Source organism: Bacillus sp. LSHTCR4, assembly GCF_057197025.1.
Genome location: NZ_JBXUNO010000001.1, coordinates 1,280,208 through 1,395,550, shown reverse-complemented (window position 1 = coordinate 1,395,550; position 115,343 = coordinate 1,280,208). Strand labels below are relative to the sequence as shown.

Sequence of the window (115,343 nt, the reverse complement as noted above, 5' to 3'; positions counted from 1 at the left end):
TGCAACTCGAGAATTTATTGAGCAACTAAAAAGCACCGTACGTTCTTTCCAAAACTAAACAAAAGAGATTATCCTATGAAACCGTTTCACAACGATCTAGTAGAAAAATCTCTTTTCAAAACAAAGTAAACATTATATTTAAACTCTTTTAAATTTTAATGTATCTTTTTAGATATCGGAATATATTTAGTAAAATATGCACCAACTAGCAATAATACAATTGAAAATAACCAAGGAAAAGCACCGCCAAAATGAAACCAATATGCAAACATATTTAAGATTGCGAGTGAAAAGAAGCAAATAGAAGTTAACGCACTTTTCAATCCTTTTATACCGGATTTTTTTCTCTTTTGATAAGCCATATACATCGCAATGACAAGAAAAAAGATAAGAACAAATGGTAACATAACTTTTAGCATTGGTAATCCCTCCAGTATAAATGCACTCTTCATATTACCATCTTATCCCATTTATTCTTTAGGAATCAATTTTTTCTTATCTTCCCGCCAAAAGTCAGTATAAGTTTTATTTTTAAAGTTCACGTTCACCTCAGAAAACGGCATACTTCCTCCAACTTTCAATGAGTACCAGTCGTTTAAAAGGGGTGATCCGAAACAAATCTTCATTGTACGATCATGTAAATCGAATAATACAGAATGTAAAGTTCCAAACCATTCTTCATAGTTATGTACAGTTAGTCCAGCAGGATATTCTTCTTCTACTAACTTTTTTAAAGACTCTATGCTCACTTGTTCATATCTATTTAAATGCTCATGTAAAACGTGATATCTCTTTGTAGATTGTTCTAATCTCCTATTATTTAATTTCTGAATAGATGAACTAACTGCATGGTTTGTTGATACAATAAAAGCTTGATTTTCACCATCAATCGTTGTTGTGAATTTATGACCGTCAAATATTTCAATATGTGCTGCGTCTAATGGATCTGCTACTATTAGATTAATATTACTAGCAATTGGTATGTCTTCTATTAGTGACTTAGCCTCTTGCACATTTTTGCATTTCTCTAATAACAATCGAATTACCGCAAAACATTGTAAACCACTTACCGCTGGCTTTCTTAAACCCGCAATATTTCCTACCGGTTGTCCACATGCTGAAAATGTAACAGATAATCCATGCTCGTTAATCCCTTCCGTTCGGCCAAAATATTGAGTAGAAAAGCCACTATGTGCATATGCACCTTCAACATGAGTCGAACAAAAACGCATATCATCTATTACTGGTGACAAATCATAGTTTCTTAATACATAAGTATGCTTTAAATCTGTCTTTTTAGGTAAAACGGCACAATGGCTACAACCTGCTTTTAATAGGGTTTGATAATAATACATCATATTTTCAAATGGAATTTTTAATACTTCACAAAACCCTTCAATCTCTTCATTAATTCCTGGACAATATTGATTTAATATATTTCTAGATTCTGTCCAATGGATATGCGATATTAAGTTTTCTTGCTCTATAAATTGCGGAATAAGATAAGGATGTTGTTTCACAAATTCACCTTGTTGCTTACCGATGTCATAATGACTTCCTTTTAGCCATGAAAAATACCCCTTTACTTGATACATCTAATTCCCCCTTATTGAATTTATCCATATCGTACCAAATAAACTGTATTCATTCTTGATGTTTTTTACTGTCTTTCAAATCAAATGTGGCTGGGATAAAATAAAAACTAGGAAACTGTAATCATGAACAGTTCCCTAGTTTTCTTAATACTAAATGATTCCCTCTTCCACCATCGTTTCTGCAATTTGAACCGAGTTCCAAGCCGCACCTTTTAATAAATTATCGGAAACAATCCAAAGATGGAATCCGTTTGGTGTATCAGGGTCTTTTCTAATTCTTCCGACAAATGTATCTATTTTCCCCTCTGCATATACTGGCATTGGATACAACTGTTCACTAGGGTTATCTTGCAAAATAACACCTGGTGCATCAAGCAGTACTTCTTTAATTTCTGCAACAGTTGCTTCTTTTTCAAGCTCTATATAAACCGATTCTGAATGGCCTGATACAACCGGAACGCGCACACAAGTAGCTGCCATTTTCAAGTTTGGGTCTTCTAAAATTTTCTTCGTTTCTTGAATCATCTTTACTTCTTCAAAGGTAAAATCATTATCCGTGAATATATCGACTTGAGGCAATACATTGAATGCAATTGGATAATGTTTTTTATCTTTTTTCGCTGGTAATATAGTACTCTCCACTTCTTCACCTGCAAGCATTGACTTAGCCTGTTTTTTTAATTCATGAATCGCGTGAATACCTGATCCTGAAACAGCTTGATAAGTGGAAACGATAATTCGTTCTAAACCAAATGCTTTTCGTATTGGCTGAAGAGCTGTTACCATCTGTAATGCTGAACAATTCGGAACTGCTATTATACCTTTATGTTCCTTTAAAGTGTGCGTATTTACTTCCGGAACCACAAGCGGTACATCACGTGCCATTCGATATTCACTTGTATTGTCAATTACGATGGCACCACTAGAGACTGCGTGATTCACAAATTGCCTAGAAACTTCTCCTCCAGCACTAAAAAAGGCAATATCTACACCTTCAAAGCTAGTTGTTTTTGCCTCTTGTATTATTATCTCTCGCCCTTTAAATGGTACTACCTTACCAGCGGATCGCTTTGACGAAAGCAATGTAACTTCAACTATATTAAACTTTTTTTCATTCTCTAACAGTTCAATAATTTTTTGCCCTACCGCACCTGTAGCCCCAACAACAGCTACATGATAGCCCTTTTTGATCATCTTTTCTCCTCCAATTTCACTTAAATGAATCTTTCTACAAGTTTATTTTATAAAGAATTTAATCATTTGGAAAATTGAAATACGTGATATAATCATTCACAAATCATGATAATAAAAGAGGGATTACTTATGGAAATGAGACATGTTAAAACATTTTGTGCGATTGTTAAGTATGGTGGTTTTTCTAAAGCTGCTCATGCATTAGGTTATGCGCAATCTACAGTTACTGCGCATATGAAAGCATTAGAGAACGATTTACATATTCCTCTTTTCGATCGGTTAGGAAAAAAAGTACTTCTTACAAAAGCAGGTCATCAATTTCATCCTTATGCTTTAGAATTACTTGCAATTTATGAAAAAGCGCAAGAAATCCCTCAAAATACCGATCAATTAGAAGGTACATTGAGTATTACATCAAACGAATCATTAGCAGTGTATCGTCTTCCGCAATTATTACGTACTTACAAACAGAAAAATCCGAAAGTAAATATCGTACTGGAAACAACTACAAACGAACAAGCAATTAATAAGCTACGTGAAGGAGAAACAGATGTTATTTTCATAATTGGAGAAAGTATGGAACATAATGATTTTATTACACGTACTTTTAGTAATGAAACATTTGGATGGATTTTACCTCCCCATTACTCTACAGACTCTAACCCATTTTGTTTATTAAAGGATACTCAGTTTATTTTTACTGAACAAAGCTGTGGTTATAGACCAATGGTAGATCGTTTTTTACGTCAAAGCGGGAATATTCCAGAGAAAACATTTGAAACCTCCAATGTTGAAGTAATTAAGCAAGCTGTTATGTGCGAGTTGGGAATTTCAATTCTTCCTTACATCGTTGTGCAAGAAAATTGTCAAAAGGAACAAATACAATTCCAACCCATTGAAACTCCAGCTGTTATTCAAAGTCATGTAATCTATCATAGATCTAGATGGATTTCCCCTGTAGTACAGTCGTTTCTTTCACTATTAAAGGTTATGAAAGTATAAAATAATATGAAAGAAAACATGAGTTGAAATCCTTTAAAGAATATCAACCCACGTTTTCTTTACTACTACTTATATAGTCATCTTCTTTTTATTAGGTGATGTTTTTTCTTTAACTAGAACAAATATGATTGGAAGGACAAGTAAACTAGCAATTGCACACATTAATCCTAAGGCAGAAAACGGAAAGTCATTACTTACGGCAAGTGAAGCTACGCCAGAAGCAATAGTCATCCCAATATACATGGCAGAGCTATTTAATGCCATCACAGTACCTCGTACAGCTGGTTTTAATTCTGAAATTAGTGCCGTTAATGAGGCTTGGCCAAATCCAATAAATAGACTCCAAATTATATGTACAGTGATTGCAATTACTAGATTTTCTAGGGAAAGCGAGAATAATATTACACTAATTGAGGCTAAAATACTGGCAATCGATATAACATTCTTCTTTCCTATTTTATCAGCTAACTTTCCACCTAGAATATTACCGGCTACACTACCAACTCCCGCCAGAAAGATTACCATACCTATTTCACCAACGGAAAGTCCAAAATTATCCCCATAATAAACACCTATGTATGAAAACATACCATGTAATCCAATTGTCCATAGAAACGTCGCTAATAATGCAAATAAAACTGATACATTTACTAAAACCATTTTTAATGGTGCTCCTAACGTTTTCGCTATAGAAACATGCACCTCATCTCTCTGTTTTTCATTTTCTAATATGTGATTAACTAGTAATGTAAGAAATAAAGTTAATAGTCCTATACTATAAAATGTCCATTGCCAATTTCCTACTTCAGATAAAAATGCGCCTATAGGTACTCCAATAACTGTCGAACCTACCATTGCTCCCATAATCGTTCCCATCGCTTTCCCTCTTGACTCATATGTAACTTTATCTCCTACTAATGCAAAGATACTTGGCATAATCATCGCACCAGATAAACCTGTTAGACCACGAAATAATAAAAGAATTTCAAAATTCTTCGCTAATCCCGTACAAAATGTAGAAATAGAGAAAATAACAAACCCTATTATAATCATACGTTTCCTTCCAACTCTATCAGACATCGTTCCGAATAAGGGTGCAGTTATTCCATAACAAAGTGCATAAATTGTAATTAATAAACCTCCACTCCTATCAGGGATACTGATTGTTTCTGTAATAACTGGTAATAAAGGTGCCACTAATAATGAATCTAATCCAACAAAAAAAGCTACAATTGCCAAAATACGTATCATTGACTTTAACTCCATATATAACTCCTCTTTATTTCATATATGAAATATTTTTCATTGTTATCCCTTCTTCAATTTTTACTGCACCAGATTTTATTTCACATATGAAGTATTTATATAAATAAAAATGTAACAGAGTGTTACATTTTTACTATATTTAATTCAAGTGCTTCTTCCACTTTAACAATAAAGCATCTAAATGCTCTTCTTCTTCTTTCGTAAAACAACCACAGTTCTTTTTTAAAAAATCACTATATTGCACATCTACTTGCTTTTTCGTTTCTTCACCTTTTTTAGTTAAATAAACGAGCGTTTCACGTTGATCATTTGGATTCTTCTCTGTCATAACGTAACCATCACGCTTCATCCTTTGAATCATTGTCGTCATATTACTTGGAACACATCCCATGTTTTCAATTAACTTTGACATGGATACTTTCCCAGATTTTGCGAGTACTTGAATTACTCCAAATTGTACGTAACTTATATCATACTGTTCAATTGCCTTATCTAGATTTTTTTGGAGTAAATGATAAACATCACGAATATTACCGTAAAGCTCTCTGTTATTCATATGTAAGCTCCTCTAATTTATTTCATATATGAATCATATTCCCATTTATTTCTTGTGTCAACAAAAAAACACCTTTGTAATTATGACAACAAAGGTGTTTCAAAATCAACCTATCTCTTATTTATTAGCCTGTCCCCCACCTGCAATTAATTTACTGCCTGAATATGTACTTTTTTGTATAAACACTTGATTAATTAACTCTTTTTGCTCCGCCTCTGACATTACTCCTTTTCCTTCTCCTAAATTCCCGCTTTGTAATTTCCAAATCTGATTGTGATCCTCATCCATCTTTTCATATTTTCCTTGTTTCCATCTCTCTAAAATATCTGCATATGTTTTTCCTTGTACTAGATCATTACTCTTTACAATATCAAGTAAGCTTTCAATTCGTTCTTGTGTGATAAAAATGTAACCCCACTTTTGATCAGCCTTCGTTTTTTGATGTGCCATTTCATGTAAAGCTGTCTGTATGTTCTCATCTGTCCATTTAAAATTTTTATTAAAACCGCTATTTGGTAATGAATGATTGCCATTTTCTAAAACCTTTGCATCTTCAGCTTTTACATTACTATCAGCCAGCACTTCTGCTGCCGGAGCAGCTGGTGTTGCCTTTTTCGCAGCTGGTTTACTATTATTCAAATAATACAGCATACCATACGTTATACCTACGCCGATTACCGCCATACCAGCTAAAATACCTATTATTTTAAATAATGTTTTCATCTTGCTTGTTTCCTCCCACATATCCCATTCATAATATCTATTTATAAAAAAACAGATGTAGCATCTCTTTTTGGGCAGCTTACTGCAATTTATTTTTTCATACTAATTAGCATAAACATAACTTTTACTCTCCAGAAATATAGCAACTCCATCCTCATCGTTACTTTTAGCAATATATTTAGCGACTGACTTTAATTCCTCAACAGCATTGCTCATTGCTACACCAATTCCACACTTCTCTATCATTTCCATATCATTGTAGTCATCTCCAAAGGCAATTACTTCACATACATCTCGATTTAAGTGCTGTAGAACATATTCAATACTATTCCATTTTGAAACTTCTGCATGCATAATTTGACACAAAGTTCCGTCATCTGTAATGACTGCCTTGCATTCATCAGGCAATTCTTTAATGAATTCTTCGTTTATTGAGTCCTTAGTACAAATAATTACTTTTGAAGCTTCTTCAAAGTCTAAATCTCTTACATCCATAATTTCACATGGTACATTGCCAAAATAATCAGTAACATCAAAATTTGAATACAACTTATCACCTATTTCAAGACAAATTTGATGAAGATTATACTTTTTTGCTATTTCTATGATTTCTAAAATGTCATTTTTAGAAATCTTCATTTCATATAAAATATCATTACCTTTAAGAACTAGAGCCCCGTTATAACAAATGACTATCTCACTCTTTAACACGTCGGGAATATACTGTTTTATAGCTCTTGGCGGCCTTGCCGTAGCAAAGATCAATTCGTCTCCATTATTTTTACATTCTCTTAAAATATTAATAGATTTCTCTGAAATTGTTTTATCACTTCTTAATAAAGTCCCATCAAGATCCGAAATAATAATCTTTTTCATACTTACCTTTATTCTCCTTTCACAAATAATAACTTGAAATATTGATTATTTGTTGAATCAACTTAGCATCTGCGGTTAGTTCATCTCAACCTACTTTTAGTCTCAAATTCATTTCAAGTTTCATTTATTACATTCCTATTTCCTGAACCGCATATATATATTTCCTTATATTGTATTTCTTTTCTTTAAAAATTGAAAGATTATTCTGTCAAAAATATCCGTTTTTTCAAATGCAAATCCACTTCTAAGCAGTTCAGTTTAAATTTATAAAAATATATGCTAGCCTACATATAAAGGAGATGAATAAATATGAGTTTATTGTATAACGGTTTAACTTTTTTAAACTTTGACGATACGTATTTATTACAAAATAAACTTCATTCTTATTCACATGAAGATATTGATTTTAGTCATTTAGAGCACTCAAATCTGTATTGCGAGATTCCTTCTTTAATGCGTATAAAACGGGAGTTATATCGTAGAAAGCAAAAAGGAGTCACTTTTATTGGTTCTGGAAATTATCATTATGTATCTTATTTACTTCTAAAAGAAATTAATGAACCATTTAGCCTTATTTTATTTTATTTGATCATCACACTGACATGAACTTAAAGGAAGAAAATGAGCATACTCTTATTTCTTGCGGGTCATGGGTATCATTCGCTCTTCAAAACAACCCAAAATTAAAGAAAGTAATTATTATTGGACCTTCTTCTTTAACAATTCATTCTAATGACTATTCATGCGTAGAAGTATTCCCAATAGATACATCTAATGAGGTATCTGCATATACAATACTTTCGCATATTCATACAGATACTATATATAAGCATTGATAAAGATGTTTTAGATTCAAAAGTAACTATTACAAATTGGGATCAAGGACATATGAAACTCTCTACACTATTAAAATATATTCATTCTCTCATTAGGAATAAAGATGTCTATGGTATCGATATTTGTGGTGAACTACCTGTTTATCCTTCTCAGCTCTTTCTCGCCAAATATACAAACGCTATTAAGAAAAATAAAAAAGCAAACTTACAAATTTTAAAATCAATATATAATACATAAAAAAACAACGAGTGCCTTATAAGGCACTCGTTGTTTTTATGCGCGATTTTCTTTTAACCACTTCGTAATCGCATTTAACCTCGAAACATCAAAACGCCTCTCTTCACACACTTTTATACTGTTTAAACTCTTCACAATTTCTAATTCATTCGACTTTATACTTTTTGCCTCAATTAATTTACAGTACCCGTCTGTAACAGTATTTAAATTTTCATAATAACGTTGAAACGATTTTGATATATGTAAATGTTTTTCAAAGTTTCTTCTTCTTTTTGTCTCGTCAGATTCTTTCCGTTTTCTAAGTTCTTCATCATTCGTATATAAATAAAAATATTGATCAGGAAAACCAATTTCCCTATTAATCAGCTTTTCTTTATAAAAGTTTTCTATTAAAGATAATGGCTGATCGAATATTTCAAAATGGAAACACCAATTATAACTTAGTGGCTGATAAATATCGCCATCAAGTATTACTAATTCATATTGCTCTGACTTCTGCACTGCTATTTTCCAGCGCTCTACTTGTTTTTCAAAATACCATGTTCTATGTTCATTTTTTGGTCTTTCAAATAAAAAATTCACTTCAGGTATAATATAAGCACCATAATTCTTTTCTAACTCACGACACGTTGTGCTCTTACCAACCGCACTCGCTCCCTCAAACGCTATAACCCCCATAGTTTCTCCCTCTTTCATTAACTAAAATTTCGTTGTTTCGCTTTTCTCCCCCATAACTGTTTCCATAAAACAATTGAAGCGATAGAGAGCATTATTGTTGTAATGATACTCCCTTCAATTCCGAACGAGCCTCCATGAAGGAATTCCGATCCGCTTGTTACAGGTTTAAAAAGTGGTGTAGAATACATTGCCATTCCACTAACTGCAAAACCGAATACGTTATATTGTGCCCAATTCCAAATGGAATGCCACGCACATATCCCCCAAAGGCTACTGTCTTTCAAAACGTAAAAAGCTGCAAATACACCAACTAATATTATATTCGATATTGAAAGAATTGTAATACCTGGATTTAGTAAATGAAGAAAACCAAATAAAAAAGAAGTTACAACAACCCCGATCCATATACGGCTTCTAACAGAAAGAACTGGAAATAACCAACCTCGAACAACAATTTCTTCTGTTGCACCTTGTATTAAAAAAGCAACTAAAGATCCCACAATTCCAAGTATAGCGGTTGGTGTAATATGTTGCATTTGTAGTTGTACATTTCCGGTTAATAAAAGTAGCATGACTGGTATTGAAATAAAAACAAAACCTATTAATGCACCTCTTAAATATTTTCTTATCCATTGATTTCTCCAAAAACCAATAGATGAAAATGATCTTTTCTCTACAAATCTAATCCATAGAAAAACAAAAAACACAGCCCCACCAAACGTTAATATCATCTCAATGTTACTATAAATCGCTTTCATAATAATCGTTTCTGCTTTCGGTAAAAACAGCATAAATATCATGAACAATTCACCTAAAGTCAAAAATACAATTGCAAGTATAACAGCAAATACTGGATGAACTTTTCTTCTTCCTTCTTTGGCTGCTTCAATTATTTTAAATTGATTAGACTGCAATATTCTCGCCTCCTTAACAAATACATCAACACTATTCTTATACTATATATCGATTCAATAATACAAACTTTCAATAAAAATGTTCTTAGTTTAGCATAAACCAAATTTAGGAATAATATATAAATAAAAGAGATGTTTTTGTGTCTTTTACCATCCTATTTCACACTGGTATTACCAGCACTTGCTATTTCCCACCATTTGTTGTAAGATAGTAATTAAGGTCAATTTAACAGTATATTTTCTTTGCATATTATCAAGTATCAATTAGGAACATTTTATATTCCTTATGGGTTTTTGATAATATGTGAAATTTTATTTTTCATTCAAATAAGGCCGAACATATTGTAATCTTTTTAATTTTTAGGAGGCATTACCATGACATTAACAGGTAAAGTAAAATGGTTTAACAGCGAAAAAGGTTTCGGTTTCATCGAAGTTGAAGGTGGCAACGACGTATTCGTTCACTTCTCAGCTATCACTGGCGACGGCTTCAAATCTCTTGACGAAGGTCAAGAAGTTAGCTTCGAAGTTGAAGACGGTAACCGTGGACCTCAAGCTAAAAACGTTGTAAAGCTATAATTCAAACAATAAAAAGGTTGTTACCAGCACGGTTAACAACCTTTTTAATATATAACTAAAATTTTTTACATAAAAGGAGTGGTTACATGTATCGCAATCGAAAGAACGATGTAGCAGAAGTACCACCAGAACAAACCCCTGTCTGGGAATGTGAAGCAGAGGATTGTTTAGGATGGATGAGAAAGAACTTTTCATTTGAAGAAGAGCCTAAATGCCCTTTATGTAAAAGTAGCATGAAAAGCGGAGAACGTTTATTACCTAAGTTAGGTTAATTTTTTACTTAACCCCTCTTATTTAAGAGGGGTTTTTTATTATAAATTTATATCTTCAACATCCGTTCGAACTATAGAATACAATAGTGCATCATGTTGCTTATTTCCTTGATGAATATATCCACGTAATAATCCTTCTTTATGAAAGCCTATTTTAGATAACATTTTACAAGAAGTAACATTTTCAGGGTATGTAATAGCACCAATTCTAAATAAGCCTAAATCTTGAAATCCATAATGAATAATTTCCCTGGCTGCTTCTGACGCATAACCATTCCCCCAATAACGAGGATGTAAGTCATATCCAATTTCAGATCGTTTACTCCATAATTGTAAATTATTTAATCCAATTGTACCCATTAAAGTATTTGTTTCTTTTAATACAATCCCCCATCGTATTGCCTTTTTTTCAAAGTAATTTTTTGAAAAGGATTCAATCATACGTGAAGCTTGTCCAAACTCCGTAAAAGAATTCATACCGTAATAACAAGTTACCTCATCCAATGAAAAGATTTCATATATTTTTTGACAATAAGATTGTTCTATTTCAACTAAACGCAAACGTTCTGTTTCTAATATAGGAAATGCCATAGGATCACTCCTTTCTTTCTACTTATTCATTATAGCAGAAAACATATTTATAATTAGGAAAGTCCTCAATGTCCCATTAATCAAATATTTCAAGAGTAGCCTCCCCTCTTAATTCAATACGAACTAAGAGTAACCCTTCTTGCATTCACATGATGAGAAAAATAAAGAGATGATCATAGTAAACTGATCATCTCTTTATTCCCTATTTATTTGCAACTAATGCCCAATGACATGGAGCTGTTTGTCTCCAATTTATACTTGAAAAACCAGTTTCTCTAAGAAGTGTATCTAACTCATTAACAAATGGATACAACCACATTCCCCCCTATTCCCCTGTGCTTACCTTCATTTTTTAAAAATTAATTGTATTATTTTCATTTCCATCACTCCGCTCGTAATAATATATTTTATACTTTCGATTCCATACTCACTTTTCCCTTCTAAAATAACACCCTATCCCATACATTTATGGTAAAATATAGTTAATAAATATATTTTTTATTGCGGAGGTGTAAAAATTCTATGTATATATTCATCGGCTTATCCCTCTTACTCATATTACTCATATTTTTATTTGCAAAAAAGTTCGCCCCAAACTCATTCATGATGACTAGTTTTAAAGGTAATAGCTTTAAGACATTTTCAATCAGCATGTTAATCGCCGCTACTCTTTCTCTTTCATATGGAATCTATCACGCAGCAACATATCAACCTAAACATTTAGATATCACATTACAAAATCAAAACTTTACTGTTTTCGGTAACGTTGGAGAGCTTGGATATTTCTCGGAAAAATTACTAAAAAAAGATACAGAAGTTCAGCTACATCTTGCCTCTTGGAAACCAATGCAATTAAATAATCCAGAAATACTAGTAAACTATCCTTCCGGTAAACAGGAAACATGGAAACCGAACATTACATTAATTCCTGCCAATAAATTAAAAGAGCAACATAATATAAAAGAACTCTATCAACTCTCATCATATTCATTTAAAGAATCCGGGAACATAACCTTAACAATTACTGAGAATCATACAACTAATAAAAAAATCTCAATTCAAGTGAAATAAATAAAATGTCCCTCCAGCATAACGGAGGGACATTTTATTTATATATGTATGCTATATTAATTTGACGGTTCATGTAATGTTGCAATGATTTCATTTGCAGTGTTCTTTCCATTCCCAATACATGCGCCAATTCCGACACCGTAATATGAGGCACCAGCTAAGTATACATTAGGATAAAGATCCGTCATTTTTTCTTGTAATGTTTGAACCGCTTGATTATGTTCTAAATGATATTTCGGCATTAAATCTTTCCAATTTGTCACTTCAACTACTTCTGGTTCACCTTTAATTCCGAGACTCTTTTCAATATCGTATAAAGCGACTCGTACTAATTCTTCTTCACTATAATTTTTAATCGTTTCATATACAGGATTGGTACTCTTATAAAACATTCTTACTAATAGCTTTTGTTTTCCAGATGTATGTTTCCACTTCCGGCTTGTCCATGTACAAGCATCACAATGTAAATCACTGTTTTCCGTTACGATAAATCCTGTGCCGTCCGCTGGTAATTGTTCATCTAGTATGTCAAATCCTAAGTAAATACTTATAAGAGATGAATTTTTAAATGTATGAAACTGCTCGTTCAACTCATTAGACTGTAATAAAGTTTGTGCGATATCATGCGGAGCTGCTAAAACAACATAATCAGCTTGGATTGATTCGTGATTTGCAAAGGAGACTTCATAGCGATTACCTTGTTTGCTTACAGCGGTCGTTACAGCACCCTTCTTAATAACCGTCTCAGTCAGTACTTCTTCTAAACGATTAATAATCGTAGATAATCCACCTTTAAATGATACGAATTTTTTGTTTCCTGCTGATTGAAACTGTTTTTTATTCTCTTCAAAACCTTTAATAATACTTCCATATTTATTTTTATAGTCCAGTAAATACGGTAATGTCGATGCCATAGTAAGTTCATTCAATTTACCGGAATATACACCTGAAAGCACTGGGGCAATTTGTCTATCCACTAACTCTTTCCCTAAAAAGCTTTCTAAAAATACCGCAAGAGAAGTATCTTTTGTAAACTCTTTATTTTTCGTTATGAAATCTTTTAAAGCAACAATTTTCCCTTTCGTTGATACTAGCGTACTGCTAAACAACGACTGGACACTCATCGGTATCCCAAATATAGTGTCAGAAGGAATTGGATGTAAAATATTATCAAAATATATGTAAGAAATACCCGTTTCGTTATATACCATTTCTTCTTCTAAATTTAAATCTTTTATAAGCGGCATGACATGTTCATTACGAGCAACGATAGAATCTGCTCCGGATTCCATAATAAAATCCTTTTCTTCTACACTATGGATTTTACCACCTAAGTACTCTTCTTTTTCTACAAGGATTAAATTCAAATCTATATTATAATCCTTTTTTAATTTTTCTAAATAAAACATAGTAGAAAGTCCTGTTATACCTCCACCGATAACAACAACTGTTTTCATATGTGCTGCGCTCCTAACCGATACAATTAATAATTCCTTTATTATTATACCCAAAAGTCCTTATATTCGACTAGCAACTTGCCCGTTCTGTAAGAAATTAGACAATATATTCGAATAAATTTTCGGTTGATCACTATGCACTAAATGACCAGCAAACGGAATAACGGCAATATGAATATTTTCGTTTAATTGTTTGAACGTTGTAGCAGCTGTAACTTCATCTTCTGAATCTCCCCCAGCAATACAAAGAGTAGGCACTTCAAGATTAGCTACATCACCCGTCTCATCAAATGGGTACCAATCTTTAACTTGCCACGATTCAAGCAATGCTTTCCAATCACTTTTTTCATGAATTTGATTCATATAAGTTACAACTTCTTCATTTTCCATCAATTGTTGATGACACTTTGCTTCATACTCCTGAGACTCCTCCCAATTTTCTCTCTTAACCGGAAAGATACCTGAAAAACTTAATGTTCTCACTCTATGTGGATAGTTTTTTGCAAATAATAAAGCGACTAATCCTCCTAGTGAAACACCAGCTATATGACATCTATCAATTTGTAGATGCTCTAACGTATCATATAAATCCTTTGCAGAACGTATGAAATAATCCTCCAATGCTCCTCCTGATCTTCCATGCCCTCTTAAATCAGGGCGAATGACTTGATAATTTTGTTCTCGAAAAAATGCTACCTGCTCTTCATATTCTACTAAACCTGTCATACCACCAGAATGTAAAAGTACGATTTGTTCCCCTTCGCCTGAAATGTGCGTAAATAATATCATAGTTCCCCCACCTTTAAAACAGAATATTCTATCAACTATTAGTATATAGTATACATTTGAATTTCCAAATAAAAAAGAACTATAACATTTTCACATCATGTCATAGTTCTTCCTATTTTAAAAACATAAAGTAATTAATTAATTTGTCTATTTCTTGACTTAATGCCAATACTTTTTCATGTTGAATTCCGTAATCTGATACTAAATATAAAAGTTCTTCTTTCTTTATTTCAATTACTTTTTCCAATTTCACTAATTCCATGTCGTTTTACTTCTCTCTCCAATACTAAAATGTATGTATTTTAGTATAGCCTATTTACATAATTAGTAAAAGTAAAATACTCATGTAAAATCTTACATATTTTAAAATAATATACTAACAACAAATAAATTTATATTTTTGTACCTTAATACAGACCATTAGGCTTCATTACGTATTCATAACAAATCGGAATTTCTCTAAAGTTATATCTTTATATTTTGGAGCCCTCTTAATATGATCAAAGTAACTATATGAGAATTTAAAGACATGTCCAAAATCCCAATCAAATGTACTGTAGTCTTTTAGCCAAAACTGATTTTCTGTTGGTAAAATATGAGCACGTTTCGTTTCGATTAAAGGTAAACAATCTATCGGTGATTGTAAAGTTATTTCACTATTTGACGTTAGATTTTGACTAGCACGTAACACGTATACTAGTTTTAATAGTGGACGTATCGCTCGGTGGAATATATCTATATGCCCTAAGTCATACATAATATTAATTGCATGAGAAAATGTAAGTAAATGACCAATTAAATCATGATGCGATTCCGCTCTATAAATAATATTAAATTGCGATAGCTCCTTTAAAATAAACTTTGATAGTTGTTTCGGATTTCTCAATTCACTTTCTATCTCATCTTTTATACTTAATTCTTTTACTTCCTTCGTCGTAAAACCAATCCACGATCTACCTGGAATTGTTTTTCGAAACGATAATATAAGGTTCGTAATCCCTTCAATTGCTTGAATATCACCCCATTTTTGTAACTCTTTCATAGCTAATAAACTTAATGCAGCATAAATGACATTATGTCCGACCCAATGAAGTTCATCAATTGTATGTTCTAATGATTTTATAATCATTTTTTCAGCACTTTGAAAATCAATTTCTTCTTTATGATCGATGATTTTACCTAATTTTTGCTTGCTTAGCATCATTTTTGTTTGAGAAAACATACTTCGAGTTACCTCTTCTTCTATATCGTTATCTTTCATGAAAAAGTAACTAGCAATTGCAGCTGCTCCGAAATGTGCATGCCAAATATCATTTGTTTCTTTTTTACATTGAGAAATAATTGACAAGCCACCTTTTAACACAGTTTTATTTCCCATCTTTCTATCCCCCGTAATAAAAATCAATTTATACTCATCCTAAAGATGGCGTCAATACAAATAAAATATGATTGGATTCATCACTTTTATTCAAAAAACGATGTTTCACATTTGGCGGGATACGTACAACATCCCCTTCTTCTAAGAAATACTCTTTGCCTTCTAATTCCACATAAACTTCTCCTTTCATAACAACAGCAATTTCTTCCTTCTCTTCATGTGAATAGTGACTTTCCGTTGTATTTGCTTGTTTATTTAAGTCCATCATTAACATTTCAATACGCGCTTTCATAAAATCAGGTGTTAATACATCATATACTATGTGATCGCTATTTTCTCGATACACTTTCTTTCTATCTTTCTTCTTAGAAATGAGTGAATCTGTATCAATCTCATTAATAAACAGTGTAAATAGCGGTACATTTAATGCTTTCGCTATTAATTCCAATACACTTAACGAGGGATTCGCATGTCCTCTTTCAATTTGACTAATTAGTGACGTACTAATCCCTGCATACTCAGCGAATTCACGAATTGTCATATTATTTTTCTTACGATAACTTAAAACAGTTTGTCCGAGTCTATCATGTATCATAATAAAAACTTCCTTTCGTCCATCATATTGCATCTTTCGTTGTCTTTGTGCTGACATACTAAACAAAGGCAAATAATCCTTTTCTATCGTCTCCGAGACTTATATACTTACCTTTGTACATTTTATCGTATTTAGTTCATTATAATAGACAATCTATCGGAGGGACAAACTTTGAAATCACCTATTCTTTCATATTGCATCTTATTTTTCGGCGTATTCGCCTTATCAACTTCAGCGATTTTTGTAAAATTGGCCGATGCTCCTGCGACAATCATTGCTTTTTACCGATTATTCTTTGCCACACTGATTCTGTTACCGTTATTACTATTTAATAAAAATAGTCGAAATGAGCTAAAAACTTTAACGAAAAAACAATGGACATTCGGATTCATATCTGGGCTATTTTTAGCTGCACATTATGTACTATGGTTTGAATCATTACAATATACTTCTGTAGCAAGCTCTACAGTTATCGTAACATTACAACCTTTGTTCTCAATGATTGTTGGTTATTTTCTATTTAAAGAGAGATTTACGAAAGGAGCAGTTTTTGGTTGCCTCATCGCCATTTCGGGAAGTATCATCATTGGATGGCAAGATTTCCAAATTAGCGGAGAAGCTTTATACGGGGATATTTTAGCGTTTATTGCGGCAGGAATTATTACAGCTTATTTCTTCATTAGCCAACATGTTCGCAAAGATTTATCACTTATACCATATTCGCTCATTAGTTATGGAAGTAGCGCCTGTTTTCTTGGTGTATTTGCTTACATGCAAAACGAATCTTTCATCCACTACTCTACGCAAACTTGGATCTATTTTTTTGGCTTAGCGTTTATTGCAACGATTTTAGGCCAAACAATATTCAATTGGTTATTAAAATGGATGAGCGCTACTGTTATCTCTATGAGCATTTTAGGAGAAACGATTGGAACTTGTATACTAGCGTACTTTATATTAAATGAAACGATTTCTTTACAACAAGGACTAGGCATTACAGTTATTTTTATTGGTTTAGCATTATTTTTAATGCAACCCAAACTACCTAACAACATCTAACAAATAAAAAGCATGACAGTATACTGTCATGCTTTTCACTATCCATTATGTACGATTAAACCATCAGGTCTAAAACGACTCATCATAATTTCATTAATAAACTTTCCGTGAGCCTTCAAATTCCCTATCTTTACTCCCTCTTCTACAAATCCGAATTTTTCATATAGAGATTTCGCTTTAGGATTCGTTTCTAAAACACCTAGTTCTACTCTCTCTAACATTAACCAATTATCAGCCAAATCAATCATTTTTGTAAGAAGTGCTTTTCCAATGCCTTTATTATGATATTCACTATCTACCCCGATAAACAAATCACCCGAATGAGATCTACGTCCTGGACTTTGAGTTAACCCAACAAATCCAACAACTTCTCCATCATACTCTGCGACAAATTCAAATTGATTTGGCGCTAAATTTCGAATTCTATTTTCCATCGCATCTACACGCATACTAGGTAAGAAAACCATATAAGGTAAAACGTCATCCTGTATGCATATACTGTGAATCGCTCTAGCATCTTGTATTTCTACCGCTCTTACTTTGATCGTCATATTTTCTTCCCTCCATATTCTCAACAAGAAAATACATTCTAGCCTCCCGCATAAAACCCCTTCTCTTCTTTATTTTTTTATGTTATTTTTACATAATTATTTCGGGATAATATTAGATTTACGGACAACTTATCTACAATTAATACCGGTTAACTTTTTACTTTATTATATAACGCAAGCAGCTTTTCAATTGGAATACCATTTACTTTCATACCGGTCATATCACAATTTTCTATTTCAACATTTTTCAAATTACTATTATGTATTACACTACCTTCTAAATCACAATTATCGAATATAATAGGTTCCTTCTCATCTCCAAGACGTGTATTTTTAAATTGCACTCCACCTAATGTCACCAAATTAAAATTGCTACCGGAAAGATTTAAATCTGCAAATAAAGACCTTTTTAAATTTATATTTCTAAACTTAGATTGACTTACATTACAATTACTCATATTCATTTGCATTATATTACTACCAACAAATGCACTATTTTTTAAATTCACTTGATAATATTCTGTATTAACCAAATTACAGTTTTCGTATTTCCCCGTTTTCATATCTTTATTTTTAATTAAGTTCTCTTCAACTGAACCTACATGTATTCTTTTTACATAACAATACTCATCTTCAGATTTAAAAATTATTTCACAGCCTATTTTTTTATAAAAATGATGATTATTAAGTTGTCTACTAGATGTTTCAAGATCCCAAATCCTTACGCTTTGATATTCCTCTTCTATTAATTTCATTACATATGATCCAATTCCTTTTCCTTGATACACAGGATCTACAAAAATACGATCAATTCGACCGTATGACTTACCAGAAATCGTAACTATAATTCCCCCGATTATTTTTTCATCCATCATCACTTTGAAAGAATCCAACTCTTCAATCGAATATTTCATCATTTCAACTGAAGAATAACCTGGTGGTTGGATGTTATAGTCAATAACATCCCCTTGACCGCATAGCCATCGTTTTGCTTCTTCATCAAATGTTCTTGTCATTATTTCTGTTAACTTTTCAGCATCTACAATAGTAGCTTTTTCTATAGATATTATTGTCATTTTTGTTTTCCCCTTTATTGTTACAAGCTAATAATCTTTGCGAACGAAATAATTATCAATTCACTTTTGTTTTTAAAGTTTTGCCCATTATTATATATGGAACATCATTTGTACTTGGATGAAATGGCTCCATTATATTTATCCACTCTAATCTTTCATATAACGAACGCGCTTTTTCATTGTTTATTTGTGTTGTTAAAACACTCGTTCTATTTGAAATCCCTTTTAGTAATTCATTATGTAATTTCGTTCCAAGACCTTCATTTTGATATTGTGGATGAACTGCTAACTCTACAAATTCAAAACAATCTTGTAACCACTCTTCTACTTGCTCTAGATTTAACGCTTCTCTCATTAATTGATTATAGTACTGTCCTTCTAATGAGCGATAACCATAAGTAAAACCAACCACTTCATTTTCATCATTTATTGCTACTATACCTTTAAAATCTGCATATTCTACATGTCTTTTCATTCGCTCAATCATCTCATTGAAATTTGTTTTTTCAAATGCTTTACAATACAGTTTTGCCATATTCTCAATTAGGATCTCTTCTTTTTCAATACTTACGAATTTCCCTTTACTACCCCCTATTAAATCATTTATATCCTTAAATTTTTAAAAACAAAGAAAATTAACACTAATCTATCTATTTACTATTAAACTACAAATCAGCCTATATTTTCCACTATTACTTATTATTAATGAATAAAAAAGAGACCATGCAATATAAACATGTTCTCTTCTATTATTCATTTTCAATTGTATAGAATTAAAAATTAGTTGTTACTTAAGCCACTCGTTGCAACTATTACTTAACTCCTGTAAATCTTCTATAAATCGACTTGCATGATACCCATCACAAACCGAGTGATGAACTTGCAATGAAACTGGTAGCATAACCTTATTTTCTTCATTAAAATATTTCCCACAAGTTATAATTGGTAATAGAAAATCAGCATCATTATTAATATTTAGATTAAATCCAGTAAAACTAGTCCAAGGTATGCTAGAAATCGGAAATACATTAGGCGGAATATTTTCTTTCGTGAAAAGACCATGAACATTAGCATAGCATCTCATATCTTCTTCATAATTTTTATAGAAAATGCGAAAATCCCTTGAATAATCCGTCCATATACTTGAAAAAGACTTATCATCTTTATGAAAGATTGTATAACTTGGTATCATTTCCTCCCAATAACCCAAAACTCCTTCTTCATTAAAACATGTTCGAAATTCTTTATGTTTATTTATTATTCTCGAAATTATATAAATAAAAGTCGGATAAAATTTAATTCCCTTTTGATGTACTTTCTCTATCAAAAGCGTAATATCAACATTTACTGTCATACTAAACGTACATTTCAATTTTAAATAATGCTCAAAATACTGCTCTCTATTCCAATTTTCTCTATCAATTACGTGAAACTTCATTTTAATAGCCTCCTAAAATTTTCTTTTTATTTTAGAAGGCTAATTTCCTTGCTTTCACCATAATTGTTCACTCCTAACAGTTTACATTTCACCCTAATTGTTTATTTAATTATATAACATCTATAAGAATCAATTCACATATTTCTGGAAATCCATCCACATACTATAAATAAATCAAATGAAATTTGGAGGATTCATACATGAATAACAAAAATGTAAATAAAAAAGAAAATGTTATCGAAAACGCAATACCTATCCAAAATAATAATACTGCAAATCTTAATATCGAAGAACAAGCAATGAACGGCTTATATGGAATGCCCGAAACAACAATTGAAGATGCTGATCATGCTGCATCGGATGATTTGACTTCAAAAAATTAATGTCATTGAAAAAAGCCAAGGAAAATATCCTTGGCTTTTTCAACTATGCATCCACTTTTTGTATCTCTTTACTCTTTCTTGAAAGTTTCCCTGGCCAAAAAGCAAAGCGACCTAAAACGACTGTGATTGCCGGTACAAGTAGTGGTCTTACAATAAACGTATCTAGTAATACACCAATTGCTGTTACGATACCAAATTGAACAAGCACTTGAATTGGAAGTGTTCCTAACACAGCAAAAGTTCCGGCTAAAATTAAACCTGCGGATGTAATGACACTACCTGTTTGTATAACGCCATTTTTTACTGCATCCAAATGATTTTGTGTCTTTCTGTTTTTCCATATTTCTGAGACCATAAAGATATTATAATCTTCACCTAATGCAACTAAAAATACGAATGCATATAACGGTATTGCGCCTTGAATGGCCGGTGCTCCCATACCATAATGAAGTAATAGCCACCCTGCTCCAAGTGCCGAGAAGAACGATAATACAACAGTTACAATTAAATAAATCATCGCAACAATTGATCGTAAGTAAACAAGTAATAATAAAGCGATAATACTAATCATTACTGGAATAATAACCGCTTCATCACGTTCTGTAATTTGCTTTGTATCATATAATGAACCTGTTTCTCCGCCAATCCATAGTTGATCTTCAGCATTGGTAACCCCAGCATCTTTTAATACTTTTTCTACACTGGTTTTCAATTTAGGAATTTGATCTAACGCTTCAATTGAGTATGGATTTTCAGCTAAAGAAACCTCATACATTTTAATTTGCTTATTTTCTTTCCCCTCTTTTGGTTCTTTCACTGTTTTTACGAAAGAAAATTTCTCTAGTTCTTGTTTAATAGGAAGCTCTTTTCCTTTCGTATCAACAACAACTTTTACTGGCGCTAGTTCACCAGCTGAAAAGTGATCACTAATTAACGTAAACCCTTCGCGTGAAGGCATATCCTTTGGAAACGATTCTAATAGGTCATATGTGTATTGAATACGTGGTACAAATGATGCCAACCCACCTAATATAAATACAGTTAGCATAATTATTGTCCACGGTCTTCGTACTACAACATCTCCGAGTTTTTTACTAAAGGCGCCTTTTGATTTTTTAACTTTTACTACTTTCTTTTTCCTTCTTGTTAATTCCTCATCCATCGAAGTTGTTCTCGGTATAAACGGGAAGAATGCAGCTCTACCGAAAATTAATAATAAGGCTGGTAAAATTGTTAAAGCAGCGATTCCCATTATGAATACCGCAACGCTAAATGGTACTGCAAATCGATGAAAGGCACCATAATGAGCAAGTAATAGTGTTCCTAGTCCAAGTACAACAGTTAACGCACTCATTATAATTGCCCCGCCAGAAGCTTTAATCGCAAGTTGCAATGCTTTATATTTACTTTCTTCTTCTAACAAGTACTCTCTATATCTCGAAATTAAAAATAGACAATAGTCCGTTCCAGCGCCAAACAATAATACTGTCATAATTGATATCGCTTGGGCATCTACTTTAATCCATCCGTGATCAGCTAAAAAACCGAGTGTAGGACTAATAATACCGTATGCAAAGCCAACAACAAGTATAGGTAAAATCGCTAAAATTGGTGAACGATACAGTAAAATTAATAAAACTAACACTAGTAATACAGTAGCCACTAACAATTTCACATCTGCTTGACTAAATAAACTAACTGCATCCGTTTGAATACCTACAGGTCCAGATAATCGAACATGTAAACCAGATTCACTTATTTTTTGTTTAAATGGATCTCCATCGACCTTACTATTCACTATGTTTCTTAAATCTTCAATATTTCCTTTTAATATATCTGTTCCAGCCGATTTGTTAAAGAATACCGGTGTAACAAATGATGTACCATCTTTTGATGCACTTTTTGATAATACTTGTTCCGGGATTGTATCAAATGGTGGTAACGTTGATTGTTCCTTTAAAGGACTAGCTTTTAACTCTTTATAAACGTCTTGTATGAGTTTATAATCTTGTGACTGTAATCCACCATCTCTATACCATACTACTAACAACGGATTCCCCGCATTATTCGGAAATTCTTTTTTCATAAGTACTTCCGCTTGCTGTGACATAGCTGTTTCAGGTAAATTTTTCGGATTCGGTTCTTTCGTACTGTTTACTTGTGGTAACGTAAATGAAAGTAATAATGTAATAAGAATCCATACCGATAAAGTTATCCACTGCGTATGCTTCCCTGCTACAAGCCTCCCTAACATATGTAACGGGTGCTTTTTCATAAAAAACCCACCTTCCTTTTTTCCTCCACTATTAATTATATATACTGGTCGGTTAATTAATCAAGAATGAATAAAAATTATGTTATAATTATCTAAACAATACATGTCAGGAGCGAATGGATTTGGAACAAAAACAACGCCCTCTTGGAAGGCCTCGTCAAAATAAAAATACAAAATCTACAAAAGAAACTATTTTAGAAGTTGCAACTCGATTATTTCTTACTCAAAATTATCAAGTCGTTTCCATGGATGAAGTAGCAAAAGTTTGTGGTGTTACGAAAGCAACCGTCTACTATTACTATTCAACAAAAGCAGATTTATTTACCGCTACTATGATTCAAATGATGGTGCGTATACGAGAAAATATGTCTCAAATCCTTTCTACAAATAAAACGTTACAAGAAAGGTTATTGGATTTCGCTAAAGTCTACTTACACGCAACGATGGATATTGATATGAAAAATTTTATGAAAGATGCAAAACTATCTTTATCTGAAGAACAATTAAAACAATTAAAACATGCTGAAGACAACATGTATGAAGTATTAGAAAAAGCACTCGATAATGCAATGCAAATTGGAGAAATCCCGAAGGGAAACGCTACATTTACTGCTCATGCATTCGTATCTTTATTATCAATTGGGAATTTTAAAGATGAAAATCACAATCCTATTCTTGCAAATATAGATGAATTAGCAGAAGAAATTGTTTCGTTTTATTGGAACGGTCTAGGTCACTAATATTAAACTGCTTTCCTTTAATAAAAAAGCATGTTTGAATTTTTTCAAACATGCTTTTTTATCATTTAAGTGTTTTATTTATATACCAACAATTAGACTACACTTTAGCATCCATTATCAAAAAATTATTATCTTCACCTTTTACAAATTTTGAAGTTGAACCTTTATATTCCCCATGCTTAATCCCCCATGGTAACAAACTACAGATTCAATATCTAGATTTAAATACTTCTTCAAAGACTGCTGTGCTTCCATAATATTTAAAGTTGTTGGGGCATGAACTCCTCCTAACATTCCGTTCACACTATACATCGAGTCTCCAGCGACAAGGATTTTGCTTTGTTTCAAATATAAACTAATATGACCCGGAGTATGCCCTGGAGTATGGAGAATTAGTATTCCACCGCAATACGGAAGTTCTTGCCCATCAATCACAGTGTCACTCACTTTTCCTTTTGGTAGATTCTCTACATGTACATCTTTCAATAAAGGTATATCTCCCTCAATATATCGCTTATCTAACTCGTGCGCATAAACTTTAATATCACTTACACCATTCTCCAATAAATTAGGAAGGCTACCTATATGATCTATATCCTGATGTGTCAAAATCACAACTTTTAGCTTATCAAAAGATACTCCAACTCTCTCCATCTCTACTTGAATATCTTCAAATTGTCCATGGAAACCAGTATCTATTAAAACTGCAATTTCATCATCCCATAAAAGAATTGGGTGAATGATAAATTCTTGAAACTCAAGTTGTAACATTTCTACTCCTTTAGCAATCTCCATACAGCAACTCTCCTTTATACTGAAGTTTGAAAATATGTACGAGTAAAATAAAAATATTAAGCACCGCTATCTCATAATATGTTTTGTCATCCCAATAGAGAATGCTTCAAACCCTATAGATTCATAATAAGATTGCAATTTTTCCAAGCACATAAGTTGCGGAATAACCTTGTTTTGTTCGCATTGATGAATTAATTGTTTCACTATGTCTTTTCCAATACCAATATACTGATACTCCGGCATTACACATACACCGCAAATAACGCCTGTTATTACTCCATCGGATATAATACGCCCCATCCCAATTAATTGTTGCTCTTTAAATGCATATATTACATACCAACTTTGTTTACACATTTGTTCCAATTCATTCACCGTTAATTTAAGAGAATTCCATCCTAATGATCCGTATAAAGCGAATAATCCATTAAAATCTGTAGGATGTTCACTTGTGTAGCGTATACTATTTTCCATGTAAATACTCCCTATTCTATAGTTTGTTAATGTTCTATAAAATTCCCTTAATGAAAATTGCGATTGACGTGAAAATAACTAGAACAAACTTCAATAAGGAAGATAGAATTCCTTCTCAACATAAAATAAAAAGAAGTTATCTCACTTGAAATAACTTCTTTTATATAAGACTCTCATTATATTATCAACCAAAAAATATACAACTGCATACGATAAGTACAAACAAAACTAATAAACCATTTGAGAAATAACCCATAGAATACTACCCCTTTATTTCATTATGTAAAAGATTTTATCATAAAATGATTTACAACATAATAACCGAAAAAGACATTGTATTCATTAGTTATATATGTTTAGTAATATTTTATATTCGGTTATATTCTCCTTGCCTAAAACCACTTCTCGCCCCCTCATAATTCAGTCCACATAACTTTTAAAAAATAGTTATTAGTAAACTTTTATTTACTATAAAGAGTGATTTAAATTGTATTATAGTTAATTTAGTAATAAAATAATTACTAAACTCATAAAGGAATCAAAAACAATGACCCAAAACGAATTATTAAATGAATACATGAATTTATTATTAAATATGTCAGGTACTTTTAAATTACTATCGGAGAAATCCTCAGAATTTACACATTTAGAACAACACGTAGTAGAGTATATCGCCCAGCAAAAGGTGCCTGTAAACTTAAAAATGATTGCTAGTTATTTAAACATCCCTAAACAACAATTAAGTGTAACAGTGCGTAACTTAGAACAAAACGGATACATCATAAAAAAGCAAGATATGGTAGACAAAAGAGCTATATTAATCTCTCTGACAGAAAAAGCTGAAAAAGTACATTATGAAAGATGGAAACAAATATATACTAATTTCACAGTAAATCTCGAAAAGTTATCTGAAGAAGATAGGCGGGATTTAACTTATGGACTACATAAAACAAATACAATGCTCTCAAAAATGTTAAATAACGACTAAATATATTGTTTATTACTAAACGGAGGATGTTTCATGGTTAAAGAATTAGATTTACAATCTGTACAAGGTACGATGCTTATTCCACTTTGGGGAAGAGCATATGGCAGTGAGAAAAATAAGGATATTTTAGATGATATAGAGGCTATTCGAATTATTAAAGAATGTGATTTTGACTTCTCAACAATAGCAAATACATTTGGAGAATACGGATGTATCACATACATTACCCGTGCACGAAAAATTGACGATACGATAAAACAATTTATAATAAAACACCCGAAAGCTACTATTGTAAACATTGGTTCCGGACTAGACACTACTTTTTCAAGAATCGATAACGGTACAATACATTGGTACAACCTTGATTTGCCCGATGCAATCTCTTTTCGCAAAACTTTAATTGAAGATACCCCAAGGAATACTAGTATAGCTAAATCATTTTTTGATACTTCTTGGTTTGATGATATAAAATATGATCAAAATGACGGCATTCTTTTCATATCAGCAGGTGTGTTTTATTACTTTAAAGAAGAAAATTTAAAAAAGATCCTAGTCGCTATGTCAAAACGTTTCCCTGGAGGAGAATTATATTTTGACGCTGAATCAAAGTTCGCACTGAATATTTCGAATGCTACTGTAAAGAAATCTGGTAATAATGGTTCTATGATGTATTTTTACGTAAACAATCCAAAATCAATAGAAAAATGGTCCTCTACAATAAAAGTATTAAGCTGCTCCCCTTTCTTTAAAGATATACCTACAAATAAAGATTGGGATGGTAGTACGCGTATAATGATGAGAATTGTAAATTTAATAAAAATGTTGAAGTTTGTTCATTTACGGTTCAAAAAATAATAAGTAAAGAAGTACTCAATACATTTATACTTAGGTCATAAATGTTCATTTTAATAAAATCAAAGGCAGAAACATAATTGTAAAGTGAAACTTTAATCAGTGGGGGCTTTGTTCATCCCCCACTGATTATTAGCCCCCACCTAGCTTCTTTGCTTTCGCTGAATTTTGAGGTGGGGGTCTTACTGCCCGACAAATAGCGGGATAAAATCTTGCATGTACTATACATGGGAGCTAAAATGTTGAATCTCATCGATTTCCAAATCATGTACACCATCTTGCAACATATATTGAATCACTTACCCTCTCTCCTTATAACCCACTTACTACTTTTTAAATGTATATGTTCTGACCATTAACAGCTTTTACCTTTAAATTCTTTAGACCCTATCCTTTCTTATATGAATAGCTTTCTTATTCAAAGATAGATTTTTAAAAATTCCAACTCCCACAATTAATAAACCTATACCAACTAACTTATTTATTTGTAATGGGACGTTCTCCATTCCGAACAATCCAAATGTATCAATGGATAAAGCAACTACCAATTGAGTAATAAGGCTAATTAGCACCGTATACGCTGGACCTAAACTCTTTATTGCACCCATTATACAAATAATTAACCCAATGCCAAACAATCCACTTACATAAAACAAATAATTTGTAGTATACACTTTAATGCTAATACTGTTTTCTGTAATGAAATAAAATAGTATAGAACTTATGAGACCTATTCCAAGAACACATGCAGTTGTTAACCACTGCCCTACATTTTCATTCACTTTTGTATTAAAAACAGATTGTAAACTAATTAATATTCCTGCTAATATAGCTAGACTAAATCCATCCATCATCCTTCTCTCCCTTTTATTGTTCATATATATTATCTTTCGCTACTTCCTTCATTCTAGAAAATTCTTTAATTACAATGACTCCATTACTCTTTTCAATTAATTTTTCTTTATAAAATTTTTGTAACACCCGAATTACATGCCTATAACTTACCCCTATAAAATCCGAAATACTTGTTACCGAAGTTGCATCCAAATCATCTTTATACATATTCCCATTACTATCAGTAGAAATAGAAAGTAAATAACTAGCTACACGTACTTCTACTGGATAAAGTAAATTAAGAGCTGTAAAACGAGTCGATATTTTTAACGTGTTCGCAATGTTTTCAAGTAAGAACTTCATAAATATAGGATCATGTAATAATTCGTTTCTAATAGCCGTATGAGAAATAGAGATTGCTACAACATCTGAACAAGCTTCAACGACATTATGTGCTTTACTATTTTGTATTAATTCAATATCACCAACAATGGCCAATGGATTGATAAAGCGAAGAATTAGTTTCTTCCCTTCAGGGGTAATCGTGTAAACTTTTACTTTACCTTTCACAACAAAATATAAACGATTCATTTCTTCATCTATATTGCAAATAAGCTCGCCTTTTTCAAAATGATTTAATTGAAAATAAGCTGTATCTATTTCTGAAAAAACCTCGAGTGTTTTATTGTTTTTCAAATAATGCGTAATTAAACCTGATCTATTCTCCATATTCATTTCCTCCTTTCCTTTACATATTAAATACAACAATACCTATAATCATTACTATTGTTCCCACAATATGATATCTCTCCATCTGTATCTTTTTTATATGAAACAGTCCTTTCATTTCAATAACTGTTGCCGTTAACAATTGAGCAACCATTAGTGTGCCTGCTGTCAATGTAACTCCTAATGAATATATCGCCATCGTTTCTGCACAAATAATGAATCCACCAAATGCACCCGCTGCTAAATATACTTTTTTCACACTCTTTAAATCCGTTACTTTCTCTTCTTTCTTTAACAAAAATACAGTTGTTGCAATACTGAATCCAATTAAATGGGTTATAATACTCGTCGACCATATACCGATATGTGAACTAAGTTTCGCATTAAAGGTCCCTTGAAGTGTTATAAATATCCCTGCAAAAATAGCAAATATAATACCTTTCAAAAAATCATCTCCTCGCCTTTTCTTTCTGACTTAATTAAAAGCTATAATCCTATAATGGCAAAAGGACAAATGTCACATCACTATGAAAATAACTTGGAATGAACAAAAAAACACACCCCCAAAATGCGAGATGTGTTCATTTTTCATTATTAATATATAATGTTTTATAAATAAAAATTACGTTACATTAAAAGATTCCTTTTCATAACAAACTTTGCAAATAAGAAACGTACAAGCGGTCCCATAATAATTAATTGTAATGGATATGCCATTATGAAATTTTTAATAAAAATCGAAAAATAAATTGAAACAAATGAATCTCCTTGCAGTCCACCATGTAAATACATCATAGCCATTCCGTAAAAAGACATAAAGAATACCATTCCAATGACCATAACTGTCGCCATCGTAATAATAATATTTACTTTCTTCGATTTATCAAACGGTAACGCGAAGACAATTTTTTTCGCACAAGGTCCAACGATACATATTTCAATTAATAGCGCAATAATAAATCCAATTAGTAGTTCTAATGCAATCTCCTTAATATGAATTGACCCTCCTGATCCATTCATTAGTAAATTGTAAAACGTCATTACGATAACCATCCCAAGGCACATCATCATACCAAATTGGAGGTTTTCTTTTCTTGTTGTTGGCAAAATTCATCATCCTTTCTCTTTGAGTCTTTGTCATTATATCGATATTAAAACCCCCTTCGTAAGTGAACATTTTGTGAACAAATTTAAAACGTTTTCATATATTTTCTTTACTTTCAACTCAAATTCTCACTTTTACTTATAAAGGTTTTATATATTTCAATGTTGAATTACTTAATTTAAACATTACTACTAGGAGGCGAACCATGAAAGAACAAGGATTTTTCGTATATCATATCGTAACAAGGAAAAAAATGAAGATCGGACAAAGCATTCAATTTAATAAAAATCAAACGAATACGCTATTCCACTTCTTTTTTGAAAGAGAACATTTGAATTCTAGTGGTGAAGATTCTATACAAATTTTAAAAGAACATTATACAAATGAAGAATTACATATAAAGAATGAAAATGCTACAGTAGTTATGAATTACATGGATCAAACAATTAGGGCCATTAGAGAAACGATTGTGGAAATGGTTAGGCTGCAAGAATACCCTGATTATCCATCAAGATTGTCTTGTTTATATGCTGCTAAAAGCTATGAAGATACTTTAAAATGGAAAGCATTATTTGATTCTTACAATCGAGAAGTTTTGCAGATTGTTAAACTACGAGTAATCGGAAGTTCTTTTGAAGGTGACGGGAATCTTTTACCGAAAGAAGATGCTATTCCTTTTTCTCAAAAAATGGAACAAGCTAGAGAATATTGGAAAGGAAATGTGAATAACGAACTGCCTGAGCTACTCATTAATGGCGAAATTGAAGTGGGCGAAATTATTGATGACTTTTCCTCAATTCATGTTTAATTTCTAACTAAATCAAAAAGGATGGAGATTACAATGATAAAAAAAGTGTACTTCAATCATGATGGTGGTGTAGATGATTTAATTTCACTATTTTTATTACTTCAGATGGATAATGTCAAACTTACAGGTGTTTCAGTTATCCCTGCTGATTGCTATTTGGAACCAGCAATGTCTGCAAGTCGCAAAATTATTGATCGCTTCAGCAAAGAATATATTGAAGTAGCCGCATCAAATTCCCGTGCGAAAAATCCATTTCCAAAAGACTGGCGAATGCATGCATTTTATGTAGATGCTTTACCAATTTTAAATGAGGCTGGAAAAGTTGTAACACCTGTAGTAGCAAAGCCTGCACATCATCATTTAATAGAAACGCTTCTACAAACTGAAGGAAAAACAACTTTATTATTTACAGGACCCCTAACTGACCTTGCTCGTGCATTATATGAAGCTCCCATAATAGAAGATAAAATTGAACGTCTCGTTTGGATGGGTGGTACATTTCTTACCGCAGGCAATGTACATGAACCAGAGCATGATGGAACAGCTGAGTGGAATTCATTTTGGGACCCTGAAGCAGTAGCTCGTGTATGGGAATCAAAAATTGAAATCGACTTAGTGACACTAGAAAGTACAAACCAAGTTCCATTAACTATAGACATACGTGAACGTTGGGCAAAAGAACGAAAGTATATTGGTGTAGATTTCCTTGGCCAATGCTATGCGATGGTTCCGCCCCTCGTTCACTTTTCAACGAACTCTACTTACTACTTGTGGGACGTACTAACAACTGCGCTTGTCGGAAACACTAACCTCGCGAAAACCCAAACGATTAATAGTATCGTTCATACATATGGACCAAGTCAGGGGCGTACAGTGGAATTTGATGGTGGGCGACCTGTAAATGTAGTATATGATGTAAACCACAATGAATTTTTTAACTATATAACTGAATTAGCAAAGAAAGCTTCTAGTTGAACCACTATCAATACGAAAAATACATAGAATGAAACCCCTCCAGACAATGATCCCTCATTTAGAATTTGGTTGAAACTACATATTTAACTATTGAAAAGAGTATTGAATTACATTTCAATACTCTTTTTTTTGCAATTTAATTTAATTTCATTGGATTCATGTAGTGTCTTACTGATTTTTCATTTCATAACCATTTACAAAAAACGTTATTGTTTCTAGTTCATCTTCATTTAATTCTCTATCTATGTCTCGTTTATACGCTTCCTTTATCTTCCCTTCATCGCCTTTATGTATTTCCGTATAAGTTCCTACTGTTTTTAGTAAACGCATTTCTTGTAAAAACTCATCCCGATTTATAGCTGTCCCATGAGAAAGGATATAGGTTTCAGCATCAAATTCCTCCAACTCTTCTATTAATTTAAACGTTCGTTTCGTCGTATAGTTCCATTTTGAAGAAAAAATGTCTGCATATATACAGTCTCCTAAAAATAAAATCTTTTCTTCCTTCACGTAAATAACAACCGAATCATGTGCATGATCTCCGCCGACATGTTTTAACACACATGTCACTTCACCAAGGTCTAATTCAATTTGATCCTGGAACGTTAAGGTCGGAGGAATAATTTTAATATTTCTCGCTTTTTCTTCAAACTCTTTTTTGATGCAATCCGCACAAAATGCAATTTCAGTACCTTCTTTTACGCGTGCATCCAACGCATCATCTGTCCATTCATAAGATACTAGTGACTGCATTTCTTTTTTCGTTTCAGCATGCGCAATTGACAATGCATCTTGTAGTACAGATAATCCAAAAATATGATCCCAATGCCAATGCGTTAATGCTACGAAATCAGGATTCGATACATTTTTTTCTTTTAACATTTCTAAAAATAATTGTGCATGTTCCTCTGAATTCCCTGCATCAATCATTAACGTTTTTTCTTGTCCAACAACCATTCCTAATATAGGTCTATCTGTTTCAGAAACTGGTGTCATATACCAAAATGAGTTTCCTATTTTTTTAATTTGTTGCATCATTTGTTCCTCCATTTACTATTACTCTCTTGAATTATTATCTGTAGAACCTTTATCAAGCACATAGCGTGAAATTATATTGCTTTCTTTAAAACGTAATAACTTTTTCTATCCATTTAAATAAGTATCCCAATCATAGTCTTCAATCTTATAAAAACTACCTTTATCATTTCTTTCATATGCACATAAAGGTGGTTCCTCAAGAAATTTCAAAATAGTATCATCTATATTCAATATGACTCCAATTGAAATAATTTGAAAGTTTTTAGGATCATTCACATAGTCATCACTTTCATAGCCACTTAAAATTGACCAACCAGAGTCACCTTCTTCTCTTGAATCCTCTTTAAGCATAAAGTTAAATTCTCTTTTTTCAAGTACATCATTACTAACAATTACCTTCGTATCAAAATAAAAATCCCAATCTTTTGAAGATGGATCGTCATATTCCGTATCACATATATTTTCAATTCCAAATGAAATTTTATCACCTATTTTTAAATCTAAGCGATATGGTTCATTGCTCAGTTCCCCTACAAACTTCTTCTCATTTCTTTCAATGATTTCAACCCACATTCTTTCACCATTAAATCCATCTTCTTCCTCATTTTTAGATACAAAAATTAGCTTTACCAAATCTCCAAACTTTAATTTCTCCAAAATTTCTGAGCTAGGAAGGTAGAATGTATAGGGCGCTTCTTTATTTAATTCATAAACATTATCTAAGTACCAAGACATCTTTTTCTCTCCTTAAAGGCTTTTCACATTCATATTTTTAAAATAATACTATTTTTTCTTCCGGCAAACTACTACCATAGAATAGCAACCTTCCCCTAACTCATTGCCTTCCCAATCATTATATATATGTAATAATTCAAAACCATTCGCTACTAATAATCTTTCTAACTCCTGCGGGTACGTATAACGAAGATCTATCGTTGTTTTTATTTCCTCTACTAGCGTATTCCCCTCATAAAACCTTCTTGTTGTTATGTAGTGCTGTATTTGTGGAATTGAATCGTATGTCATTTCAGTATATAAATCACATTTTCTTCCCTTTTCATCACTAATAGTTGTCCAATATTCTTCTGTAGATGGCTGTATTAATTCTTCTTTTGAAGGAAAACGTGTATCGAATATGAATATACCATTTTCAGCTAATACGTGATGAATAGATGTTAATAACTGATCTTGATCTGTATTCGTAAGGAAATGCTGGAATCCGTGCCCCACCATAAATGCTAACGGAATTGTTTCATTCATGCTTAATTGTAAACAGTCTTGTTGTAACCATTTTACCTTCTTACAACCCGTAGTTTTTGTCTTTGCTTCAGCAAGCATGCCTTCATGTATATCTACACCAATCATTTGATATCCATTTTCTATAAATGGAATTGTAACTCTTCCTGTACCACAGGCAATATCTAGAATCCATTCATTTTGTATATTTAGTTTTTGTGCCCATGATAGTAAAAACGGAAAATCTGATAAACTTTTATTTTCTATATCATATCGTTTTGGATTTTCATATTCCGATAGACTTCATTTTGTTTGCAAACTTATTCCCCATTTCATATTTCCACTTAAATTTAATATATAAATTATAACGAATTATTAGTTTTTTCTCTATAATCAAACACAATTACTTGGACTAATCTAACTTTCCTTTTCGTAAGCTAAAAATAAGGTGGAAGAATCGGAGTGTGATACTATGGAACGATTATGGATTCCAATGATAGTTACATTTTTTTCATTTGGCGGCTTATTATTAGGCGGTGCTGTTGGCATTGCTACTCGCCAGCTAATTGAAGAAAAAATGCATCGTTTATATGCATTATGTGGCGGAATTTTACTTGGGCTTTTATCCCTTGAAATTATTCCTGAAACATTTTCAAGCTATGAAATGATTGGACCTATACTTGGCATAGCTATCGGTATTTTAATTATGAGCTTATTAGATAACTATTGTCACCATCCAATGATACATAAAAAAGAGCAACAAGCTTGGCAAACCTTCCTTTTTCTGTCTTTCGCTATATTTATTCATAATATACCGAGTGGATTTGCACTAGGTACAGCTTTTATTAATCATGCTGACTCTGCCATACCTTTTTTAATAGCAATCGTCGTTCACCATATTCCTGAAGGCTTAGCATTAATTATCCCCTTTCTCTTTACAAAGCATAAGTATGTTTCCTTTTTATTAACAACTTTATTACTTTCTCTTATTCTCGGTACAGGCACAGTTTTTGGCATTTTGATGGAAGGAAAAGCGCTTCATTTACAAGGACTCATTATGGGAAGTGCTATCGGTTCACTTGGCTATGTAACAATTCATGAAATGCTTTGGAAAGCTAAGAAACAGCTCTCTTTCCTTACATTTCTAATGTGGGCAACTTGTGGTTTTTTACTAATAACAGTGTTCACTTTATTCGCTGGTCATCATTAAAGTTGCTAAAGTGAAACTTTTGTGCCTCCCACACTGATTCTTAGATTACAAATAACCAGATAAATTTTCTTATTTGTATATTTTTCCTTTTTATCCAAAACATAATGTTATCTACCTATTATAAGGAGGAACAATTATGTTTGGGAAAACAGCCGGTGAAGCATTAGTTGATTTATTAATTGACTGGGGAGTAGAACACATATACGGTATGCCTGGAGATTCCATCAATTCTATCATTGAAGCTTTAAGAAAAAAGCAAGATAAAATTAAATTCATTCAAGTTCGCCATGAAGAAGCTGGTGCATTAGCAGCAGCTGCCTATGCTAAGTTAACAGGAAAACTCGGCGTTTGTATGGCAATTGCAGGGCCCGGTGCTATTCATTTATTAAATGGTTTATATGATGCGAAACTCGATAAAGCCCCTGTTCTAGCAATTTCAGGTCAAGTAGAAACAGATCTACTCGGGACGGATTTTTTCCAAGAAGTAAACTTAGAAAGAATGTTTGATGATGTCGCGGTTTATAACCAGCGCATTATGTCAGCAGAACAGCTACCTGCTGTCGTGAATCAAGCGATTCGAATGGCTTATACGAAAAAAGGTGTATCTGTTCTTACGATACCAGATGATGTTCCAAAATTTGAAGTAAAAAATGGTGCTCGTGTTACAAACACTTCTTTTACTTTACCTGAGTTATTTCCGCAAAAAGCAGATTTAGATGCAGCAAAGCTCACAATAAATGAAGCGACAAAACCTGTTATTTTAGCTGGAAAAGGTACGAAACATGCGAGAGAATCTTTACTTGCATTGGCAGAACATATTGGTGCTCCAATCGTACTTACATTGCCAGCTAAAGGAATTATTCCTGATGAACACCCTCTTTGTATCGGTGGATTAGGATTAATTGGAACGAAACCTTCTTATGAAGCAATGAAGCATGCAGATACTTTAATTATGGTCGGTACTTCTTATCCGTTCACCGGCTTCTTACCTGAAAAAGCAAAAACAATTCATATCGATACAGATCCTGCCCAAATCGGGAAACGTTATGCGACAGATATTGGTTTAGCTGGTGATGCTGATAAAACATTACGATGGTTAATTGAAAATGTTGAAGAACACACAAACCATTCCTTCTTAGAATATCACCAAGAAATGATGAAAAAATGGGAAGAAAAATTACACGATCAAGAAGAAGACTCTTCCATTCCAATTAAACCACAACGCGTTATGCATGCTCTGCAGCAAGTAGCACATGATGACGCAATTCTATCAGTCGATGTCGGAAATGTAACAGTATGGACCGCAAGGCACTTCCGTATGACAAACCAGCAATTTGTCATTTCTAGCTGGCTCGCAACACTTGGTTGCGGTTTACCTGGTGCTCTTGCTGGAAAAATTGCATTCCCGGATAAACAAGTATTTGCAGTTTGTGGTGATGGCGGATTTGGAATGACGATGAATGACTTCGTAACAGCTGTAAAATATAAATTACCAATCGTTGTCGTCGTATTAAACAATAATAAAATTGCGATGATTAAATTCGAGCAAGAAGTCATGGGTAATATCGAATTCGAAACAGACTTAACGAACCCTGATTTTGCAAAATATGCAGAGGCGTGTGGAGGTATTGGATACCGTGTTGAGAATTTAGATGAACTACTTCCCGCTTTCGAAAATGCAGTAAAACAAAATAAACCGTGTATTATTGATGTAGTTGTAGATGCTAACGAAGCACCAATGCCAGCAAAAATCACATTTGGTCAAGCCGCTGGTTATACGAAGCATATGATAAAAGAATTATTTGAAGAAGGTAAGATTGATTTACCACCACTTTAAGCGAAAAAAGATAGCTGAAAATGATTCGTCTTCAGCTATCTTTTTTTATTTTTGTATCTCTCTATAAAAAGAAAAGTCATTCGTAGTTGGTTGTACTTGTTTCTCTACTTGCAATTCTTTACTTTCCCTCTCTAGCTTTCTCACATTTCCTAACTTAATCGCATCTTGCATGCTATTACTAATTAGATTTCCAGCTAAAATTGTCATACTATAAAAAGCAATCGGTATGAGTACAATCCATGTATGTGTAGTTAAGTGGCGGAAGTTTTGACCAATTAGGCCAGTCCATTCTTTCGTTACACTATCTGGATCCATTCCACTGAAGGTTATTGTTCCGCCGAAAAATAATTGTAACAAACCAAGATGTAAAAGAAGTAATAACGTACTTACAAATTGTTGAGCTACTAATAAAAGAAATGATGGTAACATATGCGGCCATATATGGCGCTTCAACCTATGCCACTTACTTCCGCCGAGCACAGTAGCTGCCAACATAAATTCTTCTTTCTTAATACGCTTTACTTCTTGCGCTACATACAACATAACCGTTGGTACAGCAAGACATACAAGAACTATAATTTGAAATGACACCCGCAAATATAACGGCACAACTTCTGCTCTACTATCAAACGTTAATACTTCATTTAACATAAAATACGAAATCATAACCATCGGTACAATACTAAAAGGATCAAAAAAGGATGAAATAACTGGAAAAGAACGTTTACCATACATACCAAGAAGTAAACCAATTCCCCCTCCAACTATAACTCGTAAAATCGCTATAATTATACTCGCTCCAACTGTCCATTTTGCACCTTCTATTATTAATTGAACAAGGTCACGACCTTTCACATCACTTCCAAACCAAAATTTACTTGATGGTGAAAATGGTGCTGCCTCTAGTTCTCCTTTTTCGTTATACATCATCGTTAGTTCGCGAATATTCCCGTCGAAAAACAACGTATTCCCAATACTAACAATCATAAGTACACTTAAAAAAGTAACACCAATCCAAAATCTTACATCTCTTTTTACAACTTCCCACATGTTACACACGCTCCTTTATCACATTTTGTAAAAACGTATGTAATATACGAAATAGTATAAAAAGCGGTACGTATAATATTACTAGACTCACTGTAAATATTTCTAATTTTGAATTTTCTTTCACGAAAACAAACATACCATATGTATTAAATATCCATTCAATAATATATAAATTGGAAAGCATAAATAAAATATTTGTTTTCGCGTAATAAATTGTCGTTAATAAAACATTTCTTGAAATATGATGTGTCAAAATATGCCGTAAGCTTAGCCCTTTACTCTTGGCAAACAAACTATAATCTTTCTCTAATTCTTCTTTAAACCGTAATAACAACAGTTTAATAAACAATAATGTTGTTGGTATTGTAAGACATATAATTGGTAACAAACGTATCCTTTCTTCCCCTAATCCAGCCAGTTTGATCGGCATAAATCCTGTTTTTTGAAACATAATTACGACAAGAAGTTGCGATAATAAAATAAGTAATATATCTGGTATACTCTCAAGCGTAAGAAAAATCCCGTTCCACATTTTCTGTTTCATATGAGAACGCTGTAATACCCAAATGACAAGTATATACGCTATAAGCAAAGAGAGTAAAAAAGCTGAAAGAAATACAATCATCGTTTCAATATAATGAATCCATATTTGCGGAAATAATTTTCTTGAGTCCCGAAATCCATAGGTAATTTCACCCGGTTGAAGTAACTTTCCTCCAAGAAATACAATCGTGTTCCCAAAACCGATTAAATCAATTTGCAATCCCTTAAATAAACGCGGTAGCGCCCCTAGGCAGATTATACATAAAATTGCAGCTACTAGTTGTAAACAAGTAATCCCACACCACTTAACCATTCTCATCAACATAACGATTTCCCCTTACCGTTCGATAAAATATTCAGAAACAAAAACTAAACATATCACATCTCTTTAGCTACAGCATGTACTTGCTTTTGCCCACTTGGTAGAATTGCTTGATATAAACATGTAACAAATAATAATAAACCAAATAAAATAATATACAATGTATCTGCACGAATCCATTTTGGGAATAACATTGCTATCGCACCGAGAGATAAAAGCTGGAATCCTGTCGTTAATGGACTAAGCAAGCTTTGTACACGCCCCATGAATGACTCTTCTACAATTTCATACATCCAGCCCGATATTGCAACATTAATAAACGGTAAAAAGAAAGTCGCAAAAGCAATACATACATAAAAAGACCATACGTGATTTACAAAGTAACACATACCGAAGAAGATCCCTGAACCAGCCATACCAAATACAATAATCGGTTTAGGAGCATATTTCTTACCTATACTTGTTGCTACTATACTTCCAATTAGTAATGAAATCCCTCCAACTACACCGCCCACCATTGCTAAACTTTCATACGTTGTTGGTGCTAATTTGTATTTTAATATGTAAGTAGTAGATACGCTTAAAATACCATTTAATAAGCCAAATACGATAAATCCTAATAGTAATTTTTTTAAAGTTTCATTTTGGTATATATACCTAATTCCTTCTTTAAACTCTGTTATTAACATCTTCAAATTAACTTCTTTCCATTTTGTTCTCCCATTTGGTAAACGAACTTTTTCTGGAATGGAGATCGTTTGAATCAAAATACCACTCATAATAAAAGTGAGCGTATTTACTAAAATGCTCCCGTAAATTCCAAAAGTCCAGTACACCATCGTTGCAATTCCTACACCAAACAAAGCATACAAACTATTTACCATTTGATTCATACCCGCTGCTGCACCGTATTGGTCTGATTCAACTACTCCCTGTATCATCGACTGTTCTGATGGAGAGAAAAATTGTATACATGCATTTTCTAAAAATAAAAATATAAAGACTAGTATAATCATCCCGTAATAAAGCGAAATTAGGATTCCAATATTACAGAGCGAACAACATATGTTACTTACCGTACAAATACGTTGTCTATCAAAACGATCCACTACTGTCCCTACTAATAGAAAAAAGATTAATGCAGGTAATGCAATCATAATTTGCGTCATTGTTGCGTAAACAGGTTGTTTTCCGTATTGATCTAACAAGTAAAACATTAAAGAAATTCCAGCAATCATAGAACCGAGTCGCTCTAAAATATTTGCTAGAAAAAAACGTGCATACACTTTGTTTCGAAATAACTGTAGCATTTCTTTCATACTTCGTATCCTTTCTCTCGACAAAATAGTATTATTTTAGTCATTTCTTGGAAGTTACATTATATTTTTCGACCATTATCCAATCTTTTCCTTCTTTATAAAAAACATAAAAAAAGAGCCCCTATTTTCAACACAAGGACTCTTTTCTTAAACTATTTCGCTACTTCTTCTTTCGGCATTACCATACCTTTATAAAGTTGAACAGTTATCCAGTAATAGATGAAATAAATGACTAAGAAAATCCCAATCGGCACCCATACTTTTACAAACGGGTCAACTAATATAAAACTAAATAAGTTAAGCCCTACTAACACGTGGGAAATTCCAATAATCGCTGGGAAGATAAATAAATATGAAATTTCTTTATATATACTTTTCGTTAACATACTACGTCTCACACCGATTTTTCGTAACATTTCATAACGGCGTACATCACGAGAAGCACCTGTTAATATTTTGAACATAAGCGAACTAGCCATCATTGCTAAAAATGCAATTCCGAGGAAAAATCCCATAAACATTGTTCCGCTCATGAAACTGTTCATAAATTGATAAATTGTCATTTTCGTAAATAAGTCTACTTTTGTACCTGTTGTTTTTTCAATGTGTTCTTTTTGTCTCTTATCTATTTCGATCAACAACGGTTTATATTTTTTCATATCATCTACTTTTGCTAATGTTACAGTGTGTTCTGTTCCTTGAATCCCTTTATAATGCGCTTCATCTGCAATTCTTACAGGTTTTCCGTTAAATTGATTATGTGTAATTTGTATCTCTCTTACAATTGCATCTTCCCAATCTCTTGGCATACGAGGGAATTTTGCTAATTCAGGAGCCTCTAAAGCAGAATATACAGGTTCAGTTAAAGGTTCAGTCACACGTTTACGAACAGGCTCTTTTAAAGTTTTTGTATCAAAGTGGTCTGAAACAAGTGGCGGTTTCGCAGTTAAATCGTTACGTAAGTAATAAACCGCTTCTCCATCTACTTTATATTTGTACTTGCTTTCTTCAACAATTTCCATTTCTTTTAAGGCAGCTGTATCTTGTTCATTAGGATCATGAATTACGACATCATACACACGTGAGAAGTCTGTCATAATACCTACATTTTTTTGGAACGCCATACCGGCTGTCATCGCACCTGCTCCTAATGCAATTAACATTGCTACAGTACCTAATACTCTCGATAAACTATTTACTCGAAAGCGTAGCTGTGCATATGTAAAACTATTTAAGCCCGTTTCATTTCGTTTTTTATTCCCTTTAATTTTCATCACAAAAAATGGGAGTAATGAACTAAAGATAAAATATGTTCCAAGTGTTGTAACGATTGTCGCTATTATAAAACCGAGTTCAGCAAACGTTTTTATATTTACCATAAAATAGTATCCTGTACTTACTAGTAATACACCCAGTACAGTCATTATAATAATGCGAGTTTTACTTTTCTTCACTTCATCTAGTGTTTCATCTTCACGTATTAATTCTAATTCTGTTTTACGTAATAAACGGATGCTATTCATTAAACCAGTAATAAAAAATAATATTAAGAAGAATATAGCTGTAACTATGATTGCTGGTGTATATACAGATGAATAACTACCCTTTGCCGAAATTTCCATACCATTCATTAAAAAGTTTCCTGCTACACTTGCTAGTAACATCCCTACTAAAATCCCGATAATAATACTAACAATACCCATACCGAATGTTTCAATAAATAATAATTGTGCTACTTTTTTCTTTTTCGCACCAAGCATCATGTACATACCGAGTTCTTTTCTTCTTAACGTGAGTAAGAAAGAATTGGCATATATAATATAAAATACAGTGATGAAAGATAATAGTATTGCACCTACCCAGAATACGAGTCTAATACTACTAATAAGACTATTATCCTTCGTAAATTCACTATTCATCGCCATCGTTTGGAACATGTAAAAAATACTAATACTAATAACGAGACCGATAAGTAAAACCATATAATCTTTTAACATTTTTTTCATACTATGACGTGATAATTTGAATAACATAGTTTCGCCCCCCTACTTAGACTCAGCAGCTGAGCCCATATGAGCGAGCACACCTAAAATGTCTTGATAGAAACTTTCTCGCGTTCCTTGACGCTTTAATTCTTTATATAAAAGACCATCTTGAATAAATAATATACGTTCACAATAACTCGCACTAAATGCATCGTGTGTAACCATCAAAATACTTACATTATGATTTTCATGTAAATCTTGCATCGCTTCTAATAAGCTTTTTGCATTTTTACTATCAAGCGCTCCTGTCGGTTCATCTGCTAATACGATTGCTGGATTATGTACTAAAGCTCGTGCTGCCGCTGTTCTTTGCTTTTGTCCACCAGAAACAGCAGTTGGATATTTTGTTAAAATTTCAGTAATTCCTAATTTCTTCGCCACCTCATTTACCTTTCCGGTAATCTCACTTGAAGGTACACCTTGCAAAGAGAGTGGTAAAGCAATATTTTCATAAATTGATAAGTTTTCTAGTAAGTTAAAATCTTGAAAGATGAACCCTAATTTTTGAGATCGAAAATCTGATAATGCATTCCCCTTCATAGAAGTAATATTTGTACCAGCTATTGTCACACTGCCACCCGTAGCTTGATCTAATGTACTAATCACATTCAGTAAAGTCGTTTTTCCAGATCCAGAAGGACCCATAATCCCGACGAATTCGCCTTCTTTAATACTTAATGACACACCCCTTAATGCCTTTGACTGATTCTCATTTCTTTTCCCATACGTTTTTTCTACACTTTCTACAGTAACTACATTTGTTGACATCTCTTTCACTCCATCCCTTTTGTATACAATTAATTTCTCACATATTTCTTATCTTTTTCTCATGTAAATTCTTAAGAATTTTTTAATTCTTTAAACAAAAAGATTGAACAAGTAACATGAACCTACTTCATATTCTCATTTTTCTACAACTCCTTCCTTCGATTTCGCTTACATTTACCTTACATTTTTGTAAGGTAAAAAAATTACAGATTATTTCATAAGGAGGCTTTCTTTGTAGTGAGAAAGGCTTTTTATTTTTCTCAAATTTAATAAGATACATAAATAACAATAATAATAAGTTAAAAAACAATATAATTTTATTCCAAAACGATAAATCATATGATAAAATCATGTTGTCATTAAATAAAGTGAAACTTTAATCAGTGGGGGTTTTCTCCATCTCCCACTGATTATTAGTTGAACCAATCGGACTTTAATGGGCAGCCCGACCCCCACCTAACTTCTTTGCTTTCGCTGAATTTTGAGGTAGGGGTCTTACTGCCCATTAAAGCGGGATAAAACGAGGTGCTTTTTATGAAACAAGTTACAACACTCTTTTTAAAGCTGGCTATTGTTTTTATAGGTATAGTAGTACTTGCATTGTGTATATTTTTAGTACCTAAAATCGGGAATTTCGCTAGTGAATTGTATCCAGCTATTGCTTATATGAAATCTCTTGTTTTAATCGATATGTACGTAGCAGCAATACCTTTTTACTTTTCTCTGTATCAAGCTTTTAAACTTTTACGTTACATTGATAAAAATAAAGCGTTCTCGGAATTGTCAGTTAATTCGTTAAAAAATATAAAATACTGTGCCCTCACAATCGGTACCGTATACTTGCTAGGTATGCCACTCTACTATCTTATGGCAAAAAAAATTGATCCTCCAAGTTTTATTCCAATTGGACTGATCATTATTTTCTCCTCTATCGTAATTGCCATTTTTGCTGCAGTTCTCCAAAAGCTCTTACAAGAAGCCATTCATATAAAATCAGAAAATGATTTAACAGTTTGAGATGAAGTATATGGCAATAAATGATGAAGGGATAGCTTAATCGCTATCCCTCCATCATTTATTATGGTTTTTTCATTCCTTTGAATACAGTAATTCATGTTAATGGTGTATTTTATTATGAATCTCTATTCCTTATTTTTTATTTCCTCTTTTATACTTTCCACAAACCCATTTAGTTCAATTACTTCCGACTTCTCTTCCCCATATTTACGTACATTTACAGCTCCGCTTTCCATTTCCTTATCACCAATAACAAGAACATAAGGAACTTTTTGCATTTGTGCTTCTCTTATTTTATATCCTAACTTTTCATCTCGTACATCTCGTTCGACACGAACACCAGCTTGTGCTAATTTATTTGCAACCTCATCTGCGTATTGTACATGGACTGCATTCGAAACTGGAATGACCTTCACTTGAACTGGTGCCACCCATGCCGGGAATGCACCTCCAAAGTGCTCAATTAATATTGCTAAAAATCGGTCTAAAGATCCTAATACTGCTCGGTGAATGACAACTGGTCTTTTCTTTTCATTCTTCTCATCTATATAATTTAAATCAAATTTCTCTGGCATTTGGAAATCTAGCTGGATTGTTCCGCACTGATGACTTCTATTTAAAGCATCTTTAATATGGAAGTCAATTTTCGGTCCGTAAAATGCGCCGTCACCTTCATTTAGTCTATATTTACAATTCAATGAATGCAATACATTTGCTAACGCCGCTTCTGCTTGTTCCCACAACTTATCATCACCCATTGAATCTTCTGGACGAGTAGAAAGCTCTACTTCATACTGGAATCCAAAAGTTTTATATACGTAATCAATTTGCTTCATTACTGATTTAATTTCATCTTCAATTTGTTCTGGTGTTACAAATAAATGAGCATCATCTTGGCAGAAAGTACGTACTCTTAATAATCCATTTAATGCCCCGCTAAATTCATGTCGGTGCACTTGGCCGAACTCACACATACGAATTGGCAATTCGCGATAAGAGTGTAATTTATTTTTGAACATTAACATATGACCTGGGCAGTTCATCGGTTTTAATGCAAAACTTTTATTATCTACTTCAGAGAAATACATATTATCTTTATAATGTCCCCAGTGCCCTGATCTCTCCCATACTTCTTGGTTCATCATGAACGGAGTGCGTACTTCTTGATAATTGTACTCTTTTTGAATTTCTCTTAAAAATGCTTCTAACTCATTACGAATAATTTGTCCTTTTGGTAAATAAAATGGCATTCCTGGAGCCTCTTCAGAAAACATAAATAACTCAAGCTCACTACCTAATTTACGATGATTTCTTTTTGCTGCTTCTTCAACGAAATGTAAATACTCTTCTAATTCTTTTTGAGAAGAGAATGCAACACCATATATACGCTGAAGTACTTGATTATTACTATCTCCTCGCCAATATGCACCAGAAACGTGAGTTAATTGAAATGCTTTCAAATAACCTGTAGATGGTAAATGTGGCCCTCTACATAAATCTACAAATTCACCTTGCTTATATAGTGTTACACTTTCCCCATTTGGAATTGCTTCTAACAGTTCTAATTTCAGGTGATCGTTCATTTCTTGAAACAGGTTTTTTGCCTCTTCTCGTGAGACCTCAACACGTTCAATTTTTACATTTTCATTTATAATCTTTTTCATTTCTTTTTCGATTTTTCGTAAATCTTCTACGTTTACACTACTTGGAAGATCCATATCATAATAAAATCCATTTTCAATAACAGGCCCCACCCCAAGATTTATATCACCATACAATCTTTTTACAGCTTGCGCTAAAATATGTGCCGCAGAATGTCTTGCAATTTCTACACCTTCATTTGAATCTATAGTAATGATTTCTACTTCCGCATTTTCTTCAATATTACGGCGTAAATCATATAACCCATTATTTACTTTCCCTGCGACTGCTTTCTTTTTTAAGCTATTGCTAATGGATCCCGCAATTTCTTCTAAAGTAATTCCTTTTACAAATTCTTTCACGCTACCATCTGGAAATTTAATTTCAATCATTTGTTCTTTCATTTTTCATCTCTCCATTTCATAATAAAAAGCACACTCATCCCTAAAATAGGGACGAGCGTGCTTATACCCGTGGTTCCACCCAGATTCCCATTGCAAACAAACAATGGCTTCATTTACGGTAACGTCGTTTACACGGCACTAGATACTTCATTTCCCCAGTGCAGCTCTAAGGTGGTAAGTTATTTTTCTGCGTTAGGAAGTTCTCAGCTTTCCTTCCTTCTCTGTATAACCGGGTAAAATAACTCGTGTCCTTTTCTTCGCTTATTATGAAATTGAATGCAAAAAAGCATATTCATCCCTAAAATAGGGACGAATATGCTTATATCCGTGGTTCCACCCAGATTCCCATCACAAAAAACATAATGGCTTCTTTTGCGATAACGTCGCTTACACGGCACTAGATACTTCGTTTCCCTAGTGCAGCTCTAAGGTGGTAAGTTATTTTTCTGCGTTAGGAAGTTCTCAGCTTTCCTTCCTTCTCTGTATAACCGGGTAAAATAACTCGTGTCCTTTTCTTTGCTTTTAAAAGTCCATCCATTAATTGTTATTTACTATATCTTATTCATTTTATTTTTGCAAGTGTTAAAAAAAAAATTTATTTAATAAAAAAAGAAACCAAAAATAGATTTTTGGTTTCTTTTTCTCCATTTTACCAATCTTGTGGTTCGTAATTTAAGTCTGAAAATAGACGGCGTTTCTCTTTTTTCGTTAAATCTCTCCACTGTCCAACTGGTAAATTGTTCAATTCAATATTCATAATTCTCGTACGTTTTAACGTATATACTTGATACCCTAAAGCTTCACACATACGGCGAATTTGACGATTCAACCCCTGTGTTAAAATAATTTTAAACTCATATTTTGATAACTGTGTGATCTCACAAGGAAGTGTTTTCGTTCCTAAAATTTTCACACCAGCTGCCATTTTTTCTAGGAAATCAGTTGTAATTGGCTTATCTACTGAAACGATATATTCTTTCTCATGTTTGTTTTCAGCACGTAAAATTTCATTAACAATATCACCATCATTTGTTAACAAAATTAAACCGTCTGAGTCTTTATCAAGACGTCCAATGTGGCTAATTCGTAAAGGGTGATTCACTAAATCGATAATATTACCTTTTACTGATTTTTCACTCGTACATGTAATACCTACTGGTTTATTTAAAGCGATATATACGTGGTCCCGAGCAATGCGAAGTTGCTCTCCATTTACGCGTACATCATCACCTGGATTCACTTGGTCACCAATTTTTGCAACCTTACCGTTAATAATTACTCTTCTCTCATTAATTAATTTATCTGCTCCACGTCGAGACGCTTTTCCAGCTTCACTAATAAATTTATTGATACGCAAATTAGGCACATCCTTTTCAAAAAAATTTCAAGCTCACACTGCTTCTACCGTACAATACAAAAGGGTAAGCCTCCTATTATAACTTAAATATATTAACATGAAAGGGTATATAACGTCTTCTATTAATTACTCATTTATAAGAAAATATCTTTATTATACATTCATTTATGCACTTTTTCTTTGTTTAATATACAAACCATTCTTCCTTACATACAACTTGTTTACCCCTTATTTCTTCTATCTCTTCATGAATATTAGCTAGTTTATATAAATCCGGGAACATCTCTTCTACATAATTTTGATGCGCCATTCCATCTTTCCAATAAGTGAACACTATGTAACGATTTTCATTTTTTAAAGACTTCCCAACTACTCCACCTAGCATCCCTTTTGTTTTTTCCATTCCTTTATTCCAAATTGTTTCTTGTTTATGTAAAAAATACTTTTCTTTTTCCACTTTAATATCACATATAGCAACTCTTACGAAGGATCCCTCTGTAACAACGTCTTTCAGAGGCGTATCAGTTATATCATACAACGTTTGAAATAGTTCAATTTCACATGAAAGAAACGTATCTTCTTGATTACTATTTATATAAATTGTATCGTGAGCACCATTCATAAATGATTGATACGCACTTCTATCTTCCCATAAAGTAAATACACATGCCTCATCTTCATTCCAACCACCAAATTGTCCATGAAAACCATCTAAGTGCTGTATATCACGCCATTGTTCTTGTGCTTTTGAAAATAATTCCTTTTTCTCTTCTTCTACCTTACAGTAGATTGTTTTTAGTAGCATATCTAATTCCTCCTTATCTTACATTCCATTTCCCAGTTGCAGCACTTTTACTTTTCACTTACACAAACGTTAATTTCTATTGTTATCGACTACATTTCTTCATTCGAACTTTAATGACCATCTATAAATACTGTGAGTTGACACCCTACATACATATCTTGTCAGGAAATATCCACAAGATAGAACTACAATCATCTTATCTCTTTCCTTCACTACAATAGTTTACATAATAAAATTATAGACACCATAATCCTCAATTAAGTTTACACCATAAAAATACATCATAACAAAAGATTCATACACACCAACTATGAATCTTTTATTATGATGCAATAATATATAAATTTTCTTCATTCAATCTCTCTCATTATTCCGCATATCTTTCCATATGCTGCCTATATAACTTCCACCCATCTATTTCTTTCTTAAAAACTTCCATCGCTAAAACCGATGCTACTTTCTTATCATGTAAATAAAAATCTACAATGGAAGATAACACTAATTCGTTCTCTTTCCTTAAACTATGTGTTAAATCTTTATAATTCCAATAGGGGTTTTGCCCTTCATAACTCTTTAATGTTTCAATATTATCTTCTTTATATGTATCCCCTCGATATACTTCATAATCCCTATCATTGTAATACCCAAAGTAGCCAATAAAATCATCTGATACCCAATTATTTATTTTCTCAATATTACCCGTATTTAATTCATTTCGATATTCTTTTATCGCATATAAGGCTTCGTTCATCATAAAATACATCTCCTTATATTTTTTTATATCATTATTTATATTCTCTGCTATAACAAAAAGACCTTCTTACTATCGGTTGAACTTCAATTTTACAATATGTAAAAAGATAAAAAAAAAACATAAATAAATTAATAAAAAACGAATTTTCTATGATCATTCGATTTACTTTTCAAATAAATAATAGGTAATTTCATTAGGATAATGTAATACTGTTACTTTCCGCTCCCCTTTTTTAAAACTAACAGTATGCCCGTTTTCCCCTAAGTTCTCCCATTCACTTGCCTTTGTAATAGGCATTATACTTATATATTTATAATTCTCTTCCTTATCATCATTAATATGGATTGCTGACATTGGTACTGGAAAATCTTCAATTTTAGATTCTTTGTCTAAATATATGAGTGCAATTAAGCTAATTAACAGCATAGTCATTGAAATATTTGAAACTAGTTTTCTTCTATTCATTTTCACTAAAATTCCTCTTTTCTCACATATTTCTTTTATCATTTTACTAACTTTAATTATTTGTGTATAGAAAAGATATAATTTAAATCATTTCTAACCTATTTTCTCTACATGAAACAACATTATTGTTATATATTATAATTATAAGTTTTTTAATTTTGGAGGCGTTACATATTGCAGAAATTACTTTTTACTAAATGGACAGTTGTTATTTCTATTTTCATCATTTTCGGTACGATTTTCTATGTTACTAATGTAAAAAATAACAACAAAAAAGCAACTGTAGAAACAGTGGATACAAAAATTTTCAAAACTAAATTACAACCTAAAATCGATGAATTAACTACTAATTATAATGACATCATCGAAAAAGATTGGTTGCCTGCCTGGGAAGAGATTAACACGAATGGAGATTCAGTAGACCGAAATAAACTATTAGTTACAATGAATGCTGTTTCGAAACAATATGAAAACATTATGAATGAAATAGACACATTGAAAATTAAAGAAAATATATCGGAAGTACAAATACAAGAACAACTAGTTTATTTCACAACTGAGTTTAAGGCTGCTTCTAAATTTATGAAAAACGCAGCAGATTTAATTATAGACGGGGCCACTAACTCTACTCTAAACAGTGCAACAATAGAAAATACTAAACATGCTTTAGGGCTTGCAGATCAACATATTGTCATCGCTTTATCTACTTTAACTGAAGTTGAAGAGAAATTAGGACTTTCGAAAAAATAGAATTCTTTACTATTTTAAAATAAAAAATGATTGCATTTCATTAATTGTATATCTATAATGTTTTTATTGATTCTATACACATTCAATTCGTATAGGTTATTAATTTTATAATTCGGATGAACCATTCAGGAGAAGGTCTATTGATCTACCGACGGGGCAAAAAGTTGTTAACCGACTTTGAAACTCTCAGGTCTTGTTTACAAGTAGAACTGCATGGGGACGAATCTCTGGAGAGACTCCCTCTCGCTTTAATAGCGTAGAGGAAAACGAGCACCGAAGGAGCAAATCCGCTACTATAGTGGATAATCTCTCAGGTAAAAGGACAGAGACAAGCGAAAGAAAATGCCGATTTGTATCGGTTTATTTTTCTATCCCTTGTTTCTCCAGAGACCATTTCATTTACTTGAAGTGGTTTTTATTTTTTCTAAAAAAGGAGAATAAAGATGGAGACAGTAAGTAAAGTATTAGAACAAATCAATCACTATGTGTGGGGATTACCAACGTTGTTGTTACTCGTTGGTACTGGTATTATTCTCACAGTGCGTTTAAAAGGTTTACAGTTTAGTAAACTATTATACGCTCACAAACTAGCTTTTAAAAAATCAGAAGATACATCTTCCTCTGGAGATATTAGCCACTTCCAAGCACTTATGACAGCTATGGCAGCAACGATTGGTATGGGAAATATAGCTGGCGTTGCAACTGCTGTGACGATTGGTGGGCCTGGTGCCATCTTTTGGATGTGGATTACTGCTTTATTCGGTATGGCAACAAAGTATGCCGAAGCAATTCTTGCGGTGAAATACCGTGTTAGTAATGAAAATGGTGAATATTCAGGTGGGCCAATGTACTATTTAGAACGTGGTTTAGGTAAGAAATGGCTTGCAATTTTATTCGCTATATTCGGTACAACTGCTTCTTTCGGTATCGGTAATATGGTGCAATCTAATTCAGTTGCAGAGGCAATGCGAATTAATTTCTCTTTCCCTCCTGCTTTAACTGGTATAGTAATGTCATTTTTAATCGCTATCGTTATTTTAGGCGGTGTGAAAAAAATCGGGAAAGTAACAGGATATGTAGTGCCTATTAAAGCTTTCTTTTATATCATTGCTGGTCTTATCATTATTTTCTATCACTACGATCAAATTCCTGAAGCATTTTCACTTATTTTTTCTGGTGCGTTTAATGGTACTGCAGCTGCTGGTGGTTTTATCGGTGCAACAGTTGCATCAGCTATTCAAATTGGAATGGCGCGCGGCGTATTTGCGAACGAAGCTGGTTTAGGGAGTGCCCCTATTGCCGCAGCGGCTGCAAAAACTGATTCCCCTGCAAAGCAAGCTTTGGTTTCAATGACTGGTACTTTTCTAGATACGTTTATTGTATGTACAATTACAGGGCTAGTATTAATTACTACAGGCGCATGGAAGTCCGGTAAAACTGGGGTTGAAGCTACAACACTTGCGTTCCAATCTGTATTCGGTACTGCTGGTAGTATGATTCTTGGTATCGCAATTATTTTATTCGCCTACTCTACTATTTTAGGCTGGTCGTATTACGGTGAGAAATGCGTGGCTTATTTATTTGGAGAAAGTGCTGTTAAATATTATAAAGCAATCTTTATTGTCATGATTGCTATTGGTGCGAATTTAAAATTAGGCATCGTATGGACATTTGCGGACATTGCAAATGGACTTATGGCGATTCCAAACTTAATTGGTCTTATCGGGTTAAGTGGTATTGTTGTTGCTGAAACGAATCGCTTTTTACAAGCAGAGAAATTGAAAGAAAATAATAAAAAACAGGCAAGTTAATCTATGAAAAAAGGAATGACTCATACATGATGAGCATTCCTTTTTTCATCCCCTCTTTTACTTTATTACTATCATTAAAAATATATTTATATCAATGTTTACTCCTTTTTATTCCTCCAAAAGTTTTTCACATAAATGTCATAAATCGTATGGTCTAACTATATAGTTGAAAAGGAATGCGACATTAAAGTGTCGCTGAAAAACTCATCCAAGAAAAGGGAGGAAAAATCTTTTGAAAAACAAAATCATTGTTTTCCTATCTGTTTTGTCATTTATTATTGGTGGTTTCTTCTTTAACACAAATACTTCAAGCGCCGAAACATCATCTACTGATTACGTTCCTAACCAATTAATCGTTAAGTTCAAGCAAAATGCATCTTTAAGTCATGTGCAATCTTTTCATAAATCTGTCGGAGCTAATGTCGTATCTAAAGATGATAAGTTAGGTTTTGAAGTCGTTCAATTTTCAAAAGGTACTGTAAAAGAAAAAATAAAGAGTTATAAAAATAATCCAGATGTGGAATATGCAGAACCAAATTATTACGTTCACGCCTTTTGGGCTCCAAACGACCCCTATTTTAAAAATCAATATGGATTACAAAAGATTCAAGCTCCACAAGCTTGGGATAGCCAACGAAGTGATCCTGGTGTAAAAGTAGCCATTATTGATACAGGAGTTCAAGGCTCACACCCTGATTTGGCTTCGAAAGTAATTTACGGGCATGATTATGTTGATAACGACAATACATCTGATGATGGTAATGGTCATGGTACACATTGCGCTGGAATTACTGGAGCACTTACGAATAACAGCGTCGGAATTGCTGGTGTTGCCCCACAAACTTCCATTTATGCTGTTCGCGTATTAGATAATCAAGGAAGTGGTACTCTCGATGCTGTAGCGCAAGGTATTCGAGAAGCTGCTGATTCGGGTGCAAAAGTAATTAGTTTAAGTTTAGGAGCTCCAAATGGTGGTACTGCATTACAACAAGCCGTTCAATATGCATGGAATAAAGGCTCTGTTATAGTTGCAGCTGCTGGAAATGCTGGAAATACAAAAGCTAATTACCCTGCTTATTACAGCGAAGTGATTGCAGTTGCTTCTACAGATCAATCAGATAAGAAATCTTCATTTTCTACTTATGGTAGCTGGGTAGATGTTGCAGCACCAGGTTCAAATATATATTCCACATATAAAGGAAGCACGTATCAATCATTAAGTGGTACATCTATGGCAACACCTCATGTCGCAGGAGTTGCTGCTCTTTTAGCAAATCAAGGATATAGCAATACACAAATTCGCCAAATTATTGAGTCTACTACAGATAAAATTAGTGGTACAGGTACGTACTGGAAAAACGGTAGAGTCAATGCATATAAGGCTGTACAATATGCGAAACAATTACAAGAAAATAAAGCTTCTTAAGAAATAAAGTAAAACTTTAATCAGTCGATCTACCATTAATGCGGAATAAAATAGAAGGAGAGACTTCTACAACTAAAGCCTCTCCTTCTTATAAACTATATTACTCTCCCTGCTTTTTAACCATATGTAAATACAGAACAAAATCCATCATTGTCGACGAATGACCAAGTTGACGGATCATCGCTGTTATATTTCCTCTATGATATGTACCATGATTTACAACATGTTGTACTAACTCTAAAATTGAAGTTTCTAATTTTCCTACATATGGATTCTCAATAACAAATACATCATTCACATCTTGTATTGTACTTAAAAAGTCTTTATATTGATCTGCTATGTTTTCAAACATTTTTTCTAATTCATGTAACGATTTGTTTTCCATTTGTTTTCGTAAATCTTCTCGGTCTTGTATTGCTTCATTCATACTTTTACCATGCAATATATGTAACCACACTTGATCTGTAATATAAATATGCGCAAACGTATCCTTAATGGATGGAAATACACTCTGTATCTGTTCAGTAAAAATAGTCTCATAGTTTGGTAATTCTTTTAGTCGATTGAATAATCGTATATTAGCCCAAGCATGGTAATCCACTTGTTTTAACATGTACTCTTTCAATCAAAATCGCCTCCTTATTGTATGAAACGAATAGTTTGTTTCTTCATTTCTGATTCTCTATCAGCCTTTACAATTCCTTTTTCTTCAATTTCACGTTTATCTATAGTTTTATATTTTACATGTGTATGAAATTCCGTTTGAAATGGAAACGGTGTAATCCGAATTGTTTCCTCATCTATCCATTCAGCTTGAATTGGTTTCTCCTCTTTACTATTAAACATTTCTGTTCCTTCAAAACCATCTTTAAACAAATCAATTTCATCTTTCTTTTCTACACCTGGTTTATTCATACAGACATATAAAGAAAGTTCATCGCAAAACTTTAATAATCTATAATGTTTATCGAACATCACAAATTGTTCTTTTGTTAGCGTTGTCAATATTCTTTTTTGTCGTTCCAATTCCCCTGCATAAAATGACATCATCTCTTCATCTTCCTCATTTAATGGAAATGATAAAAAATGCTTACTACAAAGTAATGCTCCGTATGGATTGGAATCTTCAATTTCATTCAAACCAATCGTATAAAAGACAAAACGTAATGAACTTGGACAATCCATAAATGTATATGGGATATTTTTAGCATCATTTAAAATTGGTACTTTATCAAGTTCTATCCATCCTCTATCATGCTCATATATTGCATCAATTGTCTCTTTTAAATATGTATCATCTTCAAAAAAATCTTCTTTTATATGCTTTGCAATCTCTCCAGCTAAAAAACCATGATCATGTTGACGAATTAATATACTTTCTTTCTCATCCTTTTCACGAAAAATCATCCGTATACTCCCCCTCATCCTCATATTACAGCGTTTTCTATGCATCAATTCTTAATTAATCCCTAATTGTTAGCAGGGATTCAGTTTCTTGCAACGAAATTAACATAACTATATAGCATTCTTTCTAACAATATAAATAGCTTTATCTTTACTATCTATTATACTAAATCATTCATTCCAAAAAATTTTTTTATGAGGTGAAAACATGAACAAAACAGAATTAATTAAAAATGTCGCACAATCAGCTGATATTTCTCAAAAGGATGCTTCTGCAGCTGTACAATCTGTATTTGACACAATTGCTACTGCATTACAATCTGGCGATAAAGTTCAATTAATCGGCTTTGGAACTTTTGAAGTGCGTGAAAGATCTGCTCGTACAGGACGTAATCCACAAACTGGCGAAGAAATTCAGATCGCTGCTGGTAAAGTTCCTGCATTTAAAGCAGGTAAAGAGTTAAAAGAAGCTGTAAAATAAACAAGAAACCAGCCATTTTATAGGCTGGTTTCTTGTTTTAATTTAGTAATTCCTTTATATTCTCAGCATGATATACTTCACAAATATAAAATATACATTTGCAGTTACTTACAATTTGATATTTTCTAGTTGGATACACATTCGCTGTAACAGAGCATCCATCAAACAATTCAATAATATTTCCAGAAGGTTGATATCCTTCATATAATACGTTTCTTCTAACTTCCATCTTTTCTATGAGTTTTTCAACCGGAATGTTTCCATTCTCTAATTCACTCTTAATTGTATTTGATAAAAATGAAGTATCCGCAAAAATGAGATTTTCAGATAATACTTTTCCTTTATAACTAACATGAGATACACGGTAAAGAAATGGTCCGTTTTTATCAAAGAAATTCTTTGCTTCTTTCGGGATATACTGTCTATCAAGTACCTCTTGTTCGAGAACATCAAACTGAACAGTATCATTCAAAAGCTTTTCTAAAGCATGAATAGATGATGTATCTCCAGAAAATAAAATATTTTTAATTGCTTGTACATTATAAGTGAATTCATTTGTTCTATTTTCCGCTACTAGCATGAGGAACACCTCTTCTATAAAATATTTTATTAAACTTATTTATCATTTAAAAGCGCTACTGCGTCCAACTGTGTGATTTCAGTGACTTCTTTACTGAATATTGCAATTGAAGCCATATAATCTACACTTGGCCTTAAATCTCTCATCACTGTATTTTCTACTAACTCTTGTCTATCCTTAAAAACCAACAAGTTTGGAGGTTCATTTGGAGCTGATATAATAATATCCACTGGTGGAATCATTAGTCCTTTACCTGTCGCTTTTAGCACTGCTTCTTTTCTAGTCCAATATGTTAAAAAACCTTCTATTTTCTGTTCATTAGATAATTTCATAACTTGCGCTTTTTCAATGTCTGTTAATACGCCTTCTGCCATTTTCATTACTTCTACATTTGGATTCATTTGTTCAACATCAACGCCTACAGGTACAGACCTTGTAAATGCAACAACAACCCATTCACCCGAATGTGAAACCGATAACTGCGGCATACCCTCTGGTAATTGTGGTCTACCATGTTGTAACTTACATACTGAGCACAGTCTATCAATTGGCACTTGAACTGGTGACATAGAAAGTATTTTACCTAGAACTAATCTACTAATTACACAACCGATTATAAAACGAGCACGATCTGCCGAATGATGATATGAATTTGCTTTCTCTCGTTCAACATCATTTAGTAAATTGTAATGCCATGATTGTAAATCCGAAATTCTTCCCCACCATATTTGACAATCATTCTCATTCAAAATCGGTATAGAATCTACAACTTTACTTTCTATCATGTAAACTCTCTCCTTCTAAATACCAATATCATTTTATTTCAAAAGACCATTATCAAACTTATTCATTTACAATTTCTTTCTCTTTTTGTAATACAGGTAACGGTTTTTTCTTCTTTTTTGACATTACCTCTTTATCGGAAATACGTAAAGAAAATAGTAATGCTATGAGTAAAAATATTGCTGATCCAATTAATGCCGCTTGATATGGCAAGAAATCTGAATGAGCATTATGTTGTGCACTGTTATTTCCAAAACCAGCTAGTATACTAGCTAAAACAGCAACTCCTATCGCTGAACCTAATCGATTTTGCACATTAAATATAGTAGTTGCTCTTCCCATAGAAGGCGGCGTTATATTGTTAAATGCAGAAAATTGAACTGCTCCAACTGACTGACCTAAGAAAATACCTATGCCAAACAATAATGCCCGTATTTGCCAAGGATTCGTATCATGATTTACAAAACTTAATAAAACAAAGATAATCGCCGTACAAATTAACCCGATAGAAATTACCTTACGAGCACCTAATTTCTTATATGACCATGGCACAATCTGTGACGATATCATTAATCCAATTGCCTCTGGGAATGTCGTAAGTCCTGATTCCAGTGCGGATGCCCCTATTACATTTTGATACATAAGCGGAAAAACAAATAACATTCCTAGTAATCCAGCTGATGAAAATAATGATATAAGGCTCATCTTTCTAAAGACTGGTTCTTTTAATAAGCGTAAATCTAACATCGGTTGCTTTACTTTCAGTTCTACAATTATAAACAATGTAATGAATACAACCCCAGCTATCCCTGTACTCATAATTTCTGGAGAAATCCACCCTTTTGATGGTCCCTGGCTGAGTGCATATATGAGCATCGCAAATCCTGGTGCTGATAAAATAAAGCCGAGAGAATCAAATCGACCAGCTGATTTTTCAACATGCTCTGCTAAAAATAGAAGTCCAAATAGCAATGCAACGATTCCAAACGGTAGATTAATATAAAATGCCCAACGCCAAGACATTTGATCTACAAAGAAACCACCGATGATAGGACCAATTGCTGGTGCTACAGCAATTGGAAGTACAATGAACCGGGAAATCTTCGGTCTTTCCTCTGGTGAAAATGTTCGAAATAACATCGCCATTCCGACCGGTGTTAAAAGCCCTCCACCAGCACCTTGAATGATACGGAAAATATTCAATAGAGTAATATCGTTAGCCATTCCGCATAAAGCAGAGGCAATTGTAAATACGAAAAGAGCAATTAAAAATACTCTTTTCGTACCGAATCGATCTCCTAGCCAACCAGAAATCGGAAGGAAAACAGCTAAACTAACTAAATACCCAACATTAACCGTCCCCATTGCAGATGGAGCTACTTGTAATTCTTTACTTATCGTTTGTAGTGCTACGTTCACAATTGTTGCATCCATCGCAGCCATAAACATTGCTGTTATATACACGATACTTACAACTACTTTTGGATTTATTTTTGCTTTCATTATCGTTTTCCTACTACTATTCTTTCACCAGCTTGATTAATTTTTGGATTCAAATCTGTCCAGTTATTTTCAACATATTGTAAGCAATCGTGCCTGCTAGCTTCTTCATGTACGACATTCCACCCAATAGGTACATCAAGAAAGACAGGCCAGAGAGAATACTGGCCCTCCTCATTTATTAATACTTTATATGTGTAATTATCATTTTCAAATGGATTCGTCATACTGTACTTACCCCTTTCTTATTCTGCAAATATTTCGCTAATACTTGTCCAATTTCCGTAAGTGGACCTGGCTGACATAAATCTTTATGTCTACAATCAATATCATGCTGCACAATTTGTCCGTCTAAATAATTTAGCCATGTATTTGGAGAAATAGGATCAAACCAGTCTGGTATAACAGTAGATCTAAAGAATAAGATATCTCCGTTATAAACTTTCGGTATATATTTCCCTAACAATCCTACTGAATTTACATATGTTTCTTTCAAGTTCAATATAGTCTCTTCTTCAAGACTTGCTAATGCACTTCCATCTTTACGAAGGATTTCAACTGCACTTTCCATTGTAAGTGGTTTACCATCCATATTATCTGGGTCATATCCGCCTAAAGCAAGTAAGGCGATTAACGCTTCCTCTTCAGTAGGCGCTTCCGTATTCGGTAAGAAGTGCCCAGGATAAGAATCAAGCATAACGAGTAATTCTACTTCTTCCCCTTCATTTTGTATTTGCGCCGCCATTGCATGCACAACATTTCCTCCAAGCGACCAACCTAATAAACGATATGGTCCATGAGGCTGTACTTCACGAACGTGTTTCAAGTAATCCGCCGCCATCTCCTCTAAACTTTTTGGAAGTTCTTCATTTTTAGCAATACCACGTGCTTGTACACCGTAGATTGGATAATCTGTTCCTAAAGATTTCATAAGTCCTGCATAGCACCAACTTAATCCACCTGCTGGATGTACACAAAATAGTGGTAATTGATCCCCGCTTGCTCGTAATGGAAGCAACACATCAAGTGCACTTTGACCATTCCCCATCTCAAGTCTTTCAGCTAACCCTGCAACAGTAGGTGCTGCAAATAAAGTACCAATGTTTAGTTCCACTCCAAGCGCCTCTTTCATGCGGCTCATAAGCTGCACTGCAAGGAGTGAATGGCCACCAAGATCAAAGAATCCGTCATCAATTCCAATTTGAGGCACACTTAGCACTTCTGTAAACAAGTCACATAGCATTTCTTCTTGCGGTGTTCTTGGACCACGACTAGAAGATGATGCGATAAATTCTGGAGCTGGCAATGCCTTTCTATCTAATTTACCATTCGGAGTTAAAGGCAACTCATTTACTACTACAAAAGCGTATGGAACCATATAATCTGGTAAACTACCACTAGCAAACTGACGCATTTCATTCGTATCAATCGCTTCATTATTTGATGAAACGATATAAGAAACTAACCGTTTATCCCCTGGTTGATCTTCCCGTACAATAACGGCTACTTGCTCAACTTTAGGGTGCTTCATTATAACTGCTTCTATTTCTCCTAATTCAATTCGGAATCCACGAATTTTTATTTGATGATCTGCACGTCCTATATAATCTAGCGTCCCATCATGACGCCAGCGAGCTAAGTCTCCTGTACGATACATTCTTGTACCTGGCTTGCCAAATGGATCTGCGATAAAGCGTCCAGCCGTTAATCCTGCTCTTCCTAAATATCCACGCGCAAGCCCTGCGCCTGCAACATACATTTCTCCAACTACTCCAGGTGGCACTGGTTGTAAATAGTTATCTAAGACGTATACTTTAAGGTCAGGTATACTGCATCCAATTAAACTATTTGCCCGTAAAGAAACGATTGTTTCATCTAACTCAATATAACTAACATGTACTGTTGTCTCCGTAATACCGTACATATTAATAAGCTTCGGTGCGTTATGAGAATGTCGACTATACCAATCTTCTAATCGACTTAACTCAAGTGTTTCGCCTCCAAAAACAACATATCGTAAAGATAATTTTTGGCCAATCTCTTCATTTTCACAATCTGCTTGCATCAATTGATAGAATGCTGATGGAGTTTGGTTTAAAACAGTTACCTTTTCTTTAACAAGAAGTTGTAAAAATTCTTTCGGCGAGCGACTTACAGTATGCGGTACTATGACTAGACGCCCTCCATATAATAAAGGCCCCCAAATTTCCCAAACCGAGAAGTCAAAAGCATAAGAATGGAACATCGTCCAAACATCGTTTCCGTCAAACTGGTACCAATGATCAGTTGCGCCTAAAAGTCTTACTACATTTTGATGAGGTATCATAACGCCTTTCGGTCTACCCGTTGAGCCTGACGTATAAATAACGTAAGCAATATTTGATGGGGATAACGGGTTAATTCGTTCCACTTCATCAATATTGTCTTCACTATATTTCTCAACTTCTGCTATTACTTTCACATCATCAACTAAAACTTTTAGTGCCTCATCACATTCAATTTCTACTTCTGAATTTGTTAAAACACATGATGGTTTCGCATCATGGAGCATAAATGAAATACGATCTGACGGGTAATCTGGATCTAACGGTAGGTATCCAGCACCAGCTTTAAGAACAGCTAATAAGCTTACAACCATATTTAATGATCTTGGCATTGCTAAAGCAACGAGTTGATCAGGACCAATTCCTTTTGCTATTAGGAATCGAGCTATTTTATTTGCTTTTCTATTTAACTCTTCATAAGTTAATTTCTTATCTTCAAAGACAACAGCAATAGAATTTGGATTTATATGAACCTGCTTTTCAAATAATTGTGGCAATGTCATTTCTGGTGCAATTTGAAAACCACCATTCCACTTTTCTAACACTGTATTTTTCTCTGCTAAAGTTAATATTTCTAATCTGCCAATGGATTGATCCGGATTTGTCACTGCATCATCTAATAACAAAATGAATCGTTCTATTAGTTTTTGAACCGTTTCACGTTTATATAAATCGGTACTAAACTCTAGTAATCCATGTAAACCGTTCGGAGTACCATCAACTCCGTTACTCTCACTAATTTCAAATGTTAAATCAAATTTTGCAGAACCGACGCTTTGAATTTCAAGGCTCGCTTCTAAATCTGGTACATGAAACGTTGCTTCTGGTGTATTTTGAAAAGCTAACATAACTTGAAACAACGGGTGGCTGTTTCGAGTACGTACTGGATTTAATACTTCAACAAGCCTTTCAAATGGAACATCTTGATTTTCATAAGCTGCAAGGTTTACCTGCTTCACTCTATTTAATAATTCTTTAAAACTTGGATCTCCTGAAGTATTTGTACGTAACACTAATGTATTTACAAATAAACCAACAATATCTGAAAGTACATCATCATTTCTTCCAGCAATCGGACTTCCAATTGGTATATCAGTGCCTGCACCTAATCTTGTAAATAGTGCACTAAGCCCTGCTTGCAATACCATAAACAAACTAACTCCATTTTTACGTGCAAGCTCTACTAACCTACTATGCATACCTTCATCTATATGAAAATGAATTGTTTCCCCGCGGTAACTCGTCTCAATTGGACGCTGGAAATCTGTAGGTAACTCCATTTGGTCTGGTAAACCTTTAAGTTCTTCTTTCCAAAAATCTAATTGTGTTGAAATAAGACTCTCTGGTGTCGTTTCATCACCTAGCAATCGCTGTTGCCAAAGTGCATAATCTGCGTATTGAACTGGAAGTGTCTCCAGCTGAACTCTGTCACCTTGACATCGTGCTTTATACGCCGCTGTAAAATCTCTCGTTAAAGGCTGTAATGACCAGCCATCACCTACAATATGATGTAATAGAATTAATAATACATGTTCGTTTTCACTCACTGTAAAAAGTTGCAAACGAACTGCCGGCTCAAAATCGAGGTTAAAGCTATATCTTACCGCCGTTGAAAGTACACTTTCTAATTCATCTTTACATGTATTAGTTATAACCATTTCTAAATTTAAGTTTTCCATATCTAAAATTTTCTGATAGGAACTACCTAATACGTTAGGGAAAATTGTTCTAAGTGTTTCATGTTTCTCAACTACATCATAAAAAGCACCTTGTAATGCTTCCCGATTCAATATTCCATTCATACGAATGATTAACGGAATATTATAAGTAGGACTTGGACCTTCTAAACAATTTAAGAACCATAACCTGCGCTGTGCAAATGAAAGTGGAACTTCATTTGGCCTACTTGTTTTCTGAATAGCTGGTCTTGCGCTTTTTGCATAGTCTAATTGTTTCGCTAGTTCGGCAACTGTTGGTGATTCAAATAGTTTCCCGATTCCTAATTCCACACTTAACGTTTCACGAATTCTTGCCATTAGACGAGATGCAAGAAGTGAATGTCCACCCATTTCAAAGAAATTATCATCAATGCTAATTCGAGAAACACCAAGTACTTCTGCAAATAAATCACATAATATTTCTTCTTTCGGATTTCTAGCAACCCTCTCATTGTTCATTCCATTAAAATCAGGAGCAGGTAATTTCTTTCTATCCACCTTACCATTTGGCGTTAATGGTAATTCTTCTAGCACAACAAATGCTGATGGTATCATGTAATTCGCTAAACTTTCTGAAACATAAGAACGAATTTCTGAAAGATTAATCGGTTCCTTTTCTTCTGCAACGATATACGCAATGATGCGTTTATCATTTGCACGATCTTCTCGTACCATTACTACCGCTTGTTGAATATTTTTATGTCGTTGTAATACCGTTTCAATTTCAGCTAATTCAATTCGGAATCCACGAATTTTAATTTGATGATCTGCGCGGCTCATGTACTCTAAAACACCATCTTTGCGCCATTTTACTAGATCGCCTGTACGGTACATACGTTGTCCTGGTTTTCCATAAGGATTTGCAACAAACCGTTCAGCTGTTAACTTAGGTTTTCCTAAATATCCGCTTGCAAGCCCTTCCCCTGCAATATACAATTCACCAATTACTCCAGGTGGTACTGGTTGTAAACCTGCATCTAATACATACACGTCTGTATTCCAAATTGGCTTTCCAATAGGAGGTATACTACTTTCCCTTTCATCGATGTTCATGACAGTAGACCAAATAGTCGTTTCAGTTGGTCCATATAAGTTTGAAATAGCGCAACCTAATTCTTTTAATGTATTTGCTAAATGGGCCGGAAGAGCTTCACCACCAACGAGCACATTTAACCCTTGTAGCCTCTCTGGATATTCAGTTACTAACGCCTGCCAGAGCGTTGGTGTAGCTTGCATAATTGTCACTCTTTCTTCTTGTAACAGCGCCGTTAACGCCGAAGGTTCTTGAATTACCTCTTTTGGAGCAATTGTTATACTTGCACCGCTAATAAGAGGTAAATAAATTTCTAGAGCAGAAATATCAAACGCAAATGTTGTAATTGCTAATAAATGATCATTTTCATGTAATGACAACATATCGTCCATGGCCAATAAAAAGTTACTTAAAGCTTTCATAGGAACAATTACACCTTTTGGGTTTCCGGTTGAGCCTGAAGTATATATTGTATAGGCTGGGTTTAAAAGTGATACATCATTCCTACATGCTATATTCATACGAGAATATGTATGTAATGCTAGTTTTGTTTCTTCGTCATCTAATACAATTTTTTTCATATCATTTTTTATAACTATCTTAGATGAAACAGATGAATGTGTTATGGTACAAACTGGCTTTGCATCATTTACTATATAATTTATTCGCTCAGCTGGATATTCTGGATCTATTGGTAAATACGCTGCACCAGCCTTTAAAACTGCTAGCATACTAACAACCATTTCCGTTGACCTTGGAAATACTAAAGCTACAAACTGATTTGCTCGTATTCCTTCTTTTACCAAATAATGCGCCAGTTCATTCGCTCGTTCATTTAACTCTTTATACGTAAGATCTACACCGTTACAAGTAACTGCTACTTTATTTGGAGTTTTTTGTACTTGTTTTTCAAATAGTATAGGTAGGGCGATTAAATTATCAGCTTCCTTAGTTTCATTCCATTCCAATAAAACTTTATGATTTTCTTCAGGAAGAATAATGTTTATCTTTCCAATCGACTCGTCTTTTTGATAAGCATTTATCATTAATTCTAATAATTTCATAAATCTTTTTTTATGCAATACTAGCTCCGCACCATTATATACTTCCGGATTCGCATCAAAATGAATCATTAGCTCCTTTTGATCAAAACGTTTATATACATTTATTGATAAATCATCGACAGGTCCCGCTGATAAATTATGTGTAATACCACGATTCCCAGCAAAGTTAAGCCCGTAATCAAAAGGCATAACATTCACTAACGGTCCAAATAATCTTTGATTTTCACCTAATAACTTTAAGTCTCTTCTTAATTCCTCATGACGGTATTTATGATGGCGACGTACCTCTCGGATTTCTTTAGAAACTTGCTGCAATAATTCCGCAAGAGTTATATTTGGAGTTACTGTAATACGAAGTGGTACTAAATTCATTACCATACTAGGTGTATGAATAGATACAGAACCTAGACGTCCCATCATCGGTAAACCTAAAACAATATCATTTTCACCTGTTAATTTATGCATATAAATACTTGTTACAGCGACAATGAATTCCGGCCAACTTGTTAACGAAATATTGATATCTTCTAGTAAAGTTTTCGTACTAGAACTACATAAATATGCTGTTTCGCGTAAAAATCCATTTGATGTTCTCGGTGCTCGTTCTGCCAAACTTACAACTTCTGGTTCATCCACAAATTTTTCTAACCAAAAAGTACGATCTTCCTGAAATTGTTTAGACTCACGATACTCCATATCTTCTTGCACAACTTTTGCAAGAGAACCAAATGGCTTTTCATTCTTGTTTGTTTCTTCTATAAGTGATGTATACTCATTCGCTACCTTTTGGCTAAGAAGTGAAAATCCATAGCCATCCATCACAATGTGATGGATGCGCTGATACCAAAAGAAACGATTATTTTCAACTTGAATAAGTGCTTCAGTAAATAAAGTATCTTTTTTCAAATCGACTGGCATAGATAGATCATTTTTCATCCATGCTTTAGCAGCTTCTTCAGGGTTTTCTTCTTTACGTACGTCAATAAAATACATATGAAACTGTGATTCTTCAATAACTTGCCATGGGCCAATTTCATCCTCTTCGAAGCGAACATGAAGTGCTTCTGCTTCCATTACAACTTTACGTACAGCTAATTCAAAAATGTCTTGATGAATATTTCCGTTTATTTCTACATATTCCCCAGTATTATAAATTGGATTAAGCGGATCTAATTGTTGCGCAAACCACATACCAGACTGCGCAGATGATAATGAATGACGAATCTTTTGACTGTTAGGCATTCTTTACTACCCCTTTATTATGTAGTCTATTTGTTACAGCACCTGTGCTGTTTGTGAAGATAGTAAACTGTACCAACCCGCAACAGTTGGACGTTCTGCTAAATCTGCAAAAGTGATTTCTTTCCCTTCACGACGCCACTTCTCTACTAAACTCATAATTCTGACCGAATCAAGCCCTCTATTTAATAAGTCCTCATCAATATCAATACTCTCTACTGGCTCACGAAGTAGTTGTGCAACTAGTTCATGCACTTCCTGTATAGTGGTTCCTTCACTCTCATCACCTTTTACACTTTGTAAATCGTTTAACAGTAGGTTTGTTGATGTCGTTACTGCACATCTATTAGATGCATACTCCAATGCTTGTTTATGATGCTCTAGTGAAAAATCAGCAACTGCGTCTGCTACAAAGAACGGCTCTATACCATCCATAAATGCTTCACAAGCTGTTAAAAGGCAGCCAATATGCGCATAAATACCGCAAATAATGAGTTGATCTCTTCCTTGTTCATTTAAAATTTCTAATAGATTTGTCTTTTTAAATGCACTATATCTCCATTTTGTTATGAATATATCATCCTCATCAGGAGTAAGTTCATCAACAATTTTCTTTTTATCTGGTCCAGCAGGTATACCGTCACCCCAAAAGTCTTGTAATAAACCTCGTTGTTCTAACGTTTGCCCACCAGGTTGTGCTGTATAAACAACTGGTATACCAAGTTCCTTACATTTTTCTCTTATCATTTTAATATTTGAAATAAGTTCTACTTTTGGTGATTCTTTATCGCTATATGCATCAAGAAAGTATTCTTGCATGTCATGAATTAAAAGTACTGCACGTTTCGGATCTGGTGTCCAATTCACTTTATTTTTTGGTAGTTCTGATTCAATTGGCATTTTATATACTGAAATAGATGGGATAGCCATCTAATCACTTCCTTCCGATTTTTATTATTGTTTTACTGTAATAAGTTTTTGAGCAATGACTTTACGTAGTTCTTTTTTGCTGACTTTTCCGACTCCTGTTTGCGGGAATGATTCAATAAATTCAATTCGATCTGGAATTTTATAAGCCGCTATACCACGTTCTCTTAAAAACATTTTTAATTCACTTACTGCCGGAACTTGTCCGCGAACTATAACAAAAGCACAGGTGCGTTCACCTAAATAATCGTCAGGCATAGATACGATTGCTACGTCATGGATCGCATCGTGTGCTAATAGATGATTTTCAACTTCTTCCGCAGCAACTTTCTCACCACCACGGTTAATTTGATCTTTATCTCTTCCTTCTACAATGATGTATCCTTGTTCATTTACTTTTACAAGATCACCTGTGCGATAAAATCCATCCTTTGTAAATGATCGTGCATTATGCTCTTCGGCTTTATAGTAACCACGAATTGTATATGGACCTCGTGTTAATAAACTACCTACTTCGCCCGGTTTTACATCGTTGTCATTTTCATCAACAACTCGTACTTCATCGAGTGCAGACATTGGTCTACCTTGTGTATGAATAATAATTTCTTCCGGATCATCTAATCTTGTATAGTTCACTAATCCTTCCGCCATACCGAACACTTGCTGTAACGTACATCCAAATGTAGGGCGTATACGTTTTGCAACCTCAGCGCTAAACTTAGCACCACCTACTTGAATCACTTCTAGACTCGATAAATCAGCATTACGAGAAGATGCAGCATCAAGCCAAACCATTGCTAATGGCGGTACGAGAGCAGTAATCGTAACTTTTTCTTTTTCGATAAGTGTAAATGCCTCATCCGGACTACCTCCAGTTGCCAGCACAACTTTTCCACCCGCATAGAAAGTTCCAAATGTTCCAGGAGAGCTCATCGGGTAATTATGTGCTACTGGAAGAACGGCCATATAGACACTCTCTGCACTTAAATTACAAATTTCAGCGCTAACACGTAAACTATAAATATAATCATCATGCGTTCGAGGAATTAATTTAGAAAGTCCTGTTGTCCCTCCTGATAATTGGAGAAACGCAACATCACTGGGCTGAACTTCTGGTAATGGAACGGGATCTATATATAAATCACTTATGTTCACAAATTCTTCTTCTTCTCCCACTACAATGACTTGTTGTAAAGTTGGTACTTTCTCTTTCACTTCTCTTGCTAGTTTTCGATAATCAAAACCGAGAGCCTTATCTGAAATAACGTAAGCATTCGCCTCACCAAACTCACAAAAATAACTAATTTCACTACTACGATGTGAAGGTAGTGCAAAAACAGGAAGTGCTCCGATTCGAAATAGCGCAAAACACATTTCAAAAAACTCGATAACGTTAGGTAGTTGGATTACGACTCGATCCTCTTTCTTTATTCCTAAATTCAGTAAACCTGACGCTAAGCGATCTACTTTTTTATCAAGCTCACTATACGTTATATGCGTATTTCCACTTACAACTGCAATTTGATCCCCATATTTTTCAGCACGCTCTCTTAACATCCCGCCAAATGTTTCTCCAAGCCAACAGCCTTCTTCTCGGTAACGATTGGCAAATTCTTTTGGCCATTCTGTATAACCTGTTAGCATTCTTTCTGCCCCCTACTTTTCATTAAGTGAACTATCATTTAATCCTAAAGCTTTCAGCATCGTTTGGAACTTAGCTGATGTTTCTGCTAACTCATCTTCTGGTTTTGACTCAGCAACAACTCCAGCTCCTGCATATAAACGGAGTGTATTTTCTTGTACTTCAGCACAACGAATTGTAACAATCCATTCTCCATCTCCATTTAAATCGCTCCATCCTAGCATTCCTGTAAAGAACTCGCGGTCAAATGGCTCAATATGCTGTATAGCCTCTCTTGCTTTTTCCATCGGAGTTCCGCAAACTGCGGGAGTAGGATGAAGGGCAATTGCTAATTGTAAAGAAGAAGTATTTGGATCCTTAAGCTCGCCTTTCACTTCTGTAGACAAATGCCACATCGCTTCACTATGAATAACGGATGGTTTTTCCGGAACATGTAATGTATGACAGTATGGGCGAAGCGCAGTGGCAACCGCTTCCACTACTACTGCATGTTCATGTAAATCTTTTGAAGACGAAAGTAATTCCTCTGCTCTTCTCTTATCTTCCACTGGGTCATCGCTTCTCGGTCTTGAACCAGCTAACGGATTAGAAGTAACTTGCATACCATTACGTGAAACGAGTAATTCAGGGCTTGCTCCAATTAACGTCTTACTATTCTCGTTTTCATCTTTCGATAAATTCACAGCAAATGTATAACCGTGCTTATTATGCTCTGCTAATTCTCGAAGAAGTTTTTGCTTATCAATCCTTTTGGAAGATTTAACATCTAACGATCTGGATAGAACGATTTTCTTTAAATGCCCATCCTGTATTTTTTCAACTCCTTGCTTCACGCCATTCATATACACTTCAGGCTCTGGCATTGGCGTCATTTCGAATGTTACGTTCTCATTTGTTTCAAACTGATTTGTTGTATCCAATTGTAAACGCTCAGAAATTCTGCTATATTCTGGTACGATAAGTTGAACTTCTTTTCTACGATCAAATGGCAAGGCACCGACAACGATAGGATTCGGATTTCCTGCTTGTTTTGCATTACGTAACACTGCTTGCACAAGCTCTGGGAAACTTTCAATTTCATGATGCTTTACTGCAGTAAATCCTCCTTCTGTCAATATCGTTCGAGTTGGTGAAGCGAAAAAGAAAGAAGATTCAGTCTTATAATCTTCTAATAATTTTTCCGACAGTTCCTTTACAGCCGTAAATTCATTCATAGTATATTAGCCCCCTAATTTTTTATTAAACTCCTAATGTAGCTCCGCCATCGACACATAAATTGTGCATTGTAATGTGGCTTGCTTTATCTGAAGCTAAAAATAATACCGCTTCGGAAACTTCTGAAGGCTGTGCAATTTTTTGTAACGGTATACCGAGTCTATATGTACTTTGAGAGCCCGCAATTATATTTTTTGCCCCATTCTCATCAGCCCATAGTAACCTTTGCATTTCAGTTTCAGTAGAACCCGGAGAAACTAGGTTACAGCGAATGTTGTACGCTGCAAGTTCTAAACCTAAACATTTCATAAACATCGTCGTAGCAGCTTTTGATGCAGCATATGCAGCCATCTCCACTCTCGGCGTATTTGCTGCATTTGAACCAACTGTAACAATTGCCCCTGACTTTCTTTGCATCATATGTTTGCTTACTGCTCGGGACATATAGAAAACTCCTGTAGAATTTACAGAGAATGTTTTATTCCAATCTTCATCACTTAACGAGTGAATCGCTCCCATACGTAAAACCCCTGCAACATTTACTAATATATCTATTGGCGTTATTTCATTTGCAATATGATTTATCATATCTTCAACAGCAGCACTATCACTTACATCTAAACGAAATGTTTTCATACGTGTTTTATTTAATTCATTTTGTTTTAAGAGTACTTGTAACCCCTCTTCATTTTGATCAACCGCAATAACTGTAGCTCCTCTTTCTAAAAACATTTTGGCAACAACACTACCTATACCTTGAGCTGCACCTGTTACTAAAACAGTTTTCCCATCAAATTCCCCTAAGTTCATTTCCTCTATCCTTTCATTTAAAAATTAATCTAATTAAACAAATGATAATTTTAATGATAATGATTATCATTATCGATGTTAAAAATAATACACTTACTAAAGTAATTGGTCAAGTGTACTTTTCATCAAAATATTATTCATTGATAATGTTTTTCATTTAATAATCTTACACCGAAATGATAATCTTTCTCAATAAACTTGTCAACCTATTTTTATTTTTCAGATAAAATTTTTTAGTAATTTTCAATACAATTACATCTAAAAGTATTAATAAGTACTTACATTAATACTTTAATTCATACTCCTCTTTGTAAAAATTGAAGAAGATAAACTATAGATACGTTTATTTATAATGCTTTTTAAAAAACTCAAGTATATACTTTCTCAATATTTTTCTGAAAATATATCTTGCAATTATCAATGCATGTCTTGTTAATAATTTAAGATTTAATATGTATTTCGAATATAATATACCATTTTTATATTCCAATATAATCCAAATAACAATTCCACTCACTTTTTTGTCTCAAAAAATTATATAACCCCCTTAAAATAATTCAAAAAAAGCACCCTATTTAACAGGATGCTTTTTCGTAATCATAGTGTTATAGAAGATTTATATACTTATGCTACGCTGCAATATTCTTCTTCTTGTTCTTTTTTCTGTTTAGGTGCTTGAATTAAAATTGCGATAATGAATGACACGACACATAATACGCCGATCACCATGAAGGTTGGTTTGAATCCACCTAGAAGTGCACCGATAAAGGAACCTGCAAGCGCTCCGAATCCAAATCCTTGATACACAATTCCGTAATTTTTACTATGGTTTTTCATACCGAAGAAATCACCAACAATAGCTGGGAAAATAGTGATATTTCCACCAAAGCAAAACGCTACACTTGCTACACATACAAAGTAAATACCGTAATTTAAATCTACAAAACTTAGAACTAATACTGAACTCGCCATAACAACAAAAGTACCAGTAACGATTTTCAAACGACCAATTTTATCTGATAAAGGCCCTAGAATAATACGACCTAAAGTGTTGAATATTGCAACCATAGCCACCGCATTAGCTGCTGTCGCTGCGCTAAGCCCTACAAGTTGAACACCAATATCTTTTACCATACCAATTAAGTATAAGCCACTCATACATGATGTAAATAACATGATGAATAATAAGTATACTTGTTTTGTGCCTAACATTTCTTTCGTTGTATATTCATGAGTTTTTGTTTCCTGAACTGCACCTTGATCAGCAGCTTGATGGATTAAACAAGCTCCAAGAACAATCATAGCTGTAACAATTAAACCCCAATATATAAATGCTTGTGATACACCAACTGATTCAATTAACTGTGCGTTAACGTATTTAAAGATTAAGCTACCAGAACCATATGCAGAGACAGAAATACCAGCAATTAAACCTTTACGCTCTGGAAACCACTTTATTAAATTTGATAGTGAAGTGATATATGCTGTACCATCTGCATATCCTACAACAACTCCTGCAAGTACATAAAGCAATATCAATGAGGAAGCTTGTGAACTAAGTATTAATCCTAGTCCTAATGCTAGTCCAGCTATCATAATAAGTTTACGAAGTCCCCATTTTTCTTGCAATTTACTCGCAAATAAAGTTGAAAATGCTAAGGAAAGACTAGTAATTGAGAAAGTTATCGCAACTGCGTTAAGACTCCAACCGTATTTACTAACTAAAGGCTGATTGAATAAACTCCATGTATATATCGTTCCAAGCCCCATTTGTACGATGACTGTGCCAAGGACAACAAGCCATGGATTAACAGTTGATTTTTTCATACCTTTCCGCCTCCTCTTTCTATTTCAATGCTTTTCGCTAAGTCTTGTTTTTTTATGTTCATTTTGGTCACCTCTTTTGATTTAACACCTTCATTGTATAAGATGTTTCCGCTTATGTAAGCACTTACAAGACAGAGCGTCAAAAACATAGAATCAGTTACAGAAAACGAAGGACGAAATACAAAAAACTACTTATTAAATACATAAGCAGTTTTTATAATGTTTAGCTTCAATACGATTTACAGCTGTTATATCATCTTTTTTGTAAAAATCATGTCTAAATTTATACCATTACTAGATTGCAAGATTTTAATTTTCCAATTAAAATAGAAAAAATTTTTCACACTACGATGTACTTTATCTTTTATAAAACCACAAATATTTTTTTGATAAATAAAACTAAATATTCACTAATATACCTATACGTGGTTTAATATATATAATAAAAAATATTTCTGTCTTTAATGAGGAGGTACTATGAAAGCAAACGTAGGGGATACTATACTTTTTCAACGAAACAATTTAAAGATTACGGGATCTGTACTAAAACTTTATACTGAATCGGTCTTAGTTGAAATTACAGATGTAAGCGGTGGTACTTTTGAATTTGAACGAACAATTGTAAATCATAAAAACTATAAAATATTAAATACGAATACATAAAGTGAAACTTTAATCAGTGGGGGTTTTGTTCATCCCCCACTGATTATTAGTTGAACCAATCGGACGTTTACGGACAGTTGATCTCCCACCTAACTTCTTTGCTCCAACTGAATTTTGAGGTGGGAGTTTTACTGTCCGTTAACGCGGGATAAAACAACACAAAATAGCCTCTGCTCACCAGCAGCGGCTATTTTATATGAAAATACTTCATTAGTTTATATATCCTAAAACATTAACAATCTTACTCGCTTTTAAATTGTTAATATGATAATAAATTTCTAAACCTCTTCTCTCTGCTCGTAACACTTTACCCTTCATTTTTGATAAATGTTGTGAAACAGTAGATTGTGGAATATTCAGTAACTCTGTTAATTGTGTTACATTACAAGTTTTTCTTGTACTTAATTCATTTACAATTTGCAGTCGGATTGGATGCGCCATAATTTTTAAAATATCTACATCTTCTTCTGAAACTAAAGTTTTTTTCATTTCACTCGTATATGTTGTCATAAGACATTCCCCTTTTATATGAATTCCTTTTATTTAGATCTATTTCCAAAATATTTAAAACTCTGATGTGAAACCTTTATATAAAAATAATAGAATTTTAAATTTTTAAAAACAGAAATACATTCAATTCACTTTATTTATTTGGTACATATACATAATACAATTTTAATATGTGCTCTATGTGAAGTTCGCATAAATTTGTAATGAAGATTTTTCAAACAATTCACATCTAACTACATATTTCCTCCTAACACTATCCAGTGATTTTAACATATTTTAGGCGTTTGTATATACTATCTACAAAATAAATGTTGTTTAGGGGGAATTCAAATGCCAACAACGTTACAGGAGGAAGTCGAGGAAGCACGCGAAACGTATGTCAGTCGTATCATATTAGTCAGTGGATCAGCTTTATTTTTAGTAGGTGGTGTTATATCAGCAATTTCGGCTTTTAAAGCTTATAATCGTTTGGAAAACACGCCGCCTTCTACAGATAACTCCTGAGTGAGTTATCTAATTCTGAATAACAAATAAATGCCTCCTCAATACAGAGGAGGCATTTATTTTATCAAAAGTTCTATACTAAAGAATCGCAAATAATATGAATTACAATTGAACTTACTTCACCACAAACCGAGTCTGACTACACCCATCCTTCTGCTTCGTTACTTCTAATACAGCTGGCATTGCGTTTTTCAGCTCTTGAACGTGTGAGATTACACCAATAAATCGGCCTGATTTTTGTAAGTCAATTAAGGCGTCAACTGCTTTTGTTAATGACTCCTCATCTAATGAACCGAACCCTTCGTCAATAAACATCGTTTCAATCGAAATACCACCTTCATACGCTTGAATGACGTCTGCCATTCCAAGCGCTAAACAAAGTGATGCATTAAATTTCTCGCCGCCAGATAATGTTTTTACATCGCGTGTTTGGCCAGTATATGCGTCGTATACATCTAAGCCTAATCCACTTTGGCGATTTCTCTTTTCAACTCGTTCACTGCGTTTTAAATAAAATTGTCCATTTGATAATTTACGTAATCGTTCGTTTGCAATTTGAACAATTTGTTCTAAATACTCAATTAAGATGTAACGTTCAAATGATATACGGCTTTCGTTATCACCTTTCATTACTTCATATAAGTCAACAAGTTCTTGGAAAGCTTTTTCTTCCTCATGAATTTGCTCATCAATACGTTTAATATTTTCATGTAAATCAGAAATATATGTTACCGCATTTTGCGCACGTTGACGTTTTTCTTTAATGATATCAAGATTAATTTCTAGTTCTTGTATGTGTTCACCTAACGCTGTAATATCCATATACTCTTTATCTTTTAATTCAGCATGTAACTCTTCAATTTGTTTCGCAAGTACTTCAAGAGATGAGTAATAGCTTTGAATTTCTTTTTGTATCATTTCCATCTCAGCATCACTTAATTTAGCTTCTTTATACGTAGATTGATCTGTAAATCCGCTCTGCTCAAGCTCTTTCATAAAGCGCGTGAATGTCTCTTCTTTCTTCAATTTTGCACTTTCAAATTGAGTAGAAGCACCTTCCTGTTCTGCTTGAATACGTATATTTTCGTTTTGCCAATGTTGATACGCTTCCTGCACTTTCTTCCATTCGTCCTCCATTAATCTGAGTTCATGCATAGCTTGATCAAATTGAACTTTCCAAGCTTGGACTGTCTGTAAGTTTTCAGGAATGTTTTTCTTATCATGTTCATATGACGTACGAAGCTGCATATAATCCATTTCGATACGGTGCTGCTCTGTTTCTACCTCACGTTTTTGTTTCTGAAGTGCATCTACTTTTTCTTCTACGCTTTTTATATTCACAGTTGTTTGCTTACGCGTTTCTTCACTTGCCTTTAACGTATTCACTTCAGTTGCTAATTGTTTTCCCTTGTGAACAAGTGCACTATATGTTTCATCTAATTTCTCTGAGCGATAGCCCCGCTTCTTAACCTCTACTATTATCTGTTCATATTGAAGGTGATAGAAATTCCATTTCTCCTCTAACTGAATATGTAATTTTTCAGCAAGATTCTTCTTGTCTCTTAAATCATTTAACTCTTTTTCATCGATCGCATCACTTTGCTCTGTAGCTTTTTTCGGATGGTTCGTACTACCACATACTGGACAAGACTCGCCAGCATGTAAATGAAGAGCTAATATACCAGCTTGTTCACTTAACCAGCGGCGTTCCATATTTTCATATGCGCTAACTGCCAATTGCATCTTACTATATGCTACCTCTTTTTCTTTCTCGAATTTTTGTTTTTCTTGCCATACATCATATGCTTGCTTTAAAACTTTTGCATCTTCTCGCATATTCGTTAGTTCTTCTACTTTAGCTACATATTGCTCAAGTGCTTGTTCGAGTTGTTGTAATTCACTAGACATTAGCTGTTTTTGATTTGTATGCTCTTCTAATTGTCGATCTAAGTTTTGCATACTTTCTTTTAATTTTCCTATTTGAATTTCTGCATTTTGTAAATTCAACTGTTTCTCAGCTAACGATGCAATAATCGATTGTAACTCTTCTAATCTTTGAACAAGTTTTTTTGCATCTTCTCTCTCAGGTTCTTTATTCTTTACTGCTTCATATTTCCCCTGAGCAAGTTCAAAATTACTCATTATATTATCTTTTTTGGCGATAATTTGTTTTAACAAACTTTCAGCTCTCTGCTCATTTTGCATCGCTTCTTCGTGCCATTGTTCAAATGGTAATAAGCGCTTCGCTTGTTCCGCACGCTTAAAAGATGCTTCTTTCATTTCAATAACTGTACGATTTTCTTGTAAAGTATTATATTTCTCATTCTTTTGTTGTAAATCTATAAACTTCTCATTTACAGACTTCGCTGCGTGAAAACGTGTTTCAGCATCCTTTAATTGCTTCGTTTGAACATCTTGTTCTACTTGTAATTGCTCAACTTCTGCCTTATACACAGCTGTTTCTTGTTCTAATGCTTCTACTACTTGATGCGTATTTACATGCTCTTGTTCCACTAATGTCTCTAATAATGCTCCATCTCGGATCGGTAATTTAAAAACATTACGAAAATGTAGCTCTCGCTCTTTTTGTTTTTCTTGTAAGACGTCTTTCCATTGTTTTCGTTTTTGATCAAGTAACTCTCGCATTAACTTATAACGATCTGTTTTAAAAATACGACGCAAAATTTCTTCTTTGTTTTCAGTCTCAGATGTTAATAGTTTTCGGAATTCCCCTTGCGGTAACATAACAATTTGACTAAATTGATGTTTACTTAAACCAATTAAATCTTCTACTTTTTTATTTACATCCGTTACATGAAAACGATCAACAGCTGGAACCTTCTCTTCATCAATTACTTCATATAATTCTACTGCATGTCCCGTAATCGTCTTGTTCCCTTGTTTTTTATGTCCCAGTTGTCGTTTTATTTCATAGCGTTTCCCTTTTAGCTGAAAGGTTAATTCTACGCTTGTATACACATTATCATCAGCAAATTGACTGCGGAGCATACTCGTATCACTTCGTTCTTCTCCGCTTGCTTCACCATATAATACATAACAAATCGCATCAAAAATCGTTGTCTTTCCAGCGCCCGTGTTCCCAGAAATGGCGAAAATACGATGCTCTCCCAGATCGTCAAAATCAATTACTTCTTTTTGTTTATATGGGCCAAATGCCGTCATAATAAGCTGAATCGGTCTCATCCTCGTTCACCTTCCCGTTCTTGCACTGTTTGTAATACTTCTACAAATAGACGTTCTTTCTCTTCTGATAAATCTAAACCTTTCATTTCTTTATAAAAAGCTTTTAATAGTGATAAATCATCCATTTTATGTCTTGAAACAGTTACTTCATTTGACTCTGTGAACTCTTGTCTTTGAATGGATCTTTCAACATGCATTGCATTTGGATATACAGAGCGTATTTTTTCCATTGGCTGCAAGACAGGATTTTCATCTAATAATTTTACAAACACGTAATCTTCACTTACTGGATGTTGTAATAATTCATCTATTTTCGCTTCTACTGTTCGCATTTTACGACGTGGTGTAAGTAACCTTTTTTCAATTGTTGCTTCACCTTGCTCGTTCAGCTCCACAATATAGTATCCTTTTTTATGTTTTTCTTCAGAAATAGAATACGCAAGTGGCGAACCTGAATATCGAATTGTCTCATTACGTACGAAATGCGCTTGATGTAAATGTCCAAGCGCTGTGTAATGAAACTTATCAAAATAATGACTATTTACGTATTCAGCACCACCAATTGAAAGCGGTCGTTCAGCATCACTTGTATTCTCTTCCGCCTCTCCAGCAGAAGTTACAAATGCATGACCAACAAATACATGTCTCGCTTCTTTATCCATTGTTTCAGAAAGCTCATTCATAAAAATACGCATCGCATCATCATGAGAACGTACGTCTTCATTTTTCAATACATGTCTAACTATACTTGGATCCGCATATGGAACGAGATGGAAGTGAACCTCGCCATGTTCATCATTTAATATAATTGGTTCATAAGGAAATTGGAATTGCCCCACAATAAATAATCCTTGTTTCTTCATTAAACTACTTCCAAAATGAATACGATCTGGACTATCATGGTTTCCAGCAACTGCAATAACTGGCGTTTGTAAATCAATCACTATTTTTTGCAGCACATCATTTAATAAGTCTACTGCTTCTGTAGGTGGAATTGCTCGGTCATATAAATCCCCTGCAATAATTACGGCATCTGGTTTTTCTTCTTCAACGGCTTGTACAAACTGATCTAATACAATCTTTTGATCTTCAGTCATATATACGCCATGAACAAGCTTTCCTAAATGCCAATCCGCTGTATGAAATAACTTCATGGTTTCCTGCTCCTTTTAATTTACTGAATTTAGTGATACAAGTTGATAGTTTATTGTAGTTTTTCCGTTCTCCCATTCTAACTTTTGTATCATTGCACTACCAATTCTTTCTTCATTTGATTTATATAAAGGTAATATTTCTTGAACTGTAAATAAGTGATAACCATCCAATTTTAATTGAAATATGTTTTCTTCTATATGTAATCTTACTTCTTTTTCATTTGAAATAATTTTTGTGTGCATCTCAAATTTCATGATAGATACAACCCCTTTTTCTAATCTCTACACTATTAATAGTATATTGGCTATGCAAGATTGACAAGTAAATACACGGTAAAGTACATACTTTTCTATTGCCATATGTTTTTTTATTTTCACATACAATACGGTATGTGAAATTTTATTCGTTACAAAAATAAAGATGTCTCATGTGACATCTTTATTTTTGGATAAAGTCTTTCATTACATAATATAAAACTGTAATGAAAACAATCGCTACAAAAAATGAAAATACTGCGACAATGTACCCATCCTTATTTAATAGAATGCAAAAAGAAATAGATATGATAAAAATCGGAAATACAAGTCGTACTTTATCCTTCACTTCCTCTGTCGTATCTGTATGATGAAAATACTGCGTTATCCCTATTATTAAAGAAGACAAAATAATCACCGACAATAGTAAAGGTACTGGCATTCCGATTTCTCCTTTCTCTATTTCTAATGAAAAGCAATTTTTCTTTCATTATAATTACTTCAAATATTCTTTTCGAAGTGATTATGTATAATTTACACCTATATAATAGCGTGTTTCTCATGTTAACTTCAAATAATTACAATTACAGTAATGTTGTAATATTCATTTTCAACCTCCAAAATCCTGCAAATATAACTCGTCAAAATATGCAGTGTACAAATTAACATGTACCGCCAACTTTAGACAAAATTTATAAAGGACATTTCAGTACGTATCAAGAATTAAGAATAAGAAGATATGTAAGGGAGGATGAATTATGACTGAACACGTTTTATTTTCCGTTAGTAAAAACGGCGTTGCATCAATTACTTTAAACCGCCCAAAAGCACTTAATTCTTTATCTTATGACATGTTGCAACCAATTGGGCAAAAACTGAAAGAGTGGGAAAATGACGAGCGAATTGAGATTATCATTTTAAAAGGTGCTGGCACAAAAGGTTTTTGTGCAGGTGGCGACATTAAAACTCTTTATGAAGCACGTTCAAATGAAGCTGCATTGCAGCATGCGGAACGTTTTTTTGAAGAGGAGTATGAAATTGATACATATATTTATCAATATAAAAAACCGATTATCGCTTGTTTAGATGGAATTGTAATGGGTGGTGGTGTTGGTCTTACAAATGGTGCGAAATATCGAATTGTAACTGAGCGTACGAAATGGGCAATGCCTGAGATGAATATTGGCTTCTTTCCAGACGTCGGTGCTGCTTATTTCTTAAATAAAGCTCCAGGGTTTGCTGGCCGCTATGTCGCTTTAACAGCATCTATTTTAAAAGCTTCTGACGTATTATTTATAAACGCTGCTGATTATTTTATGGAATCTGATTCATTACCAAATTTCCTTACTGAACTGGAAAGTGTAAATTGGCATAAAGAAGATGATGTACATACTCATTTAAAAGAAGTCATTCGTACATTTGCAACTGCTCCAAAATTAGAAAGTGAGCTTGCCCCTTCATTAGAAGAAATTAATTCACATTTTGCATTCGATACAATTGAAGAAATTATTCATTCATTAGAGAAAGATCAAAGTTCCTTTGCTTTACAAACGAAAGAAACGTTATTATCAAAATCTCCTATTTCACTAAAAGTAACATTAAAACAGTTTATTGATGGACAAGATAAGTCCGTTGAAGAATGTTTCGCTACTGACCTTGTACTTGCTAAAAACTTCATGAGACATGACGATTTCTTTGAAGGAGTACGATCCGTTGTCGTTGATAAAGACCAAAATCCGAATTATAAATATAAACAGTTAAGTGATGTTTCAGAAGAAGATGTAAATAGATTCTTTAACTTACTTAACGCATAAAGTAAAACTTTCATAAGTGGTGGGTTAACCCTCTCCAATCGCCCGTTTATACGGGATAAACCTGAGGCTATAGAGTCATGTCATTACACGACTCTATAGCCTCTTTACCATTTAATAATTTTTAATAAAATTTAATTTTATTAAATCGAAATGTGTGCTACACTGATTTTAATCAAATATTCTAAAAATAACAAAGGAGGAGCGACTATGATTGAAAATTATTTTCTTTTCATCATTATGTCTATTTGTCTTATTATTTTACCCGGTCCTGACACTGCAATGGCTACGAAAAATACATTAGTTGCCGGTAAGGTGGGCGGGGTAAAAACAGTGTTCGGCACATGTGTTGCACTATTAATTCATACTTTAGCAGCAGTAATTGGACTTTCCGCACTTATTGTAAAGTCAGCTCTTTTATTTTCTATTTTCAAGTATGTTGGAGCTCTATATTTAATTTATATTGGTATTAAAGCTCTTTTAGCAGTAAGAAACAAAGAAGGTGTTGCTACGAATGATATATCTTTGAATAATGAAAACGAGCATTCTTCTTATTTTCGCCAAGGGTTTCTTACAAATTTATTAAACCCTAAAATTGCAGTCTTCTTTTTAACATTTTTACCGCAATTTTTAAATCCAAATCATAATACGTTTATCCAACTTCTCATAATGGGCCTTACTTACCTAGTTTTAACAGTTATATGGTTCGCTTTTTATATATTTTTAATTGATAAAATTAGTGCTTTTATGAAAAAACCGAAGACACAACGTTATATTCAAGGGTTAACAGGAATCGTCTTAATTGGTTTCGGCATTAAACTCGCTTTTGAAAAAAGTAATTAACAAGACGAAAAACACCACATTTTCAGGGTGGTGTTTTTCATTTAACAACTGATTTAGCTGTTTACTCTTTATTAAAACCAGCGCTCAGTGACAACTTTTTTACGTGTATAGAATTGAACGCCGTCTGTACCATTTGTACCTAAATCACCAAAGAATGAAGCTTTATTCCCCGCGAATGCGAAGAATGCCATTGGTGCTGGAACGTTTACGTTTACACCGATCATACCCGCATCGATGTTATCACGGAACGTTTGTGCATGTTTACCGTTTGATGTATAAATAACCGCACCATTTGCAAATTTAGATTGATTTGTTAGTTTAATACCTTCTTCTAAATCTTTAACACGCACAATGCTTAATACTGGAGCAAAAATCTCATCTTGCCAAATTTTCATTTCTTGATTTACACCATCAAAGATTGTCGCACCTACAAAGTAACCTTCTCCAACTTCTTCCTTAATTTTACGGCCATCTACTAATAAAGTAGCCCCATCTGCTACACCGCTGTTAATATAGCCTAATACACGCTCTTTATGAGATTCACGAATTAATGGTCCAACATAATTATCTTCGTGGAAACCGTCACCTACTTTTAACTTCTTCGTCTCTGCTACTAGTACGTCGATGAATTCATCCGCAATTTCATCAACTACTGCTACTACTGAACATGCCATGCAGCGTTCTCCGCTACTTGCAAATGCAGATCCAATTACACCTTGTACTGTTTTCTCTAGATTGCAATCTGGCATAACAATCGCATGGTTTTTTGCACCAGCTAATGCTTGTACACGTTTTCCGTGTTTCGTACCTGTTTCATATACGTAACGAGCTACCGGCTCAGATCCAACGAACGAAACAGCTTGAATATCTTTATTTTCTAAAATGCTATTTACAACATCTTTTCCGCCTTGCACTAAATTTAATACGCCTTTCGGGAAGCCAGCTTCATAGAATAACTCTACAAGTCGCTCTGCTAAAAGTGGCGTTCTTTCAGATGTTTTTAATACGAATGTATTACCGCAAGCAATTGCAAGTGGGAACATCCATAATGGAATCATCATCGGGAAGTTAAACGGTGTAATACCAGCGACAACTCCGATTGGGTAGCGCCAAATTGATCCATCAATGCCGCTAGCAATATTCGGAAGTGCTTGTCCCATCATTAAATTTGGTGCTGACGTTGCAAGTTCTACCGCTTCAATACCACGCTGCACTTCACCAGTTGCATCCGTTAATGTTTTACCATTTTCTAGCGTAATGATTTTTGCAAGTTCTTCTTTGTTTTCTTGTAAAAGCTGTAAATATTTATACAATTGTCTTGAACGATTCGGAACTGGTACTTTAGACCATGTTTCGTATGCTGCTTTTGCTGCTTCAACAGCTTTTTCAACATCTTCTTTCGGAGATAGCGGAACGTAAGCGATAATTTTTCCAGTCGCCGGATTTGGAACTGCTTCTACTTCTGTACCAGTAGATTCTACCCACTCACCATTAATATGATTTTTTACTCGTTTAATTTCAGTTGTAATCATTTTATTCTCTCCTTTTTTATGATGTTTATAAATCTATTATTTTTGATTAGAAATTAATTGTTCACTAACTTTCTTATATAAAGCAGCCATATCGTTTTCACCATACCCAGCTTCACTTGCTTCTTCATATACGTTTAATAGCATTTCGCTTACTGGTAAGTGAAGTTCACTTTCTTTCGCTAAATCTACTGCAAACCCCAAATCTTTCTTTAATAAATTTACAGTAAAACCTGGCTCGTAGTTTTCTGATGCAATAAAACTTTTATAATTGCGCTCATAAATTCTACTTTGGCCGTAACTTACATTTAAAATATCAAACATTTTATCCAAATCCATATTGTTCTTTTTCGCTAATGTTAATGCTTCACTCACACCAGCTGTATAAAAACCTATTAATAGGTTATTAATTAATTTAACAGTTGTACCACTATCAATTTTCTCACTAACATGGAAGATGTTTGCACCTAATACACCCATGATAGATTCCGTTTTTTCATATACTTCTTTTGATCCACCAACCATAAACGTTAATGTACGGTTTTCGGCTCCAATTACCCCACCACTTACAGGTGCTGCTAAAAAGTCTACTTTCTTTTCTTTTGCCGCTTCCTCTAACTGTTTGTTTAACTGTGGAGATACAGTACTTGTATCAATTAAAACTACATTTGAATGACTATTTTCAAATAATCCTTCTTGTCCAAAATACACCGCTTCAACAGCCCGAGGTGAAGGTAAACTTGTAAAAATCACATCGCATGTCTCTGCTAATTTTGAGATTGATAAGCCAATAATTCCTCCTTCTTTTTCAAAGGAAGCTTCAGCATCTTTATTTAAATCCACTCCATATACTGTGTAACTTGATTTAACTAAATTTTTAGACATCGGAAGACCCATGTTACCTAAGCCGATAAAACCAATCTTTTTCATATCGCTTTCCTCCTATTTACACAATATACTTTCCACGATTTATAATAGCTTTCGCAACTTCTCTCTTTTTTGTAAATACGTTCGTGTATAAAGGTACTAATAATTGACGAATTTCAGCTAAAATTACGTGTCTATCTTGTTCTTCTGTAACAGCCGCTGAAAGTATAGAAATCGCCGCTTCTTCTACTTTACGATAGCCTTCTTCACAAATAACGTCAGTTATCATTTGTTTCGTACGTTCTTTCTCTTCACCATTTTTACTAATTGCTTTACTCGTACGTAAAAATGCTGATTCCATGACGTACACGTCCGTTAACATATTTGATAATACACGTGAATATTCTTGCTCTTGATCAATTTTTAGCCCTGGAGTTTTAGAGAGCGTTTTCAAAGATTGTTTCAACAATTTTTTCGCTAATAAAATGTAACGATGGTTTCTTTCGACATTTGCTACATCAATCTCTACTTCAGTATCTTCAATTTGTTCCATTTGTTTCATTAACATTTTGGCAACTGTTAATCTGTTAATCTCATTCGTTCCTTCAAAAATACGACTAATTCGAGCGTCACGATATAAACGTTCTACTTCGTATTCTTGCATATAACCGTAACCACCATGAATTTGTACAGCTTCATCTACGATGTGACCAAGTGTTTCAGAAGCATTTACTTTATTTAGTGCACATTCAATTGCAAATTGAGACATTTTCTTCATAAGATCTTCATCGCTCTCATGAATTGCTTCATCAATTACACCTGCTGTACGATACGCTGCACTTTCTGCTCCATAGGTAGCAATGATCATATTTGCAATTTTCTCTTGAATCATCGTAAAGTCTACTAATTCCGTTTGGAACTGTTTACGTTCTTTTCCGTATTGAACGGACAATCCAATTGCTTGCTTTGCTGTTCCAATATTTCCAAAGGCAAGTTTTAATCTAGCAAAGTTAAGAATATTAAGAGCTACGTGATGCCCTTTCCCAACTTCCCCTAAAACATTTTCTGCAGGGATGACAACATCTTCTAAAATAAGAGTCGCTGTTGAAGAACCTTTAATCCCCATTTTCTTTTCTTCTAGTCCAATGGATACACCTTCACATGTTCTTTCGACAATAAACGCTGTCATTCCTTTATTTGTCTTCGCAAAAACAACGTATACATCTGCCATATGAGCATTTGTAATCCACTGCTTCTCACCATTTAACTTCCAAGCAGTTCCATCTTTATTTAATACTGCACTCGTTTTTGCACTTAAAGCATCAGAACCAGCATTTGGCTCAGTTAAAGCATAAGCGCCAATCCATTCTCCAGACGCAATTTTCGGCAAATATTTTTCTTTTTGTTCTTTCGTTCCGTAATATATGTAAGGCAATGTACCTACACCAGCGTGTATATTAAATGAAACGCTAAATGCACCAGCGTATCCCATTTTTTCTGCTACAAGCCCTGAAACTGCCTTTCCTAATTCGAATCCGCCATATTCTTCTGGGACCTCGATACTTAATAATCCAAGTTCCCCAGCTTTCTCAAATAATTGACGAGAAACTTTATAGTTATGTTGTTCAATATTCTCCATTTGTGGAACAATTTCTTGTTTAACGAATTGTTCTGTCGTTTTTGCGATTAAATCTTCATCACCTGAAAAATCTTCTGGTGTAAAGTAAGTATGATTTATATCTTTATTAAGTGAAAAAAATTCATCCCATGGTAACTTCGTTTTCTCCATCTGAATCCCCCTATCATTTCGGCCTAATTTTCTACTACATATGCTCGTCTACGATGAGTGGAATATCTTATTTTTGAAAACAGAAGGCGATGAATTTTCACATCAAGCAGTTCGTCTTGCTAAAGATGTATTCTCATCGCCTTAGTTGTTGTATCTATTGATCCTCTGATAATACTGTTTTTGCAATACCAGTATCTAACTCTTCAAAGTCATGATATGAAATTGTTTCATATAACTCACTTCTCGTTTGCATATTAGAAAGTGCATCTTTTTGAGAACCTGTTTCCTTAATTAAAGTAAACACATTCTCATATGCTTTCGCTGCTACGCGAAGTGAAGTTACAGGATAAATAACCATTTGGAAGCCCATATTCGCAAATTCTTCTGCACTATAATACGGTGTTTTTCCGAATTCAGTCATATTCGCTAATAAAGGTGCATTTACCTTGCTATTAAATAGACGGAATTCCTCTTCTGATTGTAGCGCTTCTGGGAAAATTGCGTCTGCACCTGCTTTTACATATGCATTTGCTCTTTCAATTGCTTCATCTAATCCTTCTACACCACGAGCATCTGTGCGTGCTACAATATACAAGCTCGGTGCAACTTCTTTAATCGCTTTAATTTTTTGAACTAATTCTTCTGTCGTAACGAGTTTCTTACCATTTAAATGGCCACATTTCTTTGGTAATTGCTGATCTTCAATTTGGACAGCTGCTACTTTCGCTTCCACCATTTCTACAGCAGTTCTCGCTACATTTAATACACCACCAAACCCTGTATCAATGTCAACAAGAACAGGTAAATCTGTAGCTCTTACTAAATCTCTTGCTCTCTCTGCTACTTCAGTAGACGTTACGATTCCTAAATCCGGTAGCCCTTTACTTGCAGTATAAGCAGCTCCCGATAAATAAAGAGCTGAAAAACCTGTATTTTTCGCAACTAAAGCTGCCATTGCGTCATGAGCACCTGGAATTTGCAAAATTTCATTTGCTTCTACTAAAGCTCGGAAGCGATTCGCAAGCTCTTCTTGTGTTGACTGTTTATCCACAACCCAAGCCATTCTAGATTCCCCCTATTATTAAATTAAGAATAGATCTACGAATTCGTTTACATTCATATTTTCTAGTTTTTCTTCATTTAAACAAACTTCATGAATTTGTTCTTGTTGCTTATTAGAATAATGACCTGCCATATTCGCAGTGAATTTTTGAACAACTTTTGGAATCGCTTCGTCTCTACGGAAACGGTGTCCAAGTGGATATTCACATTCCACGCTCTCTGTTACAGTGCCATCCTTGAAATGAACTTGAACAGCGTTGGCGATTGAGCGCTTGTTCGGGTCAAGGTAATCTAAACTGTACTGTTTGTTTTCAACAACAACCATCTTATTACGTAATTCATCTACACGTGGATCATTTGCTACTGCATCCTCGTAATCGTCCGCAACAATATCTCCTTTTAATAAACCAATTGCCGTAATGTATTGTAAGCAATGATCACGATCAGCTGGGTTATTTAATGGACCTTCTTTATCAATAATACGAATTGCTGATTCATGAGTTGTAATTGTAATACGGTCAATTTCATCTAATCTTTCTTTAATTTCCGGATGTAATTTCACAGCACATTCTGCAGCTGTTTGTGCATGGAATTCTGCTGGATATGAAACTTTAAATAATACATTTTCCATTACATAAGACTCTAATGGTCTAGCTAATTTTAATTCTTGTTTATTGAATAATACATCTTGGAATCCCCATCCTGGTGCAGATAATGCTGTAGGATAACCCATTTCACCTTTTAGAGCAGTCATTGCAAGATGAACACCGCGGCTCGTCGCGTCACCTGCTGCCCATGATTTACGTGATCCAGTATTTGGAGCATGACGATATGTACGAAGACTAGAATTATCAATCCACGCATGTGATAATGCATTAAAGATTTCTTCACGTGTTCCACCAAGCATTTTCGCAACTACAGCAGTTGTTGCTACTTTTACATATAATACGTGGTCAAGACCAACACGGTTTAAGCTGTTTTCTAAAGCAAGTACACCTTGAATTTCATGAGCTTTAATCATCATTTCTAATACTTCACGTACTTTTAACGGTTCTTTTCCTTCTGAAATACGAACACGGCTAATATAATCTGCAACTGCTAAAATTCCTCCTAAGTTATCAGATGGATGTCCCCACTCTGCTGCAAGCCAAGTATCGTTATAGTCTAACCAACGGATCATACATCCGATATTAAATGCACCTTTTACTGGATCTAGTACATAAGACGTACCTGGTACTCGTGTACCATTTGGCACGATTGTTCCTGGTACAACTGGTCCTAATAATTTCGTACACTCTGGATATTGTAGCGCTAAAATTCCGCATCCAAGTGTATCAAGTAATACGTAACGAGCAGTACTGAATGCTTCTGCACTTGTTACCTCTTTATTTAATACATAATCCGTAATCTCTTCTAATAATGCATCTTTTTGTTTAATTTCATTTGTTTTAATCATGCTATCCTTCCCTTTCTGTCGAAAATTCGTTATTATTAATGATGGGTGTCGGTCAAACACCCATCTGGCGGGCGGCGCTAACAACTCCCCAGTTGTTCTTATTTACTAAGCACATGTCGCTCGCCAATATAATTTACACGTGGACGGAACAAACGATTGTTCGTATGTTGCTCGATAACGTGCGCACATAGTCCTACTGTTCTAGAACTAAAGAAGATTGGTGTGTACAGTTGAATTGGAATACCAAGCATCCAATATACTGGAGCTGCGTAATAATCAAGGTTTGGATAAATTCCTTTTTCCTTCTCCATAATCTTTTCTCCAGCTTCACACATTTCATATAGTGTATAATCACCTTTTACATCACATAACTGCTTTAAAGCTTCCTTCATCATTAAAGCTCTTGGATCCATCTTCTTCATATATACACGGTGTCCAAAGCCCATAATTTTTTCTTTGTTATATAGTTTCTTCTGTAATAACTCTTCAAACTTTTCAACATTACCAGCTTCTAAAAGCATGTACATAACCGCTTCGTTCGCACCGCCATGTAAGCTACCTTTTAAAGATGCAACCGCACCTGTTAAAGCACCATATAAGTCGGATTGCGTAGATGCAATAACGCGCGCTGTAAATGTAGAGTTTGGCATTTCATGTTCACTATATAAAACAAGGGAACGATCAAAGATCTTCTCCTCAAGTTCAGTTGGTTTTTTACCTGTTAACATATAGAAGAAATTCGCGCTATATGATAATTCCTTAAGTGGTTCAATTGGCTCTTCATTATTTAAAATATGATAGCTATTCGCTACTATGTTTGGTACTTTACTCAATAATTTGTATCCGCGGCTTTTGTTTACTTCTAACGAGCGGTTTTCAATATCATGATCGTAACCAGCTAATGCGGACACACCTGTACGCAATCCATCCATAGGGTGCGTTTCTTTCGGTAATGCCTTCAGTACGTTGAATACACCTTCTGGTACCGCGTATTCTTCTTTTAATTTCTTTTCAAGTGTTGCTTTTTCATCTTCATTCGGTAGATGTTCTTCCAATAAAAGGTGCACAATGTCTAAATACTCTTTTGTTTTTGAGAGTTCGATTAAATCATACCCTTGAATTACAATTTCACCTTTCACTGTGTCAAGAAACGAAATCTTCGTCTCCGCTGCCACTACACCATCTAATCCCGGGGAAAATTTTTCTTCAGCTTTCATCATTATTTCCTCCAATCCTAATAGATCTTCGTGCACATAACTGTAAGCCTTTACAATATTGTGAAACTACATTTCTATTTCAATGTATCAGAGTTTTTAGAAGATTTCAATTTATTTTATAATGATAAGTTTCCTATACTTTTCTTACTGTAACAATACAATTTTTTGAAAATAATTCTTATGTTTTATAAAGAAAGAATAGACTTCTTTGTATATTTTCAAAAACAAAATATAAAGATTTTCCATATAACACCGCCAAATATACAATTATTCTAATTTTATTTACGAAATAGAAAAAACGAGCTGTACATAAATACAGCTCGTTACTATATGATATTTATTTCACTATCTCTTAAATATAATTTTTATATAAAACTTATTCATTTTTAATAAAGTTATTATTTTACATAATTAAATTGAATTTCTTCCTTTTTCTCATGGTAACCTACAACTAAATCATAGTTTTGAAAGTACCAAAGATCATCAACATCCACAAAAAATAAAATACCTTCCTTCTCAACTGATACGATTTCCCCATCTGGTTTCTCTGCAACAATCCCTAAAGAATAGCCAGGCTGGATGGAGCTATCTCCCCCGTATCTTACATTAAACCGTATAGATTCACCATGCTTTATACGTAATTCTTCTTTAAACCATTGTAGAGCTTTATGATCAATTGAAATTTTCATCTTTATTCCTCCAGTTTACGCAAATTCTTTTTACCTAATTGCTGTTTTACAAAAAAGACAAAAATAATGAGAGCAATCAATCCTGAAATGGCACTGCCAGCAAATAAAATACGGTAACCAAACATTTGCGAAACAACTCCAAGTAAAATCGCACCAAGTCCAATCCCTAAATCAAATGCGGTAAAGAACGAAGCGTTAGCAACTCCTCGTTTACTCGGGTCAACAATTGTAAGCATCGCTGCTTGCAATGCTGGCTGTGCTGAACCGAATCCAACACCATATAATGTAGCTGCGATAACTACACCTGTTAAATCATTTGAAATCGTTAATACAACTATTGCAATAATAGTAATACATAGTGCCGGAAGTATGATAAATACTTCTCCATACTTATCTAATAGTTTTCCTGAAATTGGCCTTACGATCGTTAAAGCAATTGCATATACAAGAAAGAATGTCCCAGGATTCACATCAATTGACGATGCAAATAGCGGTAAAAACGTCGTAATGCCTCCATATGCAAATGATAAAAAGAATACAACTATCGTAATGGATAGAACGGATTTTTCAAACAGTTGCATTTTCCCTTTTCCTTTTTGTGGTATGAATGTCATTTTCGTCATTAACGATAATAAGACTGCCATAAAGGATAAAAGAGTTGCTAATAAGAAAAGGCCGTGAAATGAATAATTTTGTACAACTGATAATCCAATCATTGGGCCAATTGCCATTGCAATCGTCATAGCCATCCCATACCAACCCATACCTTCACCACGGCGTGAATCTGGAATCATGTCAGTTATCGCTGTTCCAACAGCTGTTGTAGAAACAGCCCATGTTACTCCGTGAATAACACGTAAAACAGCTAAAAGGACAATTGTCGTCGCTAAATTATAAGAGTACATCGTTAACCCAAAAAAGATGAGCCCGAAAATAATAAAGGATCTTCTACCATATTGATCCAACATCCCTCCAATAATCGGTCGTATTACAACTGCTGCTATTGTAAACATTCCCATCATAAGTCCGACTTGTGATTCATTACCACCTATCTCTTTAATAAAGAGCGGGAGCGTTGGAACTAGTAAATAAAATCCTGTAAATAAAAATAACATTGCGAAAGTCATTTGAATAAATGATTTCGTCCATAATCGTTCCATTCATATTCCTCCATAAACACGTAAGTTATTGCAATTAACACCTCCATTTTACAGTTTCTTCGTTCCTTTTCCTTCCGTAAATAGACGTATCTTTTTATAATAAATGGTCCAAAACCAATTTAAATTGGTCTTACAACTTTATACGTATGTTTTAGCCTAAAGTCCCATTTATTTGTACCTTTATATGTGTGAAAAGAATATACTACTTTATTATCGCAACTTAGGAGTGAATATTATTATGTGGGTATCATCAAGAGTAACTGCCGTAGTTCCTTCGACCCCCGAAATACACGTTCCCGCTGTTCATACAGCTAGTTCCGATGTCGGTATTGAACTTCCCGCAACTGGGCAACACTATCAAATTCCCGGTCAAATTACTCCCTCATTTTGGCATCATGGCGCACATCCAAGTAGTACCCCCTTTCAAAGCCACGCTTATCCTCCGTTACCTCAATCTCAAATTTTTTATCATTTTCCTTCAATTTATTTTCAAAACTTCTATGGTACTTTTAATATTTAAAATACATTGTCTCATAGCTACTGCATTTAAAAGAAAAAAGCACTTAAGATTGTAATATTTACAAATCTTAAGTACTTTTTAATATTTTTTATAAACTTTTCTTATTGTCCATTATTAGCAGGGGCCTCTCCTGCATTACCGCCAGTCTCTGGTTGTGTGGTCGCTGGTGGAGTTGTATTTCCTTGGCCTCCTCCATTATTTGCTGGAGGTGTCGTATTCCCTTGGCCTCCTCCGTTATTTGCTGGAGGTGTCGTATTTCCTTGGCCTCCTCCGTTATTTGCTGGAGGTGTCGTATTTCCTTGGCCTCCCCCGTTATTTGCTGGAGGTGTCGTATTTCCTTGACCTCCTCCGTTATTTGCTGGAGGTGTCGTTCCTTGACCGTTACCATTATTTTGTTCATTTTGTTTCTTTTCTTCTTCTTGTTTCTTTTGCTCTTCTAGTTTCTTTTGTTCTTCTTGCTTCTTAAGTTCCTCTTGTTGCTTTTGTTCTTCTTGTTTTTTCAGTTCTTCTTGTTTCTTTTCTTCTTCTTGCTTTTTCTCGTCTTCAGTTTTTTGTTGCTGGTCTTGTTTTGGTTTTTCTGTCGTGTCCGGTACGCTCGTATTTGGAGAAGAATCACGTTTTTCACCTTTTATACGTAGCTCACTACCTTCTTGAATAACAGTACTTGGCATTTTAAAGCGTGATTTATCAGTAGCCATTTCACTCATCATTTCTTTAAAGATCAACTGTGCAATTTTTGTATTTTTACTACTAATATACTCGTCTTTCCCATCTTTCATATACCCAGTCCATACTGCCATCGTATACTGCGGTGTATAACCTGCAAACCAACTATCACGAGTTGCACTTTCTGGAATGTTAAATTTCGCTAATTGTTTTGAATCATAGTTTGTTGTACCCGTCTTACCAGCTACGTCTAAAGAACTAATATTTGCTGCTGTACCAGTACCTGATGTTACTACTGAGCGAAGCATATCAGTAATCATATATGCTGTAGAATCAGCTATAACTTGTTTTGGTTTTTGCTCAAAACTTTGTGATTTGCCGTCTGGATAAACTATTTTCTTAACAAAATGTGGTTTTGCATACTTTCCACCATTACCAAATGTCGCATAAGCACCCGCCATTTCAGTTGGTGATACTTCGTTTGTACCAATCGCTGTAGATTCTTTCGGTGTTGAATCAAATGTAATACCTAATTTCTCAGAGAATTCTTTTGATTTATTAAGTCCTACTTCTTTTGCAGTTTTAACTGCTGGAACGTTACGTGACATTTTTAACGCTTCACGCATCGTAATTGGGCCTAAATGAGTTCTGTCCGCATTTCGAAGTTCTTGTCCAGTTGAATATTTAAATGGAGAATCATCAATTTGATGATACGTAGCCCATTTTAAGTATTCAATTGCAGGACCGTAATCAAAGATTGGCTTCATAGTTGAACCAGCTGCACGATCTAATTCAATTGCCATATTATGCCCTTTAAATACTGCTTTATTTTCACCGCGACCACTACCTATAGCACGAACCTCACCTGTTTTCGTATCCATAAATGTGAAAGCACCTTGGAATTTATCATTTGGATAATTAATAATATTTGTATTTAAAATATTGTCAGCTAATTCCTGTGCTTTTGGATCCAAAGTTGTATGAATTTCTAAACCATCAGAGCCAATATTAGCATCGGGCAATTCTTTTTCTACTTCTTTCACAACTGCATCCATAAATGCAGGGTATGGCATTGCTTGAAGTTGAGTTGCAGGCTTGAGTCCCTTTTCTACGTCAACTTTTGATGCTTCTTCCATTTCCTGTTTTGTTATATATCCATGTCGATTCATTAAGTTTAGAACAACATTTCTTCTTTCTGTAGCCCTTTGAACATTTTCTTTTTTCGTTGGATCATAGTTATTTGGTGCTTTCGGTAACCCTGCAAGCATCGCAACTTCTGGTAATGTTAAATCTTTCAATTCTTTACCATAGTAGTTTTGTGCTGCTGTTGCGATTCCATATGAACGGTTTCCTAAGTTAATTTTATTTAAATACATTTCTAAAATTTCATGTTTTGAATATTGTTGTTCTAGCTTATACGCTAAATATATTTCCTGAACTTTACGTTTTGATGTTTTTTCCATCGATAAGAAGTAGTTTTTAATAACTTGCTGTGTGATCGTACTTCCACCTTGTGAACCGTAATCTCCTTTAAGACTCACCAAAACAGCACGGGCAGTACCTTTAAAGTCTACTCCGCTATGCTCGTAAAAACGTGCATCTTCTGTTGCTAAAAATGCATTTTCTACTAATTTAGGAATTTGATCATACGTAACATTCGTCCGTTTTTCTTTCCCGTATTCATATACCAAATCGCCATTTTTATCATAAATTTTTGAGGATAACGGATTAACAAGTTTTGCTTTCTCAAGTTTTGGTGCGTCCTTAATCATTACAAAAAAGGTAGCAACCCCCGCCACTAAACCAACAATACCAAGTAATAAACAAGTAATTAAAAACTTGCGAAAGAATGATGTTTTACCTTTTGGTTTTTGTGTTTTAGAAGCTGGTTGTTTTTTCTTTTTAACTTGTCGTCGCTCCTCTCGAGAACGATAATTTTCTGACATGTTACTTTCTCCTGCCTTTCAATTCTCCCGTTGATTTACTTAAAAATATTGAGGTCACTTTCTAAAATGAATTTAATTAAGAAATTATATTGACCTGGAGCATTCAATATTTTCCTAATTCACAGATTATAAATTTTAGAATGCTTCTTATACAAAGTATTTTCACTTCTATTTTTCTAATAATGCTGCCCCTTTAAGCATAGAATGTAAAAAGTGAATTTTTAATACCTCGTATAAATAATATACCTTTTTTTCAAATGGTCAATATTTTCTTATTTATAAATCAAAGGTGAAATAAAAATAGCACAACGATATGTACTTCGTGTGAACTTCTTTATAATTACGTATAACGAACATTTAATATATTGCATATAAGTATAATACCTCTTTAATTATAAAGCTTTCAACACCACAACCTCAACATCTATAAGAAATTATTAAAAATGAAAAGTGAGGAGTTGCGTAATGATGGAGCTATCTCCCGTGATTTCAAAAACTATAGTTGCTGTTGGCTATAATCCTTTTTCTATGATTTTACGCATTCAATTAAAGAATGGAATGTATGATTTCTTTAACGTCCCTAAAAACATTTACACCGGTTTATTAAACGCACACTCTAAAACGAATTATCACAATACTTATATTAAAAATTCTTACCGCTACACTAAAATTTAAACTTAACCAGAATGAAAAAAGAAAGGAGGTAGTCCCCCCCTTTCTTTTTAAAACCTTTCACAACTCAGCTATCTTCTGTTCTTCTTATTTATTTCATCATATGCTTGAATTTGTTTTTTTAAACGCCGATCTGCTTTTTTATCATGTACAACTAATATCGCATGAATAACACCTGGAACCCAAAATATTAATGTTAATATGAAATTAATTATTGCTTGAAATGGTTTTCCGCAAAATAATACGGCTACAGGCGGTAAAAGAATTGCCAACAAATACATCATCTCTTGAAAACTCCTTGTTTTGTATTTTTCTCTTTCCATATGCTATAAACACTAATTACTTTTGCATTTCCGATATTTTTATTAACCACTAATCACTGTTCTACTATTATATATTCTATTTCAATGCAAAAAAACCTACCACTTCAACTTTTCTACTTATGTAAAATTGAAATTTTACATACCATCTTTACATGAACAATTTCACATTATTTTTTCTAACCTTTCTTCCTTCTCTATTATAGTTAATCCAATTGCCGAAATAGCAGTTCCTATCGCTTGTATCCAAACACCAATAAGTGCTATTATTCTCTCATCTTTCTTATCAACCTTACTGTCTTCATTTTCTATACTATTCTGCATTACATTAACAATACCTTGATACGCTTGAAGTCCAGCGCCTAAACTTTGCAGAGAATTTCCTATTACTATAATTTTCTGCAACATTTTCATCTGAAGCAAAGCCGCTTCTACTCCTAAAAAAGCTCCAATCGATTGTAAGCTATTCCCTACAATTATAAGATAATCATTCTCTTTCAATTGTTCATTTATATTAAAATATGTCCCTATTACATTTGATATATTCCCTAACGCTAATAACTCAATGCCCTTTTTATCGAGCATTTCACTTTTTTTCTCCAAACACATATTTTGATTTTCTTTTTCACCTTTATCTTCGGTTTCATTACTCGCTATCATTTGCAATATATACCCGAGGGCTTGTAATGAGCTTCCTACAATTACAATCTCCGATTCAACTTTCTCTTCACCTATAAATCCTCTTGTCGTCCCAATTGCCGCTGTAAGATTCCCTCCTACTTGAAGCCATGCTCCTGTCACTTTTAAATCGTTTGGATTCATTCTGATCACCTATTTAGAAGTTTTCTAGTGCTTTCGAAATACATAAATGGCATCCTTTAACTCATATTTATTTTCTATATGTAATTTTGTGCATTCTATAATGTGTTAAAAATACAAAAAAGCACCTTACAGGTACTTTTTTAACAAAGTGTGTATCAATAAAAATATACTAATTAAAAGATACTTATACAATTCAAAATATAATTACATACATTCTGGGCACGTCAATGAAGCTCCATTTTGATCTATTGTTATATTCAATATATATTGAATCGCATGATGTGACCACATTTCAGGTGTTGGTGATTCATTTACATACTGTGGTGCACATGAATACAGCATCGGGGTGCTAATACTTCCGCCCGGATCTAATGCAACAATAGCCATACCATAGGGCAATTCCAGTGCCATTGATTTCGTAATGCCTTCAATTGCAAACTTTGAGGCACAATATGGCGCAAGCTCAGCTTCACCTTCTCTTCCCCAGCTAGAACTCATATTAATAATCATCCCTTCTTTCCTAGCCACCATAGCTGGGACAAATTCTCTTATTACATTTACTACACCGTTTACATTTATATTCATTACATTTTCGAATTCTTGAACGGTTACTCTCCACAGTGGCGCATTTTTATTTACAATCGATGCATTATTTATTAACAAATCAGGTGCTCCATGTCTATTAAGTATATCATTTGCCCAACTACTTACTTGCTGAGAATTTGAAACATCAATGATTTGAAAATCATGTGTATTACCGTAATATTTTTTTAATTCTTCAATTTTATCTTTTGAACGTCCACAGCCATATATATTCCATCCTAATTCATGAAATCGATCAACCATTGCACGCCCTAATCCTTGTGTCACTCCTGTAATAATGACAATTTTCCCAATGCCCTTTCGCTCCAAGTACCTCTCCTCCTTTACAACATTTTACACTTTTCCTTTTCATTCAACTATTTACTAAAGTATCAACTCATTTCATACTTTAGAAGGAGTTTATGTATATAAAAAAGAGTAACCATAACAGTTACTCTTACCTATATATCAAAAAAATCATTATTTATTTCGTTATTGCTTTTAAATTTCAACTTCTCTTTCCCGCACTTCTCACACCTATACACATAAGCTACACCTAGCTTACCACTTTTGAAATCTTCATTATCCTGCATCTTAATAAAACTATATTTATGTTTACAGCGAGATTCGTCTAAAAAATTTTCAAACCATTTTTTCAACATAGAACAGTTCACCTCTATGAAAAAAATCTTTATCTTGTCTTATTACATAATTTTATTTAAATACTCAATCTCATGTTGCAACTTTTTAAATTGTTCAAAATGCATAGTGATAGATTGACTGTTTGCATACTCCGCACTATGCTTCACCAATAAAACACCCGTGTCATGAAAAATCGCTTCAAGCTCTTTTCTGATGGATACTTTCATTATATGTGCCGTTTTAATAGCCGATAAAATTGCAATTTCATTAAACTTTAATTTTATTTCATTTGGACAAAATGCTTCTTCCACCAATATAACTTCATTGCTATAAATAAGTGCAACAAGATTACTTGATTTTGCATCTGTTAAATCTACTTTTTTTATAACATTATTCATTACATTTTGCCTCCTTTATTTTCGCATATACTGATTATACAATTATTATTTTTAATTACTTAACCTTACATTCAGTTTAACACACTTTTATTATGGGATTAAACTACACTTCAAACGTTTTACTATTTCGCAATTTTTATTACATGAACCATTTGGACTATAAGGCCATATAGTATTGTTAACAAATGATTGTAAAGTGGGTGAAAACTATGCCCTCAGTTGTAGGGAATTTAGTTGTACAAAATAGTAACGGTTCATTTAACTTAGGCGATTTCTACAACGTTTCTCCGAAAGAAAATACGAAGGCTTATAATGGATCTGGCGCTTCAAACGTTGGTTTTGTTGTTAATACTTTTAATGGTGTGAGTGCGACTAATACGTTTGATTCTGACCTTGCGGATCAAAACCAAGTCGGTACAGCCTAACTCTATTTTTTCATCGTTCTGTTTAAGAATTTTAAATTTGTCCATACTATAATCAGGCTGTTACACAGCTATTGTTGATTTTTGGAGTACCCTATCTTTTTCTCCCTTTCCCTGGGGCTTAGCAGCTAGTATGAAGCTAGCTGCTTTTTCGTTTCATTTTTTCTTTTCCACATCTAACATAACGTAAAGTAAGCTAAAAGTTAAATTTCAGCTTACTTTACGTTATTTCAATAATATCAGTAGTATTAAATACGTAAGTTTTATAAAACGCGTCAGTACATATTACAATGCACTTTAGCGGATTTATATGTACCACTGTCATATAGCTTGTAAGTATGTACCCATCTTCAAAATATGTCACCAATATTTCTTTCTCAGACAATAATGACGTTAATAATTTATCAGAAATTCCCTCTTTTGCTTCTTTTGTTAAGAGTGGTTTTTGTACTTTAAATTTCTCCCCAATAACCTTTCGCATACTTAATAACTGTTCCGACATTACTGTAAATGGAACCCATTCTCTTTTTTCTTTTTGCATCTTTACATCATTCATTTCTCTATCTCCTTGATCATTTATCCATTCTATTTCAAACATATTACACTTCGATTATTCTTTAATAATTGCTCGGCTCATATTTCCCCCGCATGAACAAGTAGGAAATCTCCCACCCCAAAATTCAAGACATACATGGAAAGCAAGTCGAAAATCAATTCCCTGTAAACACCCGATTGGTGAAAACTAATAATCAGTGGATGATGAACACCCGCTAATTACAGTTTCACTTTATTTCTAAATCTTATACTATCTACACCTACAAGAACGTTCGTTCTAATTATACACGAACTTACGTTCTTTTGAGAAGACATTTATTTTTTCTTCATCAAATGATCTTTTCACTTCTCATTTAATAGGAAGTGAAAAGATCAACTAAAAAAGCGACTTCACTTAAAGAGAAGTCGCTTTTTCTAATAACCTATATTTTTATATTTATTTTTCTATCCTTACAAGTGTTCTTTCTGGAATACGAATCTCATCTATATTAAAATGATTTATTTTTAATTCCAATTCTCCCACTCTTTCTTTATCTTCATCACCAACCCAACAACTGAATAATTCAAAATAGTCCCCATCATTTAAATATCCTTCCATAATCGCGCATAAAGCTAATAGCTTTTTTTTAGCTTCTTTCTTCTCCCTTTCAGTTTGCCACTCATCAAGTTCAATACCCCACATTGTTGAAATTTCATACGTGTAACTTGTTTGAAATTGAAACTCTTGTACAATTTCAAGCATACTTTCATCTGAAAAACATGGTCCAAAAACAATTACATCATTAGAATCTGGATCCGTTAATGGAATTTCTACATTGCACCCTATATAACTTGCTAAACTCATTTTTACTCCTCCAATATTCTATAAAACATCTTATACGAACATTTATCTACTCGAATATAAAATCCCTGCCTACACGAAAAAGTTTTAATTTTTCAAGTTTATTAACCAACTATAAATGAAAGCATATATTATAAAGAACGAACTCACAAAATTTAGAGGATTTATAACGGACTACAATTCGTTCCTTATAAATTTCTACGAAAAGAGAGCAGTGTAAACACTCTCTTTTCGTACATACTTTATAACACTAATAAATAATGGATCCTTATTATTAAATATATTTCGGTTGTACTGTTATATGTAATTCCCTCTCTGTTACTGCTTTTTTTGGGTGACGAAAATACTCTAATTCGTATTTTAGTATTTCATACTCAACCATCCCGATCTTAATCCCTTTCGTTTCTTTTAAAATAGCTAATAAGTTATTTATATCTTCATCATACGATTCGAAAATTTTCCCTCCGTCTTCTCTTTGAAAAATTACTTTCACATTTTCTCCCCCTACATCATTTATTTATCTATTCAATAATTCATTTAAAAGTATTCATTCTTCCCCTTAAAATTCCATATGAAAAAGAACATCCATCATAATAGAATGCTCTGCTTTTCACTTCATTTAGCGTCAATATATTTCAATATTATTGTATGTTTCATTCTATAAATTATGTTTATCCACTTCAATAATGTAAAACTTAAATCCATTTAAGCTTTTTTCATTCCTGACTAATAATTAGCCTACGAAAATCTTACTGCCTACAAATAATGGGCTAAAATTAATTAATTCGTTTTATATTTAATAAAATGAAACAAACAAAACATTATAATATCAACATTCTATGAAGTAATGATTATTCCACTTTAAAACAATTACATAAATTCCCATTGTAATTCTTAATATTTATATGTAATATTGTATTGTCTTACTATCTATTTATAACTCACACACTAACTAGAAAAGGGAACCTTTAAAGGTTCCCTTTTCTAATTACAGTCATTATTTCTTTTCTAGAAATTCAAATGTATTTTTAAACTCTTTATCATTCACCTTAATATCAGCATCTTTCAATAATTCATTGACTACTTGTTGTTTCCATTTACCTGTCGTGTCTTGTAGTCTTTGCTGTTCTATATCTTTACGAATTGAATCTTTTACTTCATCAAATGGCTTCAATTCTTTTTTATCTGTCACTTTAATAATATGGTAACCGTAAGTTGTTTTTACTGGTTCACTTACTTGTCCTGCATCTAATTTATATGCAGCTTCCTCAAATTCTTTTACCGTTTGCCCTGGAGCAAAACCAGTTATTTCCCCGCCCTGTTCTTTTGAACCAGTATCCTCTGAGTATTGCTTCGCTAAAGCCGCAAAATCTTCTCCGTTATTTACTTTCTCTTTCACTTCTTTAGCAGTCTTTTCATCTTTTACTAAAATGTGACTTACCTTCATTTCTGGTTTATAGTTATCTTTTACATCTTTTTCTGTAACAGTCGCTTTAATCGCTTTCTCAAATGCAATTTCTGGCTTCATTTTTTCTTTTAATTCATCTTCATTTTTCAATCCAAGTTGTTCTAAAGTCGCTTTAAAGTTCTCACCCATTTTATCTTTTGCTTCTTCTACTTTCTTTTTTGCTTCCTCGTCTGAAACTTTATATTTATCTTGCAATGCCTTACTTAACACCATTTGGTATAAAGTACTTTCCCCATATTTTTGTCTTAATTCTTTACTTAACTCTTTCTCTGTAACATTTCCTACTTTTGATGTTACTACGTTGTCTGAGGAGCCACATGCGGATAATGCCAGTACTACGCATGAAATAATTGTTCCTAAAAATAGCTTTTTCTTTTTCAATTCAAAATACCTCACTTTTATTATTATACAAGAATAACTATACAATATACTTGTGTAAATAATGTGTTTTCTACATGTAATTCATTTCATGTGAAAAAACTATGTATCAGTAGCTAACATTAGTTAATCTATCTATCTTTTGCGCTAATATTAGAATCATTTTCTCTATTACTACTAATCTTCGTTTTTTGTAATTAATCTTCTTTATACTATGAAACATATGTATGAAAGCTAATTCACTGTATTTTTTGTGATTATTCTATATTAATGAAAACAATTTATCTCTCATTTCTTTTATATTTCAATTCAAAAATACTATCTTCACACGCTATATAAGATTCAGTAACAATTTTATCAGTGGAAGCCTCGTTTATCACCCCCAATAACTCGACAAAGTAACGTTAATGCATATGAAAAAAACATTTTCTATTAATGAAAATGTCTTCTCACAATTTAATAAAACAGTTTTGGTGTTAAATCTGTATTTTGTAATTGTGTACTTTCACTGCTCGGAACACAGCTTGTGGAGAATAATATTGGGATACCACAAACGTCATCGTTCATTACATCATGAAATACATTTGCAGCAACACCAATAAATGTTTGACATAAATTTGAAATATCATCGTTAAAAAATTGAATTACTTGCGCAACAAAAACCGGAAAGACAACATTTGGACCACCAGGGAGTTGAGGCTGTACAACAACTTGTTCAAAATAAGGGTTATTTTCTAGCGCCACTTGAAATAAATGAGCAATTTCAAATGCATCTAGTGGACATGGCAGTGGATTTACAATATTATTTTCATTATTAGTTACAATAACTGTTACACTTACATTCCCAAATTCCACAAAAGATTTTAGAAGCGTTGCTAACGCTCTCGCCTTTTCATCACTTAACGCGTGCACTAAAATAATATAATTCCCGCCAACTGGTATAAGCGGGCCAACTGTAACAGTTGGATCAGCGCCTATTGAATTTTTCAATTCATTAAAATATGTGATCCACGGTGGTGAAAGCTGGGGTTGAGCTTGTACATTTTCTTGCACTCTTTTATTACCTCCTAATACAATTCTTACTATTATAATATGTAGCAAGAAAAAAACGTATTAGATAAATTACTTATTTTTACTTTTACTTTTACTTTTACTTATTATATTGATTAAACATTTTATAGAACATCCTCAGTTTTTACTGTATTTTCCACATTTTCACCATGCCATAAAACTCTATATCATTATCAACTCAACTAAAATTTCATATTATATTAGTACGTCTTTATAATATGAACGAAAAACGCAGTATACAATACTGCATCATAGGAGCTGATTTCATGGAGAAAAAACCTATTGTTTTCAAAGTTCCACCAAATTCAAAATTAAAAGTTACATTTTTCGGTCCTTGTAACGAGATAATTACAAATGTTTCTATAATTAATCAACTTTCCACACCTAAATGTCAAACTATTACCCAATATCCAAACTATACGAAATATGAAGCTGAAGTACGATCATTATCCATTTGTTAATCCGTTCTATACACAATCCTTACAATTTGGTTAACTACACAACTTTATTCATAGACAAAAATTACTCATTTCATGATATTCCATTGATAATTCATTGATTTTTTACACTTTTTTATTAACTGAGCATATATTATCGTATGGAGATTATCCACTCATAAAACCTATCTTTCTTTAGAGCGTACCTTTTATGTATGCTCTTTTTTTATTTATCCCTTATTCTGTACATATAAACCTGATTACTTTTATATTTCACGTGGGGTAAATCAACCTGCCCTTTATAAACAATCTAGTCAAGGTGTCCCCCAAAATACTTTTTTATTAAATATACATTCACTACTCTGTTAAATTATTGAATCCATTCAAGCACCATTCATCTAATATATTTTCCTTCTAAATTGACCAAAGATGTATTAAAATTCTTTATATACTCAAGGAGGTCAAATATGTTCAAGTTGCATCCCATACTACTAATCTTAGGATTTATTTTATTTTTATATAGTGTACTTGCCTTCATGTTATTCCTTTCCATACAATAGTAATACCTGCACAAACCGATGTTAAATATGTAATTTCTATATAGTAATGAAAAAGCCTGTAATTATACGGACATAAATTAAGATGTCTTTTTATACCGTTAGGCAACTAGCAAATGTAATGTCAAAGAACTTTTACAACCTTGTTACTTACTCTTTTTATTACCTGTAGAAGATCTCATACTTAAAATAAGATAGCCCTTTCGACATCAAAACTGTAAAAAATAATTTTAAAACTTTACCTTTCATCATTACACCTTTAGCATGTGAAATTCTCATGAAACAAACTATATTTAACCGATTTACTTATATATTAAAAAAAAACAATAACAATCCCCCACCATTCGGTACAGGGGATTAACTAAACCTACTGAAAAGTATTTTATTCTCTTCGTTATTTAACTGGAGAAGGAAATCTTGCAGCTTCAAAATGAACCGTATTCACGCCATTAACATTTTGAACAATTACTCCGGCGACACTACTCTCAGCAAAAACTTCAACTGAATCCCCTGCTTCTAATTGAAGAATAGAAGTTACTGAAACATCATTGTTAAAAAATACTCCAGTCCCAAAGAAATCATTATCTATTGCTATCGCTGGATTTCCATTCACACGAATTTCAACTCTAGCTCTGTAATTCACATTAAAATCATTTGGAGAGAATGTTATATTCCCTAATATACTATATACCCCTTTAGCCTTCGGAATAAAAAGAGATGTTGCTGGGTTATATTCATTCGCTAAATCAAACTGTTCATCTTGGAACAATACTTTAACAGAAGTATTTTCCGGGACAGGTTGATTCATTGTATTAACAGCTCTAAAGGCAGATGCCCTTACAAGTTTTTCCTTCTTATCCTCACAACAATTTTCTTTTACATACTTTTTATCACATTTACTATTTTCTCTAAAGCAATTATGACTTTTCTTTTTGTAATCTTTGCAATACTTACAGTAATAATAAGACGTAGTAAATCCCCCTTAAATTTATTATTACATACTATGCAATATAGATTAGAATAGTTTGGGACAAACTGATACTATTTTCAATAGAAAAACCCCCACCATTTCGGTGGGGATTATCCTTTATCTGCTGTATACTCAACTTTATTTAATTGGTGAAGGGAATCTAGCAGCTTCAAAATGTGAGCCGTCTTCCGAAGGACTTAAAACTCCGTCTATGCTACTTTGTGCATAAACCTCAACTTGATCTCCTGCATGCAATTGAATAATCGTCGAAACACTTACTACATTTCCAAAACTGATTGGACCAAAAAAGTCATTATCTATAGCTATTGCTGCGTTTCCATTCACACGAATTTCTACACGAGCTCTATAATTTAAGCTAGGATCGTTGGGAAAAAAACCAATCGTTCCAATAACAGAGTATACTCCTTTAGTCTTCGGAATAAAAATAGACGTTGCTGGATTATACTCATTTGCTAAATCAAATTGTTCATTTTGGAACAATACTTTTACAAAAGTATTAGCAGGAACAGGTTGATTCACCGTATTTCTAGCTCTAAATGCTGATGCCCTAACCAAACTGTCCTTGTTGTCATTACACTTACTATCGTTCTTACAACAGTTATGCTGTTTCTTTTTATATTCTTTACAATACTTACAGTAGTAATAGCAAGACATACTCGTTCCCCTTTCATGCTTATTACTCCAGATTATGTAAAAAAGATTCGCAATGTTTGGACGAACTATTGTTTTCCCCCTATACTTGTCGCCTATTTATATACACGTAAGCGGAAGACATTTCAATAACACCACAACCTAGTAGTATAGTGATCTCTATTCAAATTTGATAAACCCTTTCCTTTCTATTTTACTTTTTATGCATAAAAAAGAACGAATCTACATTCGTCCTTTCACACATTTTTATGGTCCAAAGCTTATCATCCAACCTAACATAAATCCAAATATAGAAAACAGTAGCATAAAAAGATATAAACTACATGCCCATAATGCATATTTCCGACTTTTTCTTTTTGTGATCATTCCTATGACTGAGCATACCAATCCAATACCAACTATTTGCAGAAAACCTTTACCTATAAATGTTTCTTGTATAAGCAATATAATGTTCAAATACAATAACGCCAGAAAGGCAATAATTAATGAAATAGTCCCCATCCACGTTTCCTGTTTATAAATATGATTCTTTCTTTTTTTTAAGAATGCCAATTCCATAATCTCGCTTCACCTACTTTCAATTTTCTAACTTTTTCGTGGCTCATTAACTTTTCAACTTCTGCTTTAGGTCCTGTTACAACTGCCCCATATGTTTTTACCCCATTTTTTTCAAGGAAAGAAATACGCTTTGGCAACTCTAATACTTTCGCTCTAGATAGCTTCACTGCTAAATTTTCATGCTTCTGTAATGACTTTAACACATCAATAAATTGTTCCTCATGAGGTGAATCACTCACAAATGCACCACTTGGCCTTGAAATCATATCTGCCGGAAAGCCAATCGGGGCAATATACATACCCTCGTCATTCGTTTGCTTCTCCTCTAACCCTGTATTAACGGCATACCAGACGATATCAATAGTAGGAAACATATTCGTTACCTCTTGTACACTTAACAATTCTCTAAAAGATACAAATGCTTCTACAACAGATTCTTGTGGAAGACCCTTTAATACCTGTGCTTCTTCGCTACTATTATAGGACGCATTATAATTATTAGGATGAGACAATACCTCGTTATCTATATAAGGGACTTCCGGAATTTTTTCATCTGTTGTATATTCACGGCTTACTTTCGTTGCTCTACTAAATACATAATCTGTTTTCTCTTCTCCTATTCGAATATCTTTCTTCCCTACCCTTTTATACAAATCAAAATGCAATTGTAAACTAAGCGGTAACAATGTTTGCTCCATGTCCCTATCTTTCAAAAATACATTTGGTTCTGTTACACTTAATGTTTGATTTACTACATTCCGTATCTCCATTGCGTTTGTAGGTGCCAATGTATAATATAAAAGTGTAGATATATATAAAATAGGTTGAATAAGTAATAAAAAAGTAAATACAATTAAAACATTCGTAATACGCGCTCTTTTTTTTCCTATTTTCATCACTTGCTCCTGTTTTCCATTAGAAAGGGCATCCGGCCTTTGATGAAGAGCTTCTTGTAACAATTCTGTATAATCATCTTGTTCAGAATGAGGTTTATCATTTATCATTTTGACTCTTTTCCTCCTTTAACAATTCTTTTAATCTCTTTCTCCCGCGAAATATGTGACTTTTATACGTGTTTAACTTTAAATCTAATACAGAAGCACCCTCTTCGTACGTTAATTGATGTACGTCACATAATAAAATAGCTTGCGCCTCTACCACTGGTAAAGTATGAATAATCTGAATTAATTTTTCATAACTATTTTTTGCGACTACATACTCTTCTGTAGATTCACCTGCTTGAATTGTTTCTAATTCCTCCGTTCCTACAAAAGTTACTTTTTTCTCTTTCCTAACAAAATCAATAAAGGTATGATATGCCACTTTAAAAAGCCATGATTTGACCTTTTGGTTTTCATAGTCTTCTAGATAAAGAAACGCCCGATAAAAAGTCTCTTGCATCAAGTCCTCCGCTACATGATGGCTACGAGAAAGGGAAAATAAATACCGGTACACATCGTTTATATAAACTTTATATATTTCTTCAATCTCCATCCCCCTCCTCCTTTCATATATAACACGAATAAACAAATTAAAAAGTTGCATTATTTTTCCTTTTTATTCATAAAAAATATTTATACATTTCAATAACTATTTACAATTATAAACAAAACATAAGATGTTATGGCTGTAAATATACTTCAAAATGGCGAAAAACGGTTCGGATGTTCTCCTGCTCTTGTAAATTGGTAGTCATAGGACAATCTTTCTGTACGATATAACCACACGTTGCTATCTCTCATCCTGGTTCGCGTTAGTAAATGTTTATGTATCTTTTCATATAGTGCCATTATCCATCATTTGTCATGATAAGATAATTCTTATTCTTTCTTTAATCGATATGTTCTTATCAACAAAAACACTTGTAGAGTATGTACGGAGATTATCTCAGCGGCTATTTACAAATTGTAGTTGGAACTATTTGACGCTTACCTATACACTCCCCCCCTCAATTGTTTCCGCTATTTGCGGACACCTTAAAATTCGGCATATGCAATAAAGGTAGGTGGGAGCTGGGTTGCCCGTATATTTCCGATTGGTGATGGCTAATAATCAGTTTGGGGTACCTGCTCCTACTCATAAAATTTTCAGCTTATAGATTGAATACAGTTCCATATGGAATCGTAAGAAAAGAACTTCCATACGGTGTGATTTGATGCACTGGATAAAAATACTCCATGGATGAATAATACGGCTGGATACCTTGTTGCTGCATTTGCATTTGTAACGCTTGTTGAACAGCTTGAACTGTACTTTGTGCCCCGCTAAATGTTATAGATGTACCGTACGCAGGTCGCATACTTGCTTGAGTGGCAAAATATGAATAATACATTATTTTCAACTCACTTCCATATAAGCTATTACAAACCATAGTATGATTCTTTTTTTAGGAAGTGCTGAAAACTAGTACATTAGCTTTTAGTAAGTATTTCATTTAATTATTTCATTTAATTATTTCTTTTAATATTTTCAATTTCATATTTCACTTACTCGTTTCAATTATTAAACGTAATTGAATTTTTAAAGGAGAATATATAAAAAAATGAAATGAATGACCTTACATAAAATTCTATATGGAACTGCATTAAACCCTAATTTAATTAAACTTATTATTATCATCAAATCTACCCTTTACAATAATACTAATCTCATAAGAACACCTCCATTTTGTTTACATATACTTTAAAAAAACATTTCTGAATCTTTCACATATAACTTATACTCATAAACACATTACATTTAGAAACAAATATTGATTATCAAATGTACTTACTATTTAAATTTTTTAAAAGGAGGTAATTATGATAAATAATCAAAACTCAAGCGATCCGTGCAAAAAGTTCCAATTTCCCTGTTTTATTTCTATATCCTCTTGCGATCAAAGTAATTGTTGTACACCTGTTTTTTTCTCATTTTCTCAACAACAAGAATTATTGTCCCTAATTAACCAATTAAACCAAGCTATCCTTTCTTTCTTTACTACGCCAAATCCGACAACTATACAAATACTCCAATCTGCATTACAGGCATTAAATGATTTAATCATTACAGTGCAACCAAATACTCCAAATAGAAATTTAGTTATACGAACTATAAATCAATTAATCAATTCCTTACCTACGGCATCTCTTACTCAAATCTCTGCGTTATTCCAATTTCTATTCCAAAATTTATCTTCGCTCATTAGTTGTTCCAATATATCGGACCCATTGTTGCAACAAACATTCAACTTAATTTTGCAAGGAATACTGAATAGTTCTCTATTAAATATTATCGGAATCCCCGGTCCTACTGGAGCTACTGGACCTAGAGGATTTCCTGGACCTAAAGGAGCTACTGGACCTCAAGGTGTGCAAGGCATGCAAGGGCCAGAAGGACCAGAAGGGCCGACTGGTCCTCAAGGTGTCCAAGGGATTCAAGGACCGGAAGGACTTGCAGGAGCTACTGGACCTCAAGGCGTGGAAGGACTCCAAGGGCCAGAAGGACCAGAAGGACCGACTGGTCCTCAAGGTGTCCAAGGGATTCAAGGACCGCCTGGACCACCAGGACCCACTGGTTCTGGGACTGGAATGGGAGTTCCTGGACCACCAGGGCCTACGGGACCTCAGGGTGTGCAAGGCATTCAAGGGCCAGAGGGACCCGAAGGGCCTACGGGACCTCAAGGTGTCCAAGGGATTCAAGGACTGGAAGGACTCGAAGGACCTACGGGACCTCAAGGTATCCAAGGGATTCAAGGACCGCCTGGACTACCAGGACCTACGGGCCCCCAAGGTGTGCAAGGAATGCAGGGGCCGGAAGGACCACCAGGACCTACGGGAGATTGTGAGTGTCCAACGGGGCCTACGGGACCGACTGGGCCAACCGGACCCACTGGACCAGCATGTAATTTCCTTGTTTATGTTACAAATGCAGGAGCCATAGACGACCCCACAAATGATACAGTATCTGTAATTAACACCGGAACAAATACAGTTGTTGCTACAATCACTGTAAATAATGCACCTCTTGAAGTAACAGTTTCACCAAATGGGACTCGCGCTTATGTTACTAATATTTTTTCTAATACCGTTTCTGTTATTAATACTGCCACCAATACAGTTGTCGCTACCATCCCTGTTGGCTCTAATCCAATCGGTGTAGCTGTTTCTCCAAATAACACAACTGTTTATGTTGGAAATCACGGTAACAATACGGTCTCTGTTATTAACGCTGCTACTAACACAGTTGTTGCTACCATTCCTGTTGGCAATGCTCCGCAAGGAATCACTGTTTCTCCAAATGGAGCCTTTGCATATGTTGCAAACGAATTAAGCAACAATATTTCTGTTATTAATACTGCTACTAATACAGTTAGCGCTACCATTCCTGTTGGCATTCGTCCTAGGATAATCGTCTTTACATTAGATGGCACTCGTGCCTATGTCACAAATCAAAATAGCAATACTGTTTCTGTTATTGACACCGCTACTAATTCCGTTATTAATACAATTAACGTAGGTACTGAACCGGTTGGTATAGCTATTACACCGAATGGTGCTCGTATTTATGTTGTAAATAAAGTTAGTGATAATGTATCGGTAATAGACGTAGCAACAAATGCAGTAATCGATACAATTCCTGTTGCTTTATCACCGGATCAAGTAACCATCATACCAGATGGCACTCGTGCCTATGTTACAAACCAAGGTAGCAATACTGTTTCTGTTATCAATACTGCTACAAATACAGTTATAGATACGGTCCCAGTTGGGGTTGCTCCAACTGGTATAGCAACCGGAACTATTTGTGAATAATAAAAAAAACAGAGGGACAAAAAATATGTCTCTCTGTTTTTTTTATCTTTTTTACTCCTTAAAAACTTCATATTCATATCAGACCCTCTTATATTAAATGAAGTAGTCGATTATCTGTACGAGCTTGAAACACAGTCACAAATTATCCATATCACGCTCTACTCTTATTTTCCTAACCCTCTACTCATCATCTTCTAATGTTCCTTTGCAAAATAAAAAAGCAGCTGTTATGCTACTTTACATTTATTTTATCCCCAAGAGAAATGATAAATATATTCTCCCGTTACACTTTGATTAATTCCAGTAATTCTAGCAAACCTCATTAAGTCTGCCCCTTGAAGAAAATACATCGCAAGCATTACTGGTACTTGCGACCACATAAATTGAAAAAACTCCTCGACTCTCTGGTTTGTTGAAACAATTAAATCATTTACAGGCCCTTGATTCCATACAGAAGTACTAACTGAACGAAACGGAAGATCTTTCCCATTAACCACTATTCGTGCCATACTTTGAGTTATGTCCACAACAATTCCCTCCATCATTACAAAAATCGGACCTGTGCATTTACTCCTTTTGTTATAAATATTCTTACCCTTTATAAATGTCTAAGGCAAACCTCTATTTTTGTGTCTATTCAAACAAATTTATTTCATACAATAAACAGGTAAATAAAATTTCAGTATTACTCTCTCACAACTTCCGTATCATTTAAATCATTTTCACCTTTATTCAGCTTTACAACTCGATATGCAAAATTTCATATCTCATTATCTCAATATTAATTTATTTACTACGAATTGATAAAAAAACATTCAAAACAATTGATAAATCAGCGTTTGGAATTTAATTCCTTATTTTAAATTCCAATATAATCACCCTCAACACTATATTCAAATAATTATATTGGAATTTCTTGTTGTATACACATCTATCTTTTTCATGTATTATATACGAGAAGAGTAAGGTAAGAGTTACTCTTTGCCATTTTAGGAAAGGTCCTGTTGGAAACAACAGGACCTTTTTTCGTAATAGCAAAAGCAATATTGATTTATTCATTCAATACATTCATCGATTCCCCAAATATATTTTCAGCCATTTCTACTTTAAGCTCTCTGACCTGAAATGCTATACATTCTCTTCTAAATAATCGACTACTCGTACTATGCGTGCTTCTCTTTACATATCCAACTTTCCGTACAGCTTGTTTCCCTTTAAAGTATTTCACGTAATATAAACAAAAGAGTCGTTCTTGTTCCGTCAGCCCTTCATCATCTAGCATCTCGTTCAACTCCTTAAAAATGCAGGATTTCCCTTTCCGCTATCGAATTAATAATGTTCGGAAAGGGGGTGTAACATGGCGGAAATTAAAGTGGGACTTACACAATTTTTAGACTTTACACTGAAAAGTAGTGCAGCTAAAACAAATTTTGTAAAGAATCTTAAATCTCAACCTGAATATCACCCAGTTTTTGATTACTGGAAACAATTACGAGAAACTGTTATTAAATTTCATAAAAACAAGCTATCTTTCGAATGTTTTGAAACATTAATACAAACTGTTGAACAGAAGAAAAAGCAAAACTACATTGATGTTTTAAAACAGTACAAAAAATTCATTAGAAACAAAAACGTCTCTTGGTTTGATCCAGGTAAATCACATTGGTTATCAAATAATTTAATCGTCCGCTCATCACCTGAACTTGGTTTGCTCATTAATGATGAGCCACATCTTATTAAACTGTTTTTCAAAGGAAAAAAAGAACGAATTGATAAATATAACATCAACTCAACACTTACATTATTAAACGAATCAACATTTTCAAATGAACATACCGATGTGAATTATACGGTCCTTAACATCCAAAAGAACAAAATGTATACGAATAACTCTATTAATAATGATCATGTAATAGCTCTTGAATCAGAAGCTCACCAGCTTTGTTATTTATGGAATAAGATGTAAAGGGTATAGACATTTTTTTCAATACCCTGTTCACGCTTGATTTTATCGCAATTTTCATAAATCTAATCCATTTCGTTTAATTGAAGCTCACCTTCTTGTTTCTCATACACAATGCAGGGTGGGCATTTTTTAAAAAATAGTTTCTTTACCCATTTCAACATCCTAATTCCCCCTTTAAAAGAATAATGTAAGACTGTCTTTCTATCACATCTACATTCCCTCTGACTTCTACCGCTAAATACTTTCTAAGATGTTCTTACGATTCCTTCCGCGCCCCACATCATGTTTTTCTTTCACTCTATACAGTGCCGCAATTCCCCTTCTTGTTAGCTTTGCTTCTTTACTTGCATTCCTTTATTTGGGTGTAATTGTTGCTGGAACTCCGTTTAATCTCTTCCCTCACAACACCTCATAAAAATATCTGAGGAAAAGAACGTTATAGCAATGGCTATCATGAATACAATTTAATTTACCTTACTAATAAATAGTAGCCTTACAATTTCAGAAGTTTGACACAGCTCACGAAAAAGCTTATAAAGAAAAGTGAGGTTCCTAATATTCATTTCTAGATTTAAGATGCATATAAGACTAGGACATAAAAAGTAGAATCACACTGGATATCTACTCATATGTTATGCCAGGACTTCAAGAAACTACGGTGGATCAATTTGCTAACGAATTATTCAAAAAGAAAGGCTCTCTTTATAAGTTTTCCTTTCACAGCAAATACACCAACTAAATAACCAAAAATATTGATAGTGAAAAAGGAGAAACTAACATGAAAGAAATCAAATCTGAACAGGAATTCAAAGACATCATCGCAAGCGAGGAGCCAGTAGTTGTTAAGTTCTTTACTACATGGTGCCCAGATTGCGTGCGTATGGACAACTTTATCGGAGATGTGATGGAAGAGTTCAATAAGTTTGCATGGTATTCTATTAATAAAGATGAGTTCCCAAGTATCGCTGAAGAGTATCAAGTAATGGGTATTCCAAGTTTACTTGTATATCAAAATGGCGAGAAGCTAGGCCACTTACATAGTGCTAATGCAAAAACTGAAGAGCAAGTTACTGAGTTTTTAGAAGCATACTAAGATGAAAACCCTCTGAAAAATATTTTCTAGAGGGTTTTTTATTTTTTCCAAATCAGCTGTCAGAAGTGTACATATTTAAACTTCCTTCTCCTACCCCTTATACATAGATCCAAATCGCGTTCATATCCTAACTTTGCACTTTACAACATATTTTTCCTTCATGAAACTTTGTTATCCACTTCTTAAAAAGCTATAAAACGTCAACAATGTTTGTATAGACCCACACGACTTTCGTTTGATACTCTATTTATAGAAAGAAATTCCTTGTAGAAAGGTGAGTGATTAAAATGGATACTCTTTCTCATAAAGAAGCTGATAAAGGTGCTATTGTCAGCATTTTGGCCTACATATTTTTATCCTCTATGAAAATCATCATCAGTTATATTACCCTCTCTAGCGCATTACGTGCTGACGGTTTAAATAACTTAACGGATATCGGTGCTTCTTTAGCGATATTAATTGGTCTAAAAATCTCTCGGAAACCTCGTGATCCAGATCATCCATATGGGCATTCGCGTGCAGAACAAATTGCATCACTTGTTGCTTCTTTTATTATGGCAACGGTCGGATTAGAAGTTGTTATTAGTGCCATTCAATCTTTTTTAAATCCGAAACAAGCAGCACCTAATGTACTTGCTGCATGGGTAGCTTTATTTTCTGCTGTCGTTATGTACTGTGTGTATTTGTATACGAAAAAGATTGCAGCACGAACAAGAAGTAAATCATTAGAAGCAGCCGCAAAGGATAATTTATCAGATGCCCTCGTAAGTATTGGTACAGTAGTAGGCATTGTCGGTTCACAGTTCCAAATGCCTATTTTAGATCCTATTGCCGCTTTAATTGTCGGTCTTATTATTTGTAAAACTGCATGGGAGATTTTCGTAGAAGCTTCTCATATGTTAACGGATGGAATCGATCCAGATAAGATGGAAGAGTACGCTGATGCGATTGAACATATTGGTGGCGTGGAAAACATCGTAGATATTCGTGCTCGTATGTACGGGAATCAAACGTACGTTGATATTACAATCGAGGTAGATGCTCGTATGGATGTTGGAGAAAGTCATTGTATCACTGACAACATCGAGGCTATGCTTCGGAAAAAGTTTGGCATTTATCATGCGCACATTCATGTTGAGCCAATGGAAAAAGAACCTATTATGACATAGGTTCTTTTTTAATGAACGTTTTATGAAATATTACGCATAAAACGAGCCAGCTACCGCCAGCTGCCCATCCTGCTAATATGTCAGATGGATAGTGAACGCCAAGATATATTCGGCTAACTGAAATAGATAATACAACAAAGCTTGCTATAAAAATAATCAACAATTTTTTATGCAATGTAATACGTTCTTCTGTAATCGTGACGTATGCAATAAATCCTAAAAAAGCAGTAGCATTCATCGTATGACCGCTCGGAAAACTATATCCAGTTGCAGTAACAAGCTGTGTTACATCAGGTCTTGCTCGCTCGTACCATAGTTTAAGCATACTGTTTAAATAACGAGATCCATAATAATTAATTGTTAGAAGTAATGCACTAAGCAACCTTTTTCTAACGAGAAAATACATTACAAGAATAATGAGTAACGGAAAATATATTCTTTTGGAACCGATAAAAGACACCCAAGTAAAGTAGGCTGTCAAATAATCGTTTCGAAAACTTTGAATAAAATGCGCGACTACATTGTCAAAATTCTCAATACAAGCGGTATGATACGAAAGTGATAATACGACAAAACAAATGAGTAGCGTTGAACTTAACAAGTATAAATGTCGATATCGTTTCACATACATAACCTCACTATGCAAAAAATGGAGCGGTTGTTTTAGTTTTCCTCTCCATTTCTTTTTTATGCATAGTTTATTAAAAAATATAATTGTTAATTGTTTCTTTCATTGTTGGAATATCTTCATTTGTAACTGTAAAGCGTATCACTTTCTCATCAAGATCAAGTGCTTCTGCAAATAAACCTGCTAATCCGCGAGATTTTCTGTCTACTTCCATAATAATCTCTAGGCGATCGTAAGCGCTTGGTAAAATTAACAATTCTAGTTCATCTAATTTCCCATAATACTCTCCGGAAACAGGAACAAACTCAAATTCTTGTGCGAATGGAATTTGCTTACGTAATCGATACGGTAATTCTTCACATTCTATATGACGCGCTTTAAAACCTAATTGATTCACACTCTCTAACACACTATTTAATAGCGCATTTGGCAACACTTGAATGTAAT

115 protein-coding genes, 3 pseudogenes, 1 riboswitch and 2 other annotated features (2 of these 121 cut by a window edge) are annotated in these 115,343 nt (G+C 33.7%); of the genes and pseudogenes, 33 read left to right on the top strand and 85 right to left on the bottom strand.

Features of this window, described 5'->3' with window-relative positions; genetic code table 11:
* Positions 1–58, top strand: partial view of a LysR family transcriptional regulator gene (locus AC2CGR_RS07150; protein WP_087963847.1) — the 3' portion only. Its footprint begins 845 nt before the window's first position; 58 of the gene's 903 nt are visible here — the last part of the coding sequence; its start codon lies off the left edge, out of view; it ends in the stop codon at positions 56–58.
* A gap of 97 nt (positions 59–155) precedes the next feature.
* Here the strand turns inward: AC2CGR_RS07150 and AC2CGR_RS07145 are convergent, their stop codons facing one another.
* The 3 genes from AC2CGR_RS07145 to AC2CGR_RS07135 all read right to left on the bottom strand — a co-directional run bounded on the left by AC2CGR_RS07145 (position 156) and on the right by AC2CGR_RS07135 (position 2,789).
* Complete coding sequence (locus AC2CGR_RS07145; RefSeq protein ID WP_102990432.1) at positions 156–419, bottom strand: hypothetical protein; 264 nt, start codon at positions 417–419, stop codon at positions 156–158.
* A gap of 51 nt (positions 420–470) precedes the next feature.
* Positions 471–1,595 (bottom strand): C45 family autoproteolytic acyltransferase/hydrolase, encoded by a 1,125-nt coding sequence (locus AC2CGR_RS07140; RefSeq protein WP_087964384.1) that lies wholly within the window; start codon positions 1,593–1,595, stop codon positions 471–473.
* Between the two features lie 150 nt (positions 1,596–1,745).
* Positions 1,746–2,789, bottom strand: coding sequence for an aspartate-semialdehyde dehydrogenase (locus AC2CGR_RS07135; protein WP_087964383.1), 1,044 nt, complete (start codon positions 2,787–2,789; stop codon positions 1,746–1,748).
* A 129-nt stretch (positions 2,790–2,918) separates the two neighbouring features.
* Here AC2CGR_RS07135 and AC2CGR_RS07130 point away from each other — a divergent pair, with 129 nt between their 5' ends.
* Positions 2,919–3,791: a LysR family transcriptional regulator gene (locus tag AC2CGR_RS07130; RefSeq protein ID WP_087964382.1), complete on the top strand. Its 873-nt coding sequence runs from the start codon at positions 2,919–2,921 to the stop codon at positions 3,789–3,791.
* A gap of 69 nt (positions 3,792–3,860) precedes the next feature.
* On the opposite strand, the gene AC2CGR_RS07125 is transcribed toward AC2CGR_RS07130, so the two are convergent.
* The 4 genes from AC2CGR_RS07125 to AC2CGR_RS07110 form a co-directional block, all read right to left on the bottom strand.
* Entirely contained in the window at positions 3,861–5,057 is a 1,197-nt protein-coding gene (locus AC2CGR_RS07125; protein ID WP_087964381.1) for an MFS transporter, read from the bottom strand.
* A gap of 139 nt (positions 5,058–5,196) precedes the next feature.
* On the bottom strand, positions 5,197–5,613 hold the full coding sequence (locus AC2CGR_RS07120) for a MarR family winged helix-turn-helix transcriptional regulator (RefSeq protein WP_087964380.1): 417 nt from the start codon (positions 5,611–5,613) through the stop codon (positions 5,197–5,199).
* 117 nt (positions 5,614–5,730) lie between these two features.
* Positions 5,731–6,357 (bottom strand): PRK06770 family protein, encoded by a 627-nt coding sequence (locus tag AC2CGR_RS07115; protein ID WP_131102129.1) that lies wholly within the window; start codon positions 6,355–6,357, stop codon positions 5,731–5,733.
* Between the two features lie 81 nt (positions 6,358–6,438).
* Positions 6,439–7,212 carry an HAD family hydrolase gene (locus AC2CGR_RS07110; protein WP_131102127.1) on the bottom strand — a complete coding sequence of 258 codons (774 nt, stop codon included), beginning with the start codon at positions 7,210–7,212 and terminating at the stop codon, positions 6,439–6,441.
* Between the two features lie 309 nt (positions 7,213–7,521).
* On the opposite strand from AC2CGR_RS07110, the pseudogene AC2CGR_RS07105 reads away from it, so the two are divergent.
* A pseudogene (locus AC2CGR_RS07105) lies at positions 7,522–8,286 on the top strand (arginase family protein).
* A gap of 36 nt (positions 8,287–8,322) precedes the next feature.
* Here AC2CGR_RS07105 and AC2CGR_RS07100 read toward each other — a convergent pair.
* Both AC2CGR_RS07100 and AC2CGR_RS07095 read right to left on the bottom strand, forming a co-directional pair.
* Entirely contained in the window at positions 8,323–8,982 is a 660-nt protein-coding gene (locus tag AC2CGR_RS07100) for a nucleoside/nucleotide kinase family protein (protein WP_484480690.1), read from the bottom strand.
* On the bottom strand, positions 8,982–9,878 hold the full coding sequence (locus AC2CGR_RS07095; protein WP_087964377.1) for a CPBP family intramembrane glutamic endopeptidase: 897 nt from the start codon (positions 9,876–9,878) through the stop codon (positions 8,982–8,984). Before AC2CGR_RS07095 ends, AC2CGR_RS07100 begins: the two co-directional genes overlap by 1 nt.
* Positions 9,879–10,253: 375 nt before the next feature.
* On the opposite strand from AC2CGR_RS07095, the gene cspD reads away from it, so the two are divergent.
* Positions 10,254–10,457, top strand: a complete 204-nt coding sequence (cspD, locus tag AC2CGR_RS07090) for a cold-shock protein CspD (protein ID WP_000176368.1) — start codon at positions 10,254–10,256, stop codon at positions 10,455–10,457.
* An 86-nt stretch (positions 10,458–10,543) separates the two neighbouring features.
* Entirely contained in the window at positions 10,544–10,729 is a 186-nt protein-coding gene (locus tag AC2CGR_RS07085) for a cold-shock protein (RefSeq protein WP_000286198.1), read from the top strand.
* 39 nt (positions 10,730–10,768) lie between these two features.
* On the opposite strand, the gene AC2CGR_RS07080 is transcribed toward AC2CGR_RS07085, so the two are convergent.
* The gene (locus tag AC2CGR_RS07080) at positions 10,769–11,320 is read right to left on the bottom strand and encodes a GNAT family N-acetyltransferase (RefSeq protein ID WP_087964376.1); all 552 of its coding nucleotides are present in this window, start codon (positions 11,318–11,320) and stop codon (positions 10,769–10,771) included.
* A gap of 522 nt (positions 11,321–11,842) precedes the next feature.
* Between AC2CGR_RS07080 and AC2CGR_RS07075 the strand changes: the two genes are divergently transcribed.
* The gene (locus AC2CGR_RS07075; RefSeq protein WP_087964375.1) at positions 11,843–12,391 is read left to right on the top strand and encodes a hypothetical protein; all 549 of its coding nucleotides are present in this window, start codon (positions 11,843–11,845) and stop codon (positions 12,389–12,391) included.
* A gap of 56 nt (positions 12,392–12,447) precedes the next feature.
* Here AC2CGR_RS07075 and AC2CGR_RS07070 read toward each other — a convergent pair whose 3' ends face one another.
* The 5 genes from AC2CGR_RS07070 to AC2CGR_RS07050 all read right to left on the bottom strand — a co-directional run bounded on the left by AC2CGR_RS07070 (position 12,448) and on the right by AC2CGR_RS07050 (position 16,610).
* On the bottom strand, positions 12,448–13,848 hold the full coding sequence (locus tag AC2CGR_RS07070; RefSeq protein ID WP_087964374.1) for a protoporphyrinogen oxidase: 1,401 nt from the start codon (positions 13,846–13,848) through the stop codon (positions 12,448–12,450).
* 60 nt (positions 13,849–13,908) lie between these two features.
* Complete coding sequence (locus AC2CGR_RS07065; protein ID WP_087964373.1) at positions 13,909–14,637, bottom strand: alpha/beta fold hydrolase; 729 nt, start codon at positions 14,635–14,637, stop codon at positions 13,909–13,911.
* A gap of 112 nt (positions 14,638–14,749) precedes the next feature.
* Positions 14,750–14,899, bottom strand: coding sequence for an aspartyl-phosphate phosphatase Spo0E family protein (locus tag AC2CGR_RS07060; RefSeq protein ID WP_000424361.1), 150 nt, complete (start codon positions 14,897–14,899; stop codon positions 14,750–14,752).
* Between the two features lie 168 nt (positions 14,900–15,067).
* Complete coding sequence (locus AC2CGR_RS07055) at positions 15,068–16,015, bottom strand: hypothetical protein (protein WP_087964372.1); 948 nt, start codon at positions 16,013–16,015, stop codon at positions 15,068–15,070.
* Positions 16,016–16,049: 34 nt separating this feature from the next.
* Positions 16,050–16,610 (bottom strand): helix-turn-helix domain-containing protein, encoded by a 561-nt coding sequence (locus AC2CGR_RS07050; protein ID WP_087964371.1) that lies wholly within the window; start codon positions 16,608–16,610, stop codon positions 16,050–16,052.
* 171 nt (positions 16,611–16,781) lie between these two features.
* Here AC2CGR_RS07050 and AC2CGR_RS07045 point away from each other — a divergent pair, with 171 nt between their 5' ends.
* Positions 16,782–17,669 carry a DMT family transporter gene (locus AC2CGR_RS07045; RefSeq protein WP_484480689.1) on the top strand — a complete coding sequence of 296 codons (888 nt, stop codon included), beginning with the start codon at positions 16,782–16,784 and terminating at the stop codon, positions 17,667–17,669.
* A 38-nt stretch (positions 17,670–17,707) separates the two neighbouring features.
* Here AC2CGR_RS07045 and AC2CGR_RS07040 read toward each other — a convergent pair whose 3' ends face one another.
* The 4 genes from AC2CGR_RS07040 to catA form a co-directional block, all read right to left on the bottom strand.
* Positions 17,708–18,220 (bottom strand): GNAT family N-acetyltransferase, encoded by a 513-nt coding sequence (locus AC2CGR_RS07040; RefSeq protein WP_087964369.1) that lies wholly within the window; start codon positions 18,218–18,220, stop codon positions 17,708–17,710.
* 149 nt (positions 18,221–18,369) lie between these two features.
* Positions 18,370–19,314 (bottom strand): GNAT family N-acetyltransferase, encoded by a 945-nt coding sequence (locus tag AC2CGR_RS07035; RefSeq protein WP_484480910.1) that lies wholly within the window; start codon positions 19,312–19,314, stop codon positions 18,370–18,372.
* Between the two features lie 37 nt (positions 19,315–19,351).
* Positions 19,352–19,831 (bottom strand): GNAT family N-acetyltransferase, encoded by a 480-nt coding sequence (locus AC2CGR_RS07030; protein ID WP_087964367.1) that lies wholly within the window; start codon positions 19,829–19,831, stop codon positions 19,352–19,354.
* 252 nt (positions 19,832–20,083) lie between these two features.
* Positions 20,084–20,734, bottom strand: coding sequence for a type A chloramphenicol O-acetyltransferase (gene catA, locus AC2CGR_RS07025; RefSeq protein ID WP_087964366.1), 651 nt, complete (start codon positions 20,732–20,734; stop codon positions 20,084–20,086).
* Between the two features lie 200 nt (positions 20,735–20,934).
* Here catA and AC2CGR_RS07020 point away from each other — a divergent pair, with 200 nt between their 5' ends.
* Positions 20,935–21,117 carry a DUF4021 domain-containing protein gene (locus AC2CGR_RS07020; RefSeq protein WP_087964365.1) on the top strand — a complete coding sequence of 61 codons (183 nt, stop codon included), beginning with the start codon at positions 20,935–20,937 and terminating at the stop codon, positions 21,115–21,117.
* A 43-nt stretch (positions 21,118–21,160) separates the two neighbouring features.
* Here the strand turns inward: AC2CGR_RS07020 and AC2CGR_RS07015 are convergent, their stop codons facing one another.
* Positions 21,161–23,392 (bottom strand): MMPL family transporter, encoded by a 2,232-nt coding sequence (locus tag AC2CGR_RS07015; protein ID WP_484480688.1) that lies wholly within the window; start codon positions 23,390–23,392, stop codon positions 21,161–21,163.
* A gap of 116 nt (positions 23,393–23,508) precedes the next feature.
* Between AC2CGR_RS07015 and AC2CGR_RS07010 the strand changes: the two genes are divergently transcribed.
* Complete coding sequence (locus tag AC2CGR_RS07010) at positions 23,509–24,132, top strand: TetR/AcrR family transcriptional regulator (RefSeq protein ID WP_087964363.1); 624 nt, start codon at positions 23,509–23,511, stop codon at positions 24,130–24,132.
* 141 nt (positions 24,133–24,273) lie between these two features.
* Here AC2CGR_RS07010 and AC2CGR_RS07005 read toward each other — a convergent pair whose 3' ends face one another.
* Positions 24,274–24,927, bottom strand: a complete 654-nt coding sequence (locus AC2CGR_RS07005; RefSeq protein ID WP_484480687.1) for an MBL fold metallo-hydrolase — start codon at positions 24,925–24,927, stop codon at positions 24,274–24,276.
* Between the two features lie 66 nt (positions 24,928–24,993).
* Positions 24,994–25,401, bottom strand: a complete 408-nt coding sequence (locus AC2CGR_RS07000) for a GNAT family N-acetyltransferase (RefSeq protein ID WP_484480686.1) — start codon at positions 25,399–25,401, stop codon at positions 24,994–24,996.
* Positions 25,402–25,948: 547 nt separating this feature from the next.
* Here AC2CGR_RS07000 and AC2CGR_RS06995 point away from each other — a divergent pair.
* Entirely contained in the window at positions 25,949–26,389 is a 441-nt protein-coding gene (locus AC2CGR_RS06995; protein ID WP_087964360.1) for a MarR family winged helix-turn-helix transcriptional regulator, read from the top strand.
* A gap of 33 nt (positions 26,390–26,422) precedes the next feature.
* Positions 26,423–27,244: a class I SAM-dependent methyltransferase gene (locus tag AC2CGR_RS06990; RefSeq protein WP_484480685.1), complete on the top strand. Its 822-nt coding sequence runs from the start codon at positions 26,423–26,425 to the stop codon at positions 27,242–27,244.
* 377 nt (positions 27,245–27,621) lie between these two features.
* Here the strand turns inward: AC2CGR_RS06990 and AC2CGR_RS06985 are convergent, their stop codons facing one another.
* The 4 genes from AC2CGR_RS06985 to AC2CGR_RS06970 all read right to left on the bottom strand — a co-directional run bounded on the left by AC2CGR_RS06985 (position 27,622) and on the right by AC2CGR_RS06970 (position 29,911).
* Positions 27,622–28,092 carry a DMT family transporter gene (locus AC2CGR_RS06985; RefSeq protein ID WP_087964358.1) on the bottom strand — a complete coding sequence of 157 codons (471 nt, stop codon included), beginning with the start codon at positions 28,090–28,092 and terminating at the stop codon, positions 27,622–27,624.
* Positions 28,093–28,108: 16 nt separating this feature from the next.
* On the bottom strand, positions 28,109–28,804 hold the full coding sequence (locus tag AC2CGR_RS06980) for a Crp/Fnr family transcriptional regulator (RefSeq protein ID WP_484480684.1): 696 nt from the start codon (positions 28,802–28,804) through the stop codon (positions 28,109–28,111).
* A gap of 19 nt (positions 28,805–28,823) precedes the next feature.
* A complete protein-coding gene (locus AC2CGR_RS06975) occupies positions 28,824–29,249 on the bottom strand; it encodes a DMT family transporter (protein WP_087964356.1) in 426 nt (141 codons plus the stop codon).
* 182 nt (positions 29,250–29,431) lie between these two features.
* On the bottom strand, positions 29,432–29,911 hold the full coding sequence (locus AC2CGR_RS06970; protein WP_484480683.1) for a DUF2798 domain-containing protein: 480 nt from the start codon (positions 29,909–29,911) through the stop codon (positions 29,432–29,434).
* Between the two features lie 203 nt (positions 29,912–30,114).
* Here AC2CGR_RS06970 and AC2CGR_RS06965 point away from each other — a divergent pair, with 203 nt between their 5' ends.
* Positions 30,115–30,717 carry a DUF2441 domain-containing protein gene (locus tag AC2CGR_RS06965; RefSeq protein ID WP_484480682.1) on the top strand — a complete coding sequence of 201 codons (603 nt, stop codon included), beginning with the start codon at positions 30,115–30,117 and terminating at the stop codon, positions 30,715–30,717.
* Positions 30,718–30,750: 33 nt separating this feature from the next.
* On the top strand, positions 30,751–31,692 hold the full coding sequence (locus AC2CGR_RS06960) for a nucleoside hydrolase (RefSeq protein WP_131102115.1): 942 nt from the start codon (positions 30,751–30,753) through the stop codon (positions 31,690–31,692).
* 168 nt (positions 31,693–31,860) lie between these two features.
* On the opposite strand, the gene AC2CGR_RS06955 is transcribed toward AC2CGR_RS06960, so the two are convergent.
* The 3 genes from AC2CGR_RS06955 to AC2CGR_RS06945 form a co-directional block, all read right to left on the bottom strand.
* Positions 31,861–32,727 (bottom strand): MBL fold metallo-hydrolase, encoded by an 867-nt coding sequence (locus AC2CGR_RS06955; RefSeq protein WP_131102113.1) that lies wholly within the window; start codon positions 32,725–32,727, stop codon positions 31,861–31,863.
* A gap of 108 nt (positions 32,728–32,835) precedes the next feature.
* The gene (locus AC2CGR_RS06950) at positions 32,836–33,465 is read right to left on the bottom strand and encodes an immunity protein Imm33 domain-containing protein (RefSeq protein WP_087968083.1); all 630 of its coding nucleotides are present in this window, start codon (positions 33,463–33,465) and stop codon (positions 32,836–32,838) included.
* Positions 33,466–33,513: 48 nt separating this feature from the next.
* The gene (locus AC2CGR_RS06945) at positions 33,514–34,233 is read right to left on the bottom strand and encodes a class I SAM-dependent methyltransferase (protein ID WP_240687596.1); all 720 of its coding nucleotides are present in this window, start codon (positions 34,231–34,233) and stop codon (positions 33,514–33,516) included.
* 205 nt (positions 34,234–34,438) lie between these two features.
* Between AC2CGR_RS06945 and AC2CGR_RS06940 the strand changes: the two genes are divergently transcribed.
* Both AC2CGR_RS06940 and AC2CGR_RS06935 read left to right on the top strand, forming a co-directional pair.
* Positions 34,439–35,176: a ZIP family metal transporter gene (locus tag AC2CGR_RS06940; RefSeq protein WP_087968082.1), complete on the top strand. Its 738-nt coding sequence runs from the start codon at positions 34,439–34,441 to the stop codon at positions 35,174–35,176.
* A gap of 136 nt (positions 35,177–35,312) precedes the next feature.
* Positions 35,313–37,013 (top strand): pyruvate oxidase, encoded by a 1,701-nt coding sequence (locus AC2CGR_RS06935; RefSeq protein ID WP_087968079.1) that lies wholly within the window; start codon positions 35,313–35,315, stop codon positions 37,011–37,013.
* 45 nt (positions 37,014–37,058) lie between these two features.
* Here the strand turns inward: AC2CGR_RS06935 and AC2CGR_RS06930 are convergent, their stop codons facing one another.
* The 5 genes from AC2CGR_RS06930 to AC2CGR_RS06910 all read right to left on the bottom strand — a co-directional run bounded on the left by AC2CGR_RS06930 (position 37,059) and on the right by AC2CGR_RS06910 (position 43,060).
* Positions 37,059–38,063, bottom strand: coding sequence for an ABC transporter permease subunit (locus AC2CGR_RS06930; RefSeq protein ID WP_087968077.1), 1,005 nt, complete (start codon positions 38,061–38,063; stop codon positions 37,059–37,061).
* A gap of 1 nt (position 38,064) precedes the next feature.
* Positions 38,065–38,931, bottom strand: a complete 867-nt coding sequence (locus AC2CGR_RS06925) for an ABC transporter permease subunit (RefSeq protein ID WP_484480681.1) — start codon at positions 38,929–38,931, stop codon at positions 38,065–38,067.
* 53 nt (positions 38,932–38,984) lie between these two features.
* A complete protein-coding gene (locus tag AC2CGR_RS06920) occupies positions 38,985–40,256 on the bottom strand; it encodes an MFS transporter (protein WP_276320917.1) in 1,272 nt (423 codons plus the stop codon).
* Between the two features lie 143 nt (positions 40,257–40,399).
* Positions 40,400–42,280, bottom strand: coding sequence for an FtsX-like permease family protein (locus AC2CGR_RS06915; protein WP_087968074.1), 1,881 nt, complete (start codon positions 42,278–42,280; stop codon positions 40,400–40,402).
* A 12-nt stretch (positions 42,281–42,292) separates the two neighbouring features.
* Entirely contained in the window at positions 42,293–43,060 is a 768-nt protein-coding gene (locus AC2CGR_RS06910) for an ABC transporter ATP-binding protein (RefSeq protein ID WP_000106430.1), read from the bottom strand.
* Positions 43,061–43,594: 534 nt separating this feature from the next.
* Between AC2CGR_RS06910 and AC2CGR_RS06905 the strand changes: the two genes are divergently transcribed.
* Entirely contained in the window at positions 43,595–44,077 is a 483-nt protein-coding gene (locus AC2CGR_RS06905; RefSeq protein WP_270185228.1) for a DUF2975 domain-containing protein, read from the top strand.
* Between the two features lie 125 nt (positions 44,078–44,202).
* On the opposite strand, the gene thrS is transcribed toward AC2CGR_RS06905, so the two are convergent.
* The 5 genes from thrS to AC2CGR_RS06880 all read right to left on the bottom strand — a co-directional run bounded on the left by thrS (position 44,203) and on the right by AC2CGR_RS06880 (position 49,545).
* Complete coding sequence (gene thrS, locus AC2CGR_RS06900) at positions 44,203–46,122, bottom strand: threonine--tRNA ligase (protein WP_087968070.1); 1,920 nt, start codon at positions 46,120–46,122, stop codon at positions 44,203–44,205.
* Positions 46,123–46,166: 44 nt separating this feature from the next.
* Positions 46,167–46,389 (bottom strand) — a binding site (T-box leader).
* A 35-nt stretch (positions 46,390–46,424) separates the two neighbouring features.
* Positions 46,425–46,648: a binding site (T-box leader), on the bottom strand.
* A 123-nt stretch (positions 46,649–46,771) separates the two neighbouring features.
* Positions 46,772–47,479, bottom strand: a complete 708-nt coding sequence (gene rluF / locus AC2CGR_RS06895; protein ID WP_131102109.1) for a 23S rRNA pseudouridine(2604) synthase RluF — start codon at positions 47,477–47,479, stop codon at positions 46,772–46,774.
* Between the two features lie 184 nt (positions 47,480–47,663).
* A complete protein-coding gene (locus AC2CGR_RS06890; RefSeq protein WP_087968067.1) occupies positions 47,664–48,284 on the bottom strand; it encodes a YdbC family protein in 621 nt (206 codons plus the stop codon).
* 367 nt (positions 48,285–48,651) lie between these two features.
* The gene (locus AC2CGR_RS06885; protein WP_270185229.1) at positions 48,652–49,038 is read right to left on the bottom strand and encodes a DUF4440 domain-containing protein; all 387 of its coding nucleotides are present in this window, start codon (positions 49,036–49,038) and stop codon (positions 48,652–48,654) included.
* 162 nt (positions 49,039–49,200) lie between these two features.
* Positions 49,201–49,545, bottom strand: coding sequence for a hypothetical protein (locus AC2CGR_RS06880; protein ID WP_270185230.1), 345 nt, complete (start codon positions 49,543–49,545; stop codon positions 49,201–49,203).
* A gap of 132 nt (positions 49,546–49,677) precedes the next feature.
* Between AC2CGR_RS06880 and AC2CGR_RS06875 the strand changes: the two genes are divergently transcribed.
* From AC2CGR_RS06875 to AC2CGR_RS06865, 3 genes are all read left to right on the top strand, one after another.
* Positions 49,678–50,253, top strand: a complete 576-nt coding sequence (locus tag AC2CGR_RS06875) for a hypothetical protein (protein ID WP_087968062.1) — start codon at positions 49,678–49,680, stop codon at positions 50,251–50,253.
* A gap of 217 nt (positions 50,254–50,470) precedes the next feature.
* Positions 50,471–50,589, top strand: a riboswitch (glycine riboswitch).
* A 107-nt stretch (positions 50,590–50,696) separates the two neighbouring features.
* The gene (locus AC2CGR_RS06870) at positions 50,697–52,064 is read left to right on the top strand and encodes an alanine/glycine:cation symporter family protein (protein ID WP_087968060.1); all 1,368 of its coding nucleotides are present in this window, start codon (positions 50,697–50,699) and stop codon (positions 52,062–52,064) included.
* Between the two features lie 232 nt (positions 52,065–52,296).
* Positions 52,297–53,490, top strand: a complete 1,194-nt coding sequence (locus tag AC2CGR_RS06865) for a S8 family peptidase (RefSeq protein WP_087968058.1) — start codon at positions 52,297–52,299, stop codon at positions 53,488–53,490.
* A gap of 100 nt (positions 53,491–53,590) precedes the next feature.
* On the opposite strand, the gene AC2CGR_RS06860 is transcribed toward AC2CGR_RS06865, so the two are convergent.
* Positions 53,591–54,115 (bottom strand): DinB family protein, encoded by a 525-nt coding sequence (locus tag AC2CGR_RS06860; protein WP_087968056.1) that lies wholly within the window; start codon positions 54,113–54,115, stop codon positions 53,591–53,593.
* 14 nt (positions 54,116–54,129) lie between these two features.
* On the bottom strand, positions 54,130–54,897 hold the full coding sequence (locus AC2CGR_RS06855; RefSeq protein WP_087968054.1) for a DUF3891 family protein: 768 nt from the start codon (positions 54,895–54,897) through the stop codon (positions 54,130–54,132).
* 205 nt (positions 54,898–55,102) lie between these two features.
* Here AC2CGR_RS06855 and AC2CGR_RS06850 point away from each other — a divergent pair, with 205 nt between their 5' ends.
* Complete coding sequence (locus tag AC2CGR_RS06850; RefSeq protein ID WP_001043907.1) at positions 55,103–55,375, top strand: HU family DNA-binding protein; 273 nt, start codon at positions 55,103–55,105, stop codon at positions 55,373–55,375.
* A gap of 37 nt (positions 55,376–55,412) precedes the next feature.
* Here AC2CGR_RS06850 and AC2CGR_RS06845 read toward each other — a convergent pair whose 3' ends face one another.
* From AC2CGR_RS06845 to AC2CGR_RS06800, 10 genes are all read right to left on the bottom strand, one after another.
* Positions 55,413–55,955, bottom strand: a complete 543-nt coding sequence (locus AC2CGR_RS06845; RefSeq protein WP_087968053.1) for a chorismate pyruvate-lyase family protein — start codon at positions 55,953–55,955, stop codon at positions 55,413–55,415.
* Between the two features lie 35 nt (positions 55,956–55,990).
* Positions 55,991–56,740 carry a 4'-phosphopantetheinyl transferase Sfp gene (gene sfp, locus AC2CGR_RS06840; protein WP_087968051.1) on the bottom strand — a complete coding sequence of 250 codons (750 nt, stop codon included), beginning with the start codon at positions 56,738–56,740 and terminating at the stop codon, positions 55,991–55,993.
* Positions 56,741–56,798: 58 nt separating this feature from the next.
* On the bottom strand, positions 56,799–58,241 hold the full coding sequence (locus AC2CGR_RS06835) for an MDR family MFS transporter (RefSeq protein WP_131102103.1): 1,443 nt from the start codon (positions 58,239–58,241) through the stop codon (positions 56,799–56,801).
* Entirely contained in the window at positions 58,241–58,465 is a 225-nt protein-coding gene (locus tag AC2CGR_RS06830) for an MbtH family protein (protein ID WP_087968048.1), read from the bottom strand. Before AC2CGR_RS06830 ends, AC2CGR_RS06835 begins: the two co-directional genes overlap by 1 nt.
* On the bottom strand, positions 58,462–65,619 hold the full coding sequence (locus AC2CGR_RS06825) for an amino acid adenylation domain-containing protein (RefSeq protein WP_484480680.1): 7,158 nt from the start codon (positions 65,617–65,619) through the stop codon (positions 58,462–58,464). The genes AC2CGR_RS06830 and AC2CGR_RS06825 overlap by 4 nt, the downstream gene beginning before the upstream one ends.
* A gap of 33 nt (positions 65,620–65,652) precedes the next feature.
* Positions 65,653–66,546: an isochorismatase family protein gene (locus tag AC2CGR_RS06820; protein WP_484480679.1), complete on the bottom strand. Its 894-nt coding sequence runs from the start codon at positions 66,544–66,546 to the stop codon at positions 65,653–65,655.
* A 24-nt stretch (positions 66,547–66,570) separates the two neighbouring features.
* A complete protein-coding gene (locus AC2CGR_RS06815) occupies positions 66,571–68,187 on the bottom strand; it encodes a (2,3-dihydroxybenzoyl)adenylate synthase (protein ID WP_484480678.1) in 1,617 nt (538 codons plus the stop codon).
* Between the two features lie 12 nt (positions 68,188–68,199).
* On the bottom strand, positions 68,200–69,399 hold the full coding sequence (gene dhbC, locus AC2CGR_RS06810; RefSeq protein WP_484480677.1) for an isochorismate synthase DhbC: 1,200 nt from the start codon (positions 69,397–69,399) through the stop codon (positions 68,200–68,202).
* A gap of 25 nt (positions 69,400–69,424) precedes the next feature.
* The gene (gene dhbA / locus AC2CGR_RS06805; protein WP_484480676.1) at positions 69,425–70,210 is read right to left on the bottom strand and encodes a 2,3-dihydro-2,3-dihydroxybenzoate dehydrogenase; all 786 of its coding nucleotides are present in this window, start codon (positions 70,208–70,210) and stop codon (positions 69,425–69,427) included.
* Between the two features lie 624 nt (positions 70,211–70,834).
* Positions 70,835–72,037 carry an L-lactate MFS transporter gene (locus AC2CGR_RS06800; protein ID WP_484480675.1) on the bottom strand — a complete coding sequence of 401 codons (1,203 nt, stop codon included), beginning with the start codon at positions 72,035–72,037 and terminating at the stop codon, positions 70,835–70,837.
* Between the two features lie 477 nt (positions 72,038–72,514).
* Here AC2CGR_RS06800 and AC2CGR_RS06795 point away from each other — a divergent pair, with 477 nt between their 5' ends.
* Positions 72,515–72,700, top strand: a complete 186-nt coding sequence (locus AC2CGR_RS06795; RefSeq protein ID WP_087968036.1) for a YkvS family protein — start codon at positions 72,515–72,517, stop codon at positions 72,698–72,700.
* Positions 72,701–72,910: 210 nt separating this feature from the next.
* Here the strand turns inward: AC2CGR_RS06795 and AC2CGR_RS06790 are convergent, their stop codons facing one another.
* A complete protein-coding gene (locus AC2CGR_RS06790; protein WP_000214794.1) occupies positions 72,911–73,210 on the bottom strand; it encodes an ArsR/SmtB family transcription factor in 300 nt (99 codons plus the stop codon).
* 330 nt (positions 73,211–73,540) lie between these two features.
* Between AC2CGR_RS06790 and AC2CGR_RS06785 the strand changes: the two genes are divergently transcribed.
* Positions 73,541–73,714 carry a hypothetical protein gene (locus tag AC2CGR_RS06785; protein WP_061687784.1) on the top strand — a complete coding sequence of 58 codons (174 nt, stop codon included), beginning with the start codon at positions 73,541–73,543 and terminating at the stop codon, positions 73,712–73,714.
* 114 nt (positions 73,715–73,828) lie between these two features.
* Here AC2CGR_RS06785 and AC2CGR_RS06780 read toward each other — a convergent pair whose 3' ends face one another.
* From AC2CGR_RS06780 to AC2CGR_RS06765, 4 genes are all read right to left on the bottom strand, one after another.
* The gene (locus AC2CGR_RS06780) at positions 73,829–76,918 is read right to left on the bottom strand and encodes an AAA family ATPase (RefSeq protein WP_484480674.1); all 3,090 of its coding nucleotides are present in this window, start codon (positions 76,916–76,918) and stop codon (positions 73,829–73,831) included.
* The gene (locus AC2CGR_RS06775) at positions 76,915–78,072 is read right to left on the bottom strand and encodes an exonuclease SbcCD subunit D (RefSeq protein ID WP_131102093.1); all 1,158 of its coding nucleotides are present in this window, start codon (positions 78,070–78,072) and stop codon (positions 76,915–76,917) included. Before AC2CGR_RS06775 ends, AC2CGR_RS06780 begins: the two co-directional genes overlap by 4 nt.
* Before the next feature lie 15 nt (positions 78,073–78,087).
* Complete coding sequence (locus AC2CGR_RS06770; protein ID WP_000667348.1) at positions 78,088–78,327, bottom strand: DUF2584 domain-containing protein; 240 nt, start codon at positions 78,325–78,327, stop codon at positions 78,088–78,090.
* A 184-nt stretch (positions 78,328–78,511) separates the two neighbouring features.
* Positions 78,512–78,769 (bottom strand): hypothetical protein, encoded by a 258-nt coding sequence (locus AC2CGR_RS06765; protein ID WP_087968030.1) that lies wholly within the window; start codon positions 78,767–78,769, stop codon positions 78,512–78,514.
* A 316-nt stretch (positions 78,770–79,085) separates the two neighbouring features.
* Between AC2CGR_RS06765 and AC2CGR_RS06760 the strand changes: the two genes are divergently transcribed.
* Both AC2CGR_RS06760 and AC2CGR_RS06755 read left to right on the top strand, forming a co-directional pair.
* On the top strand, positions 79,086–80,141 hold the full coding sequence (locus tag AC2CGR_RS06760) for an enoyl-CoA hydratase/isomerase family protein (RefSeq protein ID WP_131102091.1): 1,056 nt from the start codon (positions 79,086–79,088) through the stop codon (positions 80,139–80,141).
* Between the two features lie 207 nt (positions 80,142–80,348).
* Positions 80,349–80,981, top strand: coding sequence for a LysE family translocator (locus tag AC2CGR_RS06755; RefSeq protein ID WP_484480673.1), 633 nt, complete (start codon positions 80,349–80,351; stop codon positions 80,979–80,981).
* 71 nt (positions 80,982–81,052) lie between these two features.
* Here AC2CGR_RS06755 and AC2CGR_RS06750 read toward each other — a convergent pair whose 3' ends face one another.
* From AC2CGR_RS06750 to AC2CGR_RS06715, 8 genes are all read right to left on the bottom strand, one after another.
* Positions 81,053–82,513, bottom strand: a complete 1,461-nt coding sequence (locus AC2CGR_RS06750) for a CoA-acylating methylmalonate-semialdehyde dehydrogenase (protein ID WP_000633351.1) — start codon at positions 82,511–82,513, stop codon at positions 81,053–81,055.
* A gap of 36 nt (positions 82,514–82,549) precedes the next feature.
* Positions 82,550–83,440 (bottom strand): NAD(P)-dependent oxidoreductase, encoded by an 891-nt coding sequence (locus AC2CGR_RS06745; RefSeq protein WP_087968024.1) that lies wholly within the window; start codon positions 83,438–83,440, stop codon positions 82,550–82,552.
* 16 nt (positions 83,441–83,456) lie between these two features.
* Positions 83,457–85,166: an acyl-CoA dehydrogenase family protein gene (locus tag AC2CGR_RS06740; RefSeq protein WP_087968022.1), complete on the bottom strand. Its 1,710-nt coding sequence runs from the start codon at positions 85,164–85,166 to the stop codon at positions 83,457–83,459.
* Positions 85,167–85,320: 154 nt separating this feature from the next.
* On the bottom strand, positions 85,321–86,229 hold the full coding sequence (gene prpB / locus AC2CGR_RS06735) for a methylisocitrate lyase (RefSeq protein WP_000312630.1): 909 nt from the start codon (positions 86,227–86,229) through the stop codon (positions 85,321–85,323).
* Positions 86,230–86,247: 18 nt separating this feature from the next.
* On the bottom strand, positions 86,248–87,684 hold the full coding sequence (prpD, locus tag AC2CGR_RS06730) for a 2-methylcitrate dehydratase (RefSeq protein ID WP_000598133.1): 1,437 nt from the start codon (positions 87,682–87,684) through the stop codon (positions 86,248–86,250).
* A gap of 98 nt (positions 87,685–87,782) precedes the next feature.
* On the bottom strand, positions 87,783–88,904 hold the full coding sequence (gene mmgD / locus AC2CGR_RS06725) for a citrate synthase (RefSeq protein WP_140349812.1): 1,122 nt from the start codon (positions 88,902–88,904) through the stop codon (positions 87,783–87,785).
* Positions 88,905–89,299: 395 nt separating this feature from the next.
* Positions 89,300–89,590 carry a HesB/YadR/YfhF family protein gene (locus AC2CGR_RS06720; RefSeq protein ID WP_087968018.1) on the bottom strand — a complete coding sequence of 97 codons (291 nt, stop codon included), beginning with the start codon at positions 89,588–89,590 and terminating at the stop codon, positions 89,300–89,302.
* 2 nt (positions 89,591–89,592) lie between these two features.
* On the bottom strand, positions 89,593–90,750 hold the full coding sequence (locus tag AC2CGR_RS06715) for an MFS transporter (protein WP_270185237.1): 1,158 nt from the start codon (positions 90,748–90,750) through the stop codon (positions 89,593–89,595).
* Between the two features lie 238 nt (positions 90,751–90,988).
* Between AC2CGR_RS06715 and AC2CGR_RS06710 the strand changes: the two genes are divergently transcribed.
* Positions 90,989–91,270, top strand: a complete 282-nt coding sequence (locus AC2CGR_RS06710) for a hypothetical protein (protein ID WP_087968014.1) — start codon at positions 90,989–90,991, stop codon at positions 91,268–91,270.
* Positions 91,271–91,371: 101 nt separating this feature from the next.
* On the opposite strand, the gene AC2CGR_RS06705 is transcribed toward AC2CGR_RS06710, so the two are convergent.
* Positions 91,372–93,882 (bottom strand): PBP1A family penicillin-binding protein, encoded by a 2,511-nt coding sequence (locus AC2CGR_RS06705; RefSeq protein ID WP_087968012.1) that lies wholly within the window; start codon positions 93,880–93,882, stop codon positions 91,372–91,374.
* Between the two features lie 465 nt (positions 93,883–94,347).
* On the opposite strand from AC2CGR_RS06705, the gene AC2CGR_RS06700 reads away from it, so the two are divergent.
* Positions 94,348–94,557 (top strand): KTSC domain-containing protein, encoded by a 210-nt coding sequence (locus AC2CGR_RS06700; RefSeq protein ID WP_131102083.1) that lies wholly within the window; start codon positions 94,348–94,350, stop codon positions 94,555–94,557.
* A 68-nt stretch (positions 94,558–94,625) separates the two neighbouring features.
* Here the strand turns inward: AC2CGR_RS06700 and AC2CGR_RS06695 are convergent, their stop codons facing one another.
* The 5 genes from AC2CGR_RS06695 to AC2CGR_RS06675 all read right to left on the bottom strand — a co-directional run bounded on the left by AC2CGR_RS06695 (position 94,626) and on the right by AC2CGR_RS06675 (position 97,318).
* Positions 94,626–94,838 (bottom strand): YqaE/Pmp3 family membrane protein, encoded by a 213-nt coding sequence (locus AC2CGR_RS06695; RefSeq protein ID WP_000990223.1) that lies wholly within the window; start codon positions 94,836–94,838, stop codon positions 94,626–94,628.
* A 201-nt stretch (positions 94,839–95,039) separates the two neighbouring features.
* Positions 95,040–95,696, bottom strand: coding sequence for a DUF6944 family repetitive protein (locus AC2CGR_RS06690; RefSeq protein ID WP_087968010.1), 657 nt, complete (start codon positions 95,694–95,696; stop codon positions 95,040–95,042).
* Positions 95,697–95,900: 204 nt separating this feature from the next.
* Complete coding sequence (locus tag AC2CGR_RS06685; protein WP_087968008.1) at positions 95,901–96,608, bottom strand: SDR family oxidoreductase; 708 nt, start codon at positions 96,606–96,608, stop codon at positions 95,901–95,903.
* Between the two features lie 131 nt (positions 96,609–96,739).
* Complete coding sequence (locus AC2CGR_RS06680; protein WP_087968007.1) at positions 96,740–96,940, bottom strand: hypothetical protein; 201 nt, start codon at positions 96,938–96,940, stop codon at positions 96,740–96,742.
* Positions 96,941–96,982: 42 nt separating this feature from the next.
* Positions 96,983–97,318 carry a hypothetical protein gene (locus AC2CGR_RS06675; RefSeq protein WP_001066868.1) on the bottom strand — a complete coding sequence of 112 codons (336 nt, stop codon included), beginning with the start codon at positions 97,316–97,318 and terminating at the stop codon, positions 96,983–96,985.
* Between the two features lie 209 nt (positions 97,319–97,527).
* Between AC2CGR_RS06675 and gerPF the strand changes: the two genes are divergently transcribed.
* Positions 97,528–97,743: a spore germination protein GerPF gene (gene gerPF, locus AC2CGR_RS06670; protein ID WP_001141565.1), complete on the top strand. Its 216-nt coding sequence runs from the start codon at positions 97,528–97,530 to the stop codon at positions 97,741–97,743.
* Positions 97,744–97,960: 217 nt separating this feature from the next.
* Here gerPF and AC2CGR_RS06665 read toward each other — a convergent pair whose 3' ends face one another.
* The 5 genes from AC2CGR_RS06665 to AC2CGR_RS06645 form a co-directional block, all read right to left on the bottom strand.
* Complete coding sequence (locus AC2CGR_RS06665) at positions 97,961–98,338, bottom strand: YolD-like family protein (protein ID WP_002021310.1); 378 nt, start codon at positions 98,336–98,338, stop codon at positions 97,961–97,963.
* A 393-nt stretch (positions 98,339–98,731) separates the two neighbouring features.
* Complete coding sequence (locus AC2CGR_RS06660; RefSeq protein WP_087968005.1) at positions 98,732–99,139, bottom strand: KH domain-containing protein; 408 nt, start codon at positions 99,137–99,139, stop codon at positions 98,732–98,734.
* Positions 99,140–99,410: 271 nt separating this feature from the next.
* Positions 99,411–99,629: a hypothetical protein gene (locus AC2CGR_RS06655; protein WP_087968003.1), complete on the bottom strand. Its 219-nt coding sequence runs from the start codon at positions 99,627–99,629 to the stop codon at positions 99,411–99,413.
* A 504-nt stretch (positions 99,630–100,133) separates the two neighbouring features.
* Positions 100,134–100,985: a peptidylprolyl isomerase PrsA gene (locus AC2CGR_RS06650; protein WP_087968001.1), complete on the bottom strand. Its 852-nt coding sequence runs from the start codon at positions 100,983–100,985 to the stop codon at positions 100,134–100,136.
* A 453-nt stretch (positions 100,986–101,438) separates the two neighbouring features.
* On the bottom strand, positions 101,439–102,035 hold the full coding sequence (locus tag AC2CGR_RS06645; RefSeq protein WP_484480672.1) for a hypothetical protein: 597 nt from the start codon (positions 102,033–102,035) through the stop codon (positions 101,439–101,441).
* A 284-nt stretch (positions 102,036–102,319) separates the two neighbouring features.
* On the opposite strand from AC2CGR_RS06645, the gene AC2CGR_RS06640 reads away from it, so the two are divergent.
* Positions 102,320–102,514 (top strand): hypothetical protein, encoded by a 195-nt coding sequence (locus AC2CGR_RS06640; protein ID WP_484480671.1) that lies wholly within the window; start codon positions 102,320–102,322, stop codon positions 102,512–102,514.
* A gap of 927 nt (positions 102,515–103,441) precedes the next feature.
* Here AC2CGR_RS06640 and AC2CGR_RS06635 read toward each other — a convergent pair.
* The 6 genes and pseudogenes from AC2CGR_RS06635 to AC2CGR_RS06610 all read right to left on the bottom strand — a co-directional run.
* Positions 103,442–104,014 (bottom strand): annotated as a pseudogene (locus AC2CGR_RS06635) (complement C1q domain-containing protein); the annotation flags it as partial.
* Between the two features lie 141 nt (positions 104,015–104,155).
* Positions 104,156–104,692 carry a C1q-like domain-containing protein gene (locus AC2CGR_RS06630; RefSeq protein WP_087967995.1) on the bottom strand — a complete coding sequence of 179 codons (537 nt, stop codon included), beginning with the start codon at positions 104,690–104,692 and terminating at the stop codon, positions 104,156–104,158.
* Positions 104,693–104,935: 243 nt separating this feature from the next.
* Positions 104,936–105,247 carry a hypothetical protein gene (locus AC2CGR_RS06625; RefSeq protein WP_000417668.1) on the bottom strand — a complete coding sequence of 104 codons (312 nt, stop codon included), beginning with the start codon at positions 105,245–105,247 and terminating at the stop codon, positions 104,936–104,938.
* A complete protein-coding gene (locus tag AC2CGR_RS06620) occupies positions 105,229–106,251 on the bottom strand; it encodes an anti-sigma factor (protein ID WP_131102074.1) in 1,023 nt (340 codons plus the stop codon). The genes AC2CGR_RS06625 and AC2CGR_RS06620 overlap by 19 nt, the downstream gene beginning before the upstream one ends.
* A complete protein-coding gene (locus AC2CGR_RS06615) occupies positions 106,241–106,741 on the bottom strand; it encodes a sigma-70 family RNA polymerase sigma factor (RefSeq protein ID WP_029438168.1) in 501 nt (166 codons plus the stop codon). The genes AC2CGR_RS06620 and AC2CGR_RS06615 overlap by 11 nt, the downstream gene beginning before the upstream one ends.
* 598 nt (positions 106,742–107,339) lie before the next feature.
* A complete protein-coding gene (locus tag AC2CGR_RS06610; RefSeq protein ID WP_270185238.1) occupies positions 107,340–107,579 on the bottom strand; it encodes a DUF3947 family protein in 240 nt (79 codons plus the stop codon).
* 469 nt (positions 107,580–108,048) lie between these two features.
* Between AC2CGR_RS06610 and AC2CGR_RS06605 the strand changes: the two genes are divergently transcribed.
* Positions 108,049–110,040 (top strand): collagen-like repeat preface domain-containing protein, encoded by a 1,992-nt coding sequence (locus AC2CGR_RS06605; protein ID WP_270185239.1) that lies wholly within the window; start codon positions 108,049–108,051, stop codon positions 110,038–110,040.
* Positions 110,041–110,288: 248 nt separating this feature from the next.
* Here the strand turns inward: AC2CGR_RS06605 and AC2CGR_RS06600 are convergent, their stop codons facing one another.
* Positions 110,289–110,642 (bottom strand): hypothetical protein, encoded by a 354-nt coding sequence (locus AC2CGR_RS06600; protein ID WP_240687595.1) that lies wholly within the window; start codon positions 110,640–110,642, stop codon positions 110,289–110,291.
* Positions 110,643–111,091: 449 nt separating this feature from the next.
* The gene (locus tag AC2CGR_RS06595) at positions 111,092–111,322 is read right to left on the bottom strand and encodes a terminase small subunit (RefSeq protein ID WP_087967988.1); all 231 of its coding nucleotides are present in this window, start codon (positions 111,320–111,322) and stop codon (positions 111,092–111,094) included.
* A gap of 75 nt (positions 111,323–111,397) precedes the next feature.
* Here AC2CGR_RS06595 and AC2CGR_RS06590 point away from each other — a divergent pair, with 75 nt between their 5' ends.
* From AC2CGR_RS06590 to AC2CGR_RS06575, 4 genes and pseudogenes are all read left to right on the top strand, one after another.
* Positions 111,398–112,006, top strand: a complete 609-nt coding sequence (locus tag AC2CGR_RS06590) for a hypothetical protein (protein WP_087967987.1) — start codon at positions 111,398–111,400, stop codon at positions 112,004–112,006.
* 500 nt (positions 112,007–112,506) lie between these two features.
* Positions 112,507–112,745, top strand: a pseudogene (locus tag AC2CGR_RS06585) (hypothetical protein); the annotation flags it as partial.
* Positions 112,746–112,784: 39 nt separating this feature from the next.
* Positions 112,785–113,099: a thioredoxin family protein gene (locus tag AC2CGR_RS06580; RefSeq protein ID WP_042875016.1), complete on the top strand. Its 315-nt coding sequence runs from the start codon at positions 112,785–112,787 to the stop codon at positions 113,097–113,099.
* A gap of 287 nt (positions 113,100–113,386) precedes the next feature.
* Positions 113,387–114,268: a cation diffusion facilitator family transporter gene (locus tag AC2CGR_RS06575; protein WP_000380376.1), complete on the top strand. Its 882-nt coding sequence runs from the start codon at positions 113,387–113,389 to the stop codon at positions 114,266–114,268.
* Here AC2CGR_RS06575 and AC2CGR_RS06570 read toward each other — a convergent pair.
* A complete protein-coding gene (locus tag AC2CGR_RS06570; RefSeq protein ID WP_131102068.1) occupies positions 114,258–114,893 on the bottom strand; it encodes a phosphatase PAP2 family protein in 636 nt (211 codons plus the stop codon). The two genes, AC2CGR_RS06575 and AC2CGR_RS06570, sit on opposite strands and share 11 nt — an antisense overlap.
* 76 nt (positions 114,894–114,969) lie before the next feature.
* On the bottom strand, positions 114,970–115,343 hold the end of the coding sequence (locus tag AC2CGR_RS06565; protein WP_087967983.1) for a sporulation protein. Its footprint extends 382 nt past the window's final position; 374 of the gene's 756 nt are visible here — the last part of the coding sequence; its start codon lies beyond the right edge, outside the window; the stop codon is at positions 114,970–114,972.

Bases quoted from the DNA above. Each gene is read 5' to 3' on its own strand.
- AC2CGR_RS07100 (WP_484480690.1), bottom strand. From the start codon at position 8,982: ATGAAAGAGGGAGAAACTATGGGGGTTATAGCGTTTGAGGGAGCGAGT.
- AC2CGR_RS07115 (WP_131102129.1), bottom strand. From the start codon at position 6,357: ATGTGGGAGGAAACAAGCAAGATGAAAACATTATTTAAAATAATAGGT.
- AC2CGR_RS06675 (WP_001066868.1), bottom strand. From the start codon at position 97,318: ATGAATAATGTTATAAAAAAAGTAGATTTAACAGATGCAAAATCAAGT.
- AC2CGR_RS06680 (WP_087968007.1), bottom strand. From the start codon at position 96,940: ATGTTGAAAAAATGGTTTGAAAATTTTTTAGACGAATCTCGCTGTAAA.
- dhbC (WP_484480677.1), bottom strand. From the start codon at position 69,399: ATGAATGAATTTACGGCTGTAAAGGAACTGTCGGAAAAATTATTAGAA.
- AC2CGR_RS06580 (WP_042875016.1), top strand. From the start codon at position 112,785: ATGAAAGAAATCAAATCTGAACAGGAATTCAAAGACATCATCGCAAGC.
- AC2CGR_RS06870 (WP_087968060.1), top strand. From the start codon at position 50,697: ATGGAGACAGTAAGTAAAGTATTAGAACAAATCAATCACTATGTGTGG.
- AC2CGR_RS06835 (WP_131102103.1), bottom strand. From the start codon at position 58,241: ATGAAAGCAAAAATAAATCCAAAAGTAGTTGTAAGTATCGTGTATATA.
- AC2CGR_RS06950 (WP_087968083.1), bottom strand. From the start codon at position 33,465: ATGTCTTGGTACTTAGATAATGTTTATGAATTAAATAAAGAAGCGCCC.
- AC2CGR_RS07070 (WP_087964374.1), bottom strand. From the start codon at position 13,848: ATGAAAACAGTTGTTGTTATCGGTGGAGGTATAACAGGACTTTCTACT.
- AC2CGR_RS06785 (WP_061687784.1), top strand. From the start codon at position 73,541: ATGCCAACAACGTTACAGGAGGAAGTCGAGGAAGCACGCGAAACGTAT.
- AC2CGR_RS06605 (WP_270185239.1), top strand. From the start codon at position 108,049: ATGATAAATAATCAAAACTCAAGCGATCCGTGCAAAAAGTTCCAATTT.
- AC2CGR_RS06800 (WP_484480675.1), bottom strand. From the start codon at position 72,037: ATGAAAAAATCAACTGTTAATCCATGGCTTGTTGTCCTTGGCACAGTC.
- AC2CGR_RS07080 (WP_087964376.1), bottom strand. From the start codon at position 11,320: ATGGCATTTCCTATATTAGAAACAGAACGTTTGCGTTTAGTTGAAATA.
- AC2CGR_RS06695 (WP_000990223.1), bottom strand. From the start codon at position 94,838: ATGATGTATTTGTTGGCAATTCTTTTACCGCCTGTAGCCGTATTATTT.
- AC2CGR_RS06700 (WP_131102083.1), top strand. From the start codon at position 94,348: ATGATGGAGCTATCTCCCGTGATTTCAAAAACTATAGTTGCTGTTGGC.
- AC2CGR_RS06660 (WP_087968005.1), bottom strand. From the start codon at position 99,139: ATGAGTTTAGCAAGTTATATAGGGTGCAATGTAGAAATTCCATTAACG.
- AC2CGR_RS07030 (WP_087964367.1), bottom strand. From the start codon at position 19,831: ATGGCAAAACTGTATTGTAAAGCATTTGAAAAAACAAATTTCAATGAG.
- AC2CGR_RS07075 (WP_087964375.1), top strand. From the start codon at position 11,843: ATGTATATATTCATCGGCTTATCCCTCTTACTCATATTACTCATATTT.
- AC2CGR_RS06710 (WP_087968014.1), top strand. From the start codon at position 90,989: ATGTGGGTATCATCAAGAGTAACTGCCGTAGTTCCTTCGACCCCCGAA.
- AC2CGR_RS07125 (WP_087964381.1), bottom strand. From the start codon at position 5,057: ATGGAGTTAAAGTCAATGATACGTATTTTGGCAATTGTAGCTTTTTTT.
- AC2CGR_RS06925 (WP_484480681.1), bottom strand. From the start codon at position 38,931: ATGTTGATGAGAATGGTTAAGTGGTGTGGGATTACTTGTTTACAACTA.
- AC2CGR_RS06880 (WP_270185230.1), bottom strand. From the start codon at position 49,545: ATGATAAAAGAAATATGTGAGAAAAGAGGAATTTTAGTGAAAATGAAT.
- AC2CGR_RS06955 (WP_131102113.1), bottom strand. From the start codon at position 32,727: ATGCAACAAATTAAAAAAATAGGAAACTCATTTTGGTATATGACACCA.
- AC2CGR_RS06755 (WP_484480673.1), top strand. From the start codon at position 80,349: ATGATTGAAAATTATTTTCTTTTCATCATTATGTCTATTTGTCTTATT.
- AC2CGR_RS06620 (WP_131102074.1), bottom strand. From the start codon at position 106,251: ATGATAAATGATAAACCTCATTCTGAACAAGATGATTATACAGAATTG.
- AC2CGR_RS07135 (WP_087964383.1), bottom strand. From the start codon at position 2,789: ATGATCAAAAAGGGCTATCATGTAGCTGTTGTTGGGGCTACAGGTGCG.
- AC2CGR_RS06770 (WP_000667348.1), bottom strand. From the start codon at position 78,327: ATGAAATTTGAGATGCACACAAAAATTATTTCAAATGAAAAAGAAGTA.
- AC2CGR_RS06720 (WP_087968018.1), bottom strand. From the start codon at position 89,590: ATGAAAATTTCAATTGATCATAAAGCTCTACAATGGTTTAAAGAAGAA.
- AC2CGR_RS06705 (WP_087968012.1), bottom strand. From the start codon at position 93,882: ATGTCAGAAAATTATCGTTCTCGAGAGGAGCGACGACAAGTTAAAAAG.
- thrS (WP_087968070.1), bottom strand. From the start codon at position 46,122: ATGAAAGAACAAATGATTGAAATTAAATTTCCAGATGGTAGCGTGAAA.
- AC2CGR_RS06610 (WP_270185238.1), bottom strand. From the start codon at position 107,579: ATGTATTATTCATATTTTGCCACTCAAGCAAGTATGCGACCTGCGTAC.
- AC2CGR_RS06995 (WP_087964360.1), top strand. From the start codon at position 25,949: ATGACCCAAAACGAATTATTAAATGAATACATGAATTTATTATTAAAT.
- AC2CGR_RS06990 (WP_484480685.1), top strand. From the start codon at position 26,423: ATGGTTAAAGAATTAGATTTACAATCTGTACAAGGTACGATGCTTATT.
- AC2CGR_RS07040 (WP_087964369.1), bottom strand. From the start codon at position 18,220: ATGACGATCAAAGTAAGAGCGGTAGAAATACAAGATGCTAGAGCGATT.
- cspD (WP_000176368.1), top strand. From the start codon at position 10,254: ATGACATTAACAGGTAAAGTAAAATGGTTTAACAGCGAAAAAGGTTTC.
- gerPF (WP_001141565.1), top strand. From the start codon at position 97,528: ATGCCCTCAGTTGTAGGGAATTTAGTTGTACAAAATAGTAACGGTTCA.
- AC2CGR_RS06885 (WP_270185229.1), bottom strand. From the start codon at position 49,038: ATGATGAACGAAGCCTTATATGCGATAAAAGAATATCGAAATGAATTA.
- AC2CGR_RS07000 (WP_484480686.1), bottom strand. From the start codon at position 25,401: ATGGAAAATAGTATACGCTACACAAGTGAACATCCTACAGATTTTAAT.
- AC2CGR_RS07140 (WP_087964384.1), bottom strand. From the start codon at position 1,595: ATGTATCAAGTAAAGGGGTATTTTTCATGGCTAAAAGGAAGTCATTAT.
- AC2CGR_RS06595 (WP_087967988.1), bottom strand. From the start codon at position 111,322: ATGCTAGATGATGAAGGGCTGACGGAACAAGAACGACTCTTTTGTTTA.
- AC2CGR_RS06625 (WP_000417668.1), bottom strand. From the start codon at position 105,247: ATGGAATTGGCATTCTTAAAAAAAAGAAAGAATCATATTTATAAACAG.
- AC2CGR_RS06690 (WP_087968010.1), bottom strand. From the start codon at position 95,696: ATGAATCCAAACGATTTAAAAGTGACAGGAGCATGGCTTCAAGTAGGA.
- AC2CGR_RS06815 (WP_484480678.1), bottom strand. From the start codon at position 68,187: ATGCTAACAGGTTATACAGAATGGCCAAAAGAATTTGCCAATCGTTAC.
- AC2CGR_RS06930 (WP_087968077.1), bottom strand. From the start codon at position 38,063: ATGTGGGAAGTTGTAAAAAGAGATGTAAGATTTTGGATTGGTGTTACT.
- AC2CGR_RS07085 (WP_000286198.1), top strand. From the start codon at position 10,544: ATGTATCGCAATCGAAAGAACGATGTAGCAGAAGTACCACCAGAACAA.
- sfp (WP_087968051.1), bottom strand. From the start codon at position 56,740: ATGATAGAAAGTAAAGTTGTAGATTCTATACCGATTTTGAATGAGAAT.
- AC2CGR_RS07020 (WP_087964365.1), top strand. From the start codon at position 20,935: ATGAATAACAAAAATGTAAATAAAAAAGAAAATGTTATCGAAAACGCA.
- AC2CGR_RS06630 (WP_087967995.1), bottom strand. From the start codon at position 104,692: ATGTCTTGCTATTACTACTGTAAGTATTGTAAAGAATATAAAAAGAAA.
- AC2CGR_RS06845 (WP_087968053.1), bottom strand. From the start codon at position 55,955: ATGCTAGTAGCGGAAAATAGAACAAATGAATTCACTTATAATGTACAA.
- AC2CGR_RS06640 (WP_484480671.1), top strand. From the start codon at position 102,320: ATGGAGAAAAAACCTATTGTTTTCAAAGTTCCACCAAATTCAAAATTA.
- AC2CGR_RS06980 (WP_484480684.1), bottom strand. From the start codon at position 28,804: ATGGAGAATAGATCAGGTTTAATTACGCATTATTTGAAAAACAATAAA.
- AC2CGR_RS06575 (WP_000380376.1), top strand. From the start codon at position 113,387: ATGGATACTCTTTCTCATAAAGAAGCTGATAAAGGTGCTATTGTCAGC.
- AC2CGR_RS07065 (WP_087964373.1), bottom strand. From the start codon at position 14,637: ATGATATTATTTACGCACATTTCAGGCGAAGGGGAACAAATCGTACTT.
- AC2CGR_RS06890 (WP_087968067.1), bottom strand. From the start codon at position 48,284: ATGCTACTAAAAACAATCTACTGTAAGGTAGAAGAAGAGAAAAAGGAA.
- AC2CGR_RS06745 (WP_087968024.1), bottom strand. From the start codon at position 83,440: ATGAAAAAGATTGGTTTTATCGGCTTAGGTAACATGGGTCTTCCGATG.
- AC2CGR_RS07110 (WP_131102127.1), bottom strand. From the start codon at position 7,212: ATGAAAAAGATTATTATTTCGGATCTTGATGGGACTTTATTAAGAAGT.
- AC2CGR_RS06795 (WP_087968036.1), top strand. From the start codon at position 72,515: ATGAAAGCAAACGTAGGGGATACTATACTTTTTCAACGAAACAATTTA.
- AC2CGR_RS06940 (WP_087968082.1), top strand. From the start codon at position 34,439: ATGGAACGATTATGGATTCCAATGATAGTTACATTTTTTTCATTTGGC.
- AC2CGR_RS06820 (WP_484480679.1), bottom strand. From the start codon at position 66,546: ATGGCTATCCCATCTATTTCAGTATATAAAATGCCAATTGAATCAGAA.
- AC2CGR_RS06615 (WP_029438168.1), bottom strand. From the start codon at position 106,741: ATGGAGATTGAAGAAATATATAAAGTTTATATAAACGATGTGTACCGG.
- dhbA (WP_484480676.1), bottom strand. From the start codon at position 70,210: ATGAACTTAGGGGAATTTGATGGGAAAACTGTTTTAGTAACAGGTGCA.
- AC2CGR_RS07015 (WP_484480688.1), bottom strand. From the start codon at position 23,392: ATGAAAAAGCACCCGTTACATATGTTAGGGAGGCTTGTAGCAGGGAAG.
- AC2CGR_RS06855 (WP_087968054.1), bottom strand. From the start codon at position 54,897: ATGATTTTTCGTGAAAAGGATGAGAAAGAAAGTATATTAATTCGTCAA.
- AC2CGR_RS06665 (WP_002021310.1), bottom strand. From the start codon at position 98,338: ATGTTTGAAATAGAATGGATAAATGATCAAGGAGATAGAGAAATGAAT.
- AC2CGR_RS06965 (WP_484480682.1), top strand. From the start codon at position 30,115: ATGAAAGAACAAGGATTTTTCGTATATCATATCGTAACAAGGAAAAAA.
- AC2CGR_RS06590 (WP_087967987.1), top strand. From the start codon at position 111,398: ATGGCGGAAATTAAAGTGGGACTTACACAATTTTTAGACTTTACACTG.
- AC2CGR_RS06740 (WP_087968022.1), bottom strand. From the start codon at position 85,166: ATGGAGAAAACGAAGTTACCATGGGATGAATTTTTTTCACTTAATAAA.
- AC2CGR_RS07005 (WP_484480687.1), bottom strand. From the start codon at position 24,927: ATGGAGATTGCTAAAGGAGTAGAAATGTTACAACTTGAGTTTCAAGAA.
- AC2CGR_RS06790 (WP_000214794.1), bottom strand. From the start codon at position 73,210: ATGACAACATATACGAGTGAAATGAAAAAAACTTTAGTTTCAGAAGAA.
- AC2CGR_RS06715 (WP_270185237.1), bottom strand. From the start codon at position 90,750: ATGGAACGATTATGGACGAAATCATTTATTCAAATGACTTTCGCAATG.
- AC2CGR_RS06830 (WP_087968048.1), bottom strand. From the start codon at position 58,465: ATGACGAATCCATTTGAAAATGATAATTACACATATAAAGTATTAATA.
- AC2CGR_RS06850 (WP_001043907.1), top strand. From the start codon at position 55,103: ATGAACAAAACAGAATTAATTAAAAATGTCGCACAATCAGCTGATATT.
- AC2CGR_RS07145 (WP_102990432.1), bottom strand. From the start codon at position 419: ATGCTAAAAGTTATGTTACCATTTGTTCTTATCTTTTTTCTTGTCATT.
- AC2CGR_RS06825 (WP_484480680.1), bottom strand. From the start codon at position 65,619: ATGCCTAACAGTCAAAAGATTCGTCATTCATTATCATCTGCGCAGTCT.
- AC2CGR_RS06935 (WP_087968079.1), top strand. From the start codon at position 35,313: ATGTTTGGGAAAACAGCCGGTGAAGCATTAGTTGATTTATTAATTGAC.
- catA (WP_087964366.1), bottom strand. From the start codon at position 20,734: ATGAAGTTTCACGTAATTGATAGAGAAAATTGGAATAGAGAGCAGTAT.
- mmgD (WP_140349812.1), bottom strand. From the start codon at position 88,904: ATGATGAAAGCTGAAGAAAAATTTTCCCCGGGATTAGATGGTGTAGTG.
- AC2CGR_RS06915 (WP_087968074.1), bottom strand. From the start codon at position 42,280: ATGTTATTCAAATTATCACGTCATAGTATGAAAAAAATGTTAAAAGAT.
- AC2CGR_RS07010 (WP_087964363.1), top strand. From the start codon at position 23,509: ATGGATTTGGAACAAAAACAACGCCCTCTTGGAAGGCCTCGTCAAAAT.
- AC2CGR_RS07130 (WP_087964382.1), top strand. From the start codon at position 2,919: ATGGAAATGAGACATGTTAAAACATTTTGTGCGATTGTTAAGTATGGT.
- AC2CGR_RS06760 (WP_131102091.1), top strand. From the start codon at position 79,086: ATGACTGAACACGTTTTATTTTCCGTTAGTAAAAACGGCGTTGCATCA.
- AC2CGR_RS06780 (WP_484480674.1), bottom strand. From the start codon at position 76,918: ATGAGACCGATTCAGCTTATTATGACGGCATTTGGCCCATATAAACAA.
- AC2CGR_RS06985 (WP_087964358.1), bottom strand. From the start codon at position 28,092: ATGGATGGATTTAGTCTAGCTATATTAGCAGGAATATTAATTAGTTTA.
- AC2CGR_RS07120 (WP_087964380.1), bottom strand. From the start codon at position 5,613: ATGAATAACAGAGAGCTTTACGGTAATATTCGTGATGTTTATCATTTA.
- prpD (WP_000598133.1), bottom strand. From the start codon at position 87,684: ATGATTAAAACAAATGAAATTAAACAAAAAGATGCATTATTAGAAGAG.
- AC2CGR_RS07050 (WP_087964371.1), bottom strand. From the start codon at position 16,610: ATGATACATGATAGACTCGGACAAACTGTTTTAAGTTATCGTAAGAAA.
- AC2CGR_RS06910 (WP_000106430.1), bottom strand. From the start codon at position 43,060: ATGTCAACAAATGTAGTTACTGTAGAAAGTGTAGAAAAAACGTATGGG.
- AC2CGR_RS06960 (WP_131102115.1), top strand. From the start codon at position 30,751: ATGATAAAAAAAGTGTACTTCAATCATGATGGTGGTGTAGATGATTTA.
- AC2CGR_RS06905 (WP_270185228.1), top strand. From the start codon at position 43,595: ATGAAACAAGTTACAACACTCTTTTTAAAGCTGGCTATTGTTTTTATA.
- AC2CGR_RS06750 (WP_000633351.1), bottom strand. From the start codon at position 82,513: ATGATTACAACTGAAATTAAACGAGTAAAAAATCATATTAATGGTGAG.
- AC2CGR_RS07060 (WP_000424361.1), bottom strand. From the start codon at position 14,899: ATGGAATTAGTGAAATTGGAAAAAGTAATTGAAATAAAGAAAGAAGAA.
- prpB (WP_000312630.1), bottom strand. From the start codon at position 86,229: ATGGCTTGGGTTGTGGATAAACAGTCAACACAAGAAGAGCTTGCGAAT.
- AC2CGR_RS06775 (WP_131102093.1), bottom strand. From the start codon at position 78,072: ATGAAGTTATTTCATACAGCGGATTGGCATTTAGGAAAGCTTGTTCAT.
- AC2CGR_RS07055 (WP_087964372.1), bottom strand. From the start codon at position 16,015: ATGGGAAATAAAACTGTGTTAAAAGGTGGCTTGTCAATTATTTCTCAA.
- AC2CGR_RS06765 (WP_087968030.1), bottom strand. From the start codon at position 78,769: ATGCCAGTACCTTTACTATTGTCGGTGATTATTTTGTCTTCTTTAATA.